The sequence below is a fragment of the Belnapia moabensis DSM 16746 genome (genome assembly GCF_000745835.1).
GTDB lineage: Bacteria > Pseudomonadota > Alphaproteobacteria > Acetobacterales > Acetobacteraceae > Belnapia > Belnapia moabensis.
The window spans coordinates 53,005-147,566 of record NZ_JQKB01000011.1; the positions used below are offsets into that span (position 1 = coordinate 53,005).

General features: G+C 71.1%; 94 protein-coding genes (1 of these 94 running past the window's edge). 38 read left to right on the forward strand and 56 right to left on the reverse strand.

Annotated elements, in window-relative coordinates; all coding sequences use genetic code 11:
• From EP26_RS09470 to rplI, 9 genes are all read left to right on the forward strand, one after another.
• Window positions 1–197: the 3' end of an ABC transporter substrate-binding protein gene (locus EP26_RS09470; protein WP_043338045.1), read on the forward strand. Its footprint begins 1,342 nt before the window's first position; only the last 197 of its 1,539 coding nucleotides appear in the window; its start codon lies beyond the left edge, outside the window; the stop codon is at window positions 195–197.
• Window position 198: 1 nt separating this feature from the next.
• Entirely contained in the window at window positions 199–1,164 is a 966-nt protein-coding gene (locus tag EP26_RS09475) for an ABC transporter permease (RefSeq protein ID WP_043338047.1), read from the forward strand.
• Entirely contained in the window at window positions 1,161–1,949 is a 789-nt protein-coding gene (locus EP26_RS09480; RefSeq protein ID WP_052388993.1) for an ABC transporter permease, read from the forward strand. The genes EP26_RS09475 and EP26_RS09480 overlap by 4 nt, the downstream gene beginning before the upstream one ends.
• A complete protein-coding gene (locus tag EP26_RS09485; RefSeq protein WP_043338050.1) occupies window positions 1,946–3,364 on the forward strand; it encodes an ABC transporter ATP-binding protein in 1,419 nt (472 codons plus the stop codon). Before EP26_RS09480 ends, EP26_RS09485 begins: the two co-directional genes overlap by 4 nt.
• Before the next feature lie 437 nt (window positions 3,365–3,801).
• On the forward strand, window positions 3,802–5,838 hold the full coding sequence (locus tag EP26_RS09490; protein WP_245624350.1) for a TonB-dependent receptor: 2,037 nt from the start codon (window positions 3,802–3,804) through the stop codon (window positions 5,836–5,838).
• A gap of 252 nt (window positions 5,839–6,090) precedes the next feature.
• The gene (rpsF, locus tag EP26_RS09495; RefSeq protein WP_043338053.1) at window positions 6,091–6,564 is read left to right on the forward strand and encodes a 30S ribosomal protein S6; all 474 of its coding nucleotides are present in this window, start codon (window positions 6,091–6,093) and stop codon (window positions 6,562–6,564) included.
• 3 nt (window positions 6,565–6,567) lie between these two features.
• Window positions 6,568–6,855: a 30S ribosomal protein S18 gene (rpsR, locus tag EP26_RS09500; RefSeq protein ID WP_043338055.1), complete on the forward strand. Its 288-nt coding sequence runs from the start codon at window positions 6,568–6,570 to the stop codon at window positions 6,853–6,855.
• 75 nt (window positions 6,856–6,930) lie between these two features.
• Entirely contained in the window at window positions 6,931–7,791 is an 861-nt protein-coding gene (locus EP26_RS09505; protein ID WP_043338056.1) for a DUF2232 domain-containing protein, read from the forward strand.
• Between the two features lie 15 nt (window positions 7,792–7,806).
• Window positions 7,807–8,361, forward strand: coding sequence for a 50S ribosomal protein L9 (gene rplI, locus EP26_RS09510; protein ID WP_043338058.1), 555 nt, complete (start codon window positions 7,807–7,809; stop codon window positions 8,359–8,361).
• A gap of 361 nt (window positions 8,362–8,722) precedes the next feature.
• On the opposite strand, the gene acnA is transcribed toward rplI, so the two are convergent.
• Window positions 8,723–11,419: an aconitate hydratase AcnA gene (gene acnA, locus EP26_RS09515; RefSeq protein ID WP_043338060.1), complete on the reverse strand. Its 2,697-nt coding sequence runs from the start codon at window positions 11,417–11,419 to the stop codon at window positions 8,723–8,725.
• Between the two features lie 136 nt (window positions 11,420–11,555).
• Between acnA and ccmA the strand changes: the two genes are divergently transcribed.
• The 3 genes from ccmA to EP26_RS09530 are packed head-to-tail and all read left to right on the forward strand — an operon-like array spanning window position 11,556 to window position 13,492.
• The gene (gene ccmA / locus EP26_RS09520; protein ID WP_043338062.1) at window positions 11,556–12,146 is read left to right on the forward strand and encodes a heme ABC exporter ATP-binding protein CcmA; all 591 of its coding nucleotides are present in this window, start codon (window positions 11,556–11,558) and stop codon (window positions 12,144–12,146) included.
• Window positions 12,143–12,802: a heme exporter protein CcmB gene (gene ccmB / locus EP26_RS09525; RefSeq protein WP_043338064.1), complete on the forward strand. Its 660-nt coding sequence runs from the start codon at window positions 12,143–12,145 to the stop codon at window positions 12,800–12,802. The genes ccmA and ccmB overlap by 4 nt, the downstream gene beginning before the upstream one ends.
• 51 nt (window positions 12,803–12,853) lie before the next feature.
• Window positions 12,854–13,492: an SOUL family heme-binding protein gene (locus EP26_RS09530; protein WP_052388994.1), complete on the forward strand. Its 639-nt coding sequence runs from the start codon at window positions 12,854–12,856 to the stop codon at window positions 13,490–13,492.
• Here EP26_RS09530 and EP26_RS09535 read toward each other — a convergent pair.
• The 10 genes from EP26_RS09535 to EP26_RS09575 form a co-directional block, all read right to left on the reverse strand.
• Window positions 13,470–13,886 carry a MarR family transcriptional regulator gene (locus EP26_RS09535; RefSeq protein WP_245624351.1) on the reverse strand — a complete coding sequence of 139 codons (417 nt, stop codon included), beginning with the start codon at window positions 13,884–13,886 and terminating at the stop codon, window positions 13,470–13,472. The two genes, EP26_RS09530 and EP26_RS09535, sit on opposite strands and share 23 nt — an antisense overlap.
• An 89-nt stretch (window positions 13,887–13,975) precedes the next feature.
• Window positions 13,976–15,460, reverse strand: a complete 1,485-nt coding sequence (locus EP26_RS09540; protein WP_043338067.1) for a carboxypeptidase M32 — start codon at window positions 15,458–15,460, stop codon at window positions 13,976–13,978.
• On the reverse strand, window positions 15,457–16,140 hold the full coding sequence (locus EP26_RS09545) for an SURF1 family protein (protein ID WP_043338068.1): 684 nt from the start codon (window positions 16,138–16,140) through the stop codon (window positions 15,457–15,459). Before EP26_RS09545 ends, EP26_RS09540 begins: the two co-directional genes overlap by 4 nt.
• 95 nt (window positions 16,141–16,235) lie before the next feature.
• Window positions 16,236–17,087, reverse strand: a complete 852-nt coding sequence (locus EP26_RS09550) for a cytochrome c oxidase subunit 3 (RefSeq protein ID WP_084112421.1) — start codon at window positions 17,085–17,087, stop codon at window positions 16,236–16,238.
• A gap of 86 nt (window positions 17,088–17,173) precedes the next feature.
• The gene (locus EP26_RS09555) at window positions 17,174–17,791 is read right to left on the reverse strand and encodes a cytochrome c oxidase assembly protein (protein ID WP_043338069.1); all 618 of its coding nucleotides are present in this window, start codon (window positions 17,789–17,791) and stop codon (window positions 17,174–17,176) included.
• A gap of 4 nt (window positions 17,792–17,795) precedes the next feature.
• A complete protein-coding gene (locus tag EP26_RS38090; protein ID WP_281177075.1) occupies window positions 17,796–17,924 on the reverse strand; it encodes a hypothetical protein in 129 nt (42 codons plus the stop codon).
• Window positions 17,924–18,847, reverse strand: a complete 924-nt coding sequence (locus EP26_RS09560; protein WP_043338070.1) for a heme o synthase — start codon at window positions 18,845–18,847, stop codon at window positions 17,924–17,926. Before EP26_RS09560 ends, EP26_RS38090 begins: the two co-directional genes overlap by 1 nt.
• Before the next feature lie 83 nt (window positions 18,848–18,930).
• On the reverse strand, window positions 18,931–20,526 hold the full coding sequence (gene ctaD / locus EP26_RS09565; protein WP_043338071.1) for a cytochrome c oxidase subunit I: 1,596 nt from the start codon (window positions 20,524–20,526) through the stop codon (window positions 18,931–18,933).
• A gap of 31 nt (window positions 20,527–20,557) precedes the next feature.
• The gene (gene coxB / locus EP26_RS09570; RefSeq protein ID WP_043338073.1) at window positions 20,558–21,472 is read right to left on the reverse strand and encodes a cytochrome c oxidase subunit II; all 915 of its coding nucleotides are present in this window, start codon (window positions 21,470–21,472) and stop codon (window positions 20,558–20,560) included.
• Window positions 21,473–21,664: 192 nt separating this feature from the next.
• Window positions 21,665–21,991: an ArsR/SmtB family transcription factor gene (locus EP26_RS09575; protein WP_043338074.1), complete on the reverse strand. Its 327-nt coding sequence runs from the start codon at window positions 21,989–21,991 to the stop codon at window positions 21,665–21,667.
• Window positions 21,992–22,127: 136 nt separating this feature from the next.
• Here EP26_RS09575 and EP26_RS09580 point away from each other — a divergent pair, with 136 nt between their 5' ends.
• Complete coding sequence (locus EP26_RS09580) at window positions 22,128–23,435, forward strand: Nramp family divalent metal transporter (RefSeq protein ID WP_043338075.1); 1,308 nt, start codon at window positions 22,128–22,130, stop codon at window positions 23,433–23,435.
• Window positions 23,436–23,526: 91 nt separating this feature from the next.
• Here EP26_RS09580 and EP26_RS09585 read toward each other — a convergent pair whose 3' ends face one another.
• Complete coding sequence (locus tag EP26_RS09585) at window positions 23,527–24,420, reverse strand: LysR family transcriptional regulator (RefSeq protein WP_043338076.1); 894 nt, start codon at window positions 24,418–24,420, stop codon at window positions 23,527–23,529.
• Window positions 24,421–24,519: 99 nt separating this feature from the next.
• On the opposite strand from EP26_RS09585, the gene EP26_RS09590 reads away from it, so the two are divergent.
• From EP26_RS09590 to EP26_RS09600, 3 genes are read left to right on the forward strand one after another with little or no spacing between them, the layout of a single operon-like run.
• Window positions 24,520–24,915, forward strand: coding sequence for a (R)-mandelonitrile lyase (locus EP26_RS09590; RefSeq protein ID WP_043338078.1), 396 nt, complete (start codon window positions 24,520–24,522; stop codon window positions 24,913–24,915).
• A gap of 4 nt (window positions 24,916–24,919) precedes the next feature.
• Complete coding sequence (locus tag EP26_RS09595; RefSeq protein WP_043338079.1) at window positions 24,920–25,690, forward strand: glucose 1-dehydrogenase; 771 nt, start codon at window positions 24,920–24,922, stop codon at window positions 25,688–25,690.
• A gap of 33 nt (window positions 25,691–25,723) precedes the next feature.
• Complete coding sequence (locus EP26_RS09600; protein WP_052388995.1) at window positions 25,724–26,380, forward strand: lytic transglycosylase domain-containing protein; 657 nt, start codon at window positions 25,724–25,726, stop codon at window positions 26,378–26,380.
• A 7-nt stretch (window positions 26,381–26,387) separates the two neighbouring features.
• Here EP26_RS09600 and EP26_RS09605 read toward each other — a convergent pair whose 3' ends face one another.
• From EP26_RS09605 to EP26_RS09645, 9 genes are all read right to left on the reverse strand, one after another.
• Entirely contained in the window at window positions 26,388–28,121 is a 1,734-nt protein-coding gene (locus tag EP26_RS09605; RefSeq protein ID WP_043338081.1) for an ABC transporter ATP-binding protein, read from the reverse strand.
• A gap of 9 nt (window positions 28,122–28,130) precedes the next feature.
• The gene (locus tag EP26_RS09610) at window positions 28,131–28,817 is read right to left on the reverse strand and encodes a class I SAM-dependent methyltransferase (protein ID WP_408735095.1); all 687 of its coding nucleotides are present in this window, start codon (window positions 28,815–28,817) and stop codon (window positions 28,131–28,133) included.
• 103 nt (window positions 28,818–28,920) lie between these two features.
• Window positions 28,921–29,787 (reverse strand): DMT family transporter, encoded by an 867-nt coding sequence (locus tag EP26_RS09615; protein ID WP_043338082.1) that lies wholly within the window; start codon window positions 29,785–29,787, stop codon window positions 28,921–28,923.
• A gap of 166 nt (window positions 29,788–29,953) precedes the next feature.
• Window positions 29,954–30,400, reverse strand: coding sequence for a GcrA family cell cycle regulator (locus EP26_RS09620; RefSeq protein ID WP_043338085.1), 447 nt, complete (start codon window positions 30,398–30,400; stop codon window positions 29,954–29,956).
• A gap of 130 nt (window positions 30,401–30,530) precedes the next feature.
• A complete protein-coding gene (locus tag EP26_RS09625) occupies window positions 30,531–31,250 on the reverse strand; it encodes an LrgB family protein (RefSeq protein ID WP_043338087.1) in 720 nt (239 codons plus the stop codon).
• Window positions 31,247–31,588, reverse strand: coding sequence for a CidA/LrgA family protein (locus EP26_RS09630; RefSeq protein ID WP_043338088.1), 342 nt, complete (start codon window positions 31,586–31,588; stop codon window positions 31,247–31,249). The genes EP26_RS09625 and EP26_RS09630 overlap by 4 nt, the downstream gene beginning before the upstream one ends.
• Before the next feature lie 72 nt (window positions 31,589–31,660).
• Window positions 31,661–33,268 (reverse strand): ABC transporter substrate-binding protein, encoded by a 1,608-nt coding sequence (locus EP26_RS09635; protein ID WP_157033469.1) that lies wholly within the window; start codon window positions 33,266–33,268, stop codon window positions 31,661–31,663.
• Between the two features lie 120 nt (window positions 33,269–33,388).
• A complete protein-coding gene (locus tag EP26_RS09640; protein WP_043338092.1) occupies window positions 33,389–34,987 on the reverse strand; it encodes an ABC transporter substrate-binding protein in 1,599 nt (532 codons plus the stop codon).
• A 48-nt stretch (window positions 34,988–35,035) separates the two neighbouring features.
• Entirely contained in the window at window positions 35,036–35,419 is a 384-nt protein-coding gene (locus tag EP26_RS09645; RefSeq protein ID WP_043338093.1) for a VOC family protein, read from the reverse strand.
• A gap of 56 nt (window positions 35,420–35,475) precedes the next feature.
• Here EP26_RS09645 and rph point away from each other — a divergent pair, with 56 nt between their 5' ends.
• Window positions 35,476–36,198, forward strand: coding sequence for a ribonuclease PH (rph, locus tag EP26_RS09650; protein ID WP_043338095.1), 723 nt, complete (start codon window positions 35,476–35,478; stop codon window positions 36,196–36,198).
• On the forward strand, window positions 36,191–36,811 hold the full coding sequence (locus tag EP26_RS09655) for a non-canonical purine NTP pyrophosphatase (protein ID WP_456303870.1): 621 nt from the start codon (window positions 36,191–36,193) through the stop codon (window positions 36,809–36,811). The genes rph and EP26_RS09655 overlap by 8 nt, the downstream gene beginning before the upstream one ends.
• A gap of 60 nt (window positions 36,812–36,871) precedes the next feature.
• On the opposite strand, the gene EP26_RS09660 is transcribed toward EP26_RS09655, so the two are convergent.
• The 14 genes from EP26_RS09660 to EP26_RS09725 all read right to left on the reverse strand — a co-directional run bounded on the left by EP26_RS09660 (window position 36,872) and on the right by EP26_RS09725 (window position 50,889).
• Window positions 36,872–37,894: an amino acid ABC transporter substrate-binding protein gene (locus tag EP26_RS09660; RefSeq protein ID WP_043338098.1), complete on the reverse strand. Its 1,023-nt coding sequence runs from the start codon at window positions 37,892–37,894 to the stop codon at window positions 36,872–36,874.
• An 83-nt stretch (window positions 37,895–37,977) separates the two neighbouring features.
• Window positions 37,978–38,685, reverse strand: a complete 708-nt coding sequence (locus EP26_RS09665) for an ATP-binding cassette domain-containing protein (protein WP_043338099.1) — start codon at window positions 38,683–38,685, stop codon at window positions 37,978–37,980.
• The gene (gene devC / locus EP26_RS09670; RefSeq protein WP_084112423.1) at window positions 38,685–39,968 is read right to left on the reverse strand and encodes an ABC transporter permease DevC; all 1,284 of its coding nucleotides are present in this window, start codon (window positions 39,966–39,968) and stop codon (window positions 38,685–38,687) included. Before devC ends, EP26_RS09665 begins: the two co-directional genes overlap by 1 nt.
• Entirely contained in the window at window positions 39,965–41,005 is a 1,041-nt protein-coding gene (locus tag EP26_RS09675) for an efflux RND transporter periplasmic adaptor subunit (RefSeq protein WP_043338100.1), read from the reverse strand. The genes devC and EP26_RS09675 overlap by 4 nt, the downstream gene beginning before the upstream one ends.
• Complete coding sequence (locus EP26_RS09680; RefSeq protein WP_043338101.1) at window positions 41,002–41,217, reverse strand: hypothetical protein; 216 nt, start codon at window positions 41,215–41,217, stop codon at window positions 41,002–41,004. The genes EP26_RS09675 and EP26_RS09680 overlap by 4 nt, the downstream gene beginning before the upstream one ends.
• Entirely contained in the window at window positions 41,214–41,801 is a 588-nt protein-coding gene (locus tag EP26_RS09685) for a TetR/AcrR family transcriptional regulator (RefSeq protein ID WP_043338102.1), read from the reverse strand. The genes EP26_RS09680 and EP26_RS09685 overlap by 4 nt, the downstream gene beginning before the upstream one ends.
• 82 nt (window positions 41,802–41,883) lie before the next feature.
• A complete protein-coding gene (locus EP26_RS09690; protein ID WP_043338105.1) occupies window positions 41,884–42,747 on the reverse strand; it encodes a lysophospholipid acyltransferase family protein in 864 nt (287 codons plus the stop codon).
• 1 nt (window position 42,748) lies between these two features.
• The gene (lpxK, locus tag EP26_RS09695; protein WP_043338106.1) at window positions 42,749–43,738 is read right to left on the reverse strand and encodes a tetraacyldisaccharide 4'-kinase; all 990 of its coding nucleotides are present in this window, start codon (window positions 43,736–43,738) and stop codon (window positions 42,749–42,751) included.
• Window positions 43,739–43,753: 15 nt separating this feature from the next.
• Window positions 43,754–45,067, reverse strand: a complete 1,314-nt coding sequence (locus EP26_RS09700) for a 3-deoxy-D-manno-octulosonic acid transferase (protein ID WP_052388996.1) — start codon at window positions 45,065–45,067, stop codon at window positions 43,754–43,756.
• Entirely contained in the window at window positions 45,064–45,753 is a 690-nt protein-coding gene (locus tag EP26_RS09705; RefSeq protein WP_043338107.1) for a lysophospholipid acyltransferase family protein, read from the reverse strand. Before EP26_RS09705 ends, EP26_RS09700 begins: the two co-directional genes overlap by 4 nt.
• A gap of 67 nt (window positions 45,754–45,820) precedes the next feature.
• Entirely contained in the window at window positions 45,821–46,006 is a 186-nt protein-coding gene (locus tag EP26_RS09710) for a hypothetical protein (RefSeq protein ID WP_043338108.1), read from the reverse strand.
• Between the two features lie 133 nt (window positions 46,007–46,139).
• Window positions 46,140–47,087, reverse strand: a complete 948-nt coding sequence (locus EP26_RS09715) for a Tim44 domain-containing protein (RefSeq protein ID WP_043338109.1) — start codon at window positions 47,085–47,087, stop codon at window positions 46,140–46,142.
• A gap of 62 nt (window positions 47,088–47,149) precedes the next feature.
• Window positions 47,150–48,481 (reverse strand): TldD/PmbA family protein, encoded by a 1,332-nt coding sequence (locus tag EP26_RS09720; RefSeq protein WP_043338110.1) that lies wholly within the window; start codon window positions 48,479–48,481, stop codon window positions 47,150–47,152.
• 65 nt (window positions 48,482–48,546) lie between these two features.
• Entirely contained in the window at window positions 48,547–50,889 is a 2,343-nt protein-coding gene (locus EP26_RS09725) for a xanthine dehydrogenase family protein molybdopterin-binding subunit (RefSeq protein WP_084112425.1), read from the reverse strand.
• Window positions 50,890–51,003: 114 nt separating this feature from the next.
• Between EP26_RS09725 and EP26_RS09730 the strand changes: the two genes are divergently transcribed.
• Window positions 51,004–52,266, forward strand: a complete 1,263-nt coding sequence (locus EP26_RS09730; protein WP_043338111.1) for an NAD(P)/FAD-dependent oxidoreductase — start codon at window positions 51,004–51,006, stop codon at window positions 52,264–52,266.
• A 17-nt stretch (window positions 52,267–52,283) separates the two neighbouring features.
• On the forward strand, window positions 52,284–52,874 hold the full coding sequence (locus tag EP26_RS09735; RefSeq protein WP_043338112.1) for an NADPH-dependent FMN reductase: 591 nt from the start codon (window positions 52,284–52,286) through the stop codon (window positions 52,872–52,874).
• Window positions 52,875–52,883: 9 nt separating this feature from the next.
• Here EP26_RS09735 and EP26_RS09740 read toward each other — a convergent pair whose 3' ends face one another.
• Both EP26_RS09740 and EP26_RS09745 read right to left on the reverse strand, forming a co-directional pair.
• Window positions 52,884–53,651, reverse strand: coding sequence for an SIR2 family NAD-dependent protein deacylase (locus tag EP26_RS09740; RefSeq protein WP_043338114.1), 768 nt, complete (start codon window positions 53,649–53,651; stop codon window positions 52,884–52,886).
• A 3-nt stretch (window positions 53,652–53,654) separates the two neighbouring features.
• Entirely contained in the window at window positions 53,655–54,245 is a 591-nt protein-coding gene (locus EP26_RS09745) for a DUF938 domain-containing protein (protein WP_043338116.1), read from the reverse strand.
• 291 nt (window positions 54,246–54,536) lie between these two features.
• Between EP26_RS09745 and thrC the strand changes: the two genes are divergently transcribed.
• The 5 genes from thrC to EP26_RS09770 all read left to right on the forward strand — a co-directional run bounded on the left by thrC (window position 54,537) and on the right by EP26_RS09770 (window position 60,871).
• A complete protein-coding gene (gene thrC, locus EP26_RS09750; RefSeq protein ID WP_043338206.1) occupies window positions 54,537–55,937 on the forward strand; it encodes a threonine synthase in 1,401 nt (466 codons plus the stop codon).
• Window positions 55,938–56,009: 72 nt separating this feature from the next.
• Window positions 56,010–57,272, forward strand: coding sequence for a M16 family metallopeptidase (locus EP26_RS09755; protein WP_043338117.1), 1,263 nt, complete (start codon window positions 56,010–56,012; stop codon window positions 57,270–57,272).
• 125 nt (window positions 57,273–57,397) lie between these two features.
• Complete coding sequence (locus EP26_RS09760; protein ID WP_043338119.1) at window positions 57,398–58,357, forward strand: sugar-binding protein; 960 nt, start codon at window positions 57,398–57,400, stop codon at window positions 58,355–58,357.
• Window position 58,358: 1 nt separating this feature from the next.
• On the forward strand, window positions 58,359–59,885 hold the full coding sequence (locus EP26_RS09765) for a sugar ABC transporter ATP-binding protein (protein WP_043338120.1): 1,527 nt from the start codon (window positions 58,359–58,361) through the stop codon (window positions 59,883–59,885).
• Entirely contained in the window at window positions 59,885–60,871 is a 987-nt protein-coding gene (locus tag EP26_RS09770) for an ABC transporter permease (RefSeq protein WP_043338122.1), read from the forward strand. The genes EP26_RS09765 and EP26_RS09770 overlap by 1 nt, the downstream gene beginning before the upstream one ends.
• 57 nt (window positions 60,872–60,928) lie before the next feature.
• On the opposite strand, the gene EP26_RS09775 is transcribed toward EP26_RS09770, so the two are convergent.
• Together EP26_RS09775 and EP26_RS09780 are read right to left on the reverse strand one after the other, a co-directional pair.
• On the reverse strand, window positions 60,929–61,453 hold the full coding sequence (locus EP26_RS09775; RefSeq protein WP_157033470.1) for a hypothetical protein: 525 nt from the start codon (window positions 61,451–61,453) through the stop codon (window positions 60,929–60,931).
• A gap of 298 nt (window positions 61,454–61,751) precedes the next feature.
• On the reverse strand, window positions 61,752–62,918 hold the full coding sequence (locus tag EP26_RS09780; protein WP_043338126.1) for an acyl-CoA dehydrogenase family protein: 1,167 nt from the start codon (window positions 62,916–62,918) through the stop codon (window positions 61,752–61,754).
• Between the two features lie 145 nt (window positions 62,919–63,063).
• On the opposite strand from EP26_RS09780, the gene EP26_RS09785 reads away from it, so the two are divergent.
• The 6 genes from EP26_RS09785 (at window position 63,064) to EP26_RS09810 (ending at window position 68,132) form a co-directional block, all read left to right on the forward strand.
• Window positions 63,064–63,348, forward strand: coding sequence for an acyl carrier protein (locus EP26_RS09785; RefSeq protein ID WP_043338128.1), 285 nt, complete (start codon window positions 63,064–63,066; stop codon window positions 63,346–63,348).
• 4 nt (window positions 63,349–63,352) lie between these two features.
• Entirely contained in the window at window positions 63,353–63,805 is a 453-nt protein-coding gene (locus tag EP26_RS09790; protein ID WP_043338130.1) for a 3-hydroxyacyl-ACP dehydratase FabZ family protein, read from the forward strand.
• Window positions 63,802–64,929, forward strand: coding sequence for a beta-ketoacyl-ACP synthase (locus EP26_RS09795; RefSeq protein ID WP_043338132.1), 1,128 nt, complete (start codon window positions 63,802–63,804; stop codon window positions 64,927–64,929). The genes EP26_RS09790 and EP26_RS09795 overlap by 4 nt, the downstream gene beginning before the upstream one ends.
• Window positions 64,929–66,164 (forward strand): beta-ketoacyl-ACP synthase, encoded by a 1,236-nt coding sequence (locus EP26_RS09800; RefSeq protein ID WP_043338134.1) that lies wholly within the window; start codon window positions 64,929–64,931, stop codon window positions 66,162–66,164. The genes EP26_RS09795 and EP26_RS09800 overlap by 1 nt, the downstream gene beginning before the upstream one ends.
• Before the next feature lie 67 nt (window positions 66,165–66,231).
• The gene (locus tag EP26_RS09805) at window positions 66,232–67,254 is read left to right on the forward strand and encodes a zinc-binding dehydrogenase (RefSeq protein WP_043338135.1); all 1,023 of its coding nucleotides are present in this window, start codon (window positions 66,232–66,234) and stop codon (window positions 67,252–67,254) included.
• Between the two features lie 2 nt (window positions 67,255–67,256).
• A complete protein-coding gene (locus EP26_RS09810) occupies window positions 67,257–68,132 on the forward strand; it encodes a lipid A biosynthesis lauroyl acyltransferase (protein ID WP_043338136.1) in 876 nt (291 codons plus the stop codon).
• 159 nt (window positions 68,133–68,291) lie between these two features.
• Here the strand turns inward: EP26_RS09810 and EP26_RS09815 are convergent, their stop codons facing one another.
• The 10 genes from EP26_RS09815 to EP26_RS36210 form a co-directional block, all read right to left on the reverse strand.
• The gene (locus EP26_RS09815) at window positions 68,292–69,026 is read right to left on the reverse strand and encodes a Crp/Fnr family transcriptional regulator (RefSeq protein ID WP_084112426.1); all 735 of its coding nucleotides are present in this window, start codon (window positions 69,024–69,026) and stop codon (window positions 68,292–68,294) included.
• A gap of 291 nt (window positions 69,027–69,317) precedes the next feature.
• On the reverse strand, window positions 69,318–69,458 hold the full coding sequence (locus EP26_RS34735; RefSeq protein WP_157033471.1) for a hypothetical protein: 141 nt from the start codon (window positions 69,456–69,458) through the stop codon (window positions 69,318–69,320).
• A 258-nt stretch (window positions 69,459–69,716) separates the two neighbouring features.
• Complete coding sequence (locus tag EP26_RS09820) at window positions 69,717–70,370, reverse strand: hypothetical protein (RefSeq protein ID WP_157033472.1); 654 nt, start codon at window positions 70,368–70,370, stop codon at window positions 69,717–69,719.
• Between the two features lie 114 nt (window positions 70,371–70,484).
• Window positions 70,485–70,712, reverse strand: a complete 228-nt coding sequence (locus EP26_RS09825) for a hypothetical protein (RefSeq protein ID WP_043338139.1) — start codon at window positions 70,710–70,712, stop codon at window positions 70,485–70,487.
• A 71-nt stretch (window positions 70,713–70,783) separates the two neighbouring features.
• Window positions 70,784–71,182, reverse strand: coding sequence for a hypothetical protein (locus tag EP26_RS09830; RefSeq protein WP_052388999.1), 399 nt, complete (start codon window positions 71,180–71,182; stop codon window positions 70,784–70,786).
• Window positions 71,183–71,258: 76 nt separating this feature from the next.
• A complete protein-coding gene (locus EP26_RS09835) occupies window positions 71,259–72,158 on the reverse strand; it encodes an SDR family oxidoreductase (protein ID WP_052389000.1) in 900 nt (299 codons plus the stop codon).
• Between the two features lie 214 nt (window positions 72,159–72,372).
• Window positions 72,373–73,182 carry a hypothetical protein gene (locus EP26_RS09840; protein ID WP_052389001.1) on the reverse strand — a complete coding sequence of 270 codons (810 nt, stop codon included), beginning with the start codon at window positions 73,180–73,182 and terminating at the stop codon, window positions 72,373–72,375.
• Window positions 73,183–73,217: 35 nt separating this feature from the next.
• A complete protein-coding gene (locus EP26_RS09845; RefSeq protein WP_043338140.1) occupies window positions 73,218–73,631 on the reverse strand; it encodes a DUF350 domain-containing protein in 414 nt (137 codons plus the stop codon).
• Window positions 73,632–73,660: 29 nt separating this feature from the next.
• Window positions 73,661–75,283 carry a DUF2491 family protein gene (locus tag EP26_RS09850; RefSeq protein WP_169747378.1) on the reverse strand — a complete coding sequence of 541 codons (1,623 nt, stop codon included), beginning with the start codon at window positions 75,281–75,283 and terminating at the stop codon, window positions 73,661–73,663.
• A gap of 16 nt (window positions 75,284–75,299) precedes the next feature.
• Entirely contained in the window at window positions 75,300–75,563 is a 264-nt protein-coding gene (locus tag EP26_RS36210; protein ID WP_043338141.1) for a hypothetical protein, read from the reverse strand.
• Window positions 75,564–75,671: 108 nt separating this feature from the next.
• Here EP26_RS36210 and EP26_RS09860 point away from each other — a divergent pair, with 108 nt between their 5' ends.
• The 4 genes from EP26_RS09860 to EP26_RS09875 are packed head-to-tail and all read left to right on the forward strand — an operon-like array spanning window position 75,672 to window position 80,584.
• Complete coding sequence (locus EP26_RS09860; RefSeq protein WP_052389003.1) at window positions 75,672–75,884, forward strand: hypothetical protein; 213 nt, start codon at window positions 75,672–75,674, stop codon at window positions 75,882–75,884.
• 5 nt (window positions 75,885–75,889) lie between these two features.
• A complete protein-coding gene (locus tag EP26_RS09865) occupies window positions 75,890–78,835 on the forward strand; it encodes a formate dehydrogenase subunit alpha (protein ID WP_043338142.1) in 2,946 nt (981 codons plus the stop codon).
• 1 nt (window position 78,836) lies between these two features.
• Window positions 78,837–79,433: a formate dehydrogenase FDH3 subunit beta gene (gene fdh3B, locus EP26_RS09870; protein ID WP_043338145.1), complete on the forward strand. Its 597-nt coding sequence runs from the start codon at window positions 78,837–78,839 to the stop codon at window positions 79,431–79,433.
• Window positions 79,430–80,584 (forward strand): formate dehydrogenase subunit gamma, encoded by a 1,155-nt coding sequence (locus tag EP26_RS09875; RefSeq protein WP_052389004.1) that lies wholly within the window; start codon window positions 79,430–79,432, stop codon window positions 80,582–80,584. Before fdh3B ends, EP26_RS09875 begins: the two co-directional genes overlap by 4 nt.
• A 130-nt stretch (window positions 80,585–80,714) precedes the next feature.
• Here the strand turns inward: EP26_RS09875 and mmsB are convergent, their stop codons facing one another.
• On the reverse strand, window positions 80,715–81,614 hold the full coding sequence (mmsB, locus tag EP26_RS09880) for a 3-hydroxyisobutyrate dehydrogenase (protein WP_043338146.1): 900 nt from the start codon (window positions 81,612–81,614) through the stop codon (window positions 80,715–80,717).
• A 129-nt stretch (window positions 81,615–81,743) separates the two neighbouring features.
• Between mmsB and EP26_RS31810 the strand changes: the two genes are divergently transcribed.
• Window positions 81,744–82,070 (forward strand): hypothetical protein, encoded by a 327-nt coding sequence (locus EP26_RS31810; RefSeq protein WP_157033474.1) that lies wholly within the window; start codon window positions 81,744–81,746, stop codon window positions 82,068–82,070.
• A 12-nt stretch (window positions 82,071–82,082) separates the two neighbouring features.
• Here the strand turns inward: EP26_RS31810 and EP26_RS09890 are convergent, their stop codons facing one another.
• From EP26_RS09890 to gorA, 3 genes are all read right to left on the reverse strand, one after another.
• Window positions 82,083–83,255, reverse strand: a complete 1,173-nt coding sequence (locus tag EP26_RS09890; protein ID WP_043338148.1) for a beta/alpha barrel domain-containing protein — start codon at window positions 83,253–83,255, stop codon at window positions 82,083–82,085.
• 2 nt (window positions 83,256–83,257) lie between these two features.
• Complete coding sequence (locus tag EP26_RS09895) at window positions 83,258–84,631, reverse strand: class II 3-deoxy-7-phosphoheptulonate synthase (protein ID WP_043338149.1); 1,374 nt, start codon at window positions 84,629–84,631, stop codon at window positions 83,258–83,260.
• A 64-nt stretch (window positions 84,632–84,695) separates the two neighbouring features.
• Complete coding sequence (gene gorA, locus EP26_RS09900; RefSeq protein ID WP_043338151.1) at window positions 84,696–86,075, reverse strand: glutathione-disulfide reductase; 1,380 nt, start codon at window positions 86,073–86,075, stop codon at window positions 84,696–84,698.
• Window positions 86,076–86,203: 128 nt separating this feature from the next.
• On the opposite strand from gorA, the gene EP26_RS09905 reads away from it, so the two are divergent.
• A complete protein-coding gene (locus EP26_RS09905; RefSeq protein WP_043338152.1) occupies window positions 86,204–86,944 on the forward strand; it encodes a tetratricopeptide repeat protein in 741 nt (246 codons plus the stop codon).
• Between the two features lie 40 nt (window positions 86,945–86,984).
• Here the strand turns inward: EP26_RS09905 and EP26_RS09910 are convergent, their stop codons facing one another.
• Window positions 86,985–88,463: an NAD-dependent succinate-semialdehyde dehydrogenase gene (locus EP26_RS09910; RefSeq protein ID WP_043338155.1), complete on the reverse strand. Its 1,479-nt coding sequence runs from the start codon at window positions 88,461–88,463 to the stop codon at window positions 86,985–86,987.
• A 400-nt stretch (window positions 88,464–88,863) separates the two neighbouring features.
• Between EP26_RS09910 and EP26_RS09915 the strand changes: the two genes are divergently transcribed.
• Window positions 88,864–91,434 (forward strand): HWE histidine kinase domain-containing protein, encoded by a 2,571-nt coding sequence (locus EP26_RS09915; protein ID WP_043338156.1) that lies wholly within the window; start codon window positions 88,864–88,866, stop codon window positions 91,432–91,434.
• Between the two features lie 3 nt (window positions 91,435–91,437).
• Here EP26_RS09915 and glmS read toward each other — a convergent pair whose 3' ends face one another.
• The gene (gene glmS, locus EP26_RS09920; RefSeq protein WP_043338157.1) at window positions 91,438–93,261 is read right to left on the reverse strand and encodes a glutamine--fructose-6-phosphate transaminase (isomerizing); all 1,824 of its coding nucleotides are present in this window, start codon (window positions 93,259–93,261) and stop codon (window positions 91,438–91,440) included.
• 2 nt (window positions 93,262–93,263) lie between these two features.
• On the reverse strand, window positions 93,264–94,562 hold a 1,299-nt coding region (gene glmU, locus EP26_RS09925; RefSeq protein ID WP_043338158.1), incomplete at its 5' end, for a bifunctional UDP-N-acetylglucosamine diphosphorylase/glucosamine-1-phosphate N-acetyltransferase GlmU.

Below are 94,562 nucleotides of genomic sequence, written 5' to 3' on the forward strand. Positions count from 1 at the left end.
TGCGCGCGCTGGCGGCAGCGGAGGGCGATCCGATCGCGTTGCGCCGGCAGGCAGCCCGGATCCTGGGCGAGGCCCTGCCGGTGATCCCGATTGCCTGGTCGGAGCTGGCCGTCGCGGTCAACCGCGACCTGGCCGGCGTCACCGTGGACCCGTTCGAGACCAGCTACCGGCTGCACGACATCGCCTGGGCAGGCTGACATGGACCGGCACCTCCTCGGCCGCTTCCTGCGGCCCGTCCTCATGCGCCTTGTCCAGGCCCTGCTCGTCGCCCTGATCATCGGCGCGCTCGGCTTCGCCCTGATGGCCGCGCTGCCGGGCGACCAGGCCTTCCGCCTCGCCGCCGCCCGTTACGGCCCGGACATGGGCGATGCGGCCGCGGCCGCGCTGGTGCATCGGGAATTGGGGCTGGACCGGCCCCTGGCGGTGCAGTTCCTCGACTGGGTGGGGCGCCTGCTGCGCTTCGACCTTGGCCATTCCCTCGTCACCGGCGCGCCGGTGCTGGAGGAGCTGGCCATGCAGCTCGGCTATACGCTGGCGCTGGCCGGCGTCGCGTTGCCGCTCTCGGCCCTGCTCGGGCTCCCCTTCGGGCTCCTGGCCGGGCTGCGGCCGGGCGGGCCGGTGGACCGGGTCACGCTCGGGCTCTCGGTTCTGCTCCGGGCCGTTCCGGCCTATGCCCTCGGCCTGCTCCTGGTGGCGGTCTTCTCCATCCGGTTCCGCTGGCTGCCGCCCGCGGGTTTCGAGGGGTGGCGGGAATTCATCCTGCCCGCCCTGACCCTGGCACTCGGCCTCGCGGCGCTGTCCGCGCGCGTGGCCCGGGATTCCGTCGCCGCCGTGGCCGCCTCCCCCTACATGGCCTTCGCGCGGTGGAAGGGCCTCCCCGAACGGGCGGTGGTGCTGCGGCACGGCCTGCGCAACGCGGCCATTCCCGTCGTGGCCCTGCTCGGGCTCCAGCTCATCGGCCTGGTCGAGGGACTCGTCATTGTCGAGAGCCTGTTTTCCTGGCCGGGGATCGGGCATGCGCTGGTGCATGCCATCTTCGCCCGCGACGTGCCGGTGGTGCAGGGCGCGGCGCTGGTGATGGGGCTGATCTTCGTCCTGGTGAATGCCCTCGTGGACCTCGCCTGCGCGCTGATCGACCCGCGCCGGCCTAGGGCGGCGGCATGAGGGTCCTGGCGCCCGGCCGCTGGCTCGGACTGCTGCTGATCCTGGCGCTGGCGGGATTCGGCATTCTGGGGCCCTGGCTCGCGGCCACCGATCCGGCGCGCCAGGTCCTGGCGGATTCCCTGGCGCCGCCGGGGACGGGCTATTGGCTTGGCGCTGATCATCTGGGCCGGTCCATGCTGGCGCGGCTGGCCCATGCGACGCGGCTCTCGCTCCTGCTCGCGGCGGTCACGGTCGCCAGCGCGGCCATCCCCGGCACCCTGCTCGGCATCCTCGCCGCCTGCCGCGGCGGCTGGGTGGAGAGCGGCCTGGTGCTGCTCGCCGATGCGGTGCTGGCGCTGCCCGGCCTGCTGCTGGTCCTGCTGCTCGCCGCCTTCGCGCCCGGCGACTTCCTGCCGCTCTATCTCGGCCTCGCCCTCGCGGGCTGGGTCGAGTATTTCCGCGTCGCGCGGGCCATGGCCCGCGGCATGCTGGCGCGGCCGCATGTGGAGGCGGCGCGCCTGCTCGGCTTCGGCCCGGGCTATGTGCTGTGGCGCCTGCTGCTGCCGGGCCTGCTGCCGACCCTGGGCGTGCTCGCCGCCTTCGGCCTGGGAAACGCCGTGCTTGCGATCTCGACCCTGTCCTTCATCGGGCTCGGCATCCATCCGCCCACGGCCGAGCTCGGCAGCATGACGACCGACCTGCTGCCCTATGCCCATGAGGCGCCGCTGATGGTGCTGATGCCGGCGGCCCTCGTCTTCGTCGCCGTGCTCGGCTGCCACCTGCTGGCCGGGCGGGGGCGCGCGTGAGCGGCGTCCTCGCCATCGAGGGGTTCCGGGTCGAGGCGGCCGACGGGACGGCGCTGGTGCGCAGCGTCGATGCCGAAGCGCGGCCCGGACGGCCGCTGACGCTGCTGGGCGAGACCGGCTCGGGCAAGTCCCTGGTCCTCGCGGCCGCCATGGGAAGCCTGGCCCCGGGCCTTCGCGCCGGCGGACGGGTGATGCTGGACGGGACGGAGATGCTGTCGGCCACGCCTTCGGCCCGGCGGGCGCTCTGGGGCCGCCGCCTGGCCACGCTGCCGCAGGAGCCCTGGCTCGCCTTGGACCCGACCATGCGGGCCCTGGGCCAGGTGGCGGAGGTCTATCGCCTAGTCCGGGGGATGCCCGCCGCGGCCTCCGCGGAGGAGGCGCGGGCGCGGCTGGCGGAGCTTGGGCTCGGCGGCGTCGCCGCGCTCTATCCCTTCCAGCTCTCCGGGGGGATGGCGCAGCGCCTCGCCCTCGCCATCCTGCGGGCCTCGGAGACTCCCGTCCTTCTCGCCGACGAGCCGACCAAGGGGCTCGATGCCGATCGGCGCGACGAGGCGGGAGCACGGCTGCGGGCCGAGGCGGAGCGCGGTCGCACGGTGGTCTGCGTGACGCATGACGTGGCGATCGCCCGCGCCCTGGGTGGCGAGGTCGCGGTGATGCTGGAGGGCCGGGTGGTGGAGCGCGGCCCGGCGGCGAGGGTGCTGGAGCGTCCGTCCCACACATACACACGACGCCTGCTGGAGGCGGAACCGGCGCGCTGGCCTGAGCTGCCGCCGCGGCCCGCGCCCTGCGGCGAGGTGGCGGTCGCGGCAGAGGGGGTGTGCCGCGGCTTCGGTGGCCGCCCCGTGCTATGCGGGGTCGATCTCTCCGTGCGGCGCGGCGAGATCGTGGCCGTCACCGGCCCGAGCGGCTGCGGCAAGACCACGCTCGGGGATGTGCTGCTCGGGCTGCTGCGGCCGGATGCCGGGACCGTCCGGCGCCTTCCCGGCGTGGTGCCCTGGCGCTTCGGCAAGCTGTACCAGGACCCTCCGAGCGCCTTCGCGCCGCACCAGACCATGCGGCAGGCGCTGGGCGACCTGGCGCGGCACCATGGCCTGGCCTGGGATGCCATCGCCGCCCTTGTCGAGCGGCTGCGCCTGGCGCCGGCCCTGCTGGACCGCCGGCCGGACGCACTGTCGGGGGGCGAGTTGCAGCGCTTCGCCCTGGTCCGCGTCCTCGCGCTCGATCCCGTCTTCCTTCTGGCCGACGAGCCGACATCGCGGCTGGACCCCATCACCCAGCGAGAGGTCTCGATGCTGCTCGGCGAGCTGGCCGGGGAGCGCGGGCTGGCGGTGCTGCTGGTGACGCATGATGCGGCGCTGGCCGCGAAGCTGGCCGACAGGACGCTGCGGTTGCGGGCCAACGGCACCGACCGGTGAGCGAGCCGGCCGCGCCCGGGCGGCAGACAGGTCCGGGTCCCGTTGCGATGCGGCCTCGAGCCGGCTGACTACAGACTCCCCCACCCCATGCGCATCGCGACCCGGTCGGGGAGGCTTGCGGAACTGTAAGGATATGATAATGAGAGTCATTCGCAAAAACTGATCAGGTTGAGGGATTGGCACCGTTGGGTCGACATCGCCGCAAGGCCATTCTGGGTGTGCTCGTCCAGCCCACAGGCAGCTCGCAGGATCCAGGGAGACGCTCCTTTCCCGGCTGGAAGGCCTGTGCCCCGACTGGTTTCGCCGTCAGCACGATGCTGTCCTGCGGCCTCCTCCTCGCGCCGGCGGCCGAGGCCCAGCAGGCGCCATCCGCGGACGCGTCCGGCCCTGCCGTTCTGCCGGGCACCCCGACCGACTCGTCATCGGTCAGGTTGCCGATGATGGAGATCACCGGCTCCGCTGGCCAGGCGCCGGGGGCGCTTCCGCCGCCTTATGTCGGCGGCCAGGTGGCACGGGGCGGATCGCTCGGGCTGCTCGGGACCAGGGGCGTGATGGACATCCCCTTCAGCACGACCAACTTCACGTCGCAGCTGGTCGAGGACCAGCAGGCGCGCACCGCGGCCGATACGCTGATCAATGATTCCTCGGTTCGCCTGACCACCGGCAGCAACGGCTTCGACGATACCTTCCAGATCCGTGGATTCCCCGTGCAGGCCCAGGATGTCGGGCTGAACGGGCTGTACGGCCTGGTCTCCTCCAACCGCGTGCAGGCGCAGCTCATCGAGCGCATCGAACTGCTGCGGGGGCCCGGTGCGCTGATCAACGGCATCGCGCCTGGCGGCAGCATCGGCGGGGGCATCAACATCATCAGCAAGCGGGCCGGGGACCTGCCCCTGACCCGGCTGACGACGACCTATGTCGGCAGCGCCAATTTCGGCCTTCATGCCGACGTGGCCCGGCGCTACGGGCCGAGTGGCGAATGGGGCATCCGCTTCAACGGCCTGTACCGCGACGGCGAGGCCTCGATCGACCGCGGCAATCTCCGCAGCGGCTTCGGCGCGCTGGCGCTGGACTACCGGGGCGAGCGCCTGCGCTGGTCGCTCGACGGCATCTTCCAGCGCGACGACACGCGGAATTTCCGCCCGCAGATCACCCTGTTGCCCACCATCGCCACCATTCCCTCCCCGCCCGATGCGCGCAGCAACTGGTATCCGGGGACGCGGCTCTCCCAGCAGGACGCAACGGTCGCCACCCGCCTCGAATACGACGTGACGGACTGGCTGACCGCCTATGCCGCCGTGGGCTACCGCGACGGCTGGAACGAGCAGACCTTCCCTGATTCCCGCCCGGGCGGCGTGGATGCCCTCGGCAATTTCAGGGTCACCAACGCCCTCTACGACAGCTATTCCAAGACCGTCAGCGGCACCGCCGGCGCCAACATGCGGTTCAACCTGCTGGGCGTCGGCCACACGCTCAACATCGCCTATACCGGCTTCCAGCAGGAGAACGGCAACGCCTACGTCACCTCGGGCACCAGCTTCCCCTCCAGCATCTACAACCCGGCGCGGCTTCCCGGCATCACGGCGCCGCGGACCGACCCCCGGCGGGCTTCCGACACGACGCTCAACAGCTTCGCCGTGGCCGACACCCTGTCCTTCGCCAATGACCGCGTGCTGCTGACGCTCGGCGTACGGCAGCAGGATGTCCGGGTGCTCAGCTACAGCACGGCCACCGGCGCGCGGACGAGCAGCTACGACGCCAGCGCGACGACACCTCTTGCGGGGCTGGTCATCAAGCCGCGGGAGAACATCTCGCTCTACGCGAATTATGCCGAGGGGCTGACGCGCGGCGATATCGTCGGGGCGGGCTATTCCAATGTGGGCGCGGTGCTGGCCCCGTTCAAATCGCAGCAGGTCGAGGCCGGGGTCCGGGTGGATTGGGGCGGGGTGACGACGACCGCTTCCGTGTTCCAGATCACGCGGCCGAACTCCATCCGGACGGCCTCGAACGAGCTCGCCTATGACGGCGAGCAGCGCAACCGGGGGCTCGAGCTCTCGGCCTATGGCGAGATCGTGCCCGGGCTGCGCGGCATCGCCAGCGCGACCTTCATCAAGCCCGAGCTCACCAGCCCCGCTGTCGCCTCCGAGCGCGGCAACGACGCGGCCGGGGTGCCGGACAAGACCGTCTCGGCTACGCTGGACTGGGACATGCCGTGGGTGCCGGGGCTCGCCCTCAACGGGCGGGTGATCTACACCTCGGGCTCCTACCTCACCAGTGCCAATACGCTGCGCTTCGACGGCTGGACCCGCGTCGACATCGGCGCACGCTACCGCACCGAGATCGCCAGGAAGCCGGTCGTGTTCCGGGCCAACCTGGAGAACGCCTTCGACCAGGACTACTGGCTCACCACCGGCACCTTCGTGACGGTCGGCGCGCCACGCACCTTCGTCTTCTCGGCGTCCTTCGACTTCTAGGGCGGGGTCCGGAAGGCTGCTGTGCGTCCTGCCCGCCTGGACAGGCGCCTGCGGCGCTTCGGCGGACCGGCTCCAGGCGGCGTGGCGGACCAGCGGCCCGCCCGCATCGACCGCCCCCTTGCGCCGCCACCCCCAACCGTGCTTTACGGCCCGCTTCCCTGCCGCCGCGGAGGCATCGCGCGCGGCTATGCCCATTTGCGCGCCCGGCATCCTGCCTGTCGCCTCGGGCTGAGACAGCCGGAGGGGTTCCACATGCCGCTATATGAAAGCGTGTTCATCGCACGCAACGACGTCACCCAGCAGCAGGTCGAAGCGATCGCGGAGCTGGTTGCCGGCATCGTCGCCGAGCAGGGCGGCGAGGTGAAGAAGCGCGAATACTGGGGCCTGCGCGGCCTCGCCTATCGCATCAAGAAGAACCGCAAGGGGCATTACATGCTCCTCGGCATCGACACGGTCCCGGCCGCCATGCAGGAAGCCGAGCGCCAGCTGGGCCTCAACGAGGACGTGCTGCGCGTGATGACGCTGCGCGTCGAGGAGATCGACGAGGCGCCGTCCGCCATCCTTTCCCGCCGTGGCGAGGAGCGCGAGCGTGACCGCGGCTTCCGCGGCCCGCGTCCGCCGGGGCGCTTCACCAGCGGCCGCCGCGAGCGCGGCGACGAGCGCGAGGAATTCCGGGCCCGTCCGCGGGACGAGATGGCCGATCCTTCCATGGGCGGCGAGGAGTAAGCCATGTCCGACCAGACCCCCGCTTCCGACATGACGCCGGCCGGCCGCCGCCCGGCCGTCGGTGCCCGCCGGCCCTTCTACCGGCGCCGCAAGTCCTGCCCCTTCTCCGGCCCGAATGCGCCGAAGATCGACTACAAGGACGTGCGCCTGCTGAGCCGCTTCCTCTCCGAGCGCGGCAAGATCGTGCCGAGCCGCATCACCGCGGTGAGCGCGAAGAAGCAGCGCGAGCTGGCCAATGCCATCAAGCGCGCCCGCTTCCTGGCCCTGCTGCCCTACGTCATCAACGACTGAGGGCGGGACCCGAGGTAGTGAGGCGTGGTGGCGGTGACGGCATCAGCACCATTCGGCCGGCCCCGTGAGGGACTGATGGCGGCGGCGGCCGCGGCTCTGGCCGCGACCGTCTGCGCGCTATGGGCCTTCCGCGGGCTACCCGGCGGCACGGTGCTGTTCTGGCTGACGCCGTTTCCGCTCTTCGCGGCGGGGCTCGGCTTCGGCCTCGGCAGCGTGGTGGCGGGGGTGGCGCTGGCGGCGCTGCTGCTGGCGCTGGTTGGTGGCGGCATGCCGCTGCTGGTCTTCCTGCTGCTCTTCGGCCTGCCGGTGCCGCTGCTGCTGGGGGCGGCCTTCCGCAGTGGCGGGCTCGGCCTGCCGCTGGCCCTGCTCGGGCTCTGGCCGGTCTCCGTCCTGCTGGGCGCCGCGCTCTTCCTCGCCGACGATGGCGGGCTGGAGCCGGCGATGCGGCGTGCGGTGGAGATCGCCCTCGCTCGGCTCGGCCTGCCGGCGCAGGAGATGCTGGTCGCGGAGCTGGTGCGGGTGAAGGCGGCGGCCATCGGCTTCTGGGCGGATATCGCCCTGCTGGCCAATGCGGCGGGGGCGGAGCGCTTCCTCGCCCGTCGCGGGCTGCTGCCGATGCCGCGCGCGCCATGGAGCGCGGTGCGACTGCCGGGCTGGTACCTGCCGTTGCCGGCGATCGCCGCGGGCTTCTTCCTGGCGGCACCGGAGGATGGGGATGCGGTCGCGCTCTCCGCCCTGCTGCTGCTGCTGGTGCCGTTCTTCCTGCAGGGCTGCGCCGGCGTGCATGCGCGGCTGCGCGGGCGGCGGGGTGCGACGGCGATGCTGGCGGGCTTCTACCTGCTGATGCTGCTCTTCCTGCAAATCATGGGCCCCGGCCTCGTCGGCCTCGGCCTCTACGACCAAATCCGGCGGCGCCAGGCGCCGCGCAACAGCTGACGAGAGAGTTTTCCCATGATCGACATCATCCTGATGCAGCGCGTCGAGAAGCTCGGCCAGATGGGCGAGGTGGTGAAGGTGAAGCCGGGCTATGCCCGCAACTTCCTCCTGCCGCTCGGCAAGGCGATCCGCGCGAACAAGGCGAATCTCGAGAAGTTCGAGTCGCAGCGCGCGCAGCTTGAGGCGCAGAACATCAAGCGCCGCGAGGAGGCCGAGCGCGTGGCCGAGCGGATGGACGGTCTCACCGTCACCATCATCCGTCAGGCGGGCGAGAGCGGCGGCCTCTATGGCAGCGTCTCGGCGCGCGACATCGCCGATCTCTGCAAGGAGGGTGGGCTGACCATCTCGCGCAGCCAGGTGCTGCTGGAGCAGCCGATCAAGACGCTGGGGCTCACCAAGGTGCGCGTCGAGCTGCACCCGGAGGTGCATATCCCGGTGACGGTCAACGTCGCCCGCAGCCAGGAGGAGGCCGAGCGCCAGGCCCGTGGCGAGGAGATCGTCCGCGAGGAGGAGCCGAGCCTCGAGGACGAGCTGCGCGCCGAGATCGGCGCGGCGATGGACGATCGCTGATATCCCCACGACAACGCTGCGCGTTGCCGCGGGGCCCCCATCAAGGGCGCTTTGACGAGCAGCGTCTCGGCATCCTTCCGCGGCAAAGCCGTGGAAGGCGCGAATGAAGGGAGCCGTGAGGCTCCCTTTTTTCGTTCAGGAGCGGGGAAGCCGTAGAGGCGGGCGGGGTTGTCGACGAGGACGCGCTGGCGTGCGGCGGCGTCGGGCACCCAGGTGGTGAGCAAGTCGAAGAGGACGGCGTCGTCGGGCTTGTTGTCGGGCTTCTTCGGGCCGCGCGGCGAAAGGCTAGGCACGCATCCGCGCAAGGAAAAGGGCGCGGCCTTTGCGGACCGCGCCCTCCTTCAGCCCAAAGCCGCGGCGATCAGGCCGCCTTCGCCATGCCGCGCAGCACGTAGTGCAGGATGCCGCCGTTCTTGTAGTACTCGACCTCGTCCGCGGTATCGATGCGGCTGAGGACCTTGGTGCGGGTCTCGGTGCCGTCGGCGCGGCGGATGACCAGCTCCAGCGTCTGGCGCGGCGAGAGCTGCTCGAGGCCGAGGATGTCGATCACCTCGTCGCCCTGGATGCCGAGGGACTTGCGGTCCTCGCCATTCATGAAGACGAGCGGGAGGACGCCCATGCCGACGAGGTTCGAGCGGTGGATGCGCTCGAAGCTCTCGGCGATGACGGCCTTCACGCCGAGCAGGAAGGTGCCCTTCGCCGCCCAGTCACGGGAGGAGCCGGTGCCGTATTCCTTGCCGCCAAAGACCACCAGCGGCACGCCCTCGGCCTTGTAGCGCATCGCCACGTTGTAGATCGGGGCGACGTCGCCCGAGGGGTAGTGCTTGCTGACGCCGCCCTCGGTGCCGGGGACCATCTCGTTCTTGATGCGGATATTGGCGAAGGTGCCCCGCATCATGACCTCATGGTTGCCGCGGCGGGCGCCGTAGCTGTTGAAGTCGTCCTGCCGGACCTGATGCTCCACCAGGTACTCGCCGGCGGGGCTCGACTTGCGGATGTTGCCGGCGGGCGAGATGTGGTCGGTGGTGATGCTGTCCGCCAGCTCGGCCAGGACGCGGGCGCCATGGACCGAGGTCACCGGCTTGATGTCGGCCGACATGCCCTCGAAGTACGGCGGGTTCTGGACGTAGGTGGAGCCGCTGTTCCAACGATAGGTGTCGCTGTCCGCATCGACGCGGATGGCTTGCCACTGCTCCGGGCCCTTGAACACGTCGCCGTAGCGGCCCTGGAACATCTCGCGCGTCACGCAGGCATGGACGGTGTCGTTCACCTCCTTCTGCGTCGGCCAGATGTCCTTCAGGTAGACAGGCTGGCCATCGCTGCCGGTGCCGATCGGCTCCTTGGTGATGTCCTTGGTGATGGTGCCCGCCAGCGCATAGGCAACGACCAGCGGCGGCGAAGCCAGGTAGTTGGCGCGGACATTGGCGTGGACGCGGCCCTCGAAGTTCCGGTTGCCCGAGAGCACCGAGGCGGCGACCAGCTTGTTGTTCTCGATGGCGTCCACGATCGGGTCCGGCAGCGGGCCGGAGTTGCCGATGCAGGTGGTGCAGCCATAGCCGACGGTCTGGAAGCCGATGGCATCGAGATCGGCCTGCAGGCCGGACTTCTCGAAGTATTCGGTGACGACCTGGCTGCCGGGGGCGAGCGAGGTCTTCACCCAGGGCTTCGGCGCGAGGCCCTTCTCGCGCGCCTTGCGGGCGACGAGGCCGGCGGCGACCATCACATAGGGGTTCGAGGTGTTGGTGCAGCTGGTGATCGCGGCGATGACCACGTCGCCATGACCGAGGTCATAGTTGGCGCCTTCGACGGGGACGCGCTTGGCCGCCTCGTCGCCAGGGACGCCCATGGTGCCGGCGGCGAGGTCCTTGGCGAAGCTTGTCGCGGCGTTGGACAGCGCCACGCGGTCCTGCGGGCGCTTCGGCCCGGCGAGCGAGGGCTCGACCGTGCCCATGTCGAGCTCGAGCGTGTCGGTGAAGACCGGGTCGGGCGAGTTGCTGTCGCGCCACATCCCCTGGGCCTTGCAATAGGCCTCGACCAGCTTGATGCGGTGCTCCTCGCGCCCGGAGAGGCGGAGATAGCCGATGGTCACCGCGTCGACCGGGAAGAAGCCGCAGGTCGCGCCGTATTCGGGGGCCATGTTGCCGATGGTGGCGCGGTCGGCGAGCGGGAGATCGTCGAGGCCGGGGCCGAAGAACTCGACGAACTTGCCGACGACGCCCTTCTTGCGGAGCATCTGCGTGACGGTCAGCACGAGGTCGGTCGCGGTGACGCCCTCGCGCAGCTTGCCGGTCAGCTTGAAGCCGATGACATCCGGGATGAGCATGGCGATGGGCTGGCCGAGCATCGCGGCCTCGGCCTCGATGCCGCCGACGCCCCAGCCCAGCACGCCGAGGCCGTTGACCATCGTCGTGTGGCTGTCGGTGCCGTAGCAGCTGTCGGGGTAGACGTAGGTGTCGCCGATGTCCTGCGCGGTCCAGGCGACCTGGGCGAGGTATTCGAGGTTCACCTGGTGGCAGATGCCGGTGCCGGGCGGGACGACACGGAAATTGTCGAAGGCGGCCTGGCCCCAGCGGAGGAACTCGTATCGCTCGCCATTGCGCTGGAACTCGATGTCCACATTCTTCTGCAGCGCCTGCGGCGTGCCGGAGACATCGACCATGACCGAGTGGTCAATGACGAGGTCGACAGGGACGAGCGGATTCACCTTACGCGGGTCGCCGCCGAGGGCGATGATGCCGTCGCGCATCGCGGCGAGATCCACCACCGCGGGGACGCCGGTGAAGTCCTGCATCAGGATGCGGGAGGGGCGGAAGGGCACCTCCTTGTCGGAATGGCCGCTGGGGAGCCAGCCGGCGATCGACTTCGCATCCTCCACCGTGTAGCTGCGGCCGTCCTCGTAGCGGAGGACGTTCTCAAGCAGCACCTTCAGGCTGTAGGGCAGGCGCGCGATGTCGCCGATCGTGCGGGCCGCCTCGGGCAGGCTGAAATAGTTGTAGGTCTTGCCGTCCACCTCGAGGGTGCGGCGGGTCTTCAGGCTGTCCTGCCCGATCATGCGCATGGTGCGGGGGCCCTTTTTCCTCAATCCGCATCGACTATGCTGCGATGCGGGGCTGGCGGTTTTAACCACGCTGCCGCGGGCTGGTCCATGGGCCGCGCGGTTGTCAAGGCCAGATGAGAAAGGTTCGCAACTGGCCATGCTGCATGCGGAAAACCTGGCCTGCCGGCGTGGTGAAAGAGTCGTCTTTGCCGGGCTTTCCTTCAAGGTGGAGCCGGGCGCGGCGGTGCTGCTGACGGGCGCGAACGGCGCCGGGAAATCGACCCTGCTGCGGCTGCTGGCCGGGCTGCTGGCGCCGGCCGAGGGGCGGCTGCTGTGGCAGGAGGCGGATGCATTCGCCGACCGTGCGGCGCATGCGGGGCGGCTGCGCTACCTGTCGCATGCGGATGCGCTGAAACCGGCGCTGACGACGCGGGAGAATCTCGGCTTCTTCGCGCGGCTCTGGGGCGGGGATGCGGGCGCGGCGCTCGATGAGCTTGGGCTGGCGCCGCTCGCCGAGCTGCCGGCGCGGGTGCTGTCCTCCGGGCAGAAGCGGCGGCTGGCTTTGGCGCGGCTGGCCCTTGCCCCGGCGGCGCTCTGGCTGCTGGATGAGCCGACGGTGGGGCTGGATGCGGTTTCGGTCGAACGACTCGGTGCGTTGCTGGCGCGGCATCGCGCGGCGGGCGGGATGGTGCTGGCGGCGACGCATCTGCCGCTGCCGCTGCCGGATGCGCGGGAGTTGCGGCTTTGAGGGGGTTCGGGGCGCTGCTCGGGCGGGAGATGCGGCTGGCCATTCGGCATCCGGCGGATTCGCTGGCGGCGGTGCTGTTCTTCGTGCTCGTGGCGGCGCTGTTCCCCTTCGGCATCGGGCCGGCGCCGGAGGCGTTGGCGCGGCTGGCGCCGGGGGCCTTGCTGGCTTCCGCCCTGCTCGCGGCGCTGCTGCCGCTCGACCGGCTGTTCGGCGCGGATGTGGAGGATGGGACGCTCGACCAATTGCTGCTGTCGGGGATGGGGGCGGCGACCGTCGCCTTGGCCAAGGCGCTGGCACATTGGCTGGTGACGGGGCTGCCGCTGCTGGTGGCGACCCCCATCGCCGGGGCGATGCTCAACCTGGCGACGGAGGCCTGGCCGGCGGCGATGGCGGCGCTCGGGCTGGGGACTGCCTTTCTCTCGCTGCTGGGGACGGCGGGGGCGGCGCTGACGCTGGGGGCTCGGCGCGGCGGCGTGCTGCTGCCGCTGCTGGTGCTGCCGCTGGCCATCCCCGCCGTCATCTTCGGCGCGGCGGGGATCGAGGCGGCGGCGGCGGGGCTGGAGGCGCGGCCCTATCTGCTGCTGCTGGGCGCGCTGGTGGCGGCGGCGTTGCCGCTGGCGCCGTTGGCGGCGGGGGCGGCGCTCCGGGTGGAGTAGCGGTGGCGGCGGGGCGGCTTATGTCATCGGGGCGATGAAGAGGGTGTTCGCATGCTCGGCCGACTGCTTTCCGCCGCCTCGGGGCTGCTGCTCGGGGCCTGTTCGGTCGTCGGCGTGAGGTCGGGGACGGAGGAGCCGCGCTTCACCGTGGTGGAGCGGGTGGGCGAGGTGGAGATCCGCGACTATGCGCCGCGGGTCGCGGCCGAGACGCTGGTCGAGGCCGACAGCGAGGAGGCGGCGCGGCGCGAGGGGTTCCGGCGGCTGGCCGGCTATATCTTCGGCGGCAACCGGCGGCGGGCGCGGATCGCCATGACGGCGCCCGTGGCGCAGGGCTCGGCGCGGATCGCCATGACCGCGCCGGTCGGGCAATCGGCGGCGCCGGGGGGATGGATGATCCGCTTCTTCCTGCCGGCGGAGATCGCCAGCGCCGAGGCGGCGCCGGTGCCGGAGGATGGGCGGGTCGGCATCGTCACCGTCCCCGGCGAGCGGGTCGCCGTGCTGCGCTATGCGGGGGTACCGGGTGCGGAGGCGGCGGCCGCGGCGCGGGCGCGGCTGTTGGAGGCGCTCGGTGCGGGACCGTGGCGGGCGGAGGGGGAGGCCTTCGACTGGTTCTACGATCCGCCCTGGACGCTGCCGCCGCTGCGGCGGAACGAGGCGGTGGTACGGGTCAGCCGCCGGACGGAGGGGTAGCGAGGCCGATCGCCACGCGCTCCAGCACGGCGAGGCAGGCGGCGAGGTCCTCCTCCGGGATGCCGGCGAGGATCTCGGCGCGGACGACCGTCGCCGCGGCCTCGATGCGCTGGATCAGCGGCAGGGCACGCTCGGTGAGGTGCAGGGTCTTGGCGCGCCGGTCTTGGGCGGAGCTGCGGCGCTCGACCAGCCCCTCCCCTTCCAGCCAGTCGAGGGTACGAACGAGCGTCGGGCCCTCGATCAGAAGGCGGTTGGCCAGCTCCTTCTGGGTGATGCCGTCGCCGCTGCGGGAGAGGGTAAGGAGGGCGAGCCAGCGCGCCTCGGTCAGGCCGAAATCGGCGATGCGTGCGTCCAGCCGCCCGCGCCAGCGCCGCGCGATCTGCGCGATGCTCATGCCGAGGCGCCACTGGGTATGGGCAAGCGTCGAGCCGTCCCGCATCGCCGCAGGCTAGACCGGAGCGGGATAGCTAGGAAGCTAGATAATCAGCCCAAGTACCGGCTGCGGAGATGCGCCATGAAATCCTCCGGGTCGAGCGGCTTGCCGGTTGCGGCCCGCAGCAAGTCCTGGAAGCCGAGGCGGGAGCCTTGGCCGTGGACATGGATGCGCAGCCAGGAGAGCAGCGGGGCCATGTCGCCCTCGGCGAGCGAAGCGTCGAGCTCCGGCAGGGCGCGGCGGGCGGCGCCCATCAGCTGGGCGGCGGCCATGGCGCCGAGGGTGTAGCTCGGGAAATAGCCGAAGGCGCCGTCATGCCAGTGGATGTCCTGCAGGCAGCCCCGGGCGTCGTCGGGCGGTGCGAGGCCGAGGAGGCGGGTGAAGCCCTCGGCCCAGGCGCCAGGGAGGTCGGCGACGGCAAGCTCGCCCGCGATCAGCGCGCGCTCCAAGCGGAAGCGGAGGATGACATGGGCGGGATAGGTCAGCTCATCGGCATCGACGCGGATGAAGCCGCGGGAGACGCGGCGCCAGAGGCGGGCGAGGTTGGCGGTGGCGTAGGGGGCCGGGTCGCCGCCGAAGGCCGCGTGCAGCTCGCCGCCGAGGAAGGCGAGGAACGCATCCGACCGGCAGGCCTGCATCTCCATCAGTAGGCTCTGCGACTCGTGGGCGGCCATGCCGGCGGCCTCGCCGACCGGCTGGCGAGCCCAGGCGGCGGGGAGGCCGGCCTCGTAGAGGGCGTGGCCGGTTTCGTGGATGACGCCCATCAGCGCCTTCCCGACCTCCGCCTCGCTGTAGAAGGTGGTGATGCGGATATCGGTGGGCGTGCCGCCGCAGAAGGGGTGGAGGCTCTCGTCGAGCCTTGCATGGGCGTAGTCGAGGCCGAGGCGGGCGGAGATCGACTGGCAGAGGCGGCGCTGGGTCTCGATCGGGAAAGGGCCTGGCAGCGGCTGGGGAGTGCCACGGGCGGCTTGCAGGGACTCGGCCCGGGGCAGCGCTTCGGCGAGGAAGGATTCGTAGGCGGCGAAGACGGGCTCGACATCGGCGGCCGCGATGCCGGGCTGGTAGCGGTCCATCAGCGCGTCATAGGGCGACAGGCCGAGGGCGCCGGAGAGGGCGGCGGCGGTCTCGCGCTGGAGGCGGACGACCTCCTCCAGCTGGGGGCGGACCAGGGAGAAGTCGGAGCGGGCCTTGGCGGTGCGCCAGACCTTCTCGCAGGTGGCGTTGGCACGCTCCGTCGCTTCCACCAGATCGGTCGGAAGGGCCGTCGCGCGGCGGTGGGCGCGGCGCATGAGGGCGAGGTTGGCGCTCTCCCATTCGCCCTCGGCGCTGGCGGCGGCGAGGTCGTCGGTGACCTCGGGGGCAGTCAGCAGCTCGTGGCGGAGGCCGGCCAGCGTCGCCAGCTGCTCGCCGCGGGCGGCGCCGCCGCCGGGGGGCATCATCGCGCTGGCATCCCAGTGCAGCATGGCACTGGCCTCGCCGAGCGTTGCAAGGCGGGCGAAGCGGGTGGCGAGGCGAGCATAGGCAGTGCGGCTCATGCGGCGTGCTCCCGGCGGCTGCGGAGGAGGAAGGAGGCGACGACCCCGACCAGGGCGGCGGCGAGGCCGTACCAGGTGATGGCATAGCCGAGATGCGGGTTGTCCGGCCGCGGCAGGCTGCGGGCGGCGGCGGGGAGCGCCGTGGGGCTTGTCCCCGGCGGGGCGAGGGCGACGAGGCCGAAGGGAGCGGGCACCGGCAGGCCGAGCGCGGCGCCGATCACGGCCGGGTCGAAGACATAGAAGCGCCGGGCCGCCAAGTCGTCGCGCGGCGAGTTCCAGTCGCGGGTATCGGCCTGGCGGACATAGCCGATGACGGCAACCTCGCCCTCGGGCCGGTCGATGCCCTGGCTCCGCTCCATCGGCACCCAGCCGCGATCGACCAGGAGCGGCGGGGCACCCTGGCGGAGGAGTGGGGTGACGAGGCGGGCGCCGAGGGTGGTGCCGCGCAGCTCGATGCCGAGCATCGCCTCGCGCCCATGGTCGAGGCGGCCGGTGGCGACGACCTTGCTGTAGGGCGGCGGGTGGCCCGTCAGCGGCACCGGCGGGCCGGCCTCGGCGGCCGCGATGCGGTCGAGGATGTCGGCTTTCCAGTGCAGGCGGTGGACCTGCCAGGTGCCGAGGGTGATCAGCGCGGCCAGGACCGGCAGGCTGGCGAGGATGGGAAGGAGGAGGCGGCGCATCGCTCACCGATATGGGGCGGATCGGGCGACCGCCAAAGGAAAGGGCCGCCGCCGCGGATGCGGACGGCGGCCCTCGATGGGGAGCCCGGGGTGGATCAGTGCTCGGCGATCTCGCCGGCGCCGAGGAAGTAGATGCAGACGAAGAGGAAGAGCCAGACCACGTCCACGAAATGCCAGTACCAGGCGGCCGCCTCGAAGCCGAAGTGGCGCTGCGCGGTGAAGTGGCCCTTGATGGCGCGGACCAGGCAGACCGCCAGGAAGATGGTGCCGACCATCACGTGGAAGCCGTGGAAGCCGGTCGCCAGGAAGAAGGTCGAGGGATAGACACCGCCGGTGAACTTGAAGGGCGCCTCGGCATACTCGACCACCTGGAAGGCGGTGAAGGAGAGGCCGAGCGCCACGGTGAGGGCGAGGCCCGTGATCAGCGACTTGCGGTCATTGTGCAGCAGGCCGTGATGCGCCCAGGTGACCGTGCAGCCGGAGAGGAGCAGGATCATCGTGTTCAGGAAGGGCAGGCCGAAGGGGTCGAAGGTGAGGATGCCCTTGGGCGGCCAGATCGCCTCCACCGCGCCGGAGACGTGCTGCGGGTAGAGGGCGTAGTGGAAATAGGCCCAGAAGAAGGCGACGAAGAACATCACCTCCGAGGCGATGAAGAGCATCATCCCATAGCGCAGGCCGATGCGCACGACGGGCGTGTGCATGCCCGGCGTGCGGGCCTCGCGGATGACGTCGCGCCACCAGAAGAACATCACGGCCAGCACGCTGGCGACGCCGAGATAGAGCATCCAGTGGATGCCGTAATGCGCCAGCAGCACGATGCCGAGCACCAGGGCGCCGCCCGCGAAGGCACCGGCCAGCGGCCAGGGCGAGGGATCGACCAGGTGGTAAGGGTGCTTGTGGAGCGGCGCGGGTTCCGCGGTCGCCGTCATGTCGGTGGAGCTGGCCATTGCGCGTCCTGATCTCTGCGGGAGGAGGCCCGCCGGTCGGGGCGCATCAATCCCCAAAAACCGGCCGTTATCAAGCCCTGAGGCGGCTATTGCGTCGTCGTGCGGGCCGGGCCGACATGCTGGCCGGCATTGGCCAACGCGCCGGAACGGGCGGCGTCGTCGAGGCTGCGGAAGAAGGTGTAGTTGATGGTGATGGTGCGGATGCCGAGCGTGTTCGGGTCGTCGGCGATGGCCGGATCGATCCAGAAGGTGAGCGGCATGTCGACCCGCTGGCCCGGCTCCAGCGTCTGCTCGTTGAAGCAGAAGCAGGCGGTCTTGTGGAAATACTTGCCCACCACCTCGGGCGTCACGTTGTAGGTGGCGATGCCGGTGACGGGGCGATCGGCAAGGTTCTCGGCCCGGTAGAAGCCCAGCCCCTCCTCGCCGACGCGGAGCGAGACGTTCGGCGCCTCCGGGGTGAAGCGCCAGGGCAGACCGGGATGGGTATTGGCGTTGAAGCGGACCGTCATCGCCCTGGCGTCGGCGGCGGCGCCGGGCGCGGTGGGGCCGCCGGTCTGCACGGTGCCGTTATAGCCGGTCGCCCGGCAGAACATGTCGTAGAGCGGCACGGAGGCGAAGGCGAGGCCGACCATGCAGGCGACGCCGCCGCCGACCACGAGGCCGAGGCGGCGGTTGCGGCGGCGGAGGATCTCGGCGGGCGTCATCGGATCAACCCCTCAACACGCGGGCGGTGCTGATGGCGAAGAACAGCACCACGAGCAGGACCAGCACGCCAACCACCGCCCAGTTCTTCTGGCGGCGCCGGCGGTCGAAATCGAGGCGTTGCTCGGGCGTCATCAGCCGAGCAGGGCCTTGTCGGCGGCGAGCGCCATGAAGAGCAGGGCGAGGTAGAGCAGCGAGTAGCGGAAGGCCTTCTTCGCCGGCTTGTCGCCGGTGAGGCTGCGGCCGGCCTCGTCCTGCTCGTCGCGCCAGACGGCGATCGAGTGACGCAGGAATTCGGCGCCGAGCAGAAGGGCGGCGACGGCATAGAGCCAGCCCGCGAAGCCGAGCAGCGTCGGCAGCAATGTCAGCGGCAGCAGCACCAGGGTGTAGACGAGGACCTGCTTCCGCGTCTCCCGCGCGCCATGGGTGACGGGGAGCATCGGCACGCCGACCTTCTCGTAATCGGCATGGGCAAAGAGGCTGAGCGCCCAGAAATGCGGCGGCGTCCAGAAGAAGATGATGGCGAAGAGGATCATCGGCGCCAGCGTCACGTCGCCGGTGACGGCCGCCCAGCCGATCACCGGGGGGAAGGCGCCGGCGGCGCCGCCGATGACGATGTTCTGCGAGGTCCGCCGCTTCAGCCAGGCGGTGTAGACGAAGACGTAGAAGGCGATGGAGAGCGCCAGCACGCCGGCCGCGACCCAATTCGTCGCCAGTCCCATGATGAGAACTGAGGCGACGGCGAGGCCGACGCCGTAGGCGAGCGCGGCGCCAGGCTCGATCCGCCCGGCGGGGATGGGCCGGTTCTGGGTGCGGCGCATGACCGCGTCGATGTCGCGGTCGTACCACATGTTGATGGCGCCCGAGGCGCCGGCGCCGAGCGCGATGCAGAGCACGGCGGCGATGGCGAGCGTCGGGTGGAGGTGGCCGGGGGCGACGAGCAGGCCGCAGATGCCGGTGAGCACTACCAGCGAGATGACGCGCGGCTTGAGGAGGGTGACCCAGTCCTTGACCTCGGACAGGTCCTGCGGCGGTGCGGCTGCGGTGACGTCGCTCATGGGGGCGATGTAGGCCCTCCCCATGAAAAACGCCACACCCCGGACTGCGGGATGTGGCGCTTTCTCTGTGACCTGACGCGGGCTTAACGAACCTGCGGCAGCTCCTCGAAGGTGTGGAAGGGCGGCGGGCTGCTCACCTGCCACTCGAGGGTGGTCGCCCCCTCGCCCCAGTAGTTGTCGGCCAGGTGCTCCTTTGAGGCGAAGGTCTTCCAGCAGACATAGAAGAAGACGAACATCGAGGCGGTGGAGATGTAGGCCCCGGCCGAGGAAACCAGGTTCCAGCCCCAGAAGGCGTCCGGATAGTCCGGGTACCGGCGCGGCATGCCCTGGGCGCCCAGGAAGTGCTGCGGGAAGAAGACCAGGTTGGCGCCGACGAAGAGCATCCAGAAATGCACCTTGCCCCAGAACTCGGGGTAGGGCTTCCCGCTCATCTTGCCGATCCAGTAGTAGAAGCCGGCAAAGATCGAGAAGACGGCGCCGAGCGACAGCACGTAGTGGAAGTGCGCCACGACGTAATAGGTGTTGTGCAGGATGACGTCGACGCTGGCATTGGCCAGCTTCACGCCGGTCACGCCGCCGAGGGTGAAGAGGAAGATGAAGCCGATGGCGAAGAGCATCGGCGTCCGCAGGTCGAGCGAGCCGCCCCACATGGTGGCGATCCAGGAGAAGATCTTGATGCCCGTCGGCACGGCGATGACCATGGTCGCGGCCATGAAGTAGGCCCGCGTGTCCACGTCGATTCCGCTGGTGAACATGTGGTGCGCCCAGACCACGAAGCCGACCACGCCGATCGCCGTCATCGCATAGGCCATCCCGAGATAGCCGAAGACGGGCTTGCGGCTGAAGGTCGAGACGATGTGGCTGATGATGCCGAAGCCCGGCAGGATCATGATGTAGACTTCGGGGTGGCCGAAGAACCAGAACAGGTGCTGGAACAGCACCGGGTCGCCGCCGCCCGCCGGATTGAAGAAGGCCGTGCCGAAGTTGCGGTCGGTGATCAGCATGGTGATGGCGCCGGCCAGCACCGGCACCGCCAGCAGCAGCAGGAAGGCGGTGATCAGCATCGACCAGACGAAGAGCGGCATCTTGTGCAGCGTCATGCCCGGCGCGCGCATGTTGAAGATGGTCGTGATGAAGTTGGCCGCGCCCATGATGGAGCTGGCGCCCGCGAGGTGGAGCGAGAAGAGGGCGAGGTCCATCGACGGGCCCGGGTGGTAGGCGCTGTCGGAGAGCGGGGTATAGATCGTCCAGCCCGCGCCCGCGCCCTCGCCGATGAACAGGCTGGCGCCGAGCAGCAGGAAGGCCGGGACCAGCAGCCAGAAGCTGATGTTGTTCATCCGCGGGAAGGCCATGTCCGGCGCGCCGATCATCAGCGGGACGAACCAGTTGCCGAAGCCGCCAATCAGCGCCGGCATGACCACGAAGAACACCATGATGAGGCCATGGGCACTCACCACCGTGTTCCAGGCCTGGCCGCTGGAGAAGAATTGCAGGCCGGGCTGCTGCAGCTCCATCCGCATCAGCATCGACAGGCCGACGCCGAGGAGCGAGGCGAAGATCGAGAAGATGAGGTAGAGGGTGCCGATATCTTTATGGTTGGTGCTGAACAGCCAGCGCGCGACGAAGCCGGGGGCGTGGTCGTGGTGGCCGTCGTGATGTGCGTCTGTGGCGTGCGCCATGGGTCCGCCTCTGGTGTAAAGGGTCAGCCGGTTACCGGCTCAGCTCGGCGATGCGGGTGCTGGCCTCGGCCGGCGTGCCGTCATTCGCCGCGTATTTCTTCTTGGCCTCCTCGACCCAGGCCTGGAACTCGGCCTGCGGCACGGCGCGGACCATGATCGGCATGAACCAGTGATTGGTCCCGCAGATCTGGTTGCACTGGCCGTAATAGGTGCCCGGCTGGTCGGCGCGGAACCAGGTCTCCAGCGTCCGGCCCGGGATCGTATACTTCTGCACGCCGAGCGAGGGCACGAAGAAGCTGTGGATCACGTCCTGGCCCGTCGTCAGCACGCGGATATTGGCGCCAACGGGGATGACCAGGGGCTCGTCCACCGCGAGGTTGCGGAGCTGGTCGGGCTTCAGGTCCTCGTCCGGGATCGGGCGACTGTCGAAGGCGAAGTCGCCGTTATCCGGGTAGGCATAGTGCCAGTACCACTGCCGGCCCTGGACGTTGATCGTCAGGTCCGCATCGCGCGCCCGGTCCTCGTAGTAGATCAGGCGGAAGGAGGGGATGGCGATGATCAGCAGGATCAGCACCGGCACGACCGTCCAGGCGATCTCGAGGGTGGTGTTGTGGCTGGTGCGGGACGGCGTGGGGTTCACCGAGGCGCGGAAGCGCCAGATGCAGTAGGCCAGCAAAGCCGTGACGAAGATGCTGATGAGGATGATGATCCACAGCACCAGGGTGTTGAAGTCGTGGATCGCCTCCTTCACCGGGCCGCCGGCCGGCTGCAGGCCGAGGCCCCAGGGGATGGGGGCGCCGAGGGACGAGTGGGTCTCGCCTACCGTGCCGCCGGAGCTGCGATTATCCTGCGCCAGGGCCGTGCCCATGGCACCCCCGAGCGCGAGCAGGCCGGCCAGCGCCAGCCTCGATGCCCTACCCAACCACTGACCGATCACCCGCTGCATCCCGTGTCCCGCCCGCCGCGCGCGGTGCGCGCACCGCCTGAGAAAGGTCCTGCCGTCCGGACCAGCCGGCCGACGCGTCGCCGCGCCCCGAAGAGGCTGAGGCGACGCGGCCGGACCATAGTCGCGCAGCACCGCACCGCACAAGTGAGGGCCGGCGCGCGAAGCGCAAGTCCGGCCGGGAGGGGACGCAATTCAGGGTGCGGATTCGGCCTCGGCATCGACCTCGGCGACGTGGTCAACCATGTCCGAGAGCATGGAGCGGATATGCTCGTCCATCACCGCGTAGAAGACCTGGCGGCCGCGGCGGTCGGCCTGGAGCAGCCGCGCCGCGCGCAGCAGGCGCAGGTGGTGCGAGACGAGGGAGGCGGAGATGCCGAGGCGCTCCGCCATCTCGCCCACCGCCGCCGGGGCGTCGAGGCAGGCGAGGATGATCTTGAGCCGCGTCGGGTCGCTCATCAGGCGGAACATTTCCGCCAATTCAACCACTTGATCGTCGCCGATCCGGATTCGTGCGCGCATCTGCCCTCACCCCTGCTCCCATGCCTTGACAGGAAAGCCAGGCGGGCGCAACTGGACGTAACGGATAACCTACTGAAAAACAAGGAACCTTTGAACAGTTGAAGACCTGTTCAGCCATCCGTGCGGGATTGGCCGCATGCTGAGGCGGCCGCCCGAGGATCTCAGCCTGGCCGAGATGCATGCCAGCGTCCGCATCCCCAATGCCGCGGGGTGGCTGCGGCGGCTCGGCGCCTTCGTGGGACCGGGCTACCTCATCGCCGTCGGCTACATGGACCCCGGTAACTGGGCGACCGCGCTCGCCGGCGGCTCGGCCTTCGGCTACACGCTGCTCGCGGTGGCGCTGGCCTCCTCGCTGATGGCGATGCTGCTGCAGGCGCTCTGCGCCCGGATCGGCATCGCGACGGGGCGGGACCTGGCGCAGCTTTGCCGCGACCGCTTCCCCCGGCCGGTGAACCTGGTGCTCTGGGCGCTGGCGGAGGTCGCCATTTGCGCCACCGACCTCGCCGAGCTGATCGGCACGGCGATCGCCCTCAACCTGCTCTTCGGCATCCCGCTGCTGGCCGGAGTGGTGCTGACGGCGCTCGATGCGCTGCTGATCCTCTGGCTGCAGCACCGGGGCGTGCGCTGGCTGGAGGCGCTGGTGGCGGGGCTGATGTTCCTCGTCTTCGGCTGCTTCGCGGCGCAGATGGTGCTCGCCCAGCCGGACTGGGCGGCGGTCTTCGCCGGCTATGTGCCGAGCGCCTCGATCGTCACCGACGAGCGGCAGCTCTACATCGCCATCGGCATCCTCGGGGCGACGGTGATGCCGCACAACCTCTACCTGCATACGGCGGTGGTGCAGTCGCGGGCCTATGGCGACGGGGTGGCGGACCGGCGCGAGGCGATCCGCTTCGCCACCATCGACAGCTCGGTGGCACTGACGCTGGCCCTGCTGGTCAACTCGGCGATCCTCATCACCGCGGCGGCGGTCTTCCATGCCGGGGGGCGGACCGAGGTGGCGGAGATCCAGGAGGCCCATGAGCTGCTGGCGCCGATGGTCGGCACGGCGATGGCGGCCACCCTCTTCGCCGTGGCGCTGCTGGCTTGCGGGCTGAACGCGACCGTCACCGCGACGCTGGCCGGGCAGGTGGTGATGGAGGGCTTCCTCGGCCTGCGCATGCCGCCGGTGCTGCGGCGGCTGGTGACGCGGCTGATCGCCATCGTCCCGGCGATCATCGTCACCTGGCTCTATGGCGAAAGCGGGACGGCGGAGCTGCTGGTCTTTTCCCAGGTGGTGCTTTGCCTGCAACTGCCCTTCGCCGTGATACCGTTGATGCTCTTCGCCGGGGATAAGACGCGGCTCGGGCCGCAGGCGGCGCCGCGCTGGCAGGTGGTGCTGGGCTGGGCGAGCACGGTCGTCATCGTGGCGATGAACCTGAAGCTGCTCTGGGACTTCGCCGGGTAGGGCGAATTCCTGATCGGATTGGTTTGCCCGACCGGGCAATGGGTCGAGGCGGGGCCTGTGAGCCGGCGCGAACGGAGCCCGGCCCGGCTGCTCAGCCGCGGTGGCGCAGCGCCTCGACGAGCAGGGCGAAGGCCGGTGTCGGCTGGCGTCGGCTCGGGTAGTAGAGGTGGTAGCCGGGAAAGGGCGGGCACCAGTCCTCCAGCACCCGGACCAGCCGTCCCTCCGCGATCGGCGCCTGCACCTGGTCCTCGAAGATGCAGGCGAGGCCGAGGCCGGCCAGCGCGGCCTTGACGAGAAGCGGAGCGGTGTTGACCACCAGCGGCCCGTCCACCCGGACCCGCACCTCCCGCCGGTCCTGCTCCAGCTCCCAGGCATAGAGGCCGCCGAGGGTCGGCAGGCGCAGGTTGATGCAGGCATGCCCGGTGAGGTCCTGCGGCGTCGTCGGCCTGCCTCGTTGGGCGAGATAGGCGGGGGTGCCGACCACGGCCATGCGCAGGTCCGGCCCGATGCGCACCGAGACCATGTCCTGCGCCACCTGCTCGCCGAGGCGGATTCCGGCATCGTACCGGCCGGCCACGATGTCGGTCAGGCTGTTATCGACATCGATCTCGACCTTGATGTCCGGGTAGCCGGGCAGCAGGCGCTCGAGGACGGGCCAGAGCAGCGTCTCGGCCGCATGCTCGCCGGCCGTGATGCGGATGGTGCCGGCGGGCGTCTCGCGTAGGGCGGTGAGGGCGGCCAGCGTCCGGTCGATGGCGTCGAAGGCCGGGCCGAGCGTGCCGAGCAGGCGCTCGCCCGCCTCGGTCGGCGCGACGCTGCGGGTGGTGCGGGTCAGCAGGCGGAGGCCGAGGCGTTCCTCGAGCCCGCGGATGGCGTGGCTCAGCGCCGATGGCGACAGGCCTAGCCGCGCGGCGGCGCGGGTGAAGCTCCGCTCCCGTGCCACGGCGAGGAAGGCGTGCAGGTCGTGGACGCTGTCCCGCGGCATTGATGAACCTGGCTCATGACCTCATGCCGCTTTTGCCAGCTAATCGGGGGTAATCCCAGCGCCTAGCTTCCCGATCGACGCATGATGAGGAGACAGGTGGTGGAGATCAGGCGCGCGGGCTCGCAGCCCTCCGGCAAGGGGCCGGCCGAGTGGTTCACCGGCACGGTACGGATCGACCCGCTGTTCAGCCCGCCCGACCCGGCGCGGGTGGCGGGTGCCCTCGTCACCTTCGAGCCGGGGGCACGGACCGCCTGGCATACGCATCCGCTCGGCCAAACGCTGATCGTCACCGCGGGCTGCGGCCGGGTGCAGCGCGAGGGCGGCCCGGTGGAGGAGATCCGGCCGGGCGACGTGGTGTGGTTCCCGCCCGGCGAGCGGCATTGGCACGGCGCCGCGCCGGCGACGGCGATGAGCCATATCGCCATCCAGGAGAAGCTCGACGGCAGCGCCGTCACCTGGATGGAGCAGGTCAGCGACGAGCAGTACGGAGCCTAGGGCGATGACGCAGCGAGACGGGACCCTGGCGGGGAAGGTCGCCTTCGTGACCGGGGCGGCGAACGGCATCGGGCGGGCCACGGCGCTGGCCTTCGCCCGCGAGGGCGCCAGCGTGGCGGTCACCGATGTGGCGGATGAGGGCAACCGGGAGACGGCTCGGATGATCGAGGCGCTCGGCGGCCGGGCGCTCGCCCTCCGCTGCGACGTGGCGCGGGCGGCGGATATCGAAGCCGCCCTCGCCGCGGCGGCCGAGGCCTTCGGGCGGGTCGACATCGCCTTCAACAATGCCGGAATCGAGCAGCCGATCCGGGCGACGGCGGAGATCGGCGAGGAGGAGTGGGACAGGATCCACCGCATCGACCTCCGCGGCGTGTTTCTCTGCATGAAGCACGAGATCGCGCTGATGCTGCGGCAGGGGGGCGGTGCGATCGTCAACACCTCATCCGGTGCGGGGGTGAAGGGCTTCGCGGGACAGGCGGCCTATGTGGCGGCGAAGCACGGCGTCATCGGGCTGACGAAGTCGGCGGCGCTCGACTATGCAGCGTCGGGAATCCGGGTGAATGCGGTCTGCCCCGGCATCATCGACACGCCGATGATGCAGCGCTTCGCCGGCGGCACGGAAGCGGGGCAGCAGAGGGTGATTGCGCAGGAGCCGGTCGGGCGGATGGGCCGGCCGGAGGAGATCGCCGAGGCGGTGCTCTGGCTGTGCTCGGATGCGGCGGGCTTCGTGACCGGGCTCGCCATGGTGGTCGATGGCGGGCAGACGGTGGGCTGACGGCGGTGGGCGGCGGCGGTTAGCCTGCCGCCCATGCGCTGGCTCCTGCTCTGCCTGATCCTCCTCGCCGGCCCGGCCCGGGCGCAGGACGACCCGTGGACGGCGTGCCGGCGCGCCATCGCCGCCGCCGAGCGCGGCTCCGGCCTGCCGCCGGGGCTGCTGCTGGCGATCGCGCTGGTCGAGACCGGGCGGGGCGATGCGCGGACTGGCCGCTTCGAGCCCTGGCCCTGGAGCTGGAATGCCGCGGGCGAGGGTCATGCCGAGCCGACGCGGGAGGCGGCCGTCGCCGCGGTGTCGGGCCTGCTGGCGAGGGGGCAGCGCTCGGTCGATATCGGCTGCATGCAGGTGAACCTGTTCTACCATCCGGAGGCCTTCCCTGGCGTGGCGGAGGGGTTCGATCCGGCGACGAATGTGCGCTACGCGGTGCGCTTCCTGCTGGAGCTGCGGGGGCGGACGGGGAATTGGGCGGAGGCCATTGCGCAATACCACTCGGCCGACCCGGAGCGCAGGGCGGGGTATCAGCGGCGGGTGGTTCTGGCGCGGCTCGGGGCAGCCTGGGCGAAGGGGGGCAGCGTCCCCCTCCCCGCCCGCAGCCTGGCCGGGCTCTGCGCGCCGGGGCGGCAGCCGGCGCTCGTCATCCGGCGGGGCGGTGGCGGGGTGAGGCCGAGGGTCGCCTGCGGCCGGGGTTGATCCGGCGTCAGGTCGAGGCCAGGCGCTCCGGGCCGAATTGTGCCTCGTGCAGCGAGCGGTAGGCGCCCCGGCCGGCGAGCAGCTCGGCATGGGTGCCCTGCTCGGCGATCCCCTCCCCGGTCACGACCAGGATGCGGTCCGCCCCGCGGATGGTCGCCAGGCGATGGGCGATGATGAAGGTGGTGCGGCCCTCGGCTAGCTCGGCGAGCGAGGCCTGGATGGCGCGTTCCGTCTCGGTGTCGAGGGCGCTGGTCGCCTCGTCGAGGATGAGGACAGGCGGGTTGCGCAGGAAGACGCGGGCGATGGCGAGGCGCTGCTTCTGGCCACCGGAGAGGCGGACGCCGCGCTCGCCGACCGGGGTGTCGAGCCCCTGGGGCAGCTCGGCGATGAGCCCGTCGAGCCGGGCGCGGCGGGCGGCCTCGGCGATGGCGGCGTCGGAGGCGCCGAGGCAGCCATAGGCGATGTTCTCTCGAATGGTCCCGGCGAAGAGGAAGACATCCTGCTGCACGATGCCGATCTGGCCGCGCAGGCTGGCGAGGGTGATGTCGCGGATGTCGATGCCGTCGATGGTGATGCGGCCGCTCCAAGGCTCGTAGAAGCGCGGGAGCAAGGAGCAGAGCGTCGTCTTCCCAGCGCCGGAGGGGCCGACCAGCGCGACCGTCGTGCCGGGCGCGACGTCGAGGTCGATGCCGCAGAGCACGGGACGGCCGGGGGCGTAGCCGAAGGTCACGCCCTCGTAGCGGATGGCGCCGCGGAGGCCGGGGGCCGGGCGGGCGCCGGGGCGGTCGGCGATCTCGGCCGGCTGTGCCATCAGTTCCAGGTAGCTGCGGAAGCCGGCGATGCCCTTCGGGTAGGTCTCGATCACCGCGTTGATCTTCTCGAGCGGCCGGTAGAAGACGCCCACCAGCAGCAGGAACGCGACGAAATCGCCGACCGACAGCGCGCCGCGGGTGATCAGCACCGCGCCGGCGAGCATGACGGCGAGCTGGACCAGGCGCATGCCGAGGTAGTTGAGCGTCTGGCTCGCCGCCATGATGCGGTAGGCGTCGAGCTTGGTGCGGCGGTAGCGGTCGTTGTCGGCGGCGAAGAGGGCGCGCTCATGCGCCTCGTTGGCGAAGGCCTTGACCACGCGGATGCCGCCGACGGCCTCCTCGATCCGGGCGTTGAAGGCGCCGACCCGGCCAAATTGCGCCTGCCAGTTCCGCGTCATCCGCCCGCCGTAGCGCGCGACCACCAGGCCCACCGCCGGGACGATCAGCGCCGTCAGCAGGGCGAGCACCGGGTTGACCCAGAGCATCAGGGCGAAGGCGCCGAGGAAGGTCAGCAGCGCGATCAGCAGGTCTTCCGGACCGTGATGCGCGACCTCGCCGATATCCTCGAGGTTCTTGGTGAGCTGGCCGACCAGATGGCCGGTCTTGCCCTGGTCGAAGAAGCGGTGGGAGAGGCTCAGCAGGTGGTCGAAGGCGCGGCGGCGCAGCTCCGTCTCGATGGCGATGCCGAGCACATGGCCCCAATAAGTGACAATCGCCATCAGCGCGGCATTCGCCGCATAGACCGAGAGCAGCGCCAGCACGGCCAGCAGGATCAGTTGCATATCGCCGACCGGGAGCAGCCGGTCGATGAAGGCGCGCACGGCGATGGGGAAGCCGAGCTCCAGCATGCCCGAGAGGGCAGCGCAGCCGAAGTCGAGCGCCACTAGCCGGAGATGCGGCCGGTAGCAGGCGAGGAACTGACGCAGCATGGGCGGGCCTCAGCCCTGGTTCGGCACCCGCACCAGGGTGAAGAGGCCGAAGGGCGGGCAGGACTCGATCTCGGCGGCCTGGTGCGGGTCGTCCAGCAGGTCGGTCAGGGCGAAGTCCGGGTGCCAGCCGAGCACGCGGGAGAGCGGCGCCAAGGTCCGCTCGGCCCACCAGCGGAGACCGCCTTCCGCTGCAAAATGGTTGACGAAGAGCAACTCGCCGCCAGGGCGGACGACGCGGCGCATCTCGCGGAACAGGCGACGGGCATCGGGCACCACGGTCGCGGTGAACATGGCGACGGCGATGTCGAAGCTGCCATCCTCGAAGGCCATGGACTCGGCATCCATCTCGAGCAGGCCGGTGACGTTGCCGAGGCGCTCCTTGGCGACGCGGTCGCGGGCGCGGCGGAGCATGTCGCTCGAGAGGTCGATGCCGACGACCTGCTTGCGCTTTTCGTAGAGCGGCAGGGCGAGGCCGGTGCCGACGCCGACCTCCAGCACCCGGTCGCCCGGCAGGCGGTTGGCGGCAGCAACGGCGCGACGGCGGCCGGCGCCGGAGACGCCGCCGAAGACCTCGTCGTAGACGCCAGCCCAGCGGCGATAGGCGTCGCGCACCGCGCCGGCGTCCAGCGCCGCCCGCGGATGCGGGTCGCGGTCGATCTGCTTGTGGTGGGGCTGTTCCAGCCTGGCGTGAGAAATGACCCGGCTCTCCTCGGTCGAGGCCCATGCGCTAGACCAAGCGCGACTGGGACGCAAGCGGGGGCCGGGGTCGAAGGTTCCGGATGAAACCTCTGTTGATCGATCAAGCCGGCTTCCGATCCGGCAGGGCAACCAGGATGCCGCCCAGGGCGATGACCACGCCGCCGAGCAGGGTCCAGCCATCCGGCCAGTCGCCGAAGACGAGGATACCGGAGAGGCTCGCCCAGAGCAGCTGGGTATAGGAGAGCGGCGCCAGCAGGCTGACCGGGGCGCGAGCGTAGGCCAGCACCAGCAGCCCGTGGCCGAGCGCACCGAACAGGCCGAGCAGCATCAGCAACGGCCAGTCGAGGGCGGGCGGCCAGATCCAGAAGAAGGGTTGGACCAGCGTCGTCACCACGCAGCCGGCGAAGCCGGTATGCAGGATGGTGGTGCGCGGGTCGTCGATCGAGGCCAGCTTGCGCGTCAGGATCTGGTAGACGGCGAACATGCAGGCGGTGCCGAGCGGCAGGATGGCGGCCCAGTGCGGCGGCTCGGCGCCGGTGAGAAAGGGTGGGCGGAGCGCCACCATCACACCCCCGAGGCCGATGGCGACGCCGGCCCAGCGCCGCGCGCTCACCCGCTCGCGCAGCCAGAGGGCGGCGAGCGCCACGGTCAGCAGGGGCGAGGCGAAGCCGATGGCGGTCGCATCCGCGAGCGGCAGGTAGGGCAGCGCCGAGGAGAACATGAGGTTGGCGCCCGCCAGCATCAGGCTGCGCGCGGCCTGCATCCCCGGCGCGCGGGAGCGCCAGGGCAGCCGTCCCATCGTCAGGCGGAAGAGCAGGGCGACGGCGATCAGGCTGAAGAGGAAGCGGGCCCACATCAGCTGCGGCACGGCGTAGAAGGCGGTCATCACCTTCAGCAGCGTGTCCATGCAGACGAAGACGGCGAGGGCCGCGACCTGCAGGAGAAGCCCGGCGAGCCAGCCACTCATCGGCTGGCGATTAGGATGAACATTTCGTCAGGATCGCTGGGCAGGGCTCGCTTGGCAACCATCCCGAGCCCTGACGCGGCTTTGCCGCGGCAGGGATGCAAGACGCGGGGCCGTGGGCGCCCTCACCGGGGCCCCCGCGGCAACGCGAAGCATTGTCGTGGGGAGTTTACGCCGCATCCTCGCGCCGGTCGCGGGCCTTCACATAGGCGACGGAGGCATGCTCCTGGCAGTAGGGCTTGCCGGTCAGCGCATCGCCCGAGCAGAAGCGGAATTCCGGCGTGCCCGGCTCGCCGAGCGGCCAGCAGCAGGTCCGCGCCGAGACGCGCTGGAAGGGGCGCACCACGGCGGCAGGCGGGGAGGCCGGCTGCTCCAGGCGGCGGAGCGGCGCGGCGTCACGGACCGGTGGAGTGGTGCGGCGTGGCTGCGCGGCGCGTTCGCCATCGGCTTCGGCCTCGCGGCGGATGGGGCTCGGTCGGGCATCAAGGTTGAGGCGATGGGCCTTGCCAACGACCGCGTTCTTGGAGATGCCCATGCGCCGGCCGATCTCGGCGGTGGAGTGACCCTCCGCCCAATAGGCGCGGAGTTGGTCGATAGCCTCTGCCGTCCACTCCATGTGGTTCTCCCCTAGCCCGGCCTACCAGATATGGTCGTCTACTAGATACGGTAGGATATCGCGCAGGGGCACCACAAGTTCTGGCCGGTCGTCGCGCCTGTGAATCCTGTGGAAAAGCGTCGTTTCGGCCTCAACCGGCGAGCGCATGCCACAGAAGAGGCAGCAAAAGGGCGCTGGCGAGGGCGTTCAGCCCCATCGCCAGGCCGCTGAAAGCCCCCGCGGCGGCGCTGACCGAGAGCGCCCGGGCGGTGCCGATGCCATGCGATGCAGTCCCCATGGCGAGTCCCCTCGCCCGCATATCCTCGACTCGCGCCAGATTCAGGACCAGGGGGCCGAGCGCTGCGCCGGTGATGCCGCTGGCGATGACGAGGGCGGCCGTCAGCGAGGGCAGGCCGCCGATCCGCTCGGCGATTCCCATGGCGACCGGCGTCGTGACGGAGCGCGGGGCGAGGGAGGCGACGACCTCCGGCGCGGCACCCAGGGCAAGTGCGATGCCGACCCCGACGGCGGCGGCGAAGAGGCCGCCGGTGATGACGGAGAGGGCGGCGAGCAGGGCAGAGCGGCGGACGGCCTCCCACTGCCGGTGCAGCGGCACGGCCAGCGCGACGGTCGCGGGGCCCAGGAGGAAGTGGACGAATTGGGCGCCCTCGAAATAGCTGCGGTAGTCGATGCCGCTCAGCAGCAGCCCGGCGGCGAGGATCAGCACGGCAAAGAGCACCGGATTGGCCAGCGGATGCCGCCGGCAGAGGCGTTGCAGCCGGAGCGCGCCGATCCAGGCGAGCAACGTGGCGGTGAGCGCCGCCAGCGGCTCCCGCGCCAGGTAGACCCAGATCTCGCCGAGCTCGCTCATCGGCCGCGCAGCAGGCGCTGGGCGAGGCGGCCGGTGAAGGCGATCGCGGCAAGCGTCCCGGCCAGGACGCCGAGGGTGAGCGGGGGCCAGTCGCGTGCCAGGACGGGCAGATAGAGCATCACCCCGACGCCGGCCGGGACGAAGAGCAGGCCGAGATTGCCGAGCAGCGCATCGGCCGTGGCGTGCAGGGCGGGCGGGGCCTCGCGGCCGCGCAGCAGCAGGCCCGTGAAGAGCAGCGCCATGCCGATCACCGGGCCGGGGACGGGCAGGTGCAGGGCCCGGGCGAGGACTTCGCCGGCGAGCTGGCAGGAGAGCAACGTGGTGAGGGGGCCGATCATGCGCGGCGCCCTCCGTCCGGCAGCGGGGTCATGGCGGCGGGGTTCCTTGGCGCCGCCATGATCCGCCCTGCCCTACTGAAGGTCTACGGTGACCAAGTCCTGGAACCAGGATTGGGCGCTGACGAAGCCGCGCACGCGGCGCGACATCGCTCGTGGGTTGAGGTCGTGGACGATGTAGAGCCAGGGCGGGTTGTCCACCAGCCGCTCATGCGCCTTCGCATAGGCGGCGTCGTAGGCGGCGGGGTCGCGGGCATTCTCGAGGGCGGCGAAGGCCTCCTCGAATTGCGGGTCGGTCCATTGGCCCCAGTTGAAGCCGTTGGGCGGGATGAAGGCCTGGAGGAAGTAGCGCGCCGCCACCGCCGGGTCGGAGGAGGGCGAGGAGGGGTTGACCGAGGTGGAGCCGTTCAGGATGGGCGCATCGGGGGCCTGGCGCACCGCGGTCAGCAGAGTGTTCCACTCAGTCACCTCGAAGGAGACCTCGACGCCGCAGGCCTCCTTCAGAGCCTGCTGCATGTACTCGTTCATCGGCAGAGGCAGCATCTGGCCGGAGCCGCTGGCCGAGATCATCACCTTGAAGCGCAGCGGGTTCTGCGCGGTGAAGCCGGCGGCCGCAAGAAGCGCCCTGCCCTTCGCCGGGTCGAAGCCGTAGCGGTTCTGTGGCGTGCCGAAATGCGGGTCGGAGGGTTTCAGCCAGCCGACCGAGGGCTCGGCGGTGCCGTTCAGCAGCTCGACGAGGCCGGCGCGGTCGACGCAGTAGTTGAGGCCCTGGCGGACGCGGACGTCGCGGAAAGGCGTGGTGGTTCCGCCCGTCTGGAAAAACCAGGGCCAGACATGGGGGTAGCTGTTGGTGACGACCTGGAAGCCGGCCTGCTTCAGGCTCGGGATGGCATCCGGCGGCGGCACCTCGATCCAGTCCACCTGGCCGGAGCGGAGGGCTGCGAGGCGGGAATTCGCCTCCGGGATGGGCAGCAGCAGCACGCGGGCGAGCTTCGGGACGCGGGCATGGTCCCAGTAGTCGGCGTTCTTCGACAGCTCGGCCGAGACGCGGGGGGTGAAGCGCGAGAGGCGGAAGGGCCCGGTGCCCGCCGGCGGCAGCGCCGCGACCTTGGCCCAGTCACGGCCGCCCTGCTCGAAGCTCTGCGGACTCATCATCAGGATGTAGACCGCCATGTAGGGAAAGTAGCTGGCGACCCGCGTCGTGGTGATGGCGACGGTGAAGTCGTCGATCTTGCGATAGCTCGCCAGGATCGGGATGCGGGCGCGGGTGATGCCGCTGCCGGCCGGGTCGAATTGCGGGCTGTCCTGCTTCCAGAAGCGGTCGAGTGTCCAGATCACGCTGTCGGCGGTGAAGGGCGTGCCGTCATGGAACTTCACCCCGCGGCGGAGGTGGAAGACCCAGGTCTTCGGGTCGGCCGGGTCCTGCTCGTAGCGCTCGGCGAGGCCGGGGCGAAGCGTCGCCGGCTGGTCGGCGCGGGAGAGGTCCCAGAGGACCAGCCCTTCGAAGGCGGGATAGCCGAGGAAGCGGACCCCCTCGAAGCCGTTGTTCGGCGCGCCGGTCGTGGTCGGCACGTCGGCGGCAGTCATGGCGATGCGGAGCACCTTCGGCTGCTGCGCATCGCCCGGCGAGGCGCCGAGCAGGCCGGCGAGGGCGAGCGCCCCGATCAGTCCCAGTCTTTTCATGCGTGGTCCCATCCCCGGATTGGTTCGGCCTTGGGGATGCAAGCGGCGTGCAAGCGCCAGGGACCGGGGCGCAGCCGGGTGGTGCCGCGGCTCCTGCCTAGAACCGCGGCACCGGGCGCCTCACTGCACGTCCACGCGCGTGAGGTCCTGGTACCAGGACTGCGCGCTGACGAAGCCGCGCACGCGCCGGGTCATGGCGCGCGGGTTGAGGTCGTGGACGATGTAGAGCCAGGGGGCGCCGTCCACGAGGCGCTCATGCGCGCGGCGCAAGGCGGCGCGGATGCGCTCCGGGTCGCGCTCGGTCTCGACCGCGGCGAAGGCGGCGTCGAACTCGGCGTCGCGCCAGTGGCCGGCATTGGAGCCGACCGGCGTCGCGTTGGAGGAGAGGAACCAGCGCGCCATCTGCGACGCGTCGGAGGAGACGAGGCTGATATTCAGCGCATCGGCGCCAAGCCATTGCGACGCGCTGGGCTCGGCGCGGAGGCCGGCGAGCAAGGTGTTCCACTCGACCACCTGGAAGCCGATCTCGACGCCGCAATTCTCGCGCAGGCTTTGCTGGAGGTATTCGTTCATCGGCAACGGCAGCATCTGGCCGGAGCCGCTAGTGGAGATGCCGATGGTGAGCTTCAGCGGCCGCTGCGGGCCGTAGCCGGCCTCGGCCAGCAACGCGCGGCCGCGGGTGGCGTCCAGCCGGTAGCGGTTCTGCGGCTGGCCGAAGAGCGGGTCGTTCGGCTTGTAGAAGCCGACCGAGGGCTCGGCCGTGCCGTTGAGCAAGGTCGTCATGCCGTCGCGGTCGAAGCAGTAGTTGAGCGCCTGGCGGACGCGCACATCGGCGGTCGGGCTGCCCGGCTTGCCGGCGGCGAAGACCCAGGGCCAGACATGCGGGTAGGAATTGGTGATCACCTGGAAGCCGCCGGAGCGCAGCGAGGGGATGGCATCCGGCGGCGGCACCTCGATCCAGTCCACCTGGCCGGACCGCAGCGCGGCGAGGCGGGTATTCGCCTCCGGCATGGGCAGCAGGAGGATGCGGTCGAGGCGCGGCCTGCGGTCCGGGTTCCAGTAGGCGTCGTTGCGCGAGAGCTCGGCCGACTGGCGCGGGACGAAGCGGCTGATGCGGAAGGGGCCGGTGCCGGCGGCGCCGGCGCTCGCCACCTTGGACCAGTCGCGGCCATTCGCCTCCCAGCTCTGGGGCGAGGTGAAGAGAATCCAGGTGAGGAGATAGGGCAGGTAGGAGACGGGGCGCGAGGTCTCGAGCTCGACCGTGCCGCCGTCGATCTTGCGGTAGCCCGTCATGATGGAGACGCGGCCGCGGGCGAGCGCGGCGCCGGCGGCATCGAATTGCGGGCTGTCGTTGCGGTAGAAGCGGTCGAGGTTCCAGATCACCGCATCGGCGTTGAAGGGCGTGCCGTCATGGAAGGTGACGCCCTGGCGCAGGGTGAAGCGCCATTTGCGCGGATCGGCGGCATCCTGCTCCCAGGCGGTGGCGAGGCCGGGGCGAATATCGGCCGGCTTGTCGGCGCTGGTGAGGTCCCAGTCGACCAGCGGCTCGAAGACCGGGAAGCCGAGGAAGCGCATGCCCTCTGAACCGTTGTTCGGCATGCCGGAGGTGGTCGGCACGTCGGAGGCGGTCATGGCGATGCGCAGCACCTTCTGCTGCGCGGCGGCAGGAAGCGGCAGGGCGAGGGCGGCTGCGAGGGCAAGGGGGATGGCGAGGCGCAAGGCGGACTACTCCGATGGATGCCTCCCCTGTCCTTGCAAGGATCGTGCTCAGCGGGGCCGCTGCAGCAGCTCGACCATCACCCCCTCCGGCCCACGGACGAAAGCGAGGCGGAAGGCGCCGGCGGTGAGCGGGCCGATGGCGATGTCGGCGCCGAGGCGGCGCAGGTGCTCGCAGGCGGCGTCCACGTCATCGACGCCGAGGCCGATATGCTCGAGCCCGAGATGCAGGAAGCCGGGAGCGGGCTCGGCCGGGAAATCCGGGTTGGAGGGGGCGATGAGCAAAAGCTGGCCGTCGAGGGTCAGCTCGTAGCGGCCGTCGCGGCCCTCGGGACGGCATTCGGCGCCGAAGAGGGTGGTGAAGAAGCGCGCCATCGCCGCCGGGTCGCGGGCGCGGAGATGGATGTGGTCGTAGCGGAAGCGGGGCGTGGCCATGGCGGGAGTATAGCGCCCCCTCGCCTTCCCCGCGCGCCGGTGCTACCCCGCGCGGCATGAACCGTCCCTCTGGTCGCGCGCCCGATGCGCTCCGCTCCGTCATCCTCGAGCCCAATGTCGCCCGGTATGCCGAGGGCTCCTGCCGCATCCGCATGGGCAATACCGAGGTGCTCTGCACCGCGAGCATCGAGAGCCGGGTACCGCCCTTCCTGCGCGGCACTGGCCAGGGCTGGGTGACGGCCGAGTACGGGATGCTGCCCCGGGCGACCCATACCCGCTCCGACCGCGAGGCGGCGCGGGGCAAGCAGTCCGGCCGGACGCAGGAGATCCAGCGGCTGATCGGCCGCAGCTTGCGGGCGGTGACCGACCTCAAGGCTATGGGCGAGATGTCCATCACCGTCGATTGCGACGTGCTGACGGCCGATGGCGGCACGCGCTGCGCCAGCATCACCGGCGGCTGGGTGGCGCTGCACCTCGCCTTCCGCCATGCCATGAAGATGAATGTCATCGGCACCGTGCCGCTGCGCGACCAGGTGGCGGCGGTGTCCTGCGGCATCTGGCAGGGCACGCCGGTGCTCGACCTCGACTATGACGAGGACAGCAAGGCGCAGACGGATGCCAATTTCGTCCTCACCGGCAAGGGCGGCATGGTCGAGGTGCAGGGCACGGCAGAGGGCGAGCCTTTCTCCGAGGCGGAGCTGCTGGCGCTGCTGAAGCTGGCGCGGCAGGGGACGGATGAGCTGTTCAAGCGGCAGCGCGCGGCGGTCGGCATTGGCTAGGCGCCTGGAGCGTGGGCGGCTGGTGATCGCCACCCATAACGAGGGGAAGCGACGCGAGGTCGCCGAGTTGCTGGCGCCCTACGGCATGGATGTCGTGGCGGCCGGGGCGCTTGGGCTGCCAGTGCCGGAGGAAACCGAGGACAGCTTCCTCGGCAATGCTCGCATCAAGGCGCTGGCGGCGGCTCGGGCGACGGGGCTGCCGGCGCTGGCCGATGACAGCGGCTTCTCAGTCGCCGCGCTCGGCGGCGATCCGGGGGTGAGGACGGCGGACTGGGCCGAGCTGCCGGGCGGCGGGCGGGACTATGCGATGGCGATGGCAAAGGTCGCCGCGCTGGCCGCGCCCTTCCCCGACCGTCATGCCTGGTTCTCCTGTGCCCTGGTGCTGGCCTGGCCGGATGGGCACAGCGAGGGCTTCCTCGGCGAGGTGCATGGCACCTGGGTGCATCCGCCGCGTGGCGAGCGGGGCTTCGGCTACGACCCGATGTTCCTCCCCGAGGGCGGCCCAGGGGGAAGTACCGAGACATTCGGCGAGATGGAGCCGGCGGCGAAGCACGCCATCAGCCACCGGGCGCGGGCCTTCGCCCTGCTGCGCGAGGCCTGCCTCACGGCCTAGGCCTCCCGGCGACTTTGGTGGTTTCCCCTTGCGGTTCTTTCGCCCCGCGGCCGCCATGCTTCAGCGCATCGGCAGGGCGTAGACGAGGCCGCCCTGGGTCCAGAGCCGGTTGGGGCCGCGGGGCAGGTCGATATTCGTCTCGGGGCCGAAGGAGCGGTCGTAGACCTCGCCGTAATTCCCCAGGGCACGCACCACATTGTAGGCCCAGTTGCGGTCGAGCTTCAGCGCCTCGCCGAGCTCGGGCGTGACGCCGAGCAGGCGGCGGGTGTTGGGGCTCGGGCTGGTGCGACGCATCTCCTCCGCATTCACCTGCGTCACGCCCTGTTCCTCCGCCTCGATCAGGGCGGTGGTGTACCAGCGCACGACGTCGAACCATTGCTGGTCATCGCGGCGGATATAGGCGCCGTAGGGCTCCTTGCTGAAACGCTCGGGCAGGATGGTCCATTCGGCGGGCTTCGCCATGGTGGAGCGCACGCCGGCGAGCTGCGAGGCGTCGGTGCCGAAGCTGTCGCAGCGGCCGGCCTGGAGCGCCGCCGTCGCCTGGTCGGTGCGCTCGAAGAGCAGCGGACGGAAGGGCGTGTCGATGCTGCGGAAGTAGTCGGCCGTCACCTGCTCGTTGGTCGTGCCCTGGACGAGGCAGATGGTGGCGTCGCGCATCTCGGCCACCTTCTGCACCGAGTTGGCGCGGACGATGAAGCCGTGGCCGTCGTAGAAATAGGTGACGACATGGCGCAGGCCGAGCGTCACGTCGCGCAGCATGGTCTGGGTGCTGGTGCGGAAGAGCACATCAACCTCGCCGGCGCCGAGCGCGGTGAAGCGCGTCGAGGAGGAGAGCGGGACGAAGCGGACCTTGGCCGCGTCGTTGAAGATGGCGACGGCGAGGCCGCGGCAGAGATCGACATCCATGCCCTGCCAGACGCCGCGGCTGTCCGGCAGGCCGAAGCCGGCGACGCCGGTGCCGATGCCGCAGACGAGCTGGCCGCGCGCCTTGATCGCCTCCAGCGTCTGCTGGGCGCGGGCGGTGGTGGTGCTGGCGAGCGCGCAAGCGAATGCGGCCGCGGCGATGATGCCTCGTGTCAGCATGTTGGTTTGGCCTGCCCTGTTTGAACCTGGCGGCGATGCTCGCGGTTACGCCTTCGGCATGTCAACGCGATGCGGCAGGCGAATCAGGGCGCCCGGACAGCGTTTGCTTCATTTGCGGGCAGGATGCGCCCATCTTCCATCGCGACGATGCGGTCGGCGATGTCGAGGATGCGCGGGTCATGCGTCACCATCAGGATCGGCACGCCACGGCGGCGGGCGAGGTCGCGCAGCAGGCGGACGACATCGCCGCCCGATTGGCGGTCGAGCGCTGCGGTCGGCTCGTCGGCGAGGATGAGGCCGGGCTGGCCGGCGAGCGCACGGGCGACGGCGACGCGCTGGCGCTGGCCGCCGGAGAGCTGGTCCGGGCGGCTCTCGCATTTCTCGGCGAGGCCGACGGCGGCGAGCATCTCGCCGGCACGGGCAAGGCGCTGGCGCTCGGTGGTGGCGGGGTCGAGCTCGAGGGCCATCGCCACATTCTGCCGGGCGGTGAGGAAGCCGAGCAGGTTGTGCTGCTGGAAGATGAAGCCGATGCGGCGCCGGAGCGCAGTGCGCTCGCGCTCCGAGGCGCCGGCGAGTTCCTGGCCGAGCACGGTGGCGCTGCCTTGCTGCAGGGCGCGGAGGGCGCCGATCAGCGTCAGCAGCGTGGTCTTGCCGCTGCCCGAGGGGCCGGTGAGCAGCACCACCTCGCCCGGGGCGACGCTGAGATCGACGTCGCGCAGGACGGGGCGGGCGAGGTCGCCAGTGCCGTAGGCGTAGGTGACGCCGCGGAGGGCGACGGGGGGTGTCGCCATCAGAACATGTCGGCCGGGTTGGCGTCGCGGAGCTTGCGCATGGCGAGCAGGCCAGCGATGCCGCACATGGTAAAGATCATGGCGAAGACGCTAAGCGCGCGCGAGGCGTCCATCTCGAGCGGCAGGAAGGTCCCCTTCCCCACCACATCGTAAAGCAGCGTCGAGAGCGCGAGGCCGGGGAGGAAGCCGAGCACGGCGAGGATCAGCGCCGCCGAGAGCACGGCGCGGCGGAGGAAGCCGTTGGAGTAGCCGATGGCCTTCAGCGTGGCGTATTCGCGCAGGTGGCTGGCGATGTCGCTGAAGAGGATCTGGTAGACGATGACCATGCCGACGACGAGGCCCATCAGGCTGCCGAAGGCGAAGATGAAGCCGATCGGCGTTGCCGTCTCCCAGTAGTTGCGCTCATGCGCGACGAGCTGGGGCTGGCTCATCACCATGACGTCGCCGGGGAGCAAGGCGCGGAGGCGGGCGACGGCGGCATCGCGGTCGGCGCCGGGGCGCAGCTTGATCGCGACGAGATCGACCTGGCTCGCCTGGCGCTCCTTCATGATGCGGCGGAAATTCAGCTCCGACATGACGACATTGCCGTCGGCGCCGAAGGAGGGGCCGATCTCGACCAAGCCGGCGACCTCCATCTGCCGGTTGCCGACCTGGACCTGGAAGGGACCGCGCTCCGCCAGCAGGCGGGGCACGGGGCCGAATTCGGGGCGGGAGCGTCGGTCGAAGGCCATGGTGTCGGGGCGCTTCAGCGTCTCGATCAGCGGGGCGAGGCCAGGGAAGTCCATCACCCCGGATTCGGTGTCGAAGCCGACGAGCTGGACGGGGCGGCGGGTGCCGTCCTCCGGGTTCCGCCAGGTCGCCTGGGCCAGGTAGACGGGGACGGCGGCCTGCACCTCGGGCAGCGCCATGGCCTGGCTGGCGCGGATGCGGGGGAGCATCTCCGGCTTGAAGCTCACCGTGGTCAGCGGGTGCATCAGGAAGATGTCGGCGCGCATCGCCGAAAGCAGCGCCGTTGCGCTGTCGAAGAGGGCAGAGCGGAAGCCGAGCTGCATGAAGACCAGCACGCAGGCGAAGAGCACGCCGGCGATGGCCGAGGCCAGGCGGGCACGCTCGGCGCGGAGCTGGCGCCAGGCGAGGCGCAGCGGCAGCCAGAGCGCGCCGAGGACCGGCGTGGAGCGCGGCGGCGGCGGGGGCGCGGCGGCGGCGGGGGCGCCGGTGAGCTCGGGCGCCCAGGGCAGCAGGGTGGCCTCGGCCGTCGGCACGGTGCGGGGAACGGCATTCATGGCTGGATGGAGACCTGCACCTGCATGCCGGCGCGGCGCTCGAGCGCGGCACGCCCCTCGGGCGAGAGGGTGAGGCGGACCTCGACGGTGCGGGCATCGACGGCGGCCACGGGGTCCGTGCCGGCCTGGGTGGTGCGGCGGACGAGCCAGCCGATCTCGCGCAGCTCGGCCGGGTAGCGCCGCGGGTCGCCGGGGACGATGACCTCGGCGGGGGCGCCCTGGCGGAGGCGGGGGACATCCGTCTCATAGACATCGGCGACGACGTCGAGGCGGGTGAGGTCGGCCATGTCGAGCAGGCCGTCGCCGCCGACCTGGTCGCCGGGGCGGGCGTAGATCTTCAGGATGGTGCCGGCGATGGGGGCCGTCACGCGCGAAAGGGTGGCATCGGCCCGGGCCTTGGCCAGCGCGGCCTCGGCGGCCTGGAGTTCGGCCTCGGCGACGGCGAGGTCCTCGGGGCGGGGGACCAAGAGGCGTTGCAGGGTCGCCTCGGCCTCGGCGCGCTCGGCGGCGGTACGGGCGGCGGCGAAGCGGGCGCGCTCGGCCGGCGCCGCGCCGCCGGCGCCGGAGGGAACCAGCGCCTCGGCCCGCTCGGCGTCGCGGCGGGCGCTCGATTCGGCATAGCGGAGGGCGTCGATGCGGGCGCGCTGGGCGGCGACCTCCTCCGGGCGGCCGGCGGCGCGGATACGGGCCAGCTCCGCACGGGATTGGGCGAGTTGCGCCTCGGCCTGGGCGATGGCGGCCTCCTTCTGCGCCAGGTCGCCGAATTCGGCGATGAGCTGGCCGGCCTCGACCCGGTCGCCCTCGGCGACCAACAGGCGGTCGAGGCGGGTGACGGCCATGCCGCCCGGCGGGTTGAGCCGGCGGATGCGGCTGGCGGGCTCGACGCGGCCGAGGGCGCCGACACCGGGGGGCGGCAAGGGCGCGGCCTCGGCGGGGGCGATGGGGGCGACCTCGCGTGCCCCGTATTGGACCCAGGCGAGGCCGGCCGCGGTCAGGGCCACCAGCATCAGGCCGAAGAGGACCGCGCGGCGCTTCACTGGGAGGGCGCCTCGGGGTCCAGCAGGGCCTGGAATTCCACCTCGTCGAGCACGTCGAAGGCGAGCAACGCGCTGTCCGACGGGTCGCCGCGCAGGCATTCGCCGATCAGGCCGAAGAGACTGGGCATGGTGGGGTGATACTGCGTGCCGGCGGCGGCGCCGGCGGCCAGCATGGTGAGGAAGGCACCGGCGAGGGCGGTGGGGAGCTTCATGGCAGAGCCTCCTCGATCAGGCGGGAGAGGGTGGCGTGCATGGCGTCCATCTCCTCCGGCGTAGCGGTGTAGGTGCCGAAGATACGCGCCATGAAAAGCCCATCCCCCGCGGCCATGACGAGGCCGCCGATGCCGGGGGGAAGGCCGTCCGCCGCGACCTGGCGGCGCATCCCGGCGACGACGGCGCGGACCGGGTCGAGCAGCGCCGGGTCATGGTGGAAGGTGGCGAGGAAGACGGCGGCGGCACGGTCGCAGCGCTCCGTCATCTCCTCGGGCATCGCGCCCATCCCCTGGCCGAAGCCCCAGGCGAGCATGGCGCGGGCGACGCGGCCGGGGCCTTCCGGCTGGGCGGCGACGCCGGCGGCGAAATCCTCCTCGATGAAGGCGGCCATGCGGGCGATGAGGCCGGTGAGCAGCGCCTCCTTGGAGGCGAAATGGTAGAGCAGCCCGCCCTTGGAGACGCCGGCGAGGCGGGCGGCAGCCTCCAGAGTGAGACCGGCGACGCCCTTGGCGCGGACCAGGGCCTCGGCCGCGTCGAGGACGCGGGTGCGGGCATCGATAGGGTTGGTTGATCCATCCGGCATGGTGACAACACTATACCGGCTGGACGGTTCGTCAAGAAAACCGTCCGGCCGGTACAGTCACACTGGCGTCACCCCTGACGCGTCAGTTCGGCCAGCGGCGATGCAGCCAGAGCCACTCGGCCGGGCGCGCCGTGATCCAGGCAGAGAGGCGATCGTTGATGGCGGTCGTCAGCGCCAGGATCTGTGCCTGGCGGTCCTCGCCGGGCGGGACCGGGAGCGGCGGCTCCACAATCAGGCGGAAGCGGCAGGGGCCGAGGCGCTCGACATGGCCGGGGATGATCGGGCAGCCGAAGCGGAGCGCCAGCTGGGCGGGCGCCGGGGCGGTCATCGCCGGCAGGCCGAGCAGCGGGACGGCGATGCCGTCGTTCAGCTTCTGGTCGGCGAGCATGCCGAGGACGCCGCCCTGCGAGAGGTAGCGCAGCGCGGCGCGGGCGCCGGTGGAGCCTTTCGGGAAGAGCGGCAGGGGGTCGCCGGCCACGGCCTCGGCGCGGCAGGCGGCGATGAGGGCATCGACCTCGGCATTGTCGGCGGCGCGGTAGACGCTGCCCATGCGGATGCCCAGGGTGGCGAGCGCCGGGGGCAGCACCTCCCAATTGCCGATATGGCCGGAGACGAGGATGGCGGGGCCGCCCCGCTCCGCGATGGGCTCGAGGTGCTCCCTCCCCTCCATCTCCCATTCCAGCGCCGGGATATGCGCCAGCTCGGCGGCGGTGCGGCCGAGATTGTCCCACATGGCGCGCACCACGCGGTTGCGCTCGGCCGCGGGCAGGGATGGCAATGCGCGGGCCAGGTTGCGGCGGGCGGTGCGGGTGACGGGCAGGACGGGGCCGATGGTCCGCGCCAGCCAGCCGCCGAAGTCGGAGGCGCGGCGCGGCCCGAGCCGGCGCGAGAGGCCGAGCAGCAGCCGGGCGGCTGCGGTTTCGATCCGGTGCTGGAAGCGCGCCATGTCAGGCCGGGATCGGCACCCGCTGGGCGAGCGGATCGAGCAGCGCCTCGATCGCCGCCGTGTCCTCCCATTCCAGGCCGATATTCACCACCGTCACCCGGCTGCGGAAGGCGGCCGGGATGCGGACGAAGTCCTTGCGGGTGGTGACGGGGATGGCGCGCAGCCGGTCGGCCTCGGCCAGGATCTCGCGCATGTCGCCCTCGTCGAAGGGGTAGTGGTCGGCGAAGGGGGCGCGGCCGGCGACGACGGCGCCGATCTCGGCCAGGGTTGCGAAGAACTTCTTCGGGTTGCCGATGCCGCAGAAGGCATGGACCGGCTGGCCGGCCAGCATCGACGCCTCCGGCGCCGGGCGCTGATGGGCGCGGAGGATGCGGGTGCCGGGGGGTAAGACGCTGGCCGCATCGGCTTCGTCCTCGCCGATGATGATGGCGGCGCGGCAGCGGGCAGCGGCGGCGGCGACCGGCTCGCGCAGCGGCCCGGAGGGAATGATGCGGTTGTTGCCGAAGCCGAAATTGCCGTCGACGATGAGGAAGGAGAGGTCCTTCTCCAGCGTCGGGTTCTGCAGCCCGTCATCCATGATGATGGCCTGGGCCCCGGCGGCGATGGCGGCGCGGGCGCCGGCGGCGCGGTCGGCCGAGATCCACGCCGGGCGCTCGGCGGCGAGCAGCAGGGCCTCGTCGCCAACCGCTTGGCTGTCATGTAGGGCGGGGTCGACGCGGACGGGTCCCTTCAGCTTGCCGCCATAGCCGCGGAGGAGGAAATGCACGGCGATGCCGCGATTGGCCAGGCGCTGGCCGAGATCGAGCGAGACGGTGGTCTTGCCGGCGCCGCCCGCAGTGGCGTTGCCGCAGCAGATCACCGGCACCGGAGCCTGCCAGCCGGGCTTCGCCATGCGCCGCGCCGTTGCCGCGCCATAGAAGGCGGCGATGGGCGAAAGCAGCAGCGGCAGCAGGCCGGAGCCGTCGCCGCCCCAGAAATCCGGGGCGCGCATCAGGCGGTCATCGCATCAATGGGCATCGGGCGTCGATCGGTCCTCGTCCCTGGCCTGTGGCATGAGGTGCAGCAGCGCCTTGGCCACCTCGTCCGGCAGGGTGGCAGCCGGCGCGATGGCGGCGGCGGCGGCGTCTGCCAGATTTCGGCCATGATCCGGGTTGGATAGCACGGTGCGGATGGCTCCGGCCAGCGCCCCCGGCTCGGGTGGGATGACCAGGCGAACACCGCCGGCGGCCAGCAACCGGGCGGCGATATCGGCGAAATTGGCGGTGTTGGGGCCGAGCAGGATGGGGCAGCCGAGCCGGGCCGGCTCCAGCGGGTTTTGCCCGCCATGGGGTACGAGGGAGCCGCCGACCAGGGCGAGCCGGGCCAGGCGGTAGAGGAGGCCCAATTCGCCGAGCGTATCGGCGATGTAGATGGCCGTCTCCGGGCCGGGGAGCGCGCCGGTGCTGCGGCGGAGGGTGGGGAGGGTGCCGGCCTCGGTGGCGAGGGCAGCGCCGCGTTCCGGGTGGCGCGGGGCAAGGATGGTCAGCAAGCCGGGGAATTCCGGGGCGAGAAGGCGGTGGGCGGCGATCAGCATCGCCTCCTCTCCCGGATGGGTCGCGGCGCCGAGCACGACCGGGCGCGGGCCGATGGCGGCCTGCAGGGCGGCGAGGGCGGCCGGATCGGCGGGGAGCGGAGGCGCGGCCTCCTTCAGGTTGCCGGGAGCACGGACCTCGCGGGCGCCGAGGGCGGCGAAGCGGGCGGCATCGGCGGGGCCCTGCGCCAGGACGAGGGTGAAGGCGGCCATCAGCTCCCGCCCCAACGCCGGGGCAAGGCGCCAGCGGGCGGCGGAGCGGGCCGAGAGGCGGCCGTTGATGAGTACCAGCGGGATACGGCGGGCCCGGGCGGCGCGGATGAGGTTCGGCCAGAGCTCCGATTCGACGAGGCCGGCGGCGTCGGGGCGCCATGCATCGAGGAAGCTGGCGACCCAGGCGGGAACGTCGAGCGGGATGAAGCGGTGGATCACCTGGCTGCGAAGCGCGGGGGAGAGGCGCCGGTCGAGCAGGGTAGCGCTGGTGACGGTACCGGTGGTCAGCAGGATGGTCAGCGCCGGGGCGCGGGCGGTGAGCGCATCGAGCACGGGCAGCAGCGAGAGCGTCTCGCCGATGCTGGCGGCGTGCAGCCAGAGCAGAGGCCCCGGCGGGCGGGCGGCGCCGAGGCCGCGGCGCTCCGGCAGGCGGGCGGCGAGTTCCTTGCCGCGACGCTGGCGGAGGCGCAGCCAAGCCGGCAGCAGCGGGGCGGCGAGCGTCGCGCCGCAATGCCATGCGAAACTGGCCAGGCTCATCCGGCGGCGACCCAGGCATCGGCCGCGTCGCAGGCAGCGGTGAGCGCGGCCTCGATGGCCGGCAGCGCGTCGAGCGGGGTGGCGCGCTCCACCGCGACGGGCGGGCCCATCACCAGGACGCCGCGGGCGAAGGGGAGCGGCAGCACCATCCGGTCCCAGCTGCCGAGGATGCGGGCGCGGCTGGTGCGGGCGGCGCAGGGCAGGACGGGGATGCCGGCCAGCGCCGCCAGCTGGGCGACGCCGGGGGCGGCGCTGCGCCGCGGGCCACGTGGGCCGTCCGGGGTGATGACGACCATGTCCCCCTCCCCCAGCACCCGCAGCAGCCTGCGCATCCCAGCAGCGCCGCCGCGCGAGGTGGAGGCATGCACCAGCTCCAGCCGGAAGCGGCGGACGATGTCGCCGATGAAGCGGCCGTCGCGGTGGCGAGAGACCAGCACATGGGCGCGGACGGCGGCGAGGCGTGGCTCGGCAGCGCGGGCGCGCAGCCAGAGCATCGGCATCATCGGCAGGCGCTCATGCCAGAAGGCGGCAAGGATGGGACGGCCAGTATCGCCGAGGGCGGCTGCCAGGTGGGGCTCGCCCAGCAGGGTCCAGCGCGTGGTGCGGAAGACCAAGGCGAGGTAGAGGCCGAGCGCCTTGGCGAGAGCCGCCTGGGTGGTGGGATGCCGGATCAGGCGGCGGAGCATGGCGGGCGGGGCATGGCGCCCGCCGCCCTAGCACGCCCCATGCGGAGCCGGAATAGGGTGGCCAGCCTTAGGCGAAGACGCTCTTCCGGCGGAGCGCCAGAACGGCGGCGGCAAGGCCGCTGGTCAGCGAGACGAGGCCGAGGACCGGCGCGGCGAGCAGGACCGCCGAGGCGGCGGCGGTTCCGAGGGCGAGGCCGACGGCGGCGAGGCCACCGACAGCGGCAATGACGGCCAGGAAGCAGAGCGGAATCATGAGTGGCCTCCGGCGAATGGGACAAAGTCTGCCATGGTTATGCCATGATTTGGTCCCAGCCGGCCACAATTACGATTGTGCCGCCACCCCTAACCGGAATGGCGGCACCGTTGTGACAGAAGAGTGAAGGTTGTCAGCCGGTCTGCTGGATGGCCGAGAGCATCCAGGGGCCGCCCTGCACCCGCATGAAGGTCCAGACTTCCGTCGCCTCCGTGCGGCGGTTCGGGTCGCCCTCGACCACCACGCCGTCGCTGACCCGGCGGGTCACGTCGATCATCGAGAAGCGCATGGCGACCGTGGCGAACTCCCGGCTGCCCTCGCGCCAGGCCTCGGCGAGGTCACCCTGCTCCAGCTTCACGTCGCGGGTCTCGTTGCGGAGGCCGCGGCGGTCGAGATCGGCCAGGTCGTCGCCGAAGTAGCGCATCATCTCGGGCGTGGCGACGGCGCGCATCCCGGCTTCGTCATGGTTGTTCCAGGCCGCGTTGATGCGCTGGAGGGCCGATTCGAAAGCCTGGAAATCGGCCGGCGTGACCTGGATGGCGGCGGAAGGCGCGCCGCCGGCACCGCCCATTGGCTGCGGGCCGTTCATCGCCTCGCGGGCCATGCCCTGGGGCATGCCAGCCATGGCCGGCTGCGGCTGACGGCGACGGATGAAGCCCATCACCAGCCGGACCAGGAGGAAGATCAGCCCGATCTGCAGCAGCAGGCCAACGATGGAGCCAAGGCCGGTGAAGCCGGCGAACAGGCCGTTGCCGAAGAGCAGGCCGCCGAGGCCGACGCCGATCAGGCCGCCCATCATCGCTGCCATGAAGGGAGAGCGGGAGAAGAAGCCGCCGGCCGGGTTGGGCTGGCCAATCGGCGGGCGGGTAGCCTGCTGGCCCGCGGTCGCAGCCGGGCGGCCGGCATCCATCGAGCGCTCCATCGGCCGGGCGGCATTGGGCGCCGTGTTGGTGGCCGGCGGAGCGCTGTAGGTGCGGCTGCCGCGACTGCCCGTCGAGGTGCCGCCACCCGGCCGGGCATCCGCGAGCGCGGGGGCCAGCGCCAGGACGGCGGCGGCGAGGAAGAGGGCGGGGCGACGCATCAGGACCGAATCTCCGTGTTTCTGAATTATCGGCAATATAGGGAGGCGCATCGCCAATTGCATCATCCGCCTGCCATGGTCAGGCCCTCAACGCGCACGGTCGGGCTGTCGGTGCCGCGGCGGAATTCCAGGTCGTCGGCCGGCGTCATGTGGAGCAGCATGTCTTTCACGTTGCCGGCGATGGTGACCTCGGAAACCGGCTCGGCCAGCGCCCCATCGCGGATCATGAAGCCGGCGGCGCCGCGGCTGTAGTCGCCGGTGACGCCGTTGACGCCCATGCCGATCAGCTCGGTGACGTAGAGCCCCTCCCGGATATCGGCCATCAGCGCAGTCGGCGTCAGGCTGCCGGGCGCGAGGTAGAGGTTGGTCGGCGCCGGGCCGGGCGGGCCGCCGGTGCCGCGGCTGGCATGGCCGGTCGAGGCCATGCCGAGCTGGCGGGCGCTGCGCCAGTCGAGGATCCAGGTGGTGAGCACCCCGTCCTCGACGATGCTGCGGCGGATGCCCTGCATCCCCTCGCCGTCGAAGGGCCGGCTGCGGAAGCCGCGGCGGCGGGTCGGGTCGTCGATCACCGAGACGCCGGGGGCCATGACCCGTTGGCCGAGCCGGTCGCGGAGGAAGCTGGTGCCCCGCGCCACGGCGGCGCCGTTGATGGCGCCCGCCAGATGACCGAGCAGCGAGGTGGCCACGCGCGGGTCGTAGACCACGGGGATGCGAGCGGTCTTCGGCCGGGTCGGGTTGAGGCGGGCGACGGCCTTCTCCCCGGCGCGGCGGCCGATGGCGGCGGCATCCTCAAGGTCGGCGAGGAAGACGGCGCTGGCATAGTCGTAGTCGCGCTCCATCCCCGTCCCCTGCCCCGCCAGCGCGGTTGCCGAGATCGAATGGCTGGTGCGGGCATACTCGCCGGCGAAGCCGTTGCTGGCCGCGAGCGCGATGGTGTAGCGGGAGAAGCCGGCATCGGCGCCTTCCGAATTGGTCACGCCCTGGATGGCGAGCGCGGCATCCTCGGCGGCGGCGCAGCGAGCGATGAGGTCCTCGGCGCTGGGCTCGGACGGGTCCTCCAGCTCGAGGGCCGAGGCGATCAGCCCGTCCGGCGCCTCGGGCAGGCCGGCGAAGGGGTCTTCCGGCACGACCTTCGCCATGGCGACGGCGCGCTCGGCCAGGGCCTGGAAGCCGCGCGGCGAGGGGTCGGTGGAGGCGACGATGGCCTGGCGCTGGCCGAGGAAAACGCGAAGGCCGAGGTCGAAGCCCTCGGCGCGTTCCAATTGCTCGATCTTGCCGAGGCGGCGCTGGACGGAGAGCGAGGCGGAGGCGACCAGCAGCGCATCCGCGGCGTCGGCGCCGGCGCGTCGAGCGGCGGCGACCAGGTCCTGGAGGAGTTCGGCATGAGAGGTCATGCCGGCACCCTAGACCAAGCCGGGCGGGGGCGAAGCAGGCAAATGCCCGCCCCGCCCCGCGTGCCTCAGCCGGCGGCGCCTTGCAGGGCGGCCCAGACCCGGGGCGGCGTCAGCGGCATCTGCAGGCGGAGGGCGGCGGCCTCGTGGCCGGCGCGGGCTAGCGCATCGGCGATGGCGCTGACCACGGCCGGCGTCGCGCCGATCGTGCCCAGTTCGCCGACGCCCTTCACCCCGAGCGGATTGGTGCGGCAGGGGATCGACTGGTCGAGCTGCGTGACGTAGCCATGGGCGAGGTCGGCGCGCGGCATGCCGTAATCCATGAAGCTGGCCGAGAGCGGCTGGCCGGTATCCGGGTCGTAGGCGACCAGCTCGGAGAGCGCCTGGCCGATGCCCTGCAACGCGCCGCCGACGATCTGGCCCTCGACGATCAGCGGGTTGACGACGCGGCCGGCATCGTTGGCGGAGACGTAGGAGAGCACCTCGACCTCGCCGGTCTCGGGATCGACCTCCACCTCGCAGATGTGGCAGCCGTTCGGCCAGGTGGGGCCGGAGACGGAGTGGCTGATATCGACGAAGATGCGGCCCTCCGGCTGGCGCGCGGCAAGGTCGAAGAGGCCGATGCGGCGGTCGGTGCCGGCGACGCTGATGACGGCGTCGCGGTACTCGAGGTCGGCGGCGGCGGCTTCCAGCGCCTCGGCGGCGAGGTCCTTCGCGGTGTCGACCGCGCGGTCGGAGGCGACCTTGATCGCCGAGCCAGCGGTGAAAAGCGAACGGGAGCCGGCGCTGCCGAAGCCGCTGCCGCGGTCGGAATCACCGAGCACCACCTTGATCTGCTCGATGGGCACGCCGAAGACGTCGACGGCGAGCTGGGCGTAGCTGGTGGCGATGCCCTGGCCCATGGCCTGGGTCGTCGCATAGACCTCGATCTCGCCCTCGCCCTTCACCGCGACGGTGACGCGCTCCTCGAAGACGTTGCCGCCGGTCCATTCGAGGAAGGTGGCGATGCCGCGCCCGCGCAGCTTGCCCCGCGTCCCGGAGGCATCGAAGCGGGCGGGGAAGCCTTGCCAGTCCGCGGCCTTCAGCCCCTCGTCCAAGATCTGAGCGAAGCTGCCGCTGTCATAGGTCTGGCCCATGGCGTTGGTGTATGGCATCTGCACCGGGCGGATCATGTTGCGCCGGCGCAGCTCGGCCGGGTCCATGCCCATCTTCCGCGCGGCGGCGTCCATCAGCCGCTCGATCAGGTAGATCGCCTCCGGCCTTCCAGCGCCGCGATAGGGCGCGGTCGGCGTCGTGTTGGTCAGCAGCGCGGTGAAGCGCAGGTCGATCGTGGTGATGTCGTAGATGCTGGTCGAGACCCAGGGGCCGATCATCAGCTGGATGGCGACGCCTGAGGCGCGCTGGTAGGCGCCCATGTCGGCGAGCGTCCGCACACGGAGGGCGAGGACCTTGCCCTCGGCATCGAGGGCAAGCTCGGCGCGGCTCTCGGTGTCGCGGCCATGGGTCGCTGAGAGGAAATCCTCAAGCCGGGTCGCCGCCCATTTCACCGGTCGGCCGATCTTGCGGGCGGCGAAGGCGACGACGCCGTCCTCCGGGTAGAGGCCGGTCTTCATGCCGAAGCCGCCGCCGACATCGCCGACCAGCACGCGCACCTGCGCCGGGTCGATGCCGAGGATCTCCTTCGCCAGCGTGTCGCGCGCGCCGGAGGGCATCTGGCTGCTGAGGCGGAGGGTGATGCGGCTGCTTGCCGCGTCGTAATCGGCGAGCGCCATGCGCGGCTCCATGGAGGCCGGGGCGAGGCGCTGGTTGACGATGTCAAGCGAGACGGTATGCGCGGCGCGGGCGAAGGCGGCCTCGGCGGCCTCGGCGTCGCCGTAATGGGTCTCGGCGACGACATTGCCGGTGGCGGCGGGCCAGACCAGCGGCGCGCCGGGGGCGCTGGCGCGGGCGAGGCCGATGACGGCGGGCAGTTCCTCATACTCGACCTCGACGGCCTCGGCGGCGTCGCGGGCCTGGCCGGGGCTCTCGGCGATGATCGCGGCGACCGCCTCGCCGGCGAAGCGGACCATGTCGGTGGCGAGGATCGTCCGCGGCGGGGCGGCGAGCGGCGAGCCGTCGGGCCGCTTGAAGGGCAGCGCGACGCCGAGCGGCTTCACCCCGGCCTCCGCCAGCTCGGCGCCGGTGATGACGGCAAGCACCCCCGGCATGGCGAGCGCCGCAGCGGTGTCGATGCCGGTGATGCGGGCATGGGCATGGGGCGAGCGGAGGAAGACGCAATGCGCCTGGCCGGGGAGCGAGAAGTCGTCGGTGAAGCGGCCGGTGCCGGAGAGCAGCGCCTCGTCCTCGATGCGCCGCACCTTCTGGCCGCTGCCGAAGCGGCCGAACCCGGCCTCCATGCCATCCGCTACCATCGCGTCGCTCCACCAGATGTATCGTCGGGCGCAAGCTTAGCAGGGGCGGCGGGGGGCGACAGCCCCGGCGGGGCGATGTAGCCTCGCTCCGCTTCGCCGGAATGGAAGGACAGGATGCCTCGATCCGCCATCGTGCTCGGCGCCGGGATGGTCGGCGTCTCCGTCGCGCTGCATCTGCGGCGGCGCGGCTATGACGTGGTGCTGGTGGACCGGCGGGAGCCCGGCGAGGGCGCCTCCTTCGGCAATGGCGGGCTGATCCAGCGCGAAGCGGTGTTCCCGCACCCCTTCCCCCGCGAGGCGAGGGAGATCGGGCGGGTGGCCTGGAACCGCTCCATCGATGTCCGCTACCATCCGCTCGCCATGCCCGGCTTCATGGCGCCGCTGCTGCGCTATTGGTGGCATTCCGAGCCGGCGCGCTACGCGGCCGCGGTCGAGGGCCATGCGGCGCTGATCCGGACCTGCCTCGACGAGCACCTGGCGCTGGCGCGCGGCACGCCGGCGATGGCGCTGCTGCGGCCGATCGGCTGGATGCGGCTCTACAGCTCGGCGCCGATGCTGGAGGCGGCGCTGGCGCAGGCGGAGCAGGCGCGGCGGGAGTACGACGTCAACTATGTCGCCCTCGACGGCGCCGCGCTGGCGGAGGCGGAGCCGCATCTGCTGGCGGCGCGGGCGGGGGCGATCCACTGGACCGATCCGCTCTCGGTCAGCGACCCGCATGCGCTGGTGCTCGCCTATGCCGGCTTCTTCCAGCAGGAGGGCGGCGCCTTCCGCATCGGCGATGCGGCGACGCTGCGGCGCGCGGGTTCGGGCTGGGCGGTGCGCACGGCCGATGGCGAGGTAGAGGCCGGGGAGGTCGTCATCGCCCTCGGCGCGGCGGCGGGCGAGGTGACGCGGCCGCTCGGCTATGCGCCGCCGCTCTTCGGCAAGCGCGGCTACCACATGCATTACGGCCTCCGCGGCAATGCGGTGTTGCACCGGCCGGTGCTGGATACAGAGAGCGGCTTCCTGCTGGCGCCGATGCGGGCCGGCATAAGGCTGACGACGGGGGCGGAATTCGCACGGCCCGGCGCGCCGGCGACCCCGGTGCAGCTGGAACGGGCGGAGCCGGTGGCGCGCGGGCTGCTGCCGCTCGGCGAGCGGGTGGAGGGCGTGCCCTGGATGGGCGTCCGCCCCTGCACGCCGGACATGCTGCCGGTCATCGGACGGCTGCCCGGCCAGGCGGGGGCGTGGTGCGCCTTCGGCCATGCGCATCAGGGGCTGACGCTCGGGCCGACGACAGGGCGCATGCTGGCCGAGATGATGACGGGCGAGCAGCCCTTCGTCAGCCCGGAGGCCTATCGGGCGGAGCGGTTCCTACGGCGCGGGATGGCGGCCTGACGGAAGGAGACAGGGTCATGGGGCGGTCGATTCTGGTCTTCTACGGCTCCTACCGGTCGGACCGCACCGGCATCCGGCTGGCGCGCTACGTGACCGAGGGCTTCGCCGCGCGCGGCAATGCGACCGAGCTGATCGACGCGCAGGCGGTCGGCCTGCCGATGCTCGACCGGATGTACAAGGAATACCCGAAGGGCCAGGCGCCGGAGGCGATGGAGACGCTCGCCGGCAAGCTTCGGCAGGCGGATGGCTTCGTCTTCGTCGCGGGCGAGTATAACTGGGGCGTGCAGCCGGGGCTGAAGAACCTCACCGATCATTTCCTCGAGGAGTGGTTCTGGCGGCCGGCGGCGATCGCCAGCTACTCCGCCGGGCGGCTGGGCGGGGCGCGGGCCAATCTCGTCTGGCACGGGACGCTGTCGGAGATGGGGATGGTCGTCATCTCCAGCACGCTGATGGCGGGGCCGGTCACCGCGGCGCTGGATGCCGAGGGCAAGCCGACGGGCGATGGCGGGGCCGCGCTGGAGCGGGCCTTCCCGCGCTTCGCGGCCGATCTCGAATGGTGGGTGGATGCTGGGCGGGCACAGCGGGAGAGGCAGGCGCCGCCCTATTGAGCGCCCGGGTCAGTTCACCCCGACGGCGCCGCCGAGCACGTCGCCGATGCCACGGTGGATGACGAGGTCAGCGATGTCGTCGAGCCCGGTTTCCTGGTTGTTGACGATGGCGAGCCGCGCGCCGATGCGCTTCGCCAGTTCGGGGAAGCCGGCGGCGGGGTAGACCACCAGCGAGGAGCCGAGGACGAGGCAGAGATCGGCGGCCAGCACCGCCTCCTGAGCGCGGCGCATCGGGCCCTCGGGCATGGACTGGCCGAAGCTGATGGTCGCGGTCTTGATGAGGCCGCCGCAGCGGCTGCAATCGGGGATGTCGCCGTTGCGCTCGAAATCCTCGCGCAGCTCCTCGATCGAATAGCGGGCGGCGCAGTCGAGGCAGGCGCCGTAGGTGGTGTTGCCATGCAGCTCGATCACCTGACGTTCCGGGATGCCGGAGGCCTGGTGCAGGCCGTCGATGTTCTGGGTGATGACCTCGGCGACCTTGCCCTCGCGCACCAGTCGGGCGACGGCGCGGTGCCCGCGATTGGGCTCGGCGGCGCGGAGCCGGGCATCGGCGGCGAAGCGGCGGCGCCAGCTCTCGCGCCGCGCCTCGGCGGAGGCGAGGAAGTCCTGGAACATGATGGGCTTCATCTGCTCCCAGACGCCGCCCGGGCTGCGGAAGTCCGGGATGCCGGATTCGGTGCTGATGCCGGCGCCGGTGAAGACGACGACGCGGCGCGCGGCCTCGATCATGCCCCGAAGGTCGGCGATGTCACGGTCGGCGATGTCGCGGTCGTCCATGGCTCAGCTCCGGTGAAAGACCAAAGTGAGGTTGTTCGCCGGCATGGGTTCGACAATGGGCGGGGCGAAGCCCTGCGCCGCCGCGGCCTCGGCCACCGCCTCGAGGTCTCGGAGGCCCCAGGCCGGGTCGCGGGCGCGGAGCTCGGCATCGAAGACGGCGTTGCCAGGGGCGGTATGGGCGCCGCCCCGCCGGAAGGGGCCGTAGAGGATCAGCGGGCCGCCGACGGGGAGGCTGGCCGCGGCGCCGCGCATGAGGCCGAGCGTCGCCGCCCAGGGGGCGATGTGGATCATGTTGACGCAGAGCACGGCAGCGGCGGCGGGCCAGCGGGGCGCGGTCGCGTCGAGCCGCAGGGCGGGGCGGCAATTGGGCAGGCCGGTGCACCAGGCGTCGATTCCGGGCAGGGCGTCGGGGTCGCGCTCGGTCGGCTGGAGGGTCAGGTGCGGCAGGGCGGCGGCGAGGAAGGCCGCGTGCTCGCCGGTGCCGCTGGCGATCTCCAGCAGCAGGCCCGTGGCGGGCAGGTGGCGGCGGAGGGTGACGAGGAGGGGCTCGCGGTTGCGGAGCGTCGCCGGGGCGTGGCGGCGGGGGTCGGTCATGCGAGGCCGATGCGCTCGCGGATCCCGGCCGACCGCCAGGCGGTGATCCGGGAGGCTCTTCCCTCGGCAGCCTCGCCGAGAGGGATGGAGACAGGGGCACCGATGGCGCTTACTCCTGTTGCAGCGCGAATCTAGTCGTCAGAAGCGTTGCGATCAACGACGCCGGCGCCCCGCTTTGGCCCGACCGGCCCTTGGTCGGCGGGGCGCGCATGGCAGGTCCCCGGCCTCACCCAGCATCGCAACCGCCATGCCAGCTTGGTTCCGCCGGGCCGAGGCACTAGTTTGGCCTGGATGCGCTATCTCAGCACCCGCGGCGAGGCCGCACCCCGTGATTTCGAAGGCGTCCTGCTGGCGGGCCTCGCCGAGGATGGCGGCCTCTTCCTGCCCGAGGCCTGGCCCAGCCTTTCGGCCGCCGAATGGCGTGGGCTGCGCGGCCTGCCCTATGCCGAGTTGGCGGCGCGGCTGATCCACCCCTTCGCCGGGGGGTCGCTTTCCTTCGAGACGTTGAGGGAGATGACGGGCGAGGCCTATGCGGGCTTCGGCCATCCGGCCATCGCGCCCCTTGTCCAGCTCGATGCGCGCTGCTTCGCGCTGGAGCTGTTCCATGGGCCGACGCTCGCCTTCAAGGATATGGCGATGCAGCTGCTCGGGCGGCTCTTCGACCATGCGCTGGCGCGGCGGGGGGAGCGGATCACCATCGTCGGCGCCACCTCGGGCGATACCGGCTCGGCGGCGATCGAGGCTTGCCGGGACCGCAGCGCGATCGATCTCGTCATGCTGCATCCCGAGGGGCGGACTTCCGAGGTGCAGCGGCGGCAGATGACGACGGTGCTCTCGCCGAACATTGCCAACCTCGCCGTCCGGGGCAGCTTCGACGACTGCCAGGACCTGGTGAAGGCGATGTTCAACGACGCGCCATTCCGCCGGGAGATGCATCTGGCCGCCGTCAACTCGATCAACTGGGCGCGGGTCGCGGCGCAGATTCCCTATTATGCCTATGCGGCTCTCGCCCTCGGCGCGCCGGATCGGCCTGTCGCCTTCTCGGTGCCGACGGGGAATTTCGGCAATGTGCTGGCGGCCTGGGCGGTGCGGCGGATGGGGCTGCCGGTCGAGCGGCTGATCATCGGCGCCAACCGCAACAACATCCTGGCGCGCTTCCTTGCCTCGAACGACATGTCGATGCGCCCGGTGGAGCCGAGCCTGTCGCCGAGCATGGACATCCAGGTCAGCTCGAATTTCGAGCGGCTGCTCTTCGAGCTGCTGGGCCGCAACGGGGCGGCGACGGCGGCGGTGATGGGGCGCTTCCGCAGCGAGGGACGGATGCCGGTGCCGGATGCCGCCTGGCGCGAGGCGACGCGGCTGTTCCACGGCTTCACCCTCGACGACGAGGGGACGCTCGGCGAGATTCGGCATCTCTGGTGGCAGGCCGGGTATCTCGCGGACCCGCATACGGCGATCGGCACGGCGGCGGCGCGGGCGCTGGCGCCGGAGGATCCCGCGATCCCCGTCATCGTCGCGGCGACGGCGCATCCGGCGAAATTCCCCGATGCAGTGGAGGCGGCGATCGGCCTCCGTCCGCCCCTGCCGCCGCGCCTGGCCGACCTCTATGAGCGTGAGGAGCGCTTTGTGAGGGCCGAGCCCGACCTCGGCGCGGTGGAGGCGCTGGTGCGCAGCCATGCGCGGCGGAACTAGCCGCCACTCGCGCCCTCCCCTCACCGGCCCCATATTCACACGATGACCGCATCCCCTGCCACAAGGTCCCCCATGTCCGAAGCCATCCGCGTCACCCGCCTCGCCAATGGCCTCACCGTCGTCTCCGAGGCCATGCCGCGGGTCGAGACCGTGTCCTTCGGCGCCTATGTCTCCGCCGGCACCCGCCATGAGAGCGAGGCGGAGAACGGCGTTTCCCACTTCCTCGAGCACATGGCCTTCAAGGGCACGGCGACGCGCGACGCGGCCGCCATCGCCCGCGAGATGGAGAATGTCGGCGGCCATCTGAACGCCTACACCGCCCGCGAGCAGACCGCCTATTACTGCAAGGTGCTCAAGGAGGACCTGCCGCTCGCCGCCGACATCATCGGCGACATCCTGACGCATTCCACCTTCATCCCCGAGGAGCTGGAGCGCGAGCGCGGCGTCATCCTGCAGGAGATCGGCCAGGCGAACGACACGCCGGACGACATCGTCTTCGACCATTTCCAGGCGACGGCCTATCCTGGCCAGCCGATGGGCCGCCCGACCCTCGGCACCGAGGATGTCATCCGGCGGATGAAGCGCGAGGCGCTGACCGGCTACATGCAGCACCATTACGGGCCGGAGCGCATGGTTGTCGCCGCCGCCGGCGCGCTCGACCATGACACGCTGCTGGGGCTGGTGGAGCGGCATTTCCGCGACCTGCCGACCGTGGCGCCGCCGCCGCCGGAGCCCGCGCGCTATGCCGGCGGCGAGTTCCGCGAGGAGCGCGACCTCGACCAGGTGCACATCGTCCTCGGCTTCCCCTCCTGCGGCTACAAGGACCCGCTGCACTATCCGAGCATGCTGCTGAGCACGCTGCTGGGCGGCGGCATGTCCTCGCGGCTGTTCCAGGAGATCCGCGAGAAGCGGGGGCTGGTCTATTCGATATACTCCTTCGCCCATCCCTTCGACGACAGCGGCCTCTTCGCAGTCTATGCCGGCACCGGCGAAGAGGAGGCGGAGGAGCTGGTGCCCGTCACCCTCGAGGAACTGCGCAAGGTGCAGACCTCCGTCACGCAGGACGAGTTGGACCGCGCCAAGGCGCAGCTCCGCGCCAGCCTGCTGATGAGCCTCGAGAGCACCGGCAGCCGCACCGAGCAGCTGGCGCGGCAGATCCAGGTGCATGGCCGCATCATCCCCATCGAGGAGACCAAGGCGAAGATCGCCGCCGTCACCATCGAGCAGGTGCAGGAAGCGGCGCAGCAGGCCTTCCGCGGCACGCCGACGCTGGCCCTGCTCGGCCCGGCGGGGAAGGTGCCGGGCGTCGCGGAGATCGCCGCCAGCCTGAGGTGACGGGCGCGCGAGCGAATATGTGAATATTCAATCACGCCGCATCCCCCCTACCCTCCCCTGATCGAGAGCCCCGGCCAACGGGGCATACGGTGCAGAAGCGCCGGGACGTCCAGGGGGAGTAAGGCATGAAGCGGCGCGATTTCCATCTGCTGGCGGGCGGCAGCCTGGCCTTCGGCCTGGTAGCCCCGGCGGTCCGGGCGCAGGCGAAGAAGAGCCTCGCCTTCGTCGTCAATGTCTCGGCCGATTTCTGGACCATCGCGCGGCGCGGCATCGAGAAGGCGAACCGCGAGCATCCCGATTTCGACATGGAGATGATCATCCCGAGCCAGGCGAGCGCCGCCGAGCAGCGCCGCATCCTGGACGAGCTGGTGGCGCGCAAGGTCGCGGGCGTCGCCATCTCCGCCATCAACCCGGCGAGCCAGACCGACGTGCTGAACCGCGTCGCCGAGCAGTCCGTGCTCTTCACCACGGACAGCGACGCGCCGGCGAGCAAGCGGATGCTTTATATCGGCACGGACAACGTTGCCGCCGGGCGCCGCGCCGGCGAGCAGATGAAGCAGGCGATGCCGGAGGGCGGCCGCGCCATGCTGTTCGTCGGCACCATGGATGCCGACAATGCGCGCGAGCGCGTGCAGGGCATCCGTGAGATCTTACAAGGCGGCAACATCACCATCGCCGATATCCGCACCGACGAGAGCGACTTCGCCCGCGCCCGTCGCAACGCCGAGGATGCGCTGGCGCGCGAGCGCGACCTGAAGATGATGGTTGGCCTCTGGGCCTACAACACGCCGCAGATCTACCAGGCGGTGCGCGAGGCCGGGCGGCAGGGCCAGGTGAAGATCGTCGGCTTCGACGAGGATGCGCTGACCTTGCGCGGCGTGGCCGACGGCACCATCCACTCGACCGTGGTGCAGCAGCCCTACGAGTTCGGCTACCGCTCGATGAAGGGGCTGATCCGCGTGGTCAACGGCGACCGCGGCTGGATTCCGGCCAACAAGCAGGACATCGTCGAGACCAAGGTCATCGACAAGACCAATGTGGGCGAGTTCCAGTCCTACATGCGGGGCCTGCTGCGGGGCAGCTAGCGTGCTGCTCGAGCTGGAGGGGATCGGGAAGAGCTATCCCGGCATCCGCGCGCTGGACGGCGTCTCGCTGCATCTCGACGCCGGCGAGGTGCTCGGCCTTGTCGGCGAGAACGGCGCGGGCAAGAGCACGCTGATGAAGGTGCTCGGTGGGGTGGTGCAGCCGGATGCCGGGCGCATCCGCCTGCACGGGCGGGACTTCCCGCAGCTCAGCGTCGCCGAGGCGGGGGCGCAAGGCATCGCCTTCGTCCATCAGGAGCTGTCGGTCTTCGACAACCTCGATGTCGCGGCCAATGTGCTGATGGGGCGGGAGCCGGTCTGGGGCGGGCCGCTGCAGCTGGTCAACCGGCAGGCGGCGCGGGCCGCGGTGGCGCCGCTGCTGGCGCGGCTCGGCGCGGATTTCGGGCCGGAGGCGCCGGTCGCCACGCTCTCCATCGCGCAGCGGCAGATGGTCGAGATCGCCCGCGCGCTGTCCATGCGGGCGCGCATCATCATCTTCGACGAGCCGACCAGCAGCCTGACGCTGTCGGAGACGGACCGGCTGCTGGCGACCATCGCCGCGCTGCGCGAGGCAGGGACGGGCATCATCTATATCAGCCACCGCCTCGGCGAGATCACCACCTGCGCCGACCGCGTCACCTGCCTGCGCGACGGGCGGGTCGTCGGCCATCTGGCGCGCGGCGAGATCAACCATGCGACGATGACGCGGCTGATGATCGGGCGCGACCTGAAGTCGCTCTACACCCCGCCCGCTGCGATGCCGCGCGAGGATGGCGGGTTGCGCATCGAGGGGCTGGTAACAGAGGCCTTTCCCGACCGCAGCATCGACCTCGCGTTGCGGCCGGGGGAGATCCTGGGCCTCGCCGGGTTGGTCGGGGCGGGGCGGACTTCGCTGGCGCGGGCGCTCTTCGGCGTCGAGCCGGCGCTTGCGGGCCGGATCAGCCTTGGCGGCCAGGCGCTCAGCATCGGCAGCCCGCGCGAGGCGATCGCGCAGGGCATCTATCTCGTGCCGGAGGACCGCAAGCGCTCCGGCCTCGTGCTCGACATGTCGATCGCCGAGAATGTCTCGCTGCCGGATTTGCCGGACCATGCCCGCGCCGGGCTGGTACAGGGTGGCTCCGAGGCGCGGGCGGCCGAGGCGCAGCGGCAGTCGCTGCGCATCCGGGCGCCCGGCGTCGCGGTGAAGGCGGGCACGCTCTCGGGCGGCAACCAGCAGAAGGTGGTGCTCGGCAAGTGGCTGGCGATGCGACCGCGCGCGCTGATCTTCGACGAGCCGACGCGCGGCGTCGATGTCGGCGCCAAGGGCGAGATCTACGCGCTGATGCGCGGCCTCGCCGATCGCGGCGTCGCCGTATTGATGATCAGCAGCGACATGGAGGAGGTGATCGGCGTGAGCGACCGTGTCGCGGTGATGCATGAGGGCCGGATCGCCGGCACCCTCGAGCGCCATGAGGTGAACGAGCCGAACATCCTCCGCCTCGCCACCGGGCAGCGGCCGGAGGAACATGTGGCGACGGCGGAGGCGGTGTGATGGGGCGGAAGGAGCTCGGCCTCGCGGTCCTCATCGTCGGCATCGCGGCCATTACGGCGGGGCTGAACCCGCAATTCCTCTCGACCGTCAACCTGATGAACATGGCCAACCTCATCGGCCTGTTCGGCATCTTCTCGATCGGCCAGGGGCTGATCATCATCACCGGCGGCATCGACCTCTCCGTCGGCTCGATCTTCGCACTGCTCGGCGTGGTCTTCCTCGACCTCACGGCGAATATGGGGATCGCCTGGCCCATTGCGGTGCTCGTCGTGCTGGCGCTCGGCCTGCTGATGGGGCTGGTCCATGGGCTGCTGGTGACAAGGCTCGGGCTGCAACCCTTCGTCGTGACGCTCTGCGGGCTGCTGATCTATCGCGGGGCGGCGCGCTACTACACCGGCGATTCCACCATCAGCCTCGGCTATGCAGAGGGGCTGGATGCCATCACCTGGCTGGCGGCAGGGCGCAGCTTCGGCGTGCCGCACAGCTTCTTCGCGCTGATCCTCGTCGCCATCGTCGTGGGCGTGGTGCTGCATCGCTCGGTCTTCGGGCGATACCTCTTCGGCGTCGGGCGGAACGAGGAGGCGGCGCGCTATTCCGGCATCCGCACCGGGGCGGTGGTCACCGGCGCCTATGTGCTGGGCGGGCTGCTGGCGGCCTTCTCGACCATCCTGCTGGTCTTCTACACCAGCTCCGTCTCGCCCTCCTCCTTCGGCAATTTCTACGAGCTCTATGCCATCGCCGCCGCCGTGCTCGGCGGCTGCTCGCTGCGCGGCGGCGAGGGCAGCGTGCTCGGGATCGTGCTGGGGACGGTGCTGCTGCAGGTCCTGCAGAACCTGGTGAACATCCTTGGCATCCCCTCCTCGCTCAATTTCGCGGTGATGGGGGGCGTGATCCTGATCGGCGCGCTGGCCGACCGGCAGCTCGCGCGGCGCAAAACGGCGCCGGCGCGGGTGGCAGCGAAGGGGGCGGTGGCGGCGGCGGAGTAGGCCGGGTCACCACGGCCCGGGCCTGACCCTTTGCGCCGGCTAGATTTGGGCCCCCAATTAACGTCTCGGGGACGCCGGAACTGCAGCAAGCGGCTGATAGTCGGCTGGCCGTTGGAAACGGGCAGGGTCCTGCGGCCCGTAGGTGACGCGCGTAGCGACATACAGCGTCGATGCGTCCGAACCGCTTCCCTCGACAAGCCGCAACGGCACTCCGTCCGCGGTGATGCAGGCATGCCGCGCCTCGTCCGCGCTGCCCCCATCCTTCGGTTCGATCCGCCAAACCGTGCAGGCTTGCCCGGCAACCGTATCGGTCCCTTCGCGCGTCAGCTTGGCATCGGGGCGGACCAGGACGATGTCCTGGGTCATCACGGCAGCCATCCTGCCAAGGTCATGGTAGGTGCGATCCGCGTCGACCAACACGACCACTCCACCGCTGCGGGTGTCGATGATGTGGACCACGCGATTGATCAGGCTCCGGCCTTCCGTCCGAATCCGGCCTTCAGACGCGAGCCAAGCCACGGCGTCCACGGTAGGTGGCCTGTTCTTGACCTGATAGGCAACGGCGACGTCGCGCGTCGGCATCGCCGGAGGGCGCTCCTGCGCATGGGCGACGGAGACGGCGGAAGCGGCTAGGAGGCACGTCATAACGGCTTGCAAGGCGAATGGGCGCACGATTTCCAATCCTTGGTGGCGCTCGATATTCCTTCGTGACGCCTGGGAGTCAATTGGCGTCCTTCGGACTCGCCTGACCTGCATTCACCTGCCCCCCTGCGCGGGCCGGACATCTTGCAGGCTTCGCTTGCCCTGCCGCGAGGACAGGGCGGAGGCATCGGGGCGTTGGTGAGGCGGCGCGTGAGCCTCCCGGCAGGGCAGGACGGTCTCAGTAGCTCTTCGGCTGCTCCAGCACGCGCTCGGCGATGAAGGAGAGGATCATCTGCTCCGAGACGGGGGCGATGCGGCAGATCATCACCTCGCGCAGCAGGCGCTCGACGACGTACTCCTTCGCATAGCCCATGCCGCCATGGGTCAGCATGGCGCGGAGGCAGGCCTCGTAGCCGGCCCGGGCACCGAGCAGTTTCGCCGCATTGGCCTCGGCGCCGCAGGGGCGGCCGGCGTCGTAGAGCCAGGCGGCCTTCATCGCCATCATCCAGGCGCTCTCGAGCCCGGTCCAGCATTCGGCGAGCGGGTGCTGGATCGCCTGGTTCTGCCCGATGGGGCGGCCGAAGACCTGGCGCTCGCGCGCGTAGCGGCTGGCCCGGTCCAGCGCGTCGCGGCCGATGGCGATGGCCTCGGCGGCGATCAGGATGCGCTCCGGGTTCAGGCTGTCGAGGATGTAGGAGAAGCCGCGGCCTTCCTCGCCGATGCGGTCCTCCTCCGGGATGAAGAGGTCGTCGATGAAGACCATGTTCGAATCGACGGCGGCACGGCCCATCTTCGGGATGCGCTGCACCTCGACGCGGCTGCGGTCGAGGTCGGTGTAGAAGAGGGTGATGCCCTCGGAGGGGCGCCGCGCCTCCTCCTTCCGCGTGGTGCGGGTCAGCAGCATGATCTTGTTGGCGACCTGGGCCGTCGAGGTCCAGATCTTCCGGCCGTTCACGCGGTAGCCGCCGGGCACCTTCTGGGCGAAGGTGGTGATGCTGGTGGTGTCGAGCCCGGCATTCGGCTCGGTGACGCCGAAGCAGGCCTGGTCGGTGCCGGCGACGAGGCGGGGAATCCAGCGCGCCTTCTGCTCCGCCGTGCCGTGGACGACGATCGGGTGCGGGCCGAACATGTTGATGTGGAGCGCCGAGGCGGCGCCCATCGCCCCGCCATGGCGGGCGACGGTGTGCATCATCAGCGCCGCTTCCGTCACGCCGAGGCCGGCGCCGCCATGCTCGGGCGGCATGGTGATGCCGAGCCAGCCGCCCTCGGCCATGGCGCGGTGGAACTCGCGGGGGAAGCGGGCCTCGGCCTCGCAGTCGCGCCAGTAGTCGTCGCCGAAACGGCGGCAGACGGCGCCGACGCCCTCGACGATCGCCTCCTGCTCGGGGGTGAGGCCGAAATCCATGGTGATCCTCCCGCGGTTGCGGCGAGGATCGGCCGGCGCGGGCGCCAGGGCAAGCTCGCACCCTGCAAGCTCCCGCCCTGTTGGCTTGCCAAGGGCGGCGGTTCGGGCCAAGACCCCCTAACAGCCACTGCCCCCGGAGACAGCCATGGCCTCGGCGTTCGACCGCATCGCCGACATCATCGCGGAGACCAGCGATGTCCCGCGCGAGACGATCCGGCCGGAAAGCCATGTGATCGAGGATCTCGGTATCGACAGCCTCGACTTCCTCGACATCGTCTTCGCCATCGACAAGGCCTTCGGCATCAAGGTGCCGGTCGAGACCTGGACGCAGGAGGTCAACTCGGGCGCGGCCCCGGCCTCGCAGTATTTCGTCATGGAGAACCTGGCGAAGCGGATCGAGGAGCTGGTGGCCGCCAAGTCCGGCGGCTAGCGCCGTGCAGCTCGAATATTTCCGGATGATCGACCGGGTTGTCTCGGTCGATGACGGGTCCATCGCCGCGGAGGCGGTGGTGCCGGAGGCGAGCCCAGTCCTCGAGGGGCATTTCCCCGGCCATCCGCTGGTGCCCGGCGTGCTGCTGCTGGAGACCATGGCGCAGGCCTCGGGCTACCTGCTGCTGGCGCGGCTCGGCTTCTCCCGCATGGCCTTCCTCATCGGCAACAAGGAGCTGAAGCTGCGGCGCTTCGTCCGGCCAGGGGAGCGGCTCTCCGTGACCGCTCGGCTGGTGCATGAGGGCTCGGGCTATGCAGTCACGGATGCGGCCATCACCGGCGAGGGCAAGCGTATCTGCGAGGTGCGCGAGATGAAGTTCAGCCTGGCCGATTTCCCGGCGCCGGAGCTGGCCGCGGCGATGCGGGCGCAGGCCGAGCGGATCGGGCTCGCGCCATGAGCGGGGCGGTCTGGATCACCGGGATCGGCCTCGCCTCCTCGCTCGGCGAGGGGGTGGAGGCGCATCGGGCGGCGCTGCGGGACCCGGTGGCGCGGCCGGTGGTGGATGCGGCGGGCTTCGCCCCCTTCCCTGTCCATCCGATGCCCAATCTCGCCTTCGATGCGCAGATCCCGAAGAAGGGTGACCAGCGGCAAATGGAGCCCTGGCAGCGGCTCGGCACCTATGCCGCGGGCCTCGCGCTCGACCATGCGGGGGCGCGGGGACTGGTGGGGGAGATGCACCTGCTCGTCGCCGCTGGCGGCGGGGAGCGGGACGTGGGGCTCGACGAGGCGATCTGCGCCGAGCTTGCCGGGCTGCCGCCGGAGCAGGCGGGGCCGCTGCTCAACGAGCGCCTGGCCAACGGGCTAAGGCCGACACTGTTCCTGGCGCAGCTCTCCAACCTGCTGGCGGGCAACATCTCCATCGTGCATGGCGTCACCGGCTCATCGCGGACCTTCATGGGCGAGGAGGCGGCGGGGGCGGAGGCGGTGCGCATCGCGGCCGCCAGGCTCGCCGAGGGACGCGGCGAGGTGGCGCTGGTCGGCGGCGCCTATGTGGCGGGGCGGTGGGACATGCTGCTGCTGCATGCGGCCTCGGGCGGGCTGTGGCGCGGCGACTGGGCGCCGCTCGCCGAGCGGCGGGGTGGCGGGATGGTGACGGGGAGCATCGGCGCCTTCCTGGTGCTGGAGACGGAGCGGCATGCGCGGGGGCGCGGCGCGGCCTGCCTTGCGCGGCTGGCGGCGGTCAGGAGCGGCGCGGCGCGGCGCCAGGGCGAGGACAGCGCGCGGGCGAGTGCGGCGGCGCTGGCCGAGGGGCTGGCGCTGCGGCCGGGGCTTGCAGTGGTGTCGGGCGCGAGCGGGATGCCGGAGGCGCTGGCGGAGGAGCGGGCTTTCCTCGCCGGCCTGCCGGAGCCGGGGGCGGTGCGCTTCACCGCGGACCTGCTGGGGCATGGCGTGGAGGCGAGTTTTCCGGCGAGCCTGGCGCTCGGGGCGCTTGCCCTTGCTGAGGGCATGGCGACGCAGGCGCTTGTGACGGGGTTCGGGCTCTGGCGCGGCGAGGCGCTGGCCTTGCTGGAGGCGGCGTGATGCGGGACCATCTCGGGCGGCCGCTCGTCGCGGTGACGGGGATGGGGCTGGTGACGCCGCTGGGCTTCGGCGTGGCGGAGAGTTGGCGGGCCCTGCTCGCCGGGCGGTCGGGCATCCGGCGCATCACCCGCTTCCCGACCGAGCATCTGAAGACGCGGATCGCCGGGCAGGTGACGCTGCCGGGAGAGGAAGCGATGGCCTCGCCGGAGCGGGTGGAGCGGATGGCCGCAATGGCGGCGGCGGAGGCGGTGGGGCAGGCCGGGATCGGCGAGCGGTTCCCCGGGCCGCTGCTTCTCGGCATGCCGCCGGTCGAGGTGGAATGGCCGCAGCGGCTGGCGCTGGCGCGGGCGGGTGCCGGTTATCCGGCGATGGTCGAGGCGGTGGCGGGGCAGCGGGGGCTGTTCGAGACCTTCCTCTTCGGCGGGATCGGGGAGCGGCTGGCGGAGCGGTTCGGGACGCACGGCGTGCCGGTTTCCGTCACCACGGCCTGCGCGACGGGGGCCTCCGCGATCCAGCTCGGGCTGGAGGCGATCCAGCGCGGCGAGGCGAAGGCGGCGCTCTGCATCGGCGCCGAGGGGAGCGTGGCGCCGGAGCCGCTGGTGCGCTTCTCGCTGCTCTCGGCGCTGTCGACACGCAATGACGAGCCGGAGCGGGCCTCGCGGCCCTTCGAGAAGACGCGCGAGGGCTTCGTGCTCAGCGAGGGCGCGGCGGCACTGGTGCTGGAGAGCCTGGAGGCGGCGCAGGCGCGTGGGGCGGAGGTGCTGGGGCTGGTGCTCGGGGCCGGGGAACGAGCCGACAGCTTCCACCGCACGCGGAGCAACCCGGATGGCGGGGCGATCATCGGGGCGATGCGCGCGGCTATCGCCGATGCGGGGCTGCGGCCGGGCGACATTTCCTATGTGAACGCGCACGGCACGGGAACGCCGGAGAACGACAAGATGGAGACGCTCGGCATGCGCGCGGTCTTCGGCGATGCGCCGCCGCCGATCTCGTCGAACAAGTCGATGATCGGGCACACGCTCTCGGCGGCGGGAGCGATCGAAGCGGTGGCGAGCCTGCTCACCATCCGCGACGGAATGCTGCCGCCGACGATCAACCATGAGGTGCCCGATCCGGCGATCGCGCTCGATGTGGTGCCGAATGTCGCGCGGGCGGCGAAGGTGGAGCGGGTGCTGTCGAACAGCTTCGGCTTCGGCGGGCAGAATGTGTGCCTGGTGCTGGGGGCGGCGCCGTGAGCGGCGCGATGCTCGGAGCGCCGGAGGTGCGGAAAGCTAAATCGCGCCGCGCGCCGGAGGCGCAGCAATGAAAGCGTTGCAGCTTTTCGGTGATCGCGACACGCGGCTCGTCGAGGTGGCGGAGCCGGCGGCGCCGGGGCCGGGCGAGTTGCGGCTCAGGATGCGGGCGGTGGCGCTCAACCACATCGATGTCTGGGGCTGGCGGGGGATGGCTTTCGCCAAGCGGAACCTGCCGCTGACGGTGGGGGCGGAGGCGGTGGGCGAGGTTGTCGCCATCGGCGAGGGCGTGGAGGGGTGGCGCGTCGGGCAGCTCGCCGTGCCTTATGGGGCGCAAACTTGCGGCGTCTGCCGGGCGTGCCGGGAGGGGCGGGACAATCTGTGCGAGAATGTCGCGGGGGTGAAGGGATTCCACCTCGATGGCTTCGCGCAGGAGATCGTCAATCAACAGGCGCGGCTTTGCGTGAAGGTGCCGGAAGGCATCGCCGTGGAGGATGCGGCCTGCGCGGGGATCACCTTCTCGACCGTGGAGCACATGCTCTTCGACAATGCGCGGCTGGAGCCGGGCGAGACGATCCTGGTGCAGGCGGCGGGTTCGGGGATCGGCACAGTCGCCGTGCGCATGGCGAAGGCGATGGGGTGCACCGTCATCGCGACCGCCGGGTCGGACGAGAAGTGCGAGCGGGTGCGCGCGCTCGGGGCGGATCATGTCGTCAACTATACGAATGACCGCTTCGAGAGCGTTGCGCGGAAGGTGACGAAGAAGCGCGGCGTCGATGTGGTGTTCGAGCATGTAGGCGCCACGACCTGGGCGGGGTCGCTGCTGTCGCTCAGGATGGGTGGCAGGCTGGTGACTTGCGGCAGCACCTCGGGTGTCTCGGCGGAGACCAACCTGATGATGCTGTTCCAGCGGCAGCTGCGCATCATCGGCAGCTTCGGTGCGGCGATGCGCAACATCGGCGACGGGCTTGGCAAGATGGCGGGCGGCCTCCGGCCGGTGATCGACAGCACGGTGCCGCTGGAGGGCTTCGCCGGGGCGCTGGCGCGGCTCGAGGAGCGGCGGGTCTTCGGCAAGATCGTCGTCATGCTCTGACCATGCGCGATGCGGCGGTGGCGGCGCTGGTGCGGGGGCTCTTCGCGCTCGTCGGGGCGCTGGGGCCGGATCGCGCGGGGGCGCTGGGCGGTGCCGTCGCGCGGCGGGTCGGGCCGTTGGTGAAGGCGCATCGGATTGCGCTCGAGAATGTGGCGGCGGCGTTTCCCGAACTGTCGGAGGCGGAGCATCGACGGATCGTCGGGGAGGCCTGGGAGAATCTCGGGCGGACGGCGGCGGAATACGTGCATCTGGAGCGGATCTGGGATTTCGACCCCGATGGCGCGCCGGGGCGGATCGAGGTCGCGCCGGAGGCGGTCGCGCGGTTCGAGGCGCTGCGCGAGGATGGCAAGCCGGCGCTGTTCTTCGCGGCGCATCTGGCGAATTGGGAGCTGCCGGCGGTCGCGGCGGCAAAGCATGGGCTGCCCTCCGCCGTGCTCTACCGGACGCCGAACAACAAGGCCGTCGCGGCGGATATCCGTGCGCTGCGCGAGGGGATCATGGGGCGGCTGATCGCGGCGGATGTCGCGGCGCCGGTCCGCATGATGGAGGCGCTCGACGAGGGGCTGCATGTCGGCATGCTGATCGACCAGCGCTTCGGGCGGGGGCCGCGGGTGCCCTTCCTCGGGCGGCCCGCGGCAGCCAATCCGTTGCTGGCGCGGCTGGCGCGGCGCTTCGACTGCCCGGTGCATGGGGCGCGGGCGATAAGGCTGCCGGGGGGCCGGTTCCGGCTGGAGCTGACCGAGGCGGTGGAGCTGCCGCGGGATGCGCGGGGACGAGTGGATGTGGAAGCGGCGACGGCGCTGCTCAACCGGATCGTCGAAGGCTGGGTCAGGGAGCATCCGGGGCAGTGGCTGTGGATGCACAGGCGGTGGCGGTAGAAGTTGAGGAATTGAAGAGGGGGCGGGTCAAAGCGTTGAGACTGGCGGATTTTCGGGCGAATTTTAGGAATTCAGGGTTTTAAGGACTGCCTGCGAACAACCGTAGACCGGGTTGCCCTGCCGCCTCGGATGCGAGGCCGGCCTCCGGCGCGTGCAGCCTCAGCGCCAGTAGGCCCCCTTGGTGCCCGGCGGCGGCCCGATCAGGCGATCATAGGCGCGACGTTCGATGCCGTAGCACTCGCAGGAAGCCGCTTCGAGGCCCGGCCGGTCGGTGATCGTAATCCGGCCCCGTTCGTAGCGGATAAAGCCCGCCTTCTGCAGCACCCCCGCGGCAACGGTAACCCCGGCGCGGCGCACGCCGAGCATCATCGACATAAACTCGTGCGTCATGGGGAAGTCGTCAGTCCCCACGCGGTCATGCGCCATCAGCAGCCAGCGCGCGAGGCGCTGTTCGATATGGTGCCGACCGTTGCAGGCCGCGCTCCGCGTCACCTGCTCGAAATGCGCCAGCGCGTAGCGGCTCAGGGTCGGGCGGAGCGATGGGATGCGCTCCAGCTCCTCCCGGAACGCGGCAGTGCCGATCCGCAGCCCGGTGCCAGGCACCTGGACCATGATCTCGAAACCCTCGATGTCGGCGCCGAGCAGCGGCGCCAGCCCCATCATCCCTTCCGGGCCTATGAGGCCGACCTCGGCACTGTCGCCGTTGTCCATGTAGGCCAGCCGGGAGAGATAGCCTGTCCCCGGGAAGTAGACCGCCCGGATCGGCTGCTCCACTTCCTGCAGGATCTGACGCAGCGAGAGCTCGACAAGTTCGAGCCGCGGCAGGAAGCGCGCGAGGTCGTCGGGCGGCAAGGCCGCGAGCAGGCGGTTGCGGGGTGCGGGCTGATCGGTCATGGCCACGCATGGCTCCTGCGACAGAATGTCGGCGGGAGCACGGTCGCGTCTCACAGTCGCCTGCGCCGAAAGGATCGCGGCAGGCGATGCGTGGTTATAGAATCCGCAACGGAGGTTGTCGGGGCGAAACCGTACAGGACTGGAAAGTTCTTTCAAAATTCCAGCAAGTATGCTCCGGGTTGTACCCGTCCGTGCGGATGCATCATATTGCTCCGCTGCCGTTCAAAGACTGTTTCTTCGGTGGCGTCCGGGAACGGATGGGCCGCAGGCCTCGCAGGCTGTCGGGTCGGGTCAGACTTCCTCATCGATGCGGTTCTGTTCGATCGCCTCGAGAGGGGTCAGGCCAGCGTCGAAATACTTCCGCCATAGCTCCGCATCGATGTCGAAGGTCACAACGGCCTCGATTTCGGCGATCCAGGTGTCGAAGTCCATGTGCCTGCTCCGGTGCTGCACCACGTGGTTGCCAGGGCCGCCTGACCGGATCGCCGACATTGGGGGGGTCCCGAAGGTCCGCGATGGGTCGAGGCTGTAGGAGAACACGGCCTCCGTCGATAGTGGTTCCTCCGGCACGGTTATGGGGCTGGCACCCCGGGCGCCGGACGGAACCAGCCCTCGCCTGCCCTTCCGCGGCTCGGCCGAGGCCGGCGGCGCGAGGCGCCGGGCGCCTGCACCGCCATAGCCAGCCTTCGGTCAGGCTACGGCCTCGTGCTCGGCTGCCACCGCTGCCGGCAGGAGGCCATAGGTCGAGACCCAGTCCCAGTCCCTCGCCGTCCAGGCGATCGGCGTCATGTTCGGCCCCAGGAAGACCTGCGGCCAGGTATTCTTCACGTTCTGGTCCCAGCCCGGCTTCATGGCGAAGAGCGAGTAGCACCAGGCCAGGATGACGATCCGGTTCTCGCTCAGGTGCCGCCTGATCTCCGTCGTCAGCTTCCCGACCGTGTCGAAGGACCCATCGCCCACATCCTGCACCACGACATGGATGCCAGGCAGCGCCTGGCTGCCGTTCAGCTGCCGGGCGATGGTCCGGTCATCCTCCGGGTTGATCGCGGTGTCGGCCGGCCTGTTCGGGTTACGGGGATGGATTCGGCCCGTTCTCGTGTCCACCTCCTGGCCGAGCTGGTCGCCATGGCGCCCTGCCAGCACCGTGAAGGTCTGCTGCCCCTTGCCGTACAGGTCGCGGACGATCTCCCGCCAGGACCCGTCGCCGGTGAAGGTCACCGAGACGCAGAGATTGCCCTTGATCACCCAGGGGCAGTCGTCGAAGGACCAGTCGCCGCTGTTGAGCTTGTCCCAGACATTCTTCGGTGAAAGGGGACTGGTAGGCTTGATGTATTTGGCGGCCATCGTCGCCTGCTCCTGCATTCGATACTTCAAAAAACGATGCGGAGCCAGCGGGAGCGAGGCAAGCTAAAAGGCGTTAACCTTGTAACAAGCCGCCAAATCTTAAAACGGCGATGCTCAGGGCTGGTTGGCGGCGGGAGCGGTGACCCAGCCTTGGAAGGGCGGCTCGCCGCAGTCGCCGCACCAGAGCTCGCGGTTCAGGCCGATCAGGTGGAGACGCGCATCGCGGCCGACCAGGGCGATCAGCCGGGCGCGGCTATAGGTGTGGGACCGGCAGCCGCAGCGGAGGCAGAGCGCCTCGTCGCGCGCCAGGTCGTTGACCGTGAGGGCGAAGGCAGGGTCCATGATGAGGACAAAGATAGAACATCGCCGCCGGTTCCGCAAGCGCTTTCTATCGGTTCCGCATCATTCACCGGTCACGTCGTGGTGGCGGTGCAGCCAGGGCCGTTGCGGTTGAAGCTGGTGATGCGGCCCTCGCGGGATTCGAAGACGAGGACGCAGCCCTCGACGCCGCCGCCATAGCCGCCGAGGCCGAGACCGAGGCCGGTGCCAACCCCCACGCCGCCGCCGAAGCTGCCGAAGCCGAGGCCGATGCTCGGGAAGATGGCGGGGCGGCTGGAGGGGCGGGCGAACTCGTACTGCAGCAGGCGGCGGCCCTCATTCTCATAAGTGCGGTTGGGGACGCCGAGATTGGCGACGACATCCGCTTCCGGGCGGCCGACATAGGTGCCGATGCGGCGGTCGAATTCCGCCGTGGTGCCGGAGGAGCCGCAGGCGGCGAGCAGCAGCGGCAGCAGGAGGAGAAGGCGGTGCATCGGTCGGGGCCCCGTCCGCGGGTGGCGGGATTGCCGGCGCGGCAACTGATAACGTTCGGCGGCCGGGCTGGATGCATCAGGCGGTGAGATGGGCGCTGCGGCCGGCATTCACATCGAGGGTGGTGCCGGAGACGTAGAGGGCGCCGGGGCCGCAGAGGAAGGCGATGGCGTCGGCGATCTGGTCGGGCGGCAGCACGGGGATGGGGAGCGCATGGCCGGCGAAGGCGGCGGCGCGGCGCGGGTCCGGCTGCGGGGCGCCGCCGCCGCGATGCACCATGGGCGTCTCCACCGCCGTGGGGGCGACGGCGTTGACGGTGATCTCCTCCGGGCCGAGTTCGGCGGCGAGGGACTTCATCAACCCGGTCAGGCCCCATTTCGTCGCGGCATAGGCGCCGGAGTCGCGGACGCCCATCCGCGCCTGGACGGAGGTGACGATGACGATGCGCCCTCCCCTGCCCTTCCGGCGCATGCCCGGCAGCATCGCCTGGATGGTGTTGAGGGTGCCGGTGAGGTTGACGTCGAGCATCGCCTGCCAGGCCTCCGGGGCGGGCTCGGCGAGGGAGCCGTTGATGGCGATGCCGGCATTGGCGACGAGGATGTCGGGGCCGCCGAGTTCGGCGTCGAGGCGGGTGGCGGCGGCGCGGAGGGCGGCGGCGTCACGGATATCGGCGACGAGCGGGAGGGTGCGGACCTGCTGCTCGGCGGTGAGGCGGACGGCCTCGTCGAGCTCGGCGCGGGTGGCGAGGCGGTAGCCGCGCAGCGCCGGGATGGCCCCTGGCTCGGCGATGTCGAGCAGGGCGACATCGGCGCCGAGGCGGGCGAGGGCGAGCGCGGTGGCGCGGCCGATGCCGCGGGCGGCGCCGGTGACCAGCGCCGTGCGGCCGGCGAGCGGACGGGCAGGCTGGGCCTCGGCCGTGGTCGTGGCGAGGGCCAGGGTCGTGGCGGCGGCGGCGAAGAGCTGGCGGCGTTCGGTCATGGGCATCCTCCGATGGGGCAACGCGGTGGGGCGCGGGATGCTCCATGGAAGGAGGCTTGATGGTGCCCGGGGAGTTCACCGACCCGCTGGCGCGGAGGATGGCGCCGGGCCTCGGGCAGGCTCCGACCGGGTGCCACCACCCGATCGGAGGTATCCGCTCCATCGGACAACGGCTCGGAGCGGGGTCCTTGAGCCGGTGCGGACGGAAGCCGCTCTAGCCGCGGTCCGGCGCGTTGAGCTGGCGCGGGGCGCCGAGCTGCTTCTGGCGGAGCGCGGAGAGCCGGTCCGACAGGGTGTTCGGCAGGGCGGGACGGCCGGAGGCGGCGGCCATGGCGGCGGCGATGTTCGGGTCGTCCTGTTCCGGGCGGCTCGGCTGCAGCAGCTTGGCCTTCGAGTTGGCGGCCTCGGCGGCGGCCAGGTTGCGCGCGGCGTTGTCCTGCATCGCCTTCAGCGCGACGGAGAGGCCGCTGGTGGCGCTGGAAAGGCCGGCGGCCTGGCGGGCGGCCTCGGCGCGGCGCTCGGCGACCTCGCGCTGCTGCTCGGCGCGGCCCATGTCGCGCTGGGCGCGGTTCAGCGCGTCGCGGGCGCCCTTCAGCTTCTGGCCGGCCTGGGCGTAGGTGTCCTCGAGCATGTGGAGGAACTGGGCGGCGTCGGCGGCATCCTGCCGCTCGCGGTCGATGTCGGGGGCCATCTGCTCGAGCATGCCGACCAGGGTGGCGAGGCTGCGCTCCAGCTCGGCCTTGCGGGTGGGGTCGGCCTCGGCCTGCATGCGCTGCTGGAGCTGCTCGGCGGCGGCCATGCGCTGCTGCGAGAGCTGGCTGATGGCATCGGCCTCGCGCTGCTCGCGGTCGAAGGCCTGGCGGGCCTCGGCGACCTGGCGGCCGAGCTCGTCGAGATGCTGTTCCATGCCGCGCAGCTCAGCCTCGGTGGCGGATTGCGGGTCCCAGCGGACCAGCGCCTCGACGGCGCCCTGGACGGCCTGGTCGGTCTTCACGCCGACGAGGTTGCGGATGAAGGAGATCATGCTGGCGGTTCCTCGATTGAAAGTTGGTTGATGGGTCAGCCGGCCATGGCGCCGGCGTTGACGAGCGCGACGGCGAGCTGGATGCCGACGACGACGCAGGCGGCGCCGGCATTGCCCGCCTCGATCATCGCGCGGAGGCCACGGAACAACGCGGCGGTGAGCAGGAAGGCGAGGAGCTGCACCACCACCGCGACCGTGCCCCAGATCAGGATGTCGAGCGTGACCGCGCTGGTCGCCAGCGTTGCGGCGAGCGGGATGGCCATGGCGACGAGGGCGCCCATGAAGACGATGCCGGCGGCGGCATTGCCCTCGCGCACCAGCCGTGCCTCCTGGAAGGGGGTGACGGCCATGTAGCAGGCGATGCCGATCGCCAGCAGCCCCAGGGTGGCGGCCAGCTGCAGGACCAGGATGGGCAGGCCGGAGCCGAGGGTCTCCAGGATCGAATCCAAGGCGGGGTTTCCTCCGGTGTCGTTGGGGGTCAGGCGAGGGAGAGGGAGGCTGGGCTGATGTCGATGCCGGCGCGGACCTCGACCCAGGCACGGCCACCCTCCTCGACCGCGGAGACGAGGATGTATTCGACCTGCGGCGCCGGGGCGGCGAGGCCGGTTTCGGCTGCGTAGAGCATCGCGTGCTGCTGGCGCTGGCGGGTGCCTTCGAGGCTCTCGATGGTCTCGGGCATGGGGCGCGGCGGCACCGGGTCGGCGCCCGGGGACCAGTGGCGGGCGTAGAGCTTGCCGTCCCGGGTCTGGAATTCGGGCCAGCCGATCATGCCCTGCTGCGGGTCGAGCCAGACGCCCCACTCCGCCTCGTCGGCCGGGGAGACCTCGTCCAGGATAGCGAAGTAGCGGCACTCGCCGACCTCGCCCCGGGCGTCGAGGTAGATCTGGAAGAAGCTGCGGCCATCCGGCAGGTAGAGCCGGGTCAGCTCCTCATTGCCCTCGCGGATGCGGCCCACCGCCTGCACGCTGACCCGGGCATCGCCCTGGGCGAAGGCGGGGGCCGGCAGCTTGATGCTGCCGGCGCCGAGCAGGAAGGGCGTCGGGTCGCAGGTGATGGTCATGCCGAGGCGGAAGCGCGGGGCGTTGGGGGGCATGTCCGTGCTCGTCCGGGGGGCGGAGGTGGGCTGGGTTGTGCCGGGGGTGGAGGAAGCGGCCCGGCGGCGGCGCAGGGCGAGGAAGCCGATGACGCCGGCGCCGCCGAGCAGGACGAGCCAGGGGATGCCGCCGCCTGCCTCCGCCGGCGGGGCGGCGGGGGTGCGGGTATCGGTGCGCGGCGCGGTGGCGACCTCGGGCGGCACGTCGGGCGGCAGGTAGTTCGGGTCGCGCGGCTGGCCCTGGCGCTCGGCCAGGCGGCGGTCGAGCTCGTCGAGCTGGCGGCGGATCTCGGGGTCGGTCTGGGCGCGGCTCTCGGCCTCGGCCCGGAAATCGCGGTAGCCCGGGTCGTCCCGGTGGTTGTGGAAGAAGTCGGTGGAGCCGGCGCGGCCGAGATTGTTCAGCAGGAACCAGAGGAAGACGCCATCCCACAGGCCGAAGCTGCGCTGCATGCCGGGGAAGCCCTGCGGCGACCAGCCACGGTCACCGTACCAGCCGCCATTGCGGCCTGCGCGGGCGCCGGGCATCGGGGCGACCGGGGGCGTGCGGGCGCCGCCACGCCACCAGCCGCCATCGGTCTGCGCGGGTGGCAAGGGAGGCTGGCGCTGCGGGCGCTGGGCCTGCTGCTGGGCCTGTTCCTGGGCCTGGCGCTGCTGGGCGCGCATGCGGGAGAGGGCGTCGCCCGAGCGCTCCCGCGAATAGGACCGGTCCCAGGCGGAGCCGCTGCCGACCGAGGGACGCCGGGGATAGGCGCCGCCCGGCAGGGAGGGGCGCGCATAGCCGCCGCTGCTGGAGGGCGTGCGCGGCGCGACGCGGGAGCCGCCGAAGGAGGGCGTGCGCGTGTAGCCTCCGCCCGACCGCATGGCGCCGCCGGGGCGGGAGTACCCGCCGCTCGACCGCATCTGCGCCATGGCGTCGGGGACGAGGCTGATCGCGCCTGGGCCCGTGGCCAGGAGGGCGAGGCCGAGGATCGCGGCGAGGAGGCGCCCGGGCCCGCTGCTGCCGTTCATCCGCATCGGCGGGATGTCAGCGCATGTTGGGGGGATTGGCCTGCCCGGCCGGCGGCAGGGGCGTGCGCGCCGTGGTGTCGGGGGCAGTGTTCGCGGCGCCGCCGCCGGGGTCGGTGCGCGGGCGACCATTGGTGAGTTCGCCGGGCTTCGGGGCCGGGGGCGCGGCCTCCGGCGCCGGGCGGGGAATCGGGCGGTCGACGCCCTGGGCAGGGGCCGTGCCCTGGGCTACAGCCGCGAGGGGAAGGGCGAGGAGGATGGCGAGGATGGGGAGGAGGCGCATGGCCGGGCAACGCCGCGTGTGGGCGGCGGGTTGCGGTGAACGCGGCGCCGCTTGCGGCGTTGAACATCATGGCCGGGTGCGGGTGGCGCCTGGAGATTGGGGCCTCGCATGAACGAACAGGACGATCCCAGGTTGAACGCGCGCCGGCGCTTCTTCGGTGCGCTCGGACTGGTGGCCGTGGCGGCGCCGGCCGCGGCCTTTGAGGCGGATGGCGGCACGGGCGGCTTGCCGCCGCAGAAGGAGAGCGAGGCGGAGAAGCGCAAGCCGCGCTACCGCGAGACCGACCATGTGCGGGCCTTCTACCGCACCAACAGGTACTGACCGTCATGCTGATTCGGCGGAGCGAGGGCCAGGCAGCGCGGCAGCGGCTGGCGGGGGCGTATCAGGGGCTGAGCGCGGGCGGGACGGACCGGCGCGGCTTCCTGAAGCAGGCGGGGCTCGGCGGGGCGGGGCTGGCGGCGCTCGGCGCGCTGCCGCCGCGGATGACGCAGGCGGCGGAGGCGCCACGCCGCGCCGTGCCGATCCAGCGGGTGAAGAATGTCTGCACCCATTGCTCGGTCGGCTGCAGCGTCATCGCCGAGGTGCAGGATGGCGTCTGGACCGGGCAGGAGCCGGCCTATGAATCGCCGATCAACCGCGGCACGCACTGCGCCAAGGGTGCCTCCGTGCGCGAGCTGGTGCATGGCGGGCGGCGCCTGAAATATCCGATGAAGCTGGTCGGCGGGGAATGGCAGCGCCTTTCCTGGGACCAGGCGTTGGACGAGATCTCGGCCAAGCTGCTGGAGATCCGCGAGCGGAGCACGCCGGAGGCGGTGTTCTGGCTGGGCTCGGCAAAGTTCACCAACGAGGCGGCCTACCTGTTCCGAAAGTTCGGCGCCTTCTGGGGGAGCAACAACACCGACCACCAGGCGCGCATCTGCCACTCGACCACCGTGGCGGGCGTGGCGAATACCTGGGGCTACGGGGCGCAGACCAACAGCTACAACGATATCCGCAACGCCAAGACCATGATCATCATGGGCGGCAACCCGGCGGAATCGCACCCGATCGCCGTCCAGCATATCCTGGCAGGACGGGAGCTGAACCGGTCGCACCTTTTCGTCGTCGACCCGCGCTTCACCCGGACGGCGGCGCATGCGACAGACTATGTGCGCATCCGGCCAGGCACGGACATCCCCGTCATCTGGGGGATGCTGTGGCACATCTTCGAGAATGGCTGGGAGGACAACGAGTTCATCCATCAGCGCGTCTACGGCATGGACGAGATCCGGCGCGAGGTGGCGAAGTGGAACCCGCGCGAGGTGGAGCGGGTGAGCGGAGTGCCGGAGGCGCAGCTGAAGCGCATGGCGCAGGTCTTCGCCACGCAGAAGCCGGCGACGCTGATCTGGTGCATGGGCGCGACGCAGAAGACGGTCGGCACCGCCAATGTGCGGGCCTTCTCGATCCTGCTGCTGGCGACGGGAAATGTCGGCAGCGCAGGCACGGGGGCCAACATCTTCCGCGGCCACACCAATGTGCAGGGGGCCACCGATATGGGCCTCGATGTCTCCACGCTGCCGGCCTATTACGGGCTCGACGAGGCGGCCTGGCGGCATTGGTGCCGGGTCTGGGAAGTCGACTACGAGTGGATGCTGTCGCGCTTCGTCGACAAGAAATTCATGGAGATGCCCGGCATCCCGAGCACGCGCTGGTTCGACAGCGTGGTGCTGCCGAAGGACCAGATCGAGCAGCCGACGAACTGCAAGGCGATGTTCGTCATGGGCCATGGCGGCAACACCGTCACGCGCATGCCGGAGGCGGTGAAGGGGCTGGAGCAGCTGGAGCTGCTGGTGGTCGCCGACCCGCACCCGACAACCTATGCGCAGATCTCGAACCGGCGCGACGGCACCTACCTGCTGCCGATCTGCACCAGCTTCGAGACGGTGGGCAGCCGCACCGCCTCCAACCGCTCGCTGCAATGGGGCGAGAAGGTCGTCGAGCCGATCTTCGAGAGCCGCAACGACTACGACGTGATGTATGCGCTGGCGAAGCGCCTCGGCTTCGCCGACCAGATGTTCAGGAACATCAAGGTCAATGACGGGGTGGTGGTGGTGGAGGACATCCTCCGCGAGATCAACCGCGGCACCTGGGCGCTGGGCTATACCGGGCAGTCGCCGGAGCGGCTGCGCCACCACATGGAGAACCAGCAGCATTTCGACGTGACGACGCTGCGCGGCCGGCCCGGCACGCCGGTGGAGGGCGAGGTCTATGGCCTGCCCTGGCCCTGCTGGGGCACGCCGGAGATGAAGCACCCCGGCACGCATATCCTCTACGACACCTCGCTGCATGTGAAGGAGGGCGGCGGCACCTTCCGCGCGCGCTTCGGCGTGGAGCGGAACGGGGAGACGCTGCTGGCGGAGGGGAGCTACAGCAAGGGCTCCGAGATCCAGGACGGCTATCCGGAATTCACCGTCGCCGTGCTGAAGCGGCTTGGCTGGTTCGACGAGCTGACGGCGCATGAAAAGGAGTCGATCGCGCGCGTCGGCGGGCAGAACATCGACCGCGTCTCCTGGTCCACGGACCTGTCGGCGGGGATCATCCGCGTCGCCATGGAGCATGGCTGCCTGCCCTACGGCAACGGCAAGGCGCGGGCCGTCGCCTGGAACCTGCCGGACCCGGTGCCGGTGCACCGCGAGCCGATCTACACGCCGCGCCTCGACCTGATCCCGACGCCGGCGCAGGCGCGGGTGTTGGCGGCCGACCCGAAGGCGATCGCACCGACGGGGACCTACCCGACGCTGCGCGACCGGCGCGGCTACCGGGTGCCGCATCTCGGGCTCAGCATCCAGATGCGCTCGCATCAGGTGGCGAAGGAATTCCCGATCATCCTCACCTCGGGCCGGCTGGTGGAGTACGAGGGCGGTGGCGAGGAGACGCGGTCGAACCCCTGGCTCGCCGAGTTGCAGCAGGACATGTTCGTCGAGATCAACACGGCCGATGCGGCGGAGCGTGGCATCGGGCCGGGGCAATGGGTCTGGGTGCTGGGGCCGGAGAACAGCGCGCGGATCCGGGTGAAGGCGCTGGTGACGGAGCGCGTGGCGCGCGGCGTCGCCTTCATGCCCTACCATTTCGGCGGCTGGTGGCAGGGCGAAGACCGCAGGCGCTTCTACCCGCCGGGGACCGACCCCATCGTGCTCGGGGAGAGCGCGAACACCGTCACCACCTACGGCTACGATCCGGTGACCTTCATGCAGGAGACCAAGGTGACGCTCTGCCAGATCAGGAGCGCATAAGATGGCGCGGATGAAGTTCCTGTGCGACAGCGACCGTTGCATCGAGTGCAACGCCTGCGTCACCGCCTGCAAGAACGAGAACGAGGTGCCCTGGGGCATCAACCGGCGGCGCGTCGTCACCATCGGCGACGGCAAGCCGGGCGAGCGCTCCATCTCCATGGCCTGCATGCACTGCACCGATGCGCCCTGCGCCGCGGTCTGCCCAGTCGCCTGCTTCTACGGCACGGAGGATGGGCTGGTTCTGCACGACAAGGATCTCTGCATCGGCTGCGGCTACTGCTTCTACGCCTGCCCCTTCGGCGCGCCGCAATATCCTCGCGTCGGCAATTTCGGCGGGCGGGGCAAGATGGACAAGTGCACCTACTGCGCCGGCGGGCCGCAGCAGGACAACTCGGCCGTCGAGTACATGCAGTACGGCGCCAACCGCATCGCCGAGGGCAAGCTGCCGCTCTGCGCCGAGATGTGCTCGACCAAGGCATTGCTGGCGGGCGACGGCGAGATCATCGCCAGCATCTACAAGGAGCGGGTGCAGCAGCGCGGCTACGGCTCCGGCGCCTGGGGCTGGCGGACGGCCTACCGCGAGGAGTTGCCGGCATGATGCGGCTCGCAATGGCGCTGGTGCTGCTGCTGCCGCTCGGCGGGGCGATGGCGCAGCAGGACTCCGGGGCGCCGGCCGGCGGCGCGCCTTCCGTCCAGTCAGTGGCGCCCGAGGTGGGCTCGGGACGGGGCGGGACGAACAATGCCCAGCAGCCCTCGAGCTCCGACCCGGCGACGCAGACCGGCGGGCCGCGGCCGGCGCCGATCCCGCCCAAGCCGCGCGTGGCGGTGGAGCCGATCGTGGCGCCGCCGCCCTTCACCGCGCGCAGCGACACCGATGCGACGGCGCTCGAGGCGCAGCGTGCGGAGCATGGCGGCGTGATCGAGGGCGCGGTCAGCATCCCTAACCAGGCGGCAGGCATCCTCGTCCAGCCGGCGGGGCGGGATTGGCGGGGCTTCCGCACGCGCATCCTGACGATCGCGGGGGCGGTGATCCTGCTCGGCACTGTCTTCATCCTGGCCGGGCTCTATTTGCTGCGCGGGCCGCAGCGGATCGACGCCGGACGGTCGGGGCGGACGCTGCACCGCTACGGGGCGTTCGAGCGGATGAACCATTGGATGGTCGCCGTCAGCTTCGTGCTGCTCGGGCTGACGGGGATCAACATCACCTTCGGACGGACGCTGCTCCGGCCGGTGATCGGGGCGGAGGCCTTCACCACCCTGACCTGGGTGGGGCAGGCGGTGCACCAGTTCCTCTCCTTCCCCTTCGTCATCGGGCTGATGGCGATGGTGGTGGTCTGGGCGCGGGACAACCTGCCGAGCCGGGTCGACATCGCCTGGATCAAGGCGGGCGGGCCGGCGGCGAAGGGGCATCCGCCGGCGGGGCGGTTCAACGCGGCGCAGAAGGCGCTCTACTGGTTCGTCGTCGGCGGCGGGGTGCTGGCGGCGGTCTCGGGCTACCTGCTGATGGCGCCGGGGCTGCTCGACAACGTCATCAACCAGCAATGGGCGCATGTGCTGCACGGGCTGATGGCGATGGTGATGATGGCGGCGATCCTCGGCCATATCTACATCGGCACCATCGGCACCGAGGGCGCCTTCGAGGCGATGGCGACGGGGCGCGTCGACTACAACTACGCCCGGGAGCACCACAGCCTTTGGGTGGACGAGCGCGTGGCGGAGGCGCGGCGGCTGGCGGCGGGGGCGGACTAGGCCGCCAGAGCCGGTCCATCGGCAGGACCGGCTCCACCACGGGGCCGGTAGGTGGCTGGGCAAAGAGGGCGCCGTCCTGCGTCATCGCCCAGTGGCCAAGGCCGTCGCCTTTGCCGCTCCGGCCTGGCCCTCACCTGTCGGTCAGGCTGCGGAGCATCCCGATGATGCCAGAAAAATCGACATCGCCGTTGCCGGCTTCGAGGAAGCGGCGGTAGAGCGCCAGGGCCTCGGCGCCGAGCGGCGTCACGGCGCCGGCGGTCGCCGCGGCGTCCTGGGCGAGGCCGAGATCCTTCGCCATCAGCGCGGTGGCGAAGCCGGGCTTGTAGTCGCGGTTGGCGGGGCTGGCCGGGACCGGGCCGGGGACCGGGCAGTAGGAGGTCAGCGCCCAGGACTGGCCGGAGGACTTGCTGGCGACGTCGAACAGCGCCTGGTGGGTGAGGCCGAGCTTCTCGGCCAGGACGAAAGCCTCGGCCGTGACGATCATGTTGGCGGCGAGCATCATGTTGTTGCAGGCCTTGGCCGCCTGGCCGGCGCCGGCGCCGCCGCAATGGACGAGGCTGCGGCCCATGGCGGAGAGGATAGGCGTCGCGGCCGCATAGGCGTCGTCGGGGCCGCCGACCATGAAGGTGAGCGTCGCGCCTTCGGCGCCCATGGTGCCGCCGGAGACGGGGGCGTCGAGCATCGGGCGGCCGGCGGCGGCGGCGACCTCGCGGGCGGTTGCCACGTCGATGGTCGAGCAGTCGATCAGGATGGCGGTGGGGGCGGTGGCGGCGGCCATGCCCCCCCCTTGGCCCCCTGCCCCGAGCCAGGCGTCGCGGACATGGCGGCCGGCAGGGAGCATGGTGATGACGAACTCGGCCCCGGTGGCGGCTTCGGCAGCGCTGGCGGCGCGGGTGCCGCCAGCGGCAGCGAAGCCGGCGAGCGCCTCCGGCGAGAGGTCGAAGCCGGCGACCTCATGCCCGGCCTTCAGCAGGTTGCGGGCCATCGGGCCGCCCATGTTGCCGAGACCGACGAAGCCGATGCGTGCCATCCCCTGGCCCTCCCCTGATGTGATTCGCGCGCAGTGTGCCGTGGAGCAGGCCGGGCTGCCAGCGGGGGGCTGAACCGGGACGGGTGCGAGGCGCTTCTGCCTGTCAGACAGGTAGAAGGAGAGGCGGGGATGCGGAGGATGGGTCTGGCGGCGCTCGGCGTCGCGGCAATGCTGGGCACGGCGGCGCAGGCGCAGGATATCGGCGAGCGGCTGGGGCGGGCCTGGCAGGAGCTCCAGGGCGGGCAGCAGGGGCCGGCGCAGACCGACCCGCGCTACGACCCGCGGCTGGACCGGCAGCCGGGCGGGCCCGGCTATGGCGGCGAGGACCGGCGCTACAGCGAGAACGACCGGATGCGGCAGCTCGACGAGGCGGACCGGCGGCTGGATGCGCAGCAGCGGCAGATCGACCAGGAGCGGCGGCAGATCGAGACGGAGCGGCGGCGGCTGACGCGGTAGCCGCCGCCTGGCTCAGACGGCGGGCTTGTGGCCGTTGCGCTTGCGCTCGCCGTTGCGGCGAAGGAGGAATTCGCGGCCGATCTTGACGCGCGGCACGCCGTCATAGGCGACGATGTCGGCGGTGGCGTAGGTCTCCGACCAGCTGTCGGGGATGAAGCTGCCGGTGCCGACGACGTCGATCGGCGCCTTCGCCTCGGCCATGACACGGCACTTGCCGACGCCGAAGCCGGAGGAGGCGACGATGCGGACCTTGGGGAAGCCGGCCTCGTCCAGGGCTTCCCGCATGCGCCAGATGGCGGCGGCCGAGACGCCGGTGCCGACCAGGTTGCGCAGCTCCGTCTCCGAGCGGTAGCGGCGGATGGCGCCGGGGGCGTGGCGCTCCAGCACGGCGTAGCTCTCGGCCGGGTCGAGGCCTTCGAGGAAGCGGCCGCCATGGGTGTCGAGGCGGACGGCCATGCGGCCCTCGGCGGCGAGTTCGGGGAAGCGGCGGCAGACGGCCAGCCCATCCGTCACCTCGCGGCCGAAATAGTCCACGAGAACGGTGAGGTTCTCCTCCGGGTAGGTCTCGTGGAACATCTCGGCGGCGCGGAGGGTGCTGCCGGCATAGCCGATCAACGCATGCGGCATGGTGCCGGAGCCGCGCGGGGCGCCGAACCAGTGGGCGGTGCTGTCGGTGGCGTTGCCGGCGAAGCCGCGGGCGCCTTCCTTCTTCGCCGCCGCGCTGCCGACACCAGCGGCATAGGCCATCATCTCCTGCATCTCGGCGCCGGCGCAGTGGCGGGCATCCATGGCGAGGAAGGTGACCTGCGGCAGCTCCAGGCACATCTGATAGGCGTTGTGGGCGGCGACGCAGGGCGGGCCGAGCTTCTGCAAGTAGAGCGTCTCGAGGTCGGCGAGCTGGGTGAAGGGACCCGTCAGGTAGAGGATGGGGTCGCCGGCGCCGACCCAGGTGCCCTCGGGGTGCATCACCTCGATGTCGAACTGCGTGCCGCGGTCGCGGGCGACGCCTTCCAGCCAGTCGAGCATCAGCCGCGGGGCGCTGACGACGGGGCGGCGGAGGAAGACCGCATAGGTCACCCGGCAGTCGCCGAAGCGCTGCACGATGGCCCGGGTGCGGTTGAAATAGACATCGGTGCGGCCGGCGATGGCCGCATCCGAGGGGCTGAGGGGTGACGCCTGGTCCATCGCTACTGCGCCGCCTGGGCGGGCATGGCAGGGGCGCGGCGGGCCTTCAGCTCGGCTGCGATGAGGAAGGCGAGTTCCAGCGACTGCTCCGCATTGAGGCGCGGGTCGCAGAAGGTCTGGTAGCGCAGCGCGAGGTCGGCCTCCGACAGGCGGTGGGCACCGCCGAGGCATTCCGTCACCTCCTGGCCCGTCATCTCGACATGGACGCCGCCGGGCTGGGTGCCCTCGGCGGCATGGGCGTCGAAGAAGCGGCGGACCTCGGTGAGGATCGCGTCGAAGGGGCGGGTCTTGTAGCTGCCGACGCTCGTCGTGTTGCCGTGCATCGGGTCGGAGAGCCAGACGACGTTGCGGCCGGCGCGCTTCACGGCGCGCAGCAGGGGCGGGAGCTTCGACTCGACCTTGTCGGCGCCCATGCGGGAGATGAGGGTCAGGCGGCCCTTCTCGTTCGCCGGGTTCAGGATCTCGGTGAGGCGGACCAGCTCGTCCGGGTCCATGCTGGGGCCCACCTTCATGCCGATCGGGTTCTTCACGCCGCGCAGGAACTCGACATGCGCGCCGTCGGGCTGGCGGGTGCGGTCGCCGATCCAGAGGAAATGCGCCGAGCAGGCATAGCTGTCGCCCGTGGTGGAATCGACGCGGGTCAGCGCCTCCTCATAGGGGAGGAGCAGGCTTTCGTGCGAGGTGTAGAAATCGGTCTCGCGCACCTGGGGCAGGCCGTCCATGCCGCAGGCCTGCATGAAGGAGAGCGTCTCATCGATGCGCGAGGCGAGGTCCTGGTAGCGTTCGGCGAGCGGGCTGCGGGCGACGAAGCCGAGATTCCAGCGGTGGACCTGGTGCAGGTCGGCATAGCCGCCGGTGGCGAAGGCGCGGAGCAGGTTCAGCGTGCCGGCGGACTGGAGATAGGCGAATTCCATCCGCGACGGGTCGGGGATGCGGGCCTCCGGCGTGAAATCGGGCGCGTTGATGATGTCGCCGCGATAGGAAGGCAGCGTGACGCCGGCCTTCGTCTCGGTGTCGGATGAGCGGGGCTTGGCGAACTGGCCGGCCATGCGGCCGAGCTTCACCACCGGCGTGCCGCCGCCGAAGGTCAGCACCACCGCCATCTGCAGCAGCACCCGGAAGGTGTCGCGGATGATGTTGGCGGTGAATTCGGAGAAGCTCTCGGCGCAGTCGCCGCCCTGGAGGACGAAGCCCTGGCCGTCGCCCGCCTGGGCCAGCGCGGCCTGGAGGCGCCGGGCCTCGCCGGCGAAGACGAGCGGGGGGAAGCGGGCGAGCCGCGCCTCGACCTCGGCCAGTTTCGCCTGATCGGGGTAGTCCGGCACCTGCCGGATCGGCATGTCCCGCCAACTGCCGGGATGCCAGCCGCGCGCAACCATACTATGCGTTCTCCCTTTGAAGGGGCGACCCTAGCCGAACCGCGCGGGCAGGTGAACCCGCGAGCTATTCTGCCGCCGCACGGAGACCGGCCTCGCGCGTGCGGGTCCGCAACGTCACGAACTCCTCCGCTGCGGTCGGGTGGATGCCGATGGTGCGGTCGAAATCCTCCTTCGTCGCGCCCATCGAGACGGCGATGCCGATGCCCTGCATGATCTCGGGTGCGTCCTCGCCGAGCATATGGGCGCCGAGCACCTTCCGCGTGCGCTGGCAGACGACGAGCTTCATCAAGGCCTTGCGGCCGGGGCGGCCGCTGATGGTGTGGCGCATCGGGGTGAAGCGGGCGAGGTAGATGTCGACCGGACCCTGTACCGCCGCATCCGCCTCCGTCATGCCGACGGTGCCGATGGGGGGCGAGGTGAAGACGGCGGTGGGCACGTTGTCGTAGCTGGCATGGCGCGGGTTGTTGCCGAAGAGCGTGTCGGCGAGTGCATGGCCGACGGCGGTGGCCATCGGCGTGAGGTTGAGGCGGTCGGTGACGTCGCCGATGGCGTAGATGTTGGGGGCAGTGGTGCGGTGCTCGGCATCGACCTCGATGGCGCCGCGGGCGGTGCAGTCGATGCCGGCGGCGGCGAGGTTCAGGCCGCGCGTATTGGGGACGCGGCCGGTGGCGAAGAGCACGGCATCGCCCTCCACCGCCTCGCCGCCCATCAGGCTGAGGCGGAGATGGCCGCCCTGGTGGTCGAGCCGGGCGAGGCGGCTGTTGGGGTGGAGGCGGATGCCCTGGGCTTCCAGCGCCTCGGGCAGGGCCTCGCGGATGTCCTGGTCGAAGCCGCGGAGCGGCAGGATGTCGCGGTAGACGACATCGACCTTGGCACCGAAGGCGGCGAAGACGCAGGCGAATTCGAGGGCGATGTAGCCGGCGCCGACGACGATGAGGCGCTTCGGCACCTCCTTCAGGTCGAAGACGTCGTCGGAGAGCATGCCGAGCTCGGCGCCGGGGATGTCGGGCCTTACCGCATGGCCGCCGACGGCGACGACGATCCGCTCCGCCGTGACGCGCTTGCCGCCGACATCGAGGGTGTGGGCGTCGATGAAGCTGGCGCGGGCGTCGAAGCTGGTGACGCCGGCATTGCCGAGCAGCTTGCCGTAGATGCCGTTGAGCCGGGCGACCTCGGTGTCGCGCCGGGCCTTGAGGGCGGCGAGGTCGAAGGCGCCCTTCTCGATCTGCCAGCCGAAGGCGGGGGCGTCGTCGGCCCATCCGGCGTATTCGGCGGCATTGACCATGATCTTCTTCGGTACGCAGCCGACATTGACGCAGGTGCCGCCCCAGAAGCGCTCCTCCGCCACGGCGACCCGGGCGCCGTGCCCGGCCGCGATGCGGGCGCAACGGACGCCGGCCGAGCCGCCGCCGATGACGAAGAGGTCGAAGTCGTAAGTGCTCATGCGCGCCTTCCCGTGCCGGGTCCGTATCTGGGTGGGCGGGCCCTTCGCGTCCAGCCTGCGATGCCGGGGCCGTTCCGGCAAGCGCCGGAGGTAGTTGCGATTGAATTGCAGTCGCGCTATGCGGGGGCATGACGCCTCTCCCCCTCGATGCCCTGCGCGAGGCCAGTGCCGAGGACCTCGCCGCTGCCTTCGCGGGCCCGCCGGAGGAGGCGGCCCGCTGGATCGACGCTGCCGCCCGCTACGGCATCGTCGAGGCGCAGCTGCTCTACGGGCAGATCCTGCTGGACGGGCGGGGGGTGCCGCAGGACGCCGTGGCGGCGCGGCGGTGGTTCCGCGCGGCGGCGGAGGCGGGGAGCGCCGCGGCGCGCAACATGCTCGGGCGCTGCCACGAGATGGGCTGGGGGGGCGTGGCCGACGAGGCGGCGGCGCTCGACTGCTATCGGGCGGCGGCGGAGGCGGGGCATGACTGGGGGCAGTACAACCTGGCGGGGATGCTCTGGCGCGGCGCGGGGACGGCGGCGGATCGGCGCGCGGCGCTGGCCTGGTACCGGCGCGCGGCGGATCAGGGCCATGCCAAGTCGCTGAACATCCTCGGCCGCTTCCTGGAGGAGGGCTGGGAGGCGCCGCCCGATCCGGTGGCGGCGGCGGCGCTCTATCGCCGGGCGGCGGAGGGCGGGGATTTCCGCGGGCAGTTCAACTTGGCGACGCTGCTGGCGGCGGCGGGGCAGACAGAGGCGGCGCTGGAGTGGTTTCGCCGGGCGGCGGAGGGTAGCCCGGCGCGCTTCCGCAACGGCATGGCGGAGCGGCTGGCGGCGCGGCCAGAGCCGGAGTTCCGGGCGCTGGCGAAGGCGATCGCCGCAGGGCGGTGAGAGGAGGTGCCCGGGCCGGAGCCCGGGCACGGGTGCGGGCTTAGGTGCCGATGCCGCCGAGGGCGAGGTACTTCACCTCAAGATATTCCTCGATGCCGAGATTGCTGCCCTCGCGGCCGAGGCCGCTCTGCTTCACGCCGCCGAAGGGCGCCACCTCGGTGCTGATCAGCCCCTCGTTGATGCCGACCATGCCGGCCTCCAGCGCCTCGGCCACGCGGAAGATGCGGCCGACGTCGCGGGCGTAGAAATAGGCGGCGAGGCCGAAGGGCGTATCGTTGGCCAGCGCGATCGCCTCCTCCTCGGTCTTGAAGCGGAACAGCGGTGCGACGGGGCCGAATGTCTCCTCGGTGAAGATCATCGCCTCGTGCGGGACATTGGCGAGGATGGTCGGCTCGAAGAAATTGCCGCCGCGGCTGTGGCGCTTGCCCCCCGTCACGACGGTGGCGCCGCGCTTGGTCGCGTCGGCGATGTGCTCCTCGACCTTCTCCACCGCCTCCGCGTTGATGAGCGGGCCCTGGGTGACGCCGGGCTCCATGCCGTCGCCGACCTTGAGCGCCTCGACCGCTGCCTTAAGCTTTTCGGCGAAGGCCTCGTAGACGCCGTCCTGCACGAGGATGCGGTTGGCGCAGACGCAGGTCTGGCCGGTGTTGCGGTACTTGCTCGCCATGGCGCCCTGAACGGCGGCGTCGAGGTCAGCGTCGTCGAAGACGATGAAGGGGGCGTTGCCGCCGAGTTCCATCGAGGTCTTCTTGATGGTAGGCGCGCATTGCTGGAGCAGGATGCGGCCGACATCGGTGGAACCGGTGAAGGTCAGCTTGCGGACGAGCGGGTTGGAGGTGAGTTCCTTGCCGGTCTCGCTGGAGGGGCCGGTGATGATGTTGCAGACGCCGGGCGGCATGCCGGCGCGCTCGGCGAGCACCGCCAGCGCGAGGGCCGAGAAAGGCGTCTGCGAGGCGGGGCGGATGACGCCGGTGCAGCCTGCGGCCCAGCCGGGGCCGGTCTTGCGGGTGATCATCGCGGCCGGGAAGTTCCAGGGCGTGATGGCGGCGAAGACGCCGATCGGCTCCTTCGTCACGATGATCCGGCGGCCCTTGGCGTTCTGCGGAATGGTCTCGCCGTAGACGCGCTTTGCCTCCTCGGCGAACCACTCGATGAAGCTCGCGGCATAGGCGATCTCGCCCTTGCTCTCGCTGAGCGGCTTGCCCTGCTCGGCGGTCATGATCGCGGCGAGGTCGTCGGTATTGGCGATCATCAGGTCGAAGAAGCGGCGCAGGATGGCGGCGCGGTCCTTCGCCAGCATGGCGCGCCAGGCGGGCTGGGCGCGGTGCGCCGCCTCGATGGCGCGGCGCGTCTCGGCCGTGCCCATGGCGGGGACGGTGCCGACCGGCTCGCCCGTCGAGGGGTTGCGGACGGTGATGGTCTTGCCGCTGTCGGCCTGCACCCATTGGCCGTCGATGCAATTGGCCTGGCGGAACAGCTCCGGGTCCTTGAGGGGCAGCTTGGCGAGGGCGTCGAGCATGGCGGGTTTCCTCCTGTTGTGCTGCCCATCAAGGTCGTGGGCTTCGCGCATGAATGAAAGGGGTATGCAGGCCGCTGGCGACCGAGGATAGGCCGCCTCCCCGCCACTGTCATCGCGCCGGCCGGTGCCGGCGTGGCCTGGCGGCCATATCCGGGAGCATGACGGATGCGTGACCCCAACCGTGAGATGACAGGGCATCTTGTACACGCCAAAATGACACGCTGGCCTATCGACAGCGTGGCGGCGGGCAGCATCTGTGGCCGATGGGTGATGCGCGCGATACCGGCGCGGCGTCGTCGCCAAGGGAAGACCGCCGGACAGTATCGAGCATATCACTCATCATGCCGCTGACCCCTTTGGGCCGACCGCAGAACCCCCTCCCCGGCCGAGAGCCTCGCCCATGAGCCAGGCCAGCGATGCCCCCCTCGACCTCACCAGCTGCGACCGGGAGCCGATCCACCAGCTTGGCCAGGTGCAGCCCTGGGGCTTCCTGCTCTCGGCGACGACCGACGGCACGGTGCGGCATGCTTCGGCGAATGTCGCCGACCACCTGAAGCTGGCGCCTGAGGCCGTGATCGGGCGGCGGCTGGACCAGCTGCTCGACCGCCAGTCGCTGCACGACATCCGCGCCCGGCTGCAAGGGCTGCAAGGGCTGAACCAGACCGACCGGCTGTTCTCCCTGCCGCTGATCGCGGGCCGGCCGCCCTATGACGTGGCGGTACATTTCGCCCCGGGCGAGATGCCGATCATGGTGATCGAGGCGGAGCCCTCGGCCGCCGAGCCGCGCTTCGATGCGGTCGGCACGGTGAAGGGCATGATGTCGCGGCTGCTGCGGGCCCGCGACCTCGCCGGCATGCACGACCGCGCGGCGCGGCAGGTGCGGGCGGTGCTCGGCTTCGACCGGGTGATGATCTACCGGTTCGACGCGGACGGCACCGGCGAGGTGGTGGGCGAGTCGACGGCGGAGCGGCTGGATTCCTTCCGCGGGCTGCGCTTCCCCGCCTCCGACATCCCGAAGCAGGCGCGGGCGCTCTATTGCCGCAACTGGCTGCGGCTGATCGCCGATGTCGACGCCCAGGCGGTGCCGATCCTGCCGGCGCCGACGCCGGGCGAGGCGGTGCTCGACCTCTCCTCCTCGGTGCTGCGCAGCGTCTCGCCGGTGCATATCGAGTATCTGCGCAACATGGGCGTCGCCGCCTCGCTATCGATCTCGATCATGCGCGGCGAGGAGCTGTGGGGGCTGATCGCCTGCCACCATACGGAGCCGCTGCTGCCGAGCTTCCAGCGGCGCAGCACGGCGGAGCTGTTCGGCCAGCTCTACTCGCTGCAGATCGAGAGCCTCGAGCGGGCGGAGGCGACGCGGCACGACAACGAGGCGCGGGCGGCGCATGAGCGGGTGCTCTCGGCCGTCTCGACCGAGGAGGACCTGGCGCGCACTCTGCAGCGCATCGCCGAGGAGGTGCGTCAGCTGATCCCCTGCGACGGCATCGCCATTCATACCGCGGCGCATACCGAGCTGATCGGCGCGACGCCGGACAAGGCTTCGGTGAAAGGGATCATCGCCGCGCTGAACCGGGGCGACGCCTCGCGCATCTTCGCGACGCGGGAGATCGCCAGCCACTACCCGCCGGTGGCGGCACAGGCTGAGGTGGCGGCGGGGATGCTTGCCATCCCGATCTCGCGGGCGGCGCGGGACTACATCATCCTGTTCCGGCGCGAGCTGATCCACAGCATCGCCTGGGCGGGCGACCCGGCGAAGCTCGCTGAGCAGGGCACCGAGCGGTTGCATCCGCGCCGCAGCTTCGAGACCTGGCAGCAGGAGGTGCGCGGCCGCTCGGCGCCCTGGCTCGAATCCGAGCGGCGGGTGGCGGAGGCGCTGCGCGTGACGCTGCTCGAGGTGGTGGTGCGGCTCTCGGCCGGCGCCGCCGACCAGCGGCGCAGCGCCAATGACCGGCAGGAGCTGCTGATCGCCGAGCTGAACCACCGCGTGCGCAACATCCTCGCACTGATCCGCGCGCTGGTGCAGCGCAGCCGGGAATCGGCGGAGACGCTGGAGAGCTTCGTCACCGTGCTGAACGGGCGCATCCAGTCCCTCGCCCGCGCGCATGACCAGCTGACCGACGACCGCTGGGGACCGATCGCGCTGCGCGGAATGATCGAGAGCGAGTTCCACGCCTATCTCGGCGACCGGCAACAGGAGCGGATCAGCCTTTCGGGACCGCCGGTGCTGGTGGAGCCGCAGGCGCTGACCGTGCTCGCCCTCGTCACCCATGAACTGGCGACCAATGCAGCGAAATACGGCGCGCTGTCGAACCGGCATGGCGCCGTCGAGGTGCGGTGGGAGCTGCAGCCGGACGGTACCTTGCTGGTGCATTGGCGCGAGCGCGGCGGGCCGCCGGTCAACCCGCCCAATCGCCGCGGCTTCGGCACGACGGTGATCGAACGGTCGATCCCCTTCGAGCTGCAGGGGCAGGCCGAGGTGCGCTACCTGCGGGAGGGGCTGGAGGCGGATTTCAGCATCCCCGCGCGCTTCGTGCAGATCGGCGTCGAGACTGCGCCGGTGGCGACGGTGCTGCCGCGCCGGTCGCAGCCGCTGCGCGTCTCCGGCACCGCGATGGTGCTGGAGGACAGCACGCTGCTCGCCATGGATGCCGAGGAGATTCTGCTGGAGCTCGGCTTTGACAAGGTGGAGGTGGTGGGGACGGTGCCTGCCGCGCTCGGGGTGCTGTCGCGGCTCGGGCGGCAGCTTGCCTTCGCGCTGCTCGACGTCAATCTCGGCGACCAGACCAGCCTGCCGGCGGCGCTGGCGCTGCACGAGGCCGGCATCCCCTTCGCCTTCGCCACCGGCTATGGCAGGGGGCTGGAGCTACCGCCGGAACTGGCCGAAGCGGCCTCGGTGGTGCCGAAGCCTTACCGGCGGCAGGATATCGCCGAGCTAGTGGGGCGGACGCTGCGCTGCAGCGAGGAGTAGCGCCTACTCGACGGTCACGCTTTTCGCCAGGTTGCGGGGCTGGTCCACGTCGGTGCCCTTCAGCACGGCGACGTGGTAGGCGAGCAGCTGCACCGGGATGGCGTAGAGGATCGGCGTGGAGAACTCGCCGATCTGCGGCAGGACGATGACGCGCTCGGCGAAGCGGCGGAGCGCCGGCGCGCCTTCCGCATCGGTGAAGGCCATGACGCGGCCGCCGCGGGCCGCGGCTTCCTGCAGGTTGCTGGCGGTCTTCTCGAAGAGCGGACCCGAGGGGCAGAGGGCGATGACGGGGACGTCGCTGTCGATCAGCGCGATGGGGCCGTGCTTCATCTCGCCGGCGGCATAGCCCTCGGCATGGATGTAGCTGATCTCCTTCAGCTTCAGCGCGCCTTCGAGGGCGATGGGGTACATGGCGCCGCGGCCGAGGAAGAGCACGTCGCGGGCCTTGGCGACCTCGGCGGCGAGTTCGCGGATCGTCGCGTCCTGCTCGAGGATGGCGGCGGCGTGGCTCGGCACCTCCAGCAGGGTCTGAGCGAGGCGGCCCTCGTCGAGCGTCGACAGTTCGCGGCGGGCACGGCCGAAGCCGATGGCGAGGCAGGCAAGCACGGCGAGCTGGGCGGTGAAGGCCTTGGTGGAGGCGACGCCGATCTCGGGGCCGGCGACGGTCAGCAGCGCGCCGTCGCTCTCGCGCGCCATGGAGGATTCGGGCACGTTCACGACCGAGAGGACGCGCTGGCCGGCCTCCTTCAGCAGGCGGAGGGCGGCCATGTTGTCGGCCGTCTCGCCGGACTGGCTGACGAGGATGGCGGCGCCGCCATCGGCGAGCGGCGGGTTGCGGTAGCGGAATTCACTGGCGACATCGGCATCGACGGGGAGCCGTGCGAGCTGCTCGATCCAGTAGCGGCCGACCATGCCGGCGAGGAAGGCGCTGCCGCAGGCGCTGATGGTGAGGCGGGTGATCTTCGCTGGGTCGAAGGGCAGGCGCGGCAGGCGGACTTCGAGCGTCTTCGGGTCGAGGTACTGGCGGAGGGTGTCGCCGAGCACGGCGGGGTGCTCGTGCAGCTCCTTCTCCATGAAGTGGCGGTAGTTGCCCTTGCCGACGGCGGCGCCGGAGACGGCGGTGACAGTCACCCGCCGCTCCACCAGATTGTGCGCGGCGTCGAAGAAGCGGGCGCCCTCGCCATCGATGGCGGCCCAGTCGCCCTCCTCGAGATAGGCGATGCGGCGGGTCAGGGGGGCGAGGGCGAGGGCATCGGAGCCGACGAACATCTCGCCCTCGCCGAAGCCGACGGCGAGCGGCGCGCCCTGGCGGGCGGCGAGCAGCAGGCGGGGGTGGCCGGAGAAGATGGCGGCGAGGGCGAAGGCGCCGTGGACGCGGCGGAGGGCGGCGGCGAAGGCGGCTTGCGGCTCCTGGCCCTGGTGGAGCAGGTCGTCGACCAGGCGGACGAAGGTCTCGGTGTCGGTCTCGGTCTCGAAGACGGCGCCCTTGGCCTCCAGCTCGGCGCGAAGTTCGGCATGGTTCTCGATGATGCCGTTGTGGACGACGCTGACGCGGGCGGTGCTGTGGGGGTGGGCGTTGCGCTCGGTCGGCGCGCCGTGGGTTGCCCAGCGGGTGTGGCCGATGCCGGTGGTGCCGGGCAGCGCGTCGCGCTCCAGCACGCCGGCGAGGTTGCCGAGCTTGCCCTCGGCGCGGCGGCGCTCGATATGGCCGTTGACGAGCGTGGCGATGCCGGCGCTGTCGTAGCCGCGGTATTCGAGGCGGCGGAGCGCTTCGAGGAGAAGCGGTGCCGCGGAGGCCTTGCCGATGACGCCGACGATTCCGCACATGGCTATTTGCCCTTCTTGCCTTTGAACCCACGCCCGGGCTTCACCGCCTGGCGGCCGCGGGCGATGGCCATGGCGTCGTCCGGCACGTCCTCGGTGATGACGCTGCCGGCGGCGACCAGCGCACGGTCACCGATGCGCACCGGCGCCACCAGCGCGGTGTCGCTGCCGATGAAGGCGCCGGCGCCGATCTCGGTGCGGTGCTTGGCGATGCCGTCATAGTTGCAGGTGATGGTGCCGGCGCCGATATTGCTGCCGGCGCCGATGGTCGCATCGCCGAGATAGGTCAGGTGGTTGGCCTTGGCGCCGGGGCCGAGGAGTGCGGCCTTCAGCTCGACGAAATTGCCGACATGGGCGCCCTCCCCCACCTCGGTCCCGGGGCGCAGGCGGGCATAGGGGCCGATGATGGCGCCGCGCCTCACGGTGCAGGATTCGAGGTGGCTGAAGGGGCGGATATCCACCTCGTCCTCCACCGTGACGCCGGGGCCGAGGACGACATGCGGGCCGATGGTGACGTCCTGGCCGAGGCGGGTGTCCCAGGAGAGGAAGACGGTGTCGGGGGCGGTCAGCGTCGCGCCGCCGGCCATGGCGGCGGCGCGCAGGCGGGATTGCATCCCGGCCTCCAGCAGGGCGAGTTCGGCGCGGCTGTTGGCGCCGGCGAGGTCGGCCTCGGCGGCTTCCTCGGCGAGGACGCGGCGGCCCTCGGCGACGGCCAGCGCCACGACATCGGGAAGGTAGTACTCGCCCTTGGCGTTCTCGGCGCGGATGGCGGCGAGCCAGCGGAAGAGGTCGGCGGCGGGGGCGCAGACGACGCCGGCGTTGCAGAGGGGGATGGCGCGCTCGGCCTCATCCGCATCGGCCCATTCGACGACGCGGAGGACGGCGCCGGCCGCGTCCGTCACCACGCGGCCGTAGCGGGCGGGGTCGGCGGGGCGCATGGCGAGGAGGGCGAGGCCGGCCTCGGCGCGGCGGGCGAGGAGGCGGCGAAGGGTATCGGTCGGGATCAGCGGGTTGTCGGCGTAGAGGACGGCGATGTCGCCGGGGTAGTCGCGCAGCAAGGGAGCGGCCTGGGCGGCGGCGTGGCCGGTGCCGAGGCGCTCGGCCTGGATGACCGTCGCGTGGGGGCGGGCGGCGGCCTCGAGCGCGGGCATGTCGGGGCCGACCACCACGACGATGCGGTCGAAGGCCGGTTCGCAGGCGGCAATGAGGTGGTTGAGCATCGGCCGGCCGGCGATGGGGTGCAGCGCCTTCGGCAGCGCGCTCCGCATGCGGGTGCCGAGGCCGGCAGCGAGGATGATGGCAGC

What these genes read in the sequence shown, in the direction of transcription:
- thrC (WP_043338206.1), top strand. Translation starts at nt 54,537, where the DNA reads ATGCGCTATCTCAGCACCCGCGGCGAGGCCGCACCCCGTGATTTCGAA.
- EP26_RS09770 (WP_043338122.1), top strand. Translation starts at nt 59,885, where the DNA reads ATGGGGCGGAAGGAGCTCGGCCTCGCGGTCCTCATCGTCGGCATCGCG.
- mmsB (WP_043338146.1), bottom strand. Translation starts at nt 81,614, where the DNA reads ATGGCACGCATCGGCTTCGTCGGTCTCGGCAACATGGGCGGCCCGATG.
- EP26_RS09710 (WP_043338108.1), bottom strand. Translation starts at nt 46,006, where the DNA reads ATGATTCCGCTCTGCTTCCTGGCCGTCATTGCCGCTGTCGGTGGCCTC.
- EP26_RS09835 (WP_052389000.1), bottom strand. Translation starts at nt 72,158, where the DNA reads ATGACCGAACGCCGCCAGCTCTTCGCCGCCGCCGCCACGACCCTGGCC.
- EP26_RS09585 (WP_043338076.1), bottom strand. Translation starts at nt 24,420, where the DNA reads ATGCCGCGGGACAGCGTCCACGACCTGCACGCCTTCCTCGCCGTGGCA.
- EP26_RS09760 (WP_043338119.1), top strand. Translation starts at nt 57,398, where the DNA reads ATGAAGCGGCGCGATTTCCATCTGCTGGCGGGCGGCAGCCTGGCCTTC.
- EP26_RS09905 (WP_043338152.1), top strand. Translation starts at nt 86,204, where the DNA reads ATGACGCCTCTCCCCCTCGATGCCCTGCGCGAGGCCAGTGCCGAGGAC.
- EP26_RS09705 (WP_043338107.1), bottom strand. Translation starts at nt 45,753, where the DNA reads ATGCTCCGCCGCCTGATCCGGCATCCCACCACCCAGGCGGCTCTCGCC.
- EP26_RS09545 (WP_043338068.1), bottom strand. Translation starts at nt 16,140, where the DNA reads ATGCGCCGCCTCCTCCTTCCCATCCTCGCCAGCCTGCCGGTCCTGGCC.
- EP26_RS38090 (WP_281177075.1), bottom strand. Translation starts at nt 17,924, where the DNA reads ATGACGCCCGAGCAACGCCTCGATTTCGACCGCCGGCGCCGCCAGAAG.
- EP26_RS09850 (WP_169747378.1), bottom strand. Translation starts at nt 75,283, where the DNA reads ATGAACGGCAGCAGCGGGCCCGGGCGCCTCCTCGCCGCGATCCTCGGC.
- EP26_RS09700 (WP_052388996.1), bottom strand. Translation starts at nt 45,067, where the DNA reads ATGAGCCTGGCCAGTTTCGCATGGCATTGCGGCGCGACGCTCGCCGCC.
- EP26_RS34735 (WP_157033471.1), bottom strand. Translation starts at nt 69,458, where the DNA reads ATGGACTTCGACACCTGGATCGCCGAAATCGAGGCCGTTGTGACCTTC.
- EP26_RS31810 (WP_157033474.1), top strand. Translation starts at nt 81,744, where the DNA reads ATGCGGAGGATGGGTCTGGCGGCGCTCGGCGTCGCGGCAATGCTGGGC.
- EP26_RS09825 (WP_043338139.1), bottom strand. Translation starts at nt 70,712, where the DNA reads ATGGACCCTGCCTTCGCCCTCACGGTCAACGACCTGGCGCGCGACGAG.
- EP26_RS09490 (WP_245624350.1), top strand. Translation starts at nt 3,802, where the DNA reads ATGATGGAGATCACCGGCTCCGCTGGCCAGGCGCCGGGGGCGCTTCCG.
- EP26_RS09740 (WP_043338114.1), bottom strand. Translation starts at nt 53,651, where the DNA reads ATGGACGACCGCGACATCGCCGACCGTGACATCGCCGACCTTCGGGGC.
- EP26_RS09480 (WP_052388993.1), top strand. Translation starts at nt 1,161, where the DNA reads ATGAGGGTCCTGGCGCCCGGCCGCTGGCTCGGACTGCTGCTGATCCTG.
- EP26_RS09540 (WP_043338067.1), bottom strand. Translation starts at nt 15,460, where the DNA reads ATGAGCCGCACTGCCTATGCTCGCCTCGCCACCCGCTTCGCCCGCCTT.
- EP26_RS09730 (WP_043338111.1), top strand. Translation starts at nt 51,004, where the DNA reads ATGCCTCGATCCGCCATCGTGCTCGGCGCCGGGATGGTCGGCGTCTCC.
- rph (WP_043338095.1), top strand. Translation starts at nt 35,476, where the DNA reads ATGAACCGTCCCTCTGGTCGCGCGCCCGATGCGCTCCGCTCCGTCATC.
- gorA (WP_043338151.1), bottom strand. Translation starts at nt 86,075, where the DNA reads ATGAGCACTTACGACTTCGACCTCTTCGTCATCGGCGGCGGCTCGGCC.
- EP26_RS09595 (WP_043338079.1), top strand. Translation starts at nt 24,920, where the DNA reads ATGACGCAGCGAGACGGGACCCTGGCGGGGAAGGTCGCCTTCGTGACC.
- EP26_RS09725 (WP_084112425.1), bottom strand. Translation starts at nt 50,889, where the DNA reads ATGGTAGCGGATGGCATGGAGGCCGGGTTCGGCCGCTTCGGCAGCGGC.
- EP26_RS09785 (WP_043338128.1), top strand. Translation starts at nt 63,064, where the DNA reads ATGGCCTCGGCGTTCGACCGCATCGCCGACATCATCGCGGAGACCAGC.
- EP26_RS09915 (WP_043338156.1), top strand. Translation starts at nt 88,864, where the DNA reads ATGAGCCAGGCCAGCGATGCCCCCCTCGACCTCACCAGCTGCGACCGG.
- EP26_RS09735 (WP_043338112.1), top strand. Translation starts at nt 52,284, where the DNA reads ATGGGGCGGTCGATTCTGGTCTTCTACGGCTCCTACCGGTCGGACCGC.
- EP26_RS09875 (WP_052389004.1), top strand. Translation starts at nt 79,430, where the DNA reads ATGATGCGGCTCGCAATGGCGCTGGTGCTGCTGCTGCCGCTCGGCGGG.
- EP26_RS09690 (WP_043338105.1), bottom strand. Translation starts at nt 42,747, where the DNA reads ATGGCGCGCTTCCAGCACCGGATCGAAACCGCAGCCGCCCGGCTGCTG.
- EP26_RS09745 (WP_043338116.1), bottom strand. Translation starts at nt 54,245, where the DNA reads ATGACCGACCCCCGCCGCCACGCCCCGGCGACGCTCCGCAACCGCGAG.
- ccmA (WP_043338062.1), top strand. Translation starts at nt 11,556, where the DNA reads ATGCTGCATGCGGAAAACCTGGCCTGCCGGCGTGGTGAAAGAGTCGTC.
- EP26_RS09505 (WP_043338056.1), top strand. Translation starts at nt 6,931, where the DNA reads ATGGCGGCGGCGGCCGCGGCTCTGGCCGCGACCGTCTGCGCGCTATGG.
- EP26_RS09820 (WP_157033472.1), bottom strand. Translation starts at nt 70,370, where the DNA reads ATGGCCGCCAAATACATCAAGCCTACCAGTCCCCTTTCACCGAAGAAT.
- EP26_RS09475 (WP_043338047.1), top strand. Translation starts at nt 199, where the DNA reads ATGGACCGGCACCTCCTCGGCCGCTTCCTGCGGCCCGTCCTCATGCGC.
- rpsF (WP_043338053.1), top strand. Translation starts at nt 6,091, where the DNA reads ATGCCGCTATATGAAAGCGTGTTCATCGCACGCAACGACGTCACCCAG.
- EP26_RS09560 (WP_043338070.1), bottom strand. Translation starts at nt 18,847, where the DNA reads ATGAGCGACGTCACCGCAGCCGCACCGCCGCAGGACCTGTCCGAGGTC.
- acnA (WP_043338060.1), bottom strand. Translation starts at nt 11,419, where the DNA reads ATGCGCATGATCGGGCAGGACAGCCTGAAGACCCGCCGCACCCTCGAG.
- EP26_RS09575 (WP_043338074.1), bottom strand. Translation starts at nt 21,991, where the DNA reads ATGCGCGCACGAATCCGGATCGGCGACGATCAAGTGGTTGAATTGGCG.
- EP26_RS09720 (WP_043338110.1), bottom strand. Translation starts at nt 48,481, where the DNA reads ATGACCTCTCATGCCGAACTCCTCCAGGACCTGGTCGCCGCCGCTCGA.
- EP26_RS09890 (WP_043338148.1), bottom strand. Translation starts at nt 83,255, where the DNA reads ATGGACCAGGCGTCACCCCTCAGCCCCTCGGATGCGGCCATCGCCGGC.
- lpxK (WP_043338106.1), bottom strand. Translation starts at nt 43,738, where the DNA reads ATGCGCGCCCCGGATTTCTGGGGCGGCGACGGCTCCGGCCTGCTGCCG.
- EP26_RS09550 (WP_084112421.1), bottom strand. Translation starts at nt 17,087, where the DNA reads ATGGCCAGCTCCACCGACATGACGGCGACCGCGGAACCCGCGCCGCTC.
- EP26_RS09535 (WP_245624351.1), bottom strand. Translation starts at nt 13,886, where the DNA reads ATGAGCATCGCGCAGATCGCGCGGCGCTGGCGCGGGCGGCTGGACGCA.
- EP26_RS09795 (WP_043338132.1), top strand. Translation starts at nt 63,802, where the DNA reads ATGAGCGGGGCGGTCTGGATCACCGGGATCGGCCTCGCCTCCTCGCTC.
- rplI (WP_043338058.1), top strand. Translation starts at nt 7,807, where the DNA reads ATGATCGACATCATCCTGATGCAGCGCGTCGAGAAGCTCGGCCAGATG.
- EP26_RS09530 (WP_052388994.1), top strand. Translation starts at nt 12,854, where the DNA reads ATGCTCGGCCGACTGCTTTCCGCCGCCTCGGGGCTGCTGCTCGGGGCC.
- EP26_RS09620 (WP_043338085.1), bottom strand. Translation starts at nt 30,400, where the DNA reads ATGGAGTGGACGGCAGAGGCTATCGACCAACTCCGCGCCTATTGGGCG.
- EP26_RS09895 (WP_043338149.1), bottom strand. Translation starts at nt 84,631, where the DNA reads ATGGTTGCGCGCGGCTGGCATCCCGGCAGTTGGCGGGACATGCCGATC.
- EP26_RS09605 (WP_043338081.1), bottom strand. Translation starts at nt 28,121, where the DNA reads ATGCTGCGTCAGTTCCTCGCCTGCTACCGGCCGCATCTCCGGCTAGTG.
- EP26_RS09715 (WP_043338109.1), bottom strand. Translation starts at nt 47,087, where the DNA reads ATGCGTCGCCCCGCCCTCTTCCTCGCCGCCGCCGTCCTGGCGCTGGCC.
- EP26_RS09755 (WP_043338117.1), top strand. Translation starts at nt 56,010, where the DNA reads ATGTCCGAAGCCATCCGCGTCACCCGCCTCGCCAATGGCCTCACCGTC.
- EP26_RS09810 (WP_043338136.1), top strand. Translation starts at nt 67,257, where the DNA reads ATGCGCGATGCGGCGGTGGCGGCGCTGGTGCGGGGGCTCTTCGCGCTC.
- EP26_RS09645 (WP_043338093.1), bottom strand. Translation starts at nt 35,419, where the DNA reads ATGGCCACGCCCCGCTTCCGCTACGACCACATCCATCTCCGCGCCCGC.
- EP26_RS09780 (WP_043338126.1), bottom strand. Translation starts at nt 62,918, where the DNA reads ATGGATTTCGGCCTCACCCCCGAGCAGGAGGCGATCGTCGAGGGCGTC.
- EP26_RS09815 (WP_084112426.1), bottom strand. Translation starts at nt 69,026, where the DNA reads ATGACCGATCAGCCCGCACCCCGCAACCGCCTGCTCGCGGCCTTGCCG.
- EP26_RS09615 (WP_043338082.1), bottom strand. Translation starts at nt 29,787, where the DNA reads ATGAGTGGCTGGCTCGCCGGGCTTCTCCTGCAGGTCGCGGCCCTCGCC.
- EP26_RS09860 (WP_052389003.1), top strand. Translation starts at nt 75,672, where the DNA reads ATGAACGAACAGGACGATCCCAGGTTGAACGCGCGCCGGCGCTTCTTC.
- EP26_RS09910 (WP_043338155.1), bottom strand. Translation starts at nt 88,463, where the DNA reads ATGCTCGACGCCCTCGCCAAGCTGCCCCTCAAGGACCCGGAGCTGTTC.
- EP26_RS09775 (WP_157033470.1), bottom strand. Translation starts at nt 61,453, where the DNA reads ATGCCGACGCGCGACGTCGCCGTTGCCTATCAGGTCAAGAACAGGCCA.
- EP26_RS09555 (WP_043338069.1), bottom strand. Translation starts at nt 17,791, where the DNA reads ATGACGCCCGCCGAGATCCTCCGCCGCCGCAACCGCCGCCTCGGCCTC.
- fdh3B (WP_043338145.1), top strand. Translation starts at nt 78,837, where the DNA reads ATGGCGCGGATGAAGTTCCTGTGCGACAGCGACCGTTGCATCGAGTGC.
- EP26_RS09635 (WP_157033469.1), bottom strand. Translation starts at nt 33,268, where the DNA reads ATGAAAAGACTGGGACTGATCGGGGCGCTCGCCCTCGCCGGCCTGCTC.
- EP26_RS36210 (WP_043338141.1), bottom strand. Translation starts at nt 75,563, where the DNA reads ATGCGCCTCCTCCCCATCCTCGCCATCCTCCTCGCCCTTCCCCTCGCG.
- rpsR (WP_043338055.1), top strand. Translation starts at nt 6,568, where the DNA reads ATGTCCGACCAGACCCCCGCTTCCGACATGACGCCGGCCGGCCGCCGC.
- EP26_RS09680 (WP_043338101.1), bottom strand. Translation starts at nt 41,217, where the DNA reads ATGAAGCTCCCCACCGCCCTCGCCGGTGCCTTCCTCACCATGCTGGCC.
- EP26_RS09660 (WP_043338098.1), bottom strand. Translation starts at nt 37,894, where the DNA reads ATGCTGACACGAGGCATCATCGCCGCGGCCGCATTCGCTTGCGCGCTC.
- EP26_RS09630 (WP_043338088.1), bottom strand. Translation starts at nt 31,588, where the DNA reads ATGATCGGCCCCCTCACCACGTTGCTCTCCTGCCAGCTCGCCGGCGAA.
- EP26_RS09830 (WP_052388999.1), bottom strand. Translation starts at nt 71,182, where the DNA reads ATGCACCGCCTTCTCCTCCTGCTGCCGCTGCTGCTCGCCGCCTGCGGC.
- ctaD (WP_043338071.1), bottom strand. Translation starts at nt 20,526, where the DNA reads ATGGCGCACGCCACAGACGCACATCACGACGGCCACCACGACCACGCC.
- EP26_RS09865 (WP_043338142.1), top strand. Translation starts at nt 75,890, where the DNA reads ATGCTGATTCGGCGGAGCGAGGGCCAGGCAGCGCGGCAGCGGCTGGCG.
- EP26_RS09665 (WP_043338099.1), bottom strand. Translation starts at nt 38,685, where the DNA reads ATGGCGACACCCCCCGTCGCCCTCCGCGGCGTCACCTACGCCTACGGC.
- EP26_RS09800 (WP_043338134.1), top strand. Translation starts at nt 64,929, where the DNA reads ATGCGGGACCATCTCGGGCGGCCGCTCGTCGCGGTGACGGGGATGGGG.
- devC (WP_084112423.1), bottom strand. Translation starts at nt 39,968, where the DNA reads ATGAATGCCGTTCCCCGCACCGTGCCGACGGCCGAGGCCACCCTGCTG.
- EP26_RS09600 (WP_052388995.1), top strand. Translation starts at nt 25,724, where the DNA reads ATGCGCTGGCTCCTGCTCTGCCTGATCCTCCTCGCCGGCCCGGCCCGG.
- EP26_RS09580 (WP_043338075.1), top strand. Translation starts at nt 22,128, where the DNA reads ATGCTGAGGCGGCCGCCCGAGGATCTCAGCCTGGCCGAGATGCATGCC.
- EP26_RS09805 (WP_043338135.1), top strand. Translation starts at nt 66,232, where the DNA reads ATGAAAGCGTTGCAGCTTTTCGGTGATCGCGACACGCGGCTCGTCGAG.
- EP26_RS09685 (WP_043338102.1), bottom strand. Translation starts at nt 41,801, where the DNA reads ATGCCGGATGGATCAACCAACCCTATCGATGCCCGCACCCGCGTCCTC.
- EP26_RS09625 (WP_043338087.1), bottom strand. Translation starts at nt 31,250, where the DNA reads ATGAGCGAGCTCGGCGAGATCTGGGTCTACCTGGCGCGGGAGCCGCTG.
- glmS (WP_043338157.1), bottom strand. Translation starts at nt 93,261, where the DNA reads ATGTGCGGAATCGTCGGCGTCATCGGCAAGGCCTCCGCGGCACCGCTT.
- coxB (WP_043338073.1), bottom strand. Translation starts at nt 21,472, where the DNA reads ATGCAGCGGGTGATCGGTCAGTGGTTGGGTAGGGCATCGAGGCTGGCG.
- EP26_RS09840 (WP_052389001.1), bottom strand. Translation starts at nt 73,182, where the DNA reads ATGATCTCCTTCATCCGCAACCTCGTCGGCGTGAAGACCGACCAGGCC.